Origin of the sequence: Streptomyces typhae (genome assembly GCF_009755605.1) — a bacterium.
Lineage (GTDB): Bacteria > Actinomycetota > Actinomycetes > Streptomycetales > Streptomycetaceae > Streptomyces > Streptomyces typhae.
Genome location: NZ_WPNZ01000035.1, coordinates 1 through 102,568, shown reverse-complemented (window position 1 = coordinate 102,568; position 102,568 = coordinate 1). Strand labels below are relative to the sequence as shown.

Annotated in this window: 80 protein-coding genes and 2 pseudogenes; 46 read left to right on the top strand and 36 right to left on the bottom strand. The window is 69.0% G+C overall.

From position 1 onward, the window contains the following. Nucleotides 1-258: 258 nt before the first annotated feature. Nucleotides 259-1,320, top strand: a complete 1,062-nt coding sequence (locus GPA10_RS39405; protein WP_157169611.1) for a DUF6461 domain-containing protein — start codon at nt 259-261, stop codon at nt 1,318-1,320. 172 nt (nt 1,321-1,492) lie between these two features. On the opposite strand, the gene GPA10_RS39400 is transcribed toward GPA10_RS39405, so the two are convergent. Next, on the bottom strand, nt 1,493-2,143 hold the full coding sequence (locus GPA10_RS39400; RefSeq protein WP_343041826.1) for a DUF3223 domain-containing protein: 651 nt from the start codon (nt 2,141-2,143) through the stop codon (nt 1,493-1,495). A gap of 571 nt (nt 2,144-2,714) precedes the next feature. Between GPA10_RS39400 and GPA10_RS39395 the strand changes: the two genes are divergently transcribed. The 3 genes from GPA10_RS39395 to GPA10_RS44245 all read left to right on the top strand — a co-directional run bounded on the left by GPA10_RS39395 (nt 2,715) and on the right by GPA10_RS44245 (nt 4,889). Continuing rightward, nucleotides 2,715-3,689: a replication-relaxation family protein gene (locus tag GPA10_RS39395; RefSeq protein WP_343041825.1), complete on the top strand. Its 975-nt coding sequence runs from the start codon at nt 2,715-2,717 to the stop codon at nt 3,687-3,689. Nucleotides 3,690-4,048: 359 nt separating this feature from the next. Beyond that, nucleotides 4,049-4,324, top strand: a complete 276-nt coding sequence (locus GPA10_RS39390) for a hypothetical protein (protein ID WP_157169609.1) — start codon at nt 4,049-4,051, stop codon at nt 4,322-4,324. Nucleotides 4,325-4,433: 109 nt separating this feature from the next. Then, nucleotides 4,434-4,889 carry a hypothetical protein gene (locus GPA10_RS44245; protein ID WP_425505889.1) on the top strand — a complete coding sequence of 152 codons (456 nt, stop codon included), beginning with the start codon at nt 4,434-4,436 and terminating at the stop codon, nt 4,887-4,889. On the opposite strand, the gene GPA10_RS39380 is transcribed toward GPA10_RS44245, so the two are convergent. Next, nucleotides 4,838-5,569 (bottom strand): DUF4253 domain-containing protein, encoded by a 732-nt coding sequence (locus tag GPA10_RS39380; RefSeq protein WP_246260550.1) that lies wholly within the window; start codon nt 5,567-5,569, stop codon nt 4,838-4,840. The two genes, GPA10_RS44245 and GPA10_RS39380, sit on opposite strands and share 52 nt — an antisense overlap. A gap of 824 nt (nt 5,570-6,393) precedes the next feature. On the opposite strand from GPA10_RS39380, the gene GPA10_RS39370 reads away from it, so the two are divergent. From GPA10_RS39370 to GPA10_RS39350, 5 genes are all read left to right on the top strand, one after another. Continuing rightward, nucleotides 6,394-7,065 carry a DUF7691 family protein gene (locus GPA10_RS39370; protein WP_157169608.1) on the top strand — a complete coding sequence of 224 codons (672 nt, stop codon included), beginning with the start codon at nt 6,394-6,396 and terminating at the stop codon, nt 7,063-7,065. Nucleotides 7,066-7,156: 91 nt separating this feature from the next. After that, the gene (locus tag GPA10_RS39365; protein ID WP_157169607.1) at nt 7,157-7,672 is read left to right on the top strand and encodes a hypothetical protein; all 516 of its coding nucleotides are present in this window, start codon (nt 7,157-7,159) and stop codon (nt 7,670-7,672) included. Nucleotides 7,673-8,619: 947 nt separating this feature from the next. After that, on the top strand, nt 8,620-10,734 hold the full coding sequence (gene tap, locus GPA10_RS39360) for a telomere-associated protein Tap (protein WP_157169606.1): 2,115 nt from the start codon (nt 8,620-8,622) through the stop codon (nt 10,732-10,734). A gap of 4 nt (nt 10,735-10,738) precedes the next feature. Further along, complete coding sequence (gene tpg, locus GPA10_RS39355) at nt 10,739-11,293, top strand: telomere-protecting terminal protein Tpg (protein ID WP_343041824.1); 555 nt, start codon at nt 10,739-10,741, stop codon at nt 11,291-11,293. Nucleotides 11,294-11,584: 291 nt separating this feature from the next. Further along, nucleotides 11,585-11,794: a hypothetical protein gene (locus GPA10_RS39350; protein WP_157169605.1), complete on the top strand. Its 210-nt coding sequence runs from the start codon at nt 11,585-11,587 to the stop codon at nt 11,792-11,794. A 68-nt stretch (nt 11,795-11,862) separates the two neighbouring features. On the opposite strand, the gene GPA10_RS39345 is transcribed toward GPA10_RS39350, so the two are convergent. Continuing rightward, entirely contained in the window at nt 11,863-12,732 is an 870-nt protein-coding gene (locus tag GPA10_RS39345) for an IS5 family transposase (protein ID WP_157169604.1), read from the bottom strand. Between the two features lie 624 nt (nt 12,733-13,356). On the opposite strand from GPA10_RS39345, the gene GPA10_RS39340 reads away from it, so the two are divergent. Next, complete coding sequence (locus tag GPA10_RS39340; RefSeq protein WP_157169603.1) at nt 13,357-13,605, top strand: hypothetical protein; 249 nt, start codon at nt 13,357-13,359, stop codon at nt 13,603-13,605. Beyond that, a complete protein-coding gene (locus GPA10_RS39335; protein WP_157169602.1) occupies nt 13,605-13,877 on the top strand; it encodes a hypothetical protein in 273 nt (90 codons plus the stop codon). Before GPA10_RS39340 ends, GPA10_RS39335 begins: the two co-directional genes overlap by 1 nt. A 248-nt stretch (nt 13,878-14,125) precedes the next feature. On the opposite strand, the gene GPA10_RS39330 is transcribed toward GPA10_RS39335, so the two are convergent. Beyond that, on the bottom strand, nt 14,126-14,452 hold the full coding sequence (locus tag GPA10_RS39330; RefSeq protein WP_157169601.1) for a BP74-related protein: 327 nt from the start codon (nt 14,450-14,452) through the stop codon (nt 14,126-14,128). Nucleotides 14,453-15,770: 1,318 nt separating this feature from the next. Here GPA10_RS39330 and GPA10_RS39325 point away from each other — a divergent pair. Then, nucleotides 15,771-16,154 (top strand): hypothetical protein, encoded by a 384-nt coding sequence (locus tag GPA10_RS39325; RefSeq protein ID WP_157169600.1) that lies wholly within the window; start codon nt 15,771-15,773, stop codon nt 16,152-16,154. On the opposite strand, the gene GPA10_RS39320 is transcribed toward GPA10_RS39325, so the two are convergent. The 4 genes from GPA10_RS39320 to GPA10_RS39305 form a co-directional block, all read right to left on the bottom strand. Further along, nucleotides 16,103-16,663 (bottom strand): hypothetical protein, encoded by a 561-nt coding sequence (locus tag GPA10_RS39320; protein WP_157169599.1) that lies wholly within the window; start codon nt 16,661-16,663, stop codon nt 16,103-16,105. The two genes, GPA10_RS39325 and GPA10_RS39320, sit on opposite strands and share 52 nt — an antisense overlap. A 292-nt stretch (nt 16,664-16,955) precedes the next feature. Next, the gene (locus GPA10_RS39315) at nt 16,956-18,035 is read right to left on the bottom strand and encodes a hypothetical protein (protein WP_157169598.1); all 1,080 of its coding nucleotides are present in this window, start codon (nt 18,033-18,035) and stop codon (nt 16,956-16,958) included. Further along, nucleotides 18,032-18,592 (bottom strand): sigma factor-like helix-turn-helix DNA-binding protein, encoded by a 561-nt coding sequence (locus GPA10_RS43550; RefSeq protein WP_157169597.1) that lies wholly within the window; start codon nt 18,590-18,592, stop codon nt 18,032-18,034. The genes GPA10_RS39315 and GPA10_RS43550 overlap by 4 nt, the downstream gene beginning before the upstream one ends. Further along, a complete protein-coding gene (locus GPA10_RS39305) occupies nt 18,589-18,861 on the bottom strand; it encodes a hypothetical protein (RefSeq protein ID WP_157169596.1) in 273 nt (90 codons plus the stop codon). Before GPA10_RS39305 ends, GPA10_RS43550 begins: the two co-directional genes overlap by 4 nt. Before the next feature lie 650 nt (nt 18,862-19,511). Here GPA10_RS39305 and GPA10_RS39300 point away from each other — a divergent pair. After that, nucleotides 19,512-19,739 carry a hypothetical protein gene (locus GPA10_RS39300; RefSeq protein WP_157169595.1) on the top strand — a complete coding sequence of 76 codons (228 nt, stop codon included), beginning with the start codon at nt 19,512-19,514 and terminating at the stop codon, nt 19,737-19,739. On the opposite strand, the gene GPA10_RS39295 is transcribed toward GPA10_RS39300, so the two are convergent. The 4 genes from GPA10_RS39295 to GPA10_RS39280 form a co-directional block, all read right to left on the bottom strand. Continuing rightward, nucleotides 19,728-19,991 (bottom strand): hypothetical protein, encoded by a 264-nt coding sequence (locus GPA10_RS39295; protein ID WP_157169594.1) that lies wholly within the window; start codon nt 19,989-19,991, stop codon nt 19,728-19,730. The two genes, GPA10_RS39300 and GPA10_RS39295, sit on opposite strands and share 12 nt — an antisense overlap. A gap of 87 nt (nt 19,992-20,078) precedes the next feature. After that, nucleotides 20,079-21,794, bottom strand: a complete 1,716-nt coding sequence (locus tag GPA10_RS39290) for a transporter substrate-binding domain-containing protein (protein ID WP_246260568.1) — start codon at nt 21,792-21,794, stop codon at nt 20,079-20,081. Beyond that, entirely contained in the window at nt 21,794-22,051 is a 258-nt protein-coding gene (locus tag GPA10_RS39285; protein WP_157169592.1) for a hypothetical protein, read from the bottom strand. The genes GPA10_RS39290 and GPA10_RS39285 overlap by 1 nt, the downstream gene beginning before the upstream one ends. 1,482 nt (nt 22,052-23,533) lie before the next feature. Beyond that, on the bottom strand, nt 23,534-23,866 hold the full coding sequence (locus tag GPA10_RS39280) for a hypothetical protein (protein ID WP_157169591.1): 333 nt from the start codon (nt 23,864-23,866) through the stop codon (nt 23,534-23,536). Between the two features lie 1,194 nt (nt 23,867-25,060). Between GPA10_RS39280 and GPA10_RS39275 the strand changes: the two genes are divergently transcribed. Further along, nucleotides 25,061-25,999 carry a GNAT family N-acetyltransferase gene (locus GPA10_RS39275; protein WP_343041823.1) on the top strand — a complete coding sequence of 313 codons (939 nt, stop codon included), beginning with the start codon at nt 25,061-25,063 and terminating at the stop codon, nt 25,997-25,999. Between the two features lie 904 nt (nt 26,000-26,903). Continuing rightward, nucleotides 26,904-28,865: a MobF family relaxase gene (mobF, locus tag GPA10_RS39270; protein ID WP_157169589.1), complete on the top strand. Its 1,962-nt coding sequence runs from the start codon at nt 26,904-26,906 to the stop codon at nt 28,863-28,865. Nucleotides 28,866-29,333: 468 nt separating this feature from the next. Here mobF and GPA10_RS39265 read toward each other — a convergent pair whose 3' ends face one another. Next, nucleotides 29,334-29,561, bottom strand: coding sequence for a hypothetical protein (locus GPA10_RS39265; RefSeq protein WP_157169588.1), 228 nt, complete (start codon nt 29,559-29,561; stop codon nt 29,334-29,336). 898 nt (nt 29,562-30,459) lie between these two features. On the opposite strand from GPA10_RS39265, the gene GPA10_RS39260 reads away from it, so the two are divergent. The 6 genes from GPA10_RS39260 (at nt 30,460) to GPA10_RS39235 (ending at nt 35,795) form a co-directional block, all read left to right on the top strand. Continuing rightward, nucleotides 30,460-31,998, top strand: a complete 1,539-nt coding sequence (locus GPA10_RS39260; RefSeq protein ID WP_157169587.1) for a replication-relaxation family protein — start codon at nt 30,460-30,462, stop codon at nt 31,996-31,998. Nucleotides 31,999-32,377: 379 nt separating this feature from the next. Continuing rightward, nucleotides 32,378-33,061, top strand: coding sequence for an adenylate/guanylate cyclase domain-containing protein (locus GPA10_RS39255; RefSeq protein WP_157169586.1), 684 nt, complete (start codon nt 32,378-32,380; stop codon nt 33,059-33,061). Beyond that, on the top strand, nt 33,058-33,561 hold the full coding sequence (locus tag GPA10_RS39250; protein ID WP_198351844.1) for a Pycsar system effector family protein: 504 nt from the start codon (nt 33,058-33,060) through the stop codon (nt 33,559-33,561). Before GPA10_RS39255 ends, GPA10_RS39250 begins: the two co-directional genes overlap by 4 nt. Before the next feature lie 329 nt (nt 33,562-33,890). Further along, nucleotides 33,891-34,820 (top strand): DUF4238 domain-containing protein, encoded by a 930-nt coding sequence (locus tag GPA10_RS44240; RefSeq protein WP_425505892.1) that lies wholly within the window; start codon nt 33,891-33,893, stop codon nt 34,818-34,820. After that, nucleotides 34,771-35,211 carry a hypothetical protein gene (locus tag GPA10_RS44235; protein ID WP_198351843.1) on the top strand — a complete coding sequence of 147 codons (441 nt, stop codon included), beginning with the start codon at nt 34,771-34,773 and terminating at the stop codon, nt 35,209-35,211. The genes GPA10_RS44240 and GPA10_RS44235 overlap by 50 nt, the downstream gene beginning before the upstream one ends. Then, nucleotides 35,208-35,795, top strand: a complete 588-nt coding sequence (locus GPA10_RS39235; protein WP_246260545.1) for a DUF6262 family protein — start codon at nt 35,208-35,210, stop codon at nt 35,793-35,795. The genes GPA10_RS44235 and GPA10_RS39235 overlap by 4 nt, the downstream gene beginning before the upstream one ends. Before the next feature lie 51 nt (nt 35,796-35,846). Here the strand turns inward: GPA10_RS39235 and GPA10_RS39230 are convergent, their stop codons facing one another. The 9 genes from GPA10_RS39230 to GPA10_RS39195 all read right to left on the bottom strand — a co-directional run bounded on the left by GPA10_RS39230 (nt 35,847) and on the right by GPA10_RS39195 (nt 48,800). Continuing rightward, nucleotides 35,847-37,232: a helicase associated domain-containing protein gene (locus GPA10_RS39230; RefSeq protein WP_425505891.1), complete on the bottom strand. Its 1,386-nt coding sequence runs from the start codon at nt 37,230-37,232 to the stop codon at nt 35,847-35,849. Between the two features lie 304 nt (nt 37,233-37,536). Continuing rightward, nucleotides 37,537-40,863 carry a Helicase associated domain protein gene (locus GPA10_RS39225; RefSeq protein WP_157169584.1) on the bottom strand — a complete coding sequence of 1,109 codons (3,327 nt, stop codon included), beginning with the start codon at nt 40,861-40,863 and terminating at the stop codon, nt 37,537-37,539. Nucleotides 40,864-40,948: 85 nt separating this feature from the next. Further along, nucleotides 40,949-41,992, bottom strand: a complete 1,044-nt coding sequence (locus GPA10_RS39220) for a TniB family NTP-binding protein (RefSeq protein WP_343041821.1) — start codon at nt 41,990-41,992, stop codon at nt 40,949-40,951. Further along, a complete protein-coding gene (locus tag GPA10_RS39215; protein ID WP_058846729.1) occupies nt 41,983-44,097 on the bottom strand; it encodes a Mu transposase C-terminal domain-containing protein in 2,115 nt (704 codons plus the stop codon). Before GPA10_RS39215 ends, GPA10_RS39220 begins: the two co-directional genes overlap by 10 nt. A gap of 8 nt (nt 44,098-44,105) precedes the next feature. After that, nucleotides 44,106-44,870 carry a TnsA-like heteromeric transposase endonuclease subunit gene (locus GPA10_RS39210; protein ID WP_157169582.1) on the bottom strand — a complete coding sequence of 255 codons (765 nt, stop codon included), beginning with the start codon at nt 44,868-44,870 and terminating at the stop codon, nt 44,106-44,108. Nucleotides 44,871-45,120: 250 nt separating this feature from the next. Then, complete coding sequence (locus GPA10_RS39205) at nt 45,121-45,330, bottom strand: hypothetical protein (protein ID WP_058846730.1); 210 nt, start codon at nt 45,328-45,330, stop codon at nt 45,121-45,123. A gap of 92 nt (nt 45,331-45,422) precedes the next feature. Further along, complete coding sequence (locus tag GPA10_RS39200; RefSeq protein WP_058846731.1) at nt 45,423-46,892, bottom strand: UvrD-helicase domain-containing protein; 1,470 nt, start codon at nt 46,890-46,892, stop codon at nt 45,423-45,425. Nucleotides 46,893-47,283: 391 nt separating this feature from the next. Next, nucleotides 47,284-48,375: a DUF6083 domain-containing protein gene (locus GPA10_RS43190; protein WP_246260543.1), complete on the bottom strand. Its 1,092-nt coding sequence runs from the start codon at nt 48,373-48,375 to the stop codon at nt 47,284-47,286. A 161-nt stretch (nt 48,376-48,536) separates the two neighbouring features. Next, nucleotides 48,537-48,800, bottom strand: coding sequence for a helix-turn-helix transcriptional regulator (locus GPA10_RS39195; protein WP_058846732.1), 264 nt, complete (start codon nt 48,798-48,800; stop codon nt 48,537-48,539). A 523-nt stretch (nt 48,801-49,323) separates the two neighbouring features. Between GPA10_RS39195 and GPA10_RS39190 the strand changes: the two genes are divergently transcribed. The 7 genes from GPA10_RS39190 to GPA10_RS39160 all read left to right on the top strand — a co-directional run bounded on the left by GPA10_RS39190 (nt 49,324) and on the right by GPA10_RS39160 (nt 62,052). Continuing rightward, nucleotides 49,324-49,995, top strand: coding sequence for a hypothetical protein (locus GPA10_RS39190; protein ID WP_241844871.1), 672 nt, complete (start codon nt 49,324-49,326; stop codon nt 49,993-49,995). Nucleotides 49,996-50,069: 74 nt separating this feature from the next. Further along, the gene (gene tap, locus GPA10_RS39185) at nt 50,070-52,301 is read left to right on the top strand and encodes a telomere-associated protein Tap (RefSeq protein ID WP_058846733.1); all 2,232 of its coding nucleotides are present in this window, start codon (nt 50,070-50,072) and stop codon (nt 52,299-52,301) included. A gap of 12 nt (nt 52,302-52,313) precedes the next feature. Then, nucleotides 52,314-52,871: a telomere-protecting terminal protein Tpg gene (gene tpg, locus GPA10_RS39180; protein ID WP_157169581.1), complete on the top strand. Its 558-nt coding sequence runs from the start codon at nt 52,314-52,316 to the stop codon at nt 52,869-52,871. Between the two features lie 664 nt (nt 52,872-53,535). Continuing rightward, on the top strand, nt 53,536-55,167 hold the full coding sequence (locus GPA10_RS39175) for a DUF2397 family protein (RefSeq protein WP_241844872.1): 1,632 nt from the start codon (nt 53,536-53,538) through the stop codon (nt 55,165-55,167). Beyond that, entirely contained in the window at nt 55,164-56,537 is a 1,374-nt protein-coding gene (locus GPA10_RS39170; RefSeq protein WP_241844873.1) for a DUF2398 family protein, read from the top strand. Before GPA10_RS39175 ends, GPA10_RS39170 begins: the two co-directional genes overlap by 4 nt. Beyond that, nucleotides 56,534-60,778: an SbcC/MukB-like Walker B domain-containing protein gene (locus GPA10_RS39165; RefSeq protein WP_058846736.1), complete on the top strand. Its 4,245-nt coding sequence runs from the start codon at nt 56,534-56,536 to the stop codon at nt 60,776-60,778. The genes GPA10_RS39170 and GPA10_RS39165 overlap by 4 nt, the downstream gene beginning before the upstream one ends. Beyond that, nucleotides 60,775-62,052 (top strand): DUF2399 domain-containing protein, encoded by a 1,278-nt coding sequence (locus tag GPA10_RS39160; RefSeq protein ID WP_079086084.1) that lies wholly within the window; start codon nt 60,775-60,777, stop codon nt 62,050-62,052. Before GPA10_RS39165 ends, GPA10_RS39160 begins: the two co-directional genes overlap by 4 nt. On the opposite strand, the gene GPA10_RS42010 is transcribed toward GPA10_RS39160, so the two are convergent. The 5 genes from GPA10_RS42010 to GPA10_RS39130 form a co-directional block, all read right to left on the bottom strand. Next, complete coding sequence (locus GPA10_RS42010) at nt 62,018-62,266, bottom strand: hypothetical protein (RefSeq protein ID WP_058846738.1); 249 nt, start codon at nt 62,264-62,266, stop codon at nt 62,018-62,020. The two genes, GPA10_RS39160 and GPA10_RS42010, sit on opposite strands and share 35 nt — an antisense overlap. Nucleotides 62,267-62,635: 369 nt before the next feature. Beyond that, nucleotides 62,636-63,859 (bottom strand): hypothetical protein, encoded by a 1,224-nt coding sequence (locus tag GPA10_RS39150; protein ID WP_157169580.1) that lies wholly within the window; start codon nt 63,857-63,859, stop codon nt 62,636-62,638. 345 nt (nt 63,860-64,204) lie between these two features. Further along, nucleotides 64,205-64,672 carry a hypothetical protein gene (locus GPA10_RS39140; protein ID WP_157169579.1) on the bottom strand — a complete coding sequence of 156 codons (468 nt, stop codon included), beginning with the start codon at nt 64,670-64,672 and terminating at the stop codon, nt 64,205-64,207. 708 nt (nt 64,673-65,380) lie between these two features. Then, entirely contained in the window at nt 65,381-68,563 is a 3,183-nt protein-coding gene (locus GPA10_RS39135) for an AAA family ATPase (protein ID WP_157169578.1), read from the bottom strand. Continuing rightward, a complete protein-coding gene (locus GPA10_RS39130) occupies nt 68,560-69,843 on the bottom strand; it encodes a metallophosphoesterase family protein (protein ID WP_058846743.1) in 1,284 nt (427 codons plus the stop codon). The genes GPA10_RS39135 and GPA10_RS39130 overlap by 4 nt, the downstream gene beginning before the upstream one ends. A 134-nt stretch (nt 69,844-69,977) precedes the next feature. On the opposite strand from GPA10_RS39130, the gene GPA10_RS39125 reads away from it, so the two are divergent. The 8 genes from GPA10_RS39125 (at nt 69,978) to GPA10_RS39090 (ending at nt 80,293) form a co-directional block, all read left to right on the top strand. Continuing rightward, nucleotides 69,978-70,838 carry a hypothetical protein gene (locus GPA10_RS39125; protein WP_058846785.1) on the top strand — a complete coding sequence of 287 codons (861 nt, stop codon included), beginning with the start codon at nt 69,978-69,980 and terminating at the stop codon, nt 70,836-70,838. Between the two features lie 32 nt (nt 70,839-70,870). Continuing rightward, entirely contained in the window at nt 70,871-72,004 is a 1,134-nt protein-coding gene (locus GPA10_RS39120) for a hypothetical protein (protein WP_058846744.1), read from the top strand. Beyond that, a complete protein-coding gene (locus tag GPA10_RS39115; RefSeq protein WP_058846745.1) occupies nt 72,001-73,509 on the top strand; it encodes a hypothetical protein in 1,509 nt (502 codons plus the stop codon). The genes GPA10_RS39120 and GPA10_RS39115 overlap by 4 nt, the downstream gene beginning before the upstream one ends. Further along, on the top strand, nt 73,506-74,831 hold the full coding sequence (locus GPA10_RS39110) for an AAA domain-containing protein (protein ID WP_058846746.1): 1,326 nt from the start codon (nt 73,506-73,508) through the stop codon (nt 74,829-74,831). The genes GPA10_RS39115 and GPA10_RS39110 overlap by 4 nt, the downstream gene beginning before the upstream one ends. Before the next feature lie 531 nt (nt 74,832-75,362). Then, complete coding sequence (locus GPA10_RS39105) at nt 75,363-76,649, top strand: AAA family ATPase (protein WP_343041819.1); 1,287 nt, start codon at nt 75,363-75,365, stop codon at nt 76,647-76,649. 166 nt (nt 76,650-76,815) lie between these two features. Next, nucleotides 76,816-78,429: a Mu transposase C-terminal domain-containing protein gene (locus GPA10_RS39100; protein ID WP_425505890.1), complete on the top strand. Its 1,614-nt coding sequence runs from the start codon at nt 76,816-76,818 to the stop codon at nt 78,427-78,429. Further along, nucleotides 78,426-79,169, top strand: coding sequence for an AAA family ATPase (locus GPA10_RS39095; RefSeq protein ID WP_063803487.1), 744 nt, complete (start codon nt 78,426-78,428; stop codon nt 79,167-79,169). Before GPA10_RS39100 ends, GPA10_RS39095 begins: the two co-directional genes overlap by 4 nt. A gap of 11 nt (nt 79,170-79,180) precedes the next feature. Further along, nucleotides 79,181-80,293, top strand: coding sequence for a hypothetical protein (locus GPA10_RS39090; protein ID WP_157169577.1), 1,113 nt, complete (start codon nt 79,181-79,183; stop codon nt 80,291-80,293). A 32-nt stretch (nt 80,294-80,325) separates the two neighbouring features. On the opposite strand, the gene GPA10_RS39085 is transcribed toward GPA10_RS39090, so the two are convergent. Next, nucleotides 80,326-80,529, bottom strand: coding sequence for a terminal protein Tpg-like protein (locus GPA10_RS39085; RefSeq protein WP_343041818.1), 204 nt, complete (start codon nt 80,527-80,529; stop codon nt 80,326-80,328). Between the two features lie 42 nt (nt 80,530-80,571). Continuing rightward, entirely contained in the window at nt 80,572-80,883 is a 312-nt protein-coding gene (locus tag GPA10_RS44230; RefSeq protein ID WP_157169576.1) for a helix-turn-helix domain-containing protein, read from the bottom strand. Between the two features lie 639 nt (nt 80,884-81,522). Between GPA10_RS44230 and GPA10_RS42005 the strand changes: the two genes are divergently transcribed. After that, complete coding sequence (locus GPA10_RS42005) at nt 81,523-82,536, top strand: hypothetical protein (protein ID WP_246260541.1); 1,014 nt, start codon at nt 81,523-81,525, stop codon at nt 82,534-82,536. A gap of 99 nt (nt 82,537-82,635) precedes the next feature. Here GPA10_RS42005 and GPA10_RS39070 read toward each other — a convergent pair whose 3' ends face one another. Then, complete coding sequence (locus tag GPA10_RS39070) at nt 82,636-82,839, bottom strand: hypothetical protein (RefSeq protein WP_058846749.1); 204 nt, start codon at nt 82,837-82,839, stop codon at nt 82,636-82,638. Nucleotides 82,840-83,105: 266 nt separating this feature from the next. Between GPA10_RS39070 and GPA10_RS39065 the strand changes: the two genes are divergently transcribed. Then, entirely contained in the window at nt 83,106-83,957 is an 852-nt protein-coding gene (locus tag GPA10_RS39065; RefSeq protein ID WP_058846750.1) for a hypothetical protein, read from the top strand. Between the two features lie 385 nt (nt 83,958-84,342). Next, nucleotides 84,343-84,558: a helix-turn-helix domain-containing protein gene (locus tag GPA10_RS43185; RefSeq protein WP_055470006.1), complete on the top strand. Its 216-nt coding sequence runs from the start codon at nt 84,343-84,345 to the stop codon at nt 84,556-84,558. Here GPA10_RS43185 and GPA10_RS39055 read toward each other — a convergent pair. The 4 genes and pseudogenes from GPA10_RS39055 to GPA10_RS39040 form a co-directional block, all read right to left on the bottom strand. Beyond that, entirely contained in the window at nt 84,542-85,558 is a 1,017-nt protein-coding gene (locus GPA10_RS39055; protein ID WP_157169575.1) for a hypothetical protein, read from the bottom strand. The two genes, GPA10_RS43185 and GPA10_RS39055, sit on opposite strands and share 17 nt — an antisense overlap. Nucleotides 85,559-85,587: 29 nt before the next feature. Continuing rightward, complete coding sequence (locus GPA10_RS39050; RefSeq protein ID WP_157169574.1) at nt 85,588-85,950, bottom strand: hypothetical protein; 363 nt, start codon at nt 85,948-85,950, stop codon at nt 85,588-85,590. Nucleotides 85,951-86,011: 61 nt separating this feature from the next. Beyond that, nucleotides 86,012-87,204 (bottom strand): annotated as a pseudogene (locus GPA10_RS39045) (helicase associated domain-containing protein); the annotation flags it as partial. A gap of 76 nt (nt 87,205-87,280) precedes the next feature. Further along, nucleotides 87,281-91,972 carry an ATP-binding protein gene (locus GPA10_RS39040; RefSeq protein ID WP_157169573.1) on the bottom strand — a complete coding sequence of 1,564 codons (4,692 nt, stop codon included), beginning with the start codon at nt 91,970-91,972 and terminating at the stop codon, nt 87,281-87,283. 169 nt (nt 91,973-92,141) lie between these two features. Between GPA10_RS39040 and GPA10_RS39035 the strand changes: the two genes are divergently transcribed. Genes GPA10_RS39035 through GPA10_RS39025 form a run of 3 tightly spaced genes read left to right on the top strand, consistent with a single transcriptional unit; the run spans nt 92,142 to nt 96,351 of the window. Then, nucleotides 92,142-93,290 carry a tyrosine-type recombinase/integrase gene (locus GPA10_RS39035; RefSeq protein WP_241844875.1) on the top strand — a complete coding sequence of 383 codons (1,149 nt, stop codon included), beginning with the start codon at nt 92,142-92,144 and terminating at the stop codon, nt 93,288-93,290. Continuing rightward, nucleotides 93,287-95,794, top strand: coding sequence for a tyrosine-type recombinase/integrase (locus GPA10_RS39030; RefSeq protein WP_063803488.1), 2,508 nt, complete (start codon nt 93,287-93,289; stop codon nt 95,792-95,794). The genes GPA10_RS39035 and GPA10_RS39030 overlap by 4 nt, the downstream gene beginning before the upstream one ends. Further along, nucleotides 95,791-96,351, top strand: coding sequence for a DUF6262 family protein (locus GPA10_RS39025; RefSeq protein ID WP_198351841.1), 561 nt, complete (start codon nt 95,791-95,793; stop codon nt 96,349-96,351). Before GPA10_RS39030 ends, GPA10_RS39025 begins: the two co-directional genes overlap by 4 nt. A gap of 58 nt (nt 96,352-96,409) precedes the next feature. Here GPA10_RS39025 and GPA10_RS39020 read toward each other — a convergent pair whose 3' ends face one another. Both GPA10_RS39020 and GPA10_RS39015 read right to left on the bottom strand, forming a co-directional pair. Continuing rightward, complete coding sequence (locus GPA10_RS39020; protein ID WP_079086087.1) at nt 96,410-99,043, bottom strand: DEAD/DEAH box helicase; 2,634 nt, start codon at nt 99,041-99,043, stop codon at nt 96,410-96,412. After that, nucleotides 99,040-99,903: a hypothetical protein gene (locus tag GPA10_RS39015; protein WP_058846752.1), complete on the bottom strand. Its 864-nt coding sequence runs from the start codon at nt 99,901-99,903 to the stop codon at nt 99,040-99,042. Before GPA10_RS39015 ends, GPA10_RS39020 begins: the two co-directional genes overlap by 4 nt. A gap of 165 nt (nt 99,904-100,068) precedes the next feature. Here GPA10_RS39015 and GPA10_RS39010 point away from each other — a divergent pair, with 165 nt between their 5' ends. From GPA10_RS39010 to GPA10_RS39000, 4 genes and pseudogenes are all read left to right on the top strand, one after another. Then, nucleotides 100,069-100,548, top strand: a complete 480-nt coding sequence (locus GPA10_RS39010; protein ID WP_058846753.1) for a hypothetical protein — start codon at nt 100,069-100,071, stop codon at nt 100,546-100,548. A gap of 730 nt (nt 100,549-101,278) precedes the next feature. Further along, a complete protein-coding gene (locus GPA10_RS39005; RefSeq protein WP_157169572.1) occupies nt 101,279-101,500 on the top strand; it encodes a hypothetical protein in 222 nt (73 codons plus the stop codon). Further along, nucleotides 101,455-101,787: pseudogene (locus GPA10_RS44225) on the top strand (helix-turn-helix domain-containing protein); the annotation flags it as partial. The gene GPA10_RS39005 and the pseudogene GPA10_RS44225, both read left to right, overlap by 46 nt. Nucleotides 101,788-101,853: 66 nt before the next feature. Continuing rightward, nucleotides 101,854-102,568 (top strand): helix-turn-helix domain-containing protein (locus GPA10_RS39000; RefSeq protein WP_246260539.1); only part of this gene is annotated, 715 nt, incomplete at its 3' end.

The following is a 102,568-nucleotide window of genomic DNA, read 5'->3' as shown; positions in this document are numbered from 1 at the left end:
ACTCCTGCCCCGGATGCCACACCATCCGCCTCAACGAGCCCGACCAGCTCGACAGCCCCCTTCGCATCAGGGCGTCAGTAGGCGCAATAGCATAGATAACGCCGCACTACAGATGAAAATGACCTCTCAGGCACCGTCTCGGAACCCCAGGATCAAAGCTCAAGACGACGTCCGAGGAATGCCCCACATTCCTGACGAGCTCTGCGCGCTCGATGAGACGGGACCCCGACTGTCAGTGGCGCAGACGACAATCCCCGCATGACCTCACCCCAGCACCTGCAAAGCCTCCTCGCAGATTTAGGGCTTGAGCAGGCAGCCACGTTCACGGCCGTGCACGGCGGCGACGAGGACACCGTCATTCGGCTCTTCGGCGGCAACCCCGAGCACAGCCGCCCCCTGCTACTGGAGGAACTGCGCGAACACTACGACAGGGATCTCATCCTCGTCTCCCGGTCAGGACCTGCCGTCATCGTCGTGGAGAACAACAACTATCAAGGGTCTCGCCAGGAGGTACTGCGCCCGCTCTCGCGGCACGGCCGCACCGCCAGCGTCTACTGGAACGTCAACGCAGTCTCACAACTGAGCCTGGCCGAGGACGGACTGATCTCCTCCGCCTTCGAAATGATCGCGCCCGAGGACATCCCATTCGGCGCGCCCCCCGACGCCTGGCAGCCCCTGCTGGAAGGCCTGACTCTGGACGACGGCCATCTGTGGGGCACCGGTCTGGCGGCTGTCGAGCGCGCGACCGGTGCACGCTTCGACAACTCCTGGGTACGCGGTCCACACCGCGCTGTGGAGATCACGCGGGTGCCGGAGTACCTGCTGGGGCAGGGCCTCATCGATTCGCCCCTGCTCAAGAGGGAGCCCTTCATCAGCTACCTGGCCAGCCTGGGCCCCTCACTGCTGCAGCCGATGCGGCGCCACGCCCTGGACCTGGCCCTTGCCCATGCCGACCTGCGCGAACACCCCCTGGCCGTAGCAGCACTGACAGCTGCCACCCTCCCGGTCGGCGCGAGAGCGCGGTTGCACAGGGAGCTCACTTCCTTATACGAGCAAGCGCACCTGCGGGCTCGCGCCATGCTGATCGGCGAGCCACAAGTCTTCGAACCTGAGTGGGAACGCCCCTCCCACCTCGTCTTCCGCCAGGCCATCGTCTTCGGGGTCCTCGCCCGGTGCGTCGCCGCCCATCTGCCCACCCCCACGGGCGGGCTCCCGGACATACTCAGCTTCTTGGTCACGGCGATGACCGGCGACGGCGCTCGCGTTGAGGAGTTCTGGATGGTCAAGCACCTGCACGACGCGGCACGAACAGCAGCCTGACCCGCGCAGCCGAACACCACACCGTCAGACCCCGGCGAACTCGCCAGAAAGATCCTGGCTGCCAACCCAGGACCCTTCGATTCCGAGGTTGCAAGATGGGTTGTCAACGCACCATGCGCGCGTCGGCCCGCCCCCGTGCGCGCCGCCCCGGACAGCCGGTGCGTGTGGCGCGCTACACGCGTGGGCGGCACAGGTTCTCCTTGGCCGACGACACCCCGAGTACGGCGTGCTCCTGATGGTGGGCGTGCCAGCGTTCCGCCAGGGCCCGGTCGGTGAACAGCGCCAGCCCCCGCGCCTTCTCTGCGGTCAGGTCGACGGCATCGAAGCCGCCGGCGGCCTGGACGAACTCCATCGCGATGTCGTGGAAGCGCGGACCGTGGAAGTAGGAGACGTGCGTGTCGTCGGAGGCCAGAGGCTGGCCGCTCTCGTCGTACACGAGCGTGTGGGGCGCCTTGCGGGACTCGTAGTAGGCGTTGACCTGTTCCTGGATTTCGGTGCGCATCGCGGCCAGCACGCGTTGCCGGTGGGTGGGTGCGTCCAGGCGCTTCTGATAGGAGTAGGCGACCTTGCTGCCATCGGCCCGGACTGCTTCCGGGCCTTTGTGGTGACCGCGCAGGGTGGGGATGATCCGGAAGCGGTCCACCCCCGGGCCGACTTTCTCCGCCGCGTCGGGACGCATGTCGAGCAGGTCCCGCAGCAGCAGGTCGTCGTCCTCCTGGTCGACGTCCTGTCCGAGGCTGTAGCGGTCCAGGATCGCCTGCACCGCTTCCTTGCGGTCCTTCTTCGTTGCGTAGCGGCGCGGGCCGATCCAGACCTCGGGCACGTTGAGCTCCCTCGTCAAGCGGGTGACGTGAGCGCCCACGCGAGAGCACGTCCCCCGGTCCGGACGGAGCTTCCCTCCTGCTGTCATTCCGCCGGGGGACAGAGAGCAGATCATGATGCCGGTCACGAACAAGTCGTCCCAGGCGGGCGTTTCTGGGGCATAGGAGACACCGATCGGTGTTGAGCATCAGACAGCGGACAAGAGGGGGTCCTTCCGACGGTGGCTCCGGCCCGCACGCACACCCGCGTACGGACCGGACGCTCACCGACCCGGCCCGCAGGCCGGGGGAAACCGAGGACACCGTGCCCGCCGATCTCACACCCGACCCCGCCCGCGACCACCACACCGCCCGCGACCACCACACCGCCCGCGACCGCCGGCCTTCCGAGGACGTCGACCAGGTCCCGCAGGCCCCCTCGGCGGGCCCCTCCATCGCCCCCTCCACGGCTACTTCGCCCGCCGGACGCATCCGCGCAGGCAGCCAGGGAAGTCAGGGTCCGCCGATGCGTTCGACAACCCTTCGAAGTCTTTGAAGCAGACATGGAAGCCGACACACACCAGGAAGAAGGAGGTGCTGAAGGCTCTGGGGATCTTCCAGAGGGCTACCGCTGACCACTTGTGGCGGATGCTGCGTCCCGGTGACCGGCACGACCGGTGCACGAGGGACACCCTCAACGCCCTCAAGGGCGGGGGAAAGGTCTGGGTGGAGACACGACTGGAGTCGGGACATCAGCTGTGGGTGCTGATCGAGCGAGGGCACAAGGAAGCCAAGCAGCTGCTCCCGAAGAGCGTGCGGGTGTCCGTGCTGCGCAAGCTCCAGTACGACGACGGAGAGCCGGTTGACGGCGACGGCTTCGACGAACACGCGGCCACCGTGACGATGACCGCCACGGTCCTCACCGGGGCCGGGTTCGGCACTCCGCTGTCCTGGCAGACCGAGATCGCCCACCGCCTGCCGTACGGGTACACCCAGTACGCCGACCTGACGATGCGCGCCCCGGACGCCGGGGTGCCCGCGATGCTCCTGGAGGTCGACCGCGTGAATGAGCCCGTCGACGACCTGACGGCGAAGCTGCACCGCTACAACGACTGGTTCGAGCTCCTGGCGCCGAAGGCCGACAAGGACCGCGAGCGGGCAGCCCGGCGCCAGGGTGCGGCGGTGCACGACTTCCGGCTGTGGTCGCGGATCTACCCGGCGAGCGGGCGGGAGGGCTACGTGCCGGTGGCCTTCGTGTTCACGGGCAAGACGCAGGCGCAGCGCGAGAGACGGATGCGGCGCCTGGAGCAGGCCGCCCGCCGCTGCTTCGCCGGCGCCCGGTACCCGTGGGCCGGGTTCACGGCCGTCGACTACCACCAGGCGGTGCCCGTGGTCGTCACCGAGCTGGAGCGGATCACCGCCGGTCCGGCCGGGGCCGCTGGCCCGGTGTGGCGGCGGCTGGGGCGTGAGGAGTGGCAGACGCTGAGCTGGGCCCTGGGCAACCCGGACGGCGAGCGGCTCTACCGGATGGAGGAAGAGCAGTCCCGCCGGCGGCAGGCGGAACGCTAGGCCGCGGAGCGCGAGGCGCAGCGGCCGGTGTGCACCCGGTGTGGGACGAAGTTCACCGACGAACGCTGGCAGTCGGTCATTCAGACCTCATGGCGAAGCCCCGGAGACAACCTGTGCGGGCCGTGCTGGAAGGAGGACGTCGACCGCGCGGAGGCTGAGCGCGCCGCGCGGCGGAGGAGGCCGCGGTGCGGGAGGCGGCCGACGCGGGCGAGAAGAAGGGCCGCGGCCTGTTCGGGCGTCGCCGGTAGACGCACGACGCGACGCTAACGAACTCGGTGCTCTACGTTCCCGCCCGCTCGGTCCCGCGACCGCGTCTCCAACCGGGAGACCAGCGGGGCCGGGCGGAAAGGACCGTCACCATGACCTTCATCGAGTCCGGCCTGTCCGTACGCAACGGCTTCGACGAAGGGCCGCTCGCCGTCGCCGCGCTGCCCCGCGCCGGGCAGCTCCTCGCCGAACTGCAGGAGCAGGCGCTCACGCTGACCGACGGCCAGCTGCGCGACAGCGTGTACCGGGCGCTGCGCCGCTTCACCCAGGAGCAGCCGCCCAGGTGCCAGGTCGACAGCATCACCGCGCTGATCCGCTGCGGAGTGCGCATCGGCTGGCCCGCCTGCGACCGTCTGCCCTGCGCCTGACGCCCGTCCTGTGGGAGGGCGCTCCCGTGCCCGCCCGCAGGACGGGAGAGGCCGGACTGCGGGTCGCCGGCGGCCTTCCGCTGTCGGCGGTGGCTGGGAGGCTGGTCGGATGAACGCCGATGACGAGCAACTGCTGCGCGGCCGGGTGTACGGACGCGACCACGACGCCCCCAACTCGGGCCCGCTACCGCACCAGACGTACGCCGCGCTGGTCGGCGGGCCGCTGGACGGGCTGCTGCTCGACACCACTGGCTGGCGGCCGGAAGAGATAGACGACGGTGTCGCCCTGATGACCGAGCTCGGGCGGTGGCCCGGCGGCCGGGCGCTGTACGACCCGTTCCCCGGCGACCCGCGTCCGGGGGAGCGGCCTGGGAGCGGTGTGCCGCTTCCACTGCTCCGGCGCACACCCTCATGCCCGCCGGCGTTCTCGCTTGGGCTCTTCCCGTTCGAGAGCAGTAGGCGGAGGAGCGAGCCGCGGGGCGAGTGGTGCCGGGCGCGGTACCCCGGTAGGTGTCAATCCCACCAGAACGACCAGAGGTTGCTGTCGATCAAGGAAGCTGCGTAGTCCGGGTAAGGCGTCGGCGGGTCCTTGATGACGTTGTCCGCAGTGGTCAGGACATGCTCCAGCGTGACGTGCAGGGCGTGCTCATGGGTGCGGGGAGGGGAGGCGACGGAGACGTGGACCGTCGCGCCGATCACGGCGATGACGCGAGCCCCGAACCGGTCCTCCCAGCTCCTGAGCAGAGAACACAGGAGGGGGAGCGGGGCGTCGGCAGCCCATCCGATGCCAGCGGGGATGTCGGCACTTCGGGCGGCCGTGACCAGCGCGAGGTGGCAGCCGGACAGCAGGTTGGGGTTGCCCGCCGCGAGGTGCGTGAGCGCCGACCGGGCGGCCTCGTCCGGATCGCCAGAGGCCGGCGCGGAGGCAGGGGCCAGGCCCGGCCAGCGGTCGAACGGCGCTCCGGGGTCGTCCTCGAACGGCTCGATGAACTCCGCGACCTCCGGCGGCAACTGCAATGGCGTCGGCGGCGCCGCGAGCCGTTCAAGCTGACGCTCCCGGTAGGCATGCCAGCCCTGCTCCAGTTCACGTTCCAGGTCGACGGCCTCGGCCTTCGCCAGGTCGAGCGGCTGAGGGTGATCGTTGGGGTAACACAGCACAGGCATCAGCCCCGTGCTGTCCTGCTGCCGCTGGAGACGTACCCACCACGGCACGGGGTCGGAGACTGGCTCGGCGGAGATCCACATGGTCGGAGCCTCGCTCGGCAGCACAAAGCCACCGGGGAGACCGCCGGGAAGCTGCAAAGTCATACGGCGGAGCCTAGAGATCGCCTCTGACACCGGACCCCGGAACGCGGGGAACGATCTCCAAGTTCAAGGGAAGCGATCTTCGAACTCGGTCGCCCGCCCGCGGCGGCGCGCGTCTACCGCTTAGCGCTGGAGCGGGCGGGTGCGCGGCTGTAAGGAGCGCGCGGCCGCGGAGGTGCCGGGCCACTTCCGCCGCCCTGCTGGTGACCGGCCTGACGCTGTGTGACCCGCCGCAGGCGCACGTCCTGATAGTCCCCGCAACGGCTGCCCTCGCTGTTGCTCCGGCGTCCGTCCTCTGGCCGCGGCCCGCTTCGTGCCGTGCCCGCGCGGGTCGTAGGTGGCCACGGTCCGCTCGGGGAAGCGCGCGGCGAGCGCGGCGAAGCCGGCAGCGTCCATGGGCTGCCCGATCAGATCATGAGCAGTGGCGGGCGTCCGTCTGCGGTCGGCAGCGGCCCACGAACGTCATGGACGAGGTCCGCGCCGGTCGTTTCACATGTGTAGGTCTCCATGCCCGTGCAGACCGGCTCCGTCCTCGAAACTCATCGGTGCGGCGGGCGACGTACCGATGAGGAGGATGCCGGACGGTGACGGCGTGCTCCATGAACTCCGGCGGCCCGTCCGGACACAGTCCCCGACGTACGCAACAGGCCTCCGCGCCACACCTCTTGACTCGCATTACTCTTCACCCGGGAACGGAACGGCACCGCATTTGATCGGTCCGCCGACCGTCATCGACTGACCAACACCAACGAAGGGGAAGCGCGGTGGCCGAACAGTACCTAGCGGCGTTCGCCGTCGAGGAGTGGCGCCTGCGGGCCCTGGTCGCCTCCCGCGACGAGGACCTCGTCGAGGGGGCCCTCGCCCGTCTCGGCCCGCTGCGGGAGGAGGGCAGGCTGCTGCGGGCCACGGATGCCGCCGAGGTCGAGAGGGCGCTCCGCGCGCTCGTCGCTGGGCCGCCCGCCGCGTTCCGTGCGGACACGGATACGGACGCTGGTACGGGCGCCGGCACGGACGGGTACGAGTGGCTGCTGGAGCTTCTCGCCCCGACCCTGGGGGAGCCCGTCGGTTCGGTGGTCCTGCCGGGCAGGAGCTGGCACGTACTGGAGGAGGCGTTCCGCTCCTGGGGGCTGCGGGCCCTCGCCGAACTCTGGGGGCGTTCCTGGACGTTCCCGGGTACCGGAGGTACCGGAGGCACCCGGGCGCCCGACCCCTGGCCCTTCCCGATGCTCGCGCCGCGCAAAGACCTGGAAGGCATCCGCGAGGAGCTCGCCGCCTTCGACACCGGCCGTGTCCACGACGACTACGACCTCCTGCCGGGCGGCGACGACGACGTGGAGGACGTGGTGCCCCTGCTCGAGGAGTCGTTCCCGGCGTGGATCGACGCGGCCCTCCGCCACGACCGCGACCTACTCCTGATCCGCGACGGCGGAAAGTGAGGCGGCCGCCCGACCGGAACCGGCCGCCGCAGACCCACCCGACGGCACTCTCCCGCGGCCGAGCGGCCGTGCCGAAGAAAGCAGCAGACCCGTGTCCCTGTGGCTGAAGCTCACGAAGATCGAACCGCCGCTGCTCGAGGAGGCGCGGCGCAGGCCCGACCTGATCGAGGCGCTCTTCTCCAGCGAAGATGAGAGCAGGGGCGAGGACGAGGGCGAGCGCGGGGGCGGGGTCCTGCCCCCGACATTCCGTCCCGGAGCGGATTCCTGGGCGACCGACCACCGCCTGATCAGCGCCGTCGCCACAGACCGTGCCGAGGTCGAGGAGGGCACGGCGGACTGGACGCGGGCCTACCCGTGGCTGGCCAGGTCGACCGGCGAAGGCCCCGACGTCATCGAGGCGTACGAGTCCGGCTACGGGCCCGCCTTCGTCCTCACCCCGGCCGAAGTCCGCGCGGTCGCGGAGGGCCTGACCGCCGAGGGCTGGGCCGCGGGCGCCACGGCGGCCCACTGGAAGGGGGACCGGGCAGAGGGCGGCATCGAGGACCTGGGCCCGTTCTTCGCGGCCGCTGTCGCCGAGGCGAAGGCCGTGATCGGCAGGACGACCTGAGCCGGTGTGCCCCGTCCTCGCCGGGCACTCCGCGGTCGACTCCACCGCAGCGAACTGCACGGCAGCGAACCGGCCGCCTGCCGGTCGCCGCGCGCTGTTGCTCGTCGAGGTAGTGCTGCGCCCGGGCTCTCCGCCGCCCGCCGCTGCACTGCTCGCGCGGTGCCCTGCGGAGCGTGGTCTCGGGCGGGTGTGGGTCGAGCCCGCCGCACGCGCCCGCTCGTTGTGCTCGGCGACATCGTCGTGGTGCCGTCTTCGGCCCGCCGCGCCCCCGCGGCCGGGTGCCTGCTGCTCGTCGGCAGGTCTTCGCCGGGCTCCGGCCGCGGACGCTCCCCGGCCGCCGCGCGCCGCGGTTGCGGGGCTGCTGCTCGGCCTCCTGCTCCCGCCGCGCGCCGCACCTGTTCCGCCGTCCCGGTGCCGCGCCACACCGGCCTTCGCCCGACCGCCCGCCGTCCCCGGCCGCGCCCTGCTCCCGCTGCCGGGTCCGTCAGACGTCGCCCCGGCTGCGGGTTGGGCCGCTGTCCGGCTCGGCGCTCCGGGCCCTGTCGGGGGCCGGGGCGCTGCTTCGTCCTGTTTCCGCGCGCTCGCGGTCCTGGCCGCGCGCTCGCGGTCCTGGCCGCGGGCCCTGCTGGCGCAGGTCCTGGTCGAGCTCGCCGCCCGTGCTCGCCGGTTCCAGCCGCGCCCGTGGTCGCGGGCGCGGCTGCTCGGCGCCGCTGAAGGCCTCCGCCGTCCCCAGCTGCGCCGTGCCGCTCTCACCGTGCTTTTCCGGCTGCCTCGCGCGCCCGCATTCGTCGACGTCGCTGGGCGGCTCCTTCTGCGCGCTGCGGCCCCCTCAGGGATTCGCCCCCCTTCCGCAGTCAAGGACACACCCCAAAAACGTCTGAACGGGATAAGTGAAAGGGATAAATTTGGGGGGTGTCTGTTGGTGGCGTCTGCACTGGAGGTAGACCATGGCGTCCGAAGAGGATCTGTTCGCGTCCGTCGATGCACTGCTGGAGGAGGAGCCGCAGCTCCCGCCCCCGGTCGAGCGCGCGCGCCTGCGGGAGGCCGCGGGCATCACCCAGGCTCGCCTCGCCAAGGCTCTGAGGAGCACCACTCAGACGGTGAAGAACTGGGAGAACGGCCGTTCCGAGCCGAAGCCGCCGCGTCTGGAGGCGTACCAGCGGCTGTTGAAGGGGTGGGCGGCGCGGTATCCGGCGCAGGGAGCTCCCGCGGCCCCGGCCCCGGTCCCGGCCGTTGTGCCGCAGCCAGTCGCGCCGCAGGCGTTCGCGGTCCCGGCCACTCCCGCGAGGTCGGCAGCCGTGCCCGACGTGCCGGTGGAGGTACCCGCTGCTCCTGCCCGCCGCCCGGCGGGCTCGTCGGGGCGTCCGGCCGCGCGGAAAGCCGTCGCGCCCGCCGCCGATCCGCGGTTCCCGCACGGTCCGCTCGCCGTTCTGGACGGTGACGGGTCGGCGTACGGCATCGACGGCATCGTGCTCGACTGTCCGGCGGCCACGGTCCCGGAGTTGGTGGAGTGGACGCTGCGTGAGTCCGGCCTGGGTGCGGCGAAGCTGCACCGGTACGGCAAGGATGCCGACCCGCTGGTCGTGCTCACCGCCGCGGCCGCAGTGAAGCTGGGGCTGCCGGAGCGCCTGGAGGGTCACGAGCAGCGCCGCTCCCTGCGCCTGCCCGAGGACCACCCGGTGGTCAGGCAGGTGGTGAAGGCGAAGTGGCAGCTGACGCAGCGGGGTTTCGGCCCGTGGGCGCGGATCTACCGCAAGGCGCAGGGCCGTGACCGCCAGTGCGTGCAGCTGGCGATCCTGTCCTGGGACGCCCTCGACGGGCGATCCTGGCCCGGCGTTGCCGAGATGGGGGCGGCTGATATCGCCCGCGTGCTGGGTATCTACGCGACCCGCGTCATCACTCCGCGCGGCTCCACGGCCGTCTCCGGGCTGGAGTTGATGACGGCGCTGCGCCCGCCGACCAAGCCCGAGCGCGACCCGCAGACCGGCAACTGGATTTCGGGCCACAACCCGGGCTCTCTGGGCACGCAGCCGGTGGACCCGGCGCCGCCGGAAGCCACTGCCGAACACCCCGTTGTCGTGAACTCCGGGTGGACGGGCGGGTTCCTCAACGAGGAGGCGTACCAGTGGGTGCGGCCGGTGGACCTGCTCACGGACGAGGAGTGCATGCTGCCGTTCGCGGTGGGCCTGGACCTGAACACGGCCTTCCTCGCGGCCGCCGCGCGGCTCACCGTGGGTCTGTCCGCCCCGGACTACTTCACCGGCCCGACCTTCAACCCGAAGATTCCCGGGAGTTGGCTGGTCGACCTGTCCCATATCGAGCTGGACCCGCGCCTGCCCAGCCCGTTCACGCCGACCGGGGAGCGTCCGACGGGCCCGGCCTGGTACCAGACGCACACCGTCGCCTACGCCCAGGAGCTGGGCTACGACGTGCACCCGCTGGAGGGCTATCTGCGCCGTGAGACCGGCGCGTACCTGGACCCGTGGCACGACCGGCTGAAGACCGCGTACGTCGACACCTTGGCCGACCTCGGCGTCTCGCGGGACCTGTCCGACACCGAGTTCTTGGCGGCGATGGAGCGGCACAAGGACGCCGACCCGGCGATGGCGGCCGTCCTGGCGGCCATCAAAGCGACGGTCAAGGGCGGGGTGGGGAAGCTGCGCGAGCGCCCGCAGGGCAAGTCCTACAAACAGGGCGAGCGGTGGCCGGCCTTGGAGCGCCCGACGTGGCGCCCGGACATCCGCGCCGCGGTCATCGCCAAGGCACGGGTGAACATGCACCGCAAGCTGCTCAAGATGGCGGCGATGACGGGCCTGTACCCCCTCGCGGTGCTGTCCGACTGCGTCGTCTACCCCTCACCGGGGGAGAGCCCGCTGGCGTTCCTGCCGTACGCGGAGTCCGGCAAGCCGCAGCCCGGCGGGTTCCGGCTCGGGCCCACGCCCGGCCTGGCGAAGCTGGAGGGCGTGCAGTCGCTGCTGTGGGCGGTCGACCTGATGGAGAAGGGCCTGAACCCGGCCCGCCACATCAAGGGCGGCGACGCAGTCCTGGACGAAGGGGAGTAGGGCCGTGGGCGAGATCGACGACGCCATCGAACGCGCCGACCGCGAGGGGTTCACCCGGGAGCCGCCCAAGACCCTCAAGGGCCGCATCAACTACCTGCTCAAGCAGCTGGGCAGCGCCCGCGCCGTCGCGGCCGAGCTCGGTGTCACCGCAGACTCGGTCAACCGCTACCGCCGCGGCGCCCGCAAGGCGCGCGCCGACGTCGCCGCGAAGATCGATGACGCGGTACGGCAGCGGTGGCAGCCGCAAGTGCGCAAGCAGCGGCAGCGCCGGGCTGCCGCCACCGGCGGGATCACGGTGGAGACGAGGGCCCGCTTCGGCTACACCGCACCGGTCGGCACGACCGATGACGGACGCTTCCGCCGCCTGACCATCCACCTTCCCCCGCCCTACGCGCAGCGCCTGTTCGACGCCCGCGACGCGGGGGCCAGCGACCAGCAGATGCGTGGGATCATCGCCGAAGGATTGAAAGACGTGTACTTCCAGGACAGTGGAAGCCGCGCGCTGGGACTCTCCGACGTCGAAATCAACGACATCGACTACCTGGATCTCGACTACTGAAATTTCGGAGTCTCATTCATGCTGCGAACCGAATGTGGCTGAGCGCTGTACTTGGCGGATGAGTGCTCTACTTGTCGGCGCTGAGCGTTCTATCTGGCGCCTGAATGAGAGCAGCTGCCGCCGGGCGCCTATGGGCTCCAGGCTTCGTGTGCCGCCATACAAGTGATCATCGGCGTGGTCAGGAGCGGGAGCTGAGGCCGGTGCCTTTGATGGGACCTGTGCCTGAGCCGGGAGAGAGCGGGTTTCCCGCCTCCTGGGACTTGGGACAAGCCGACCCGGAAGGGAATTGAAATGGTTGGAAGTAAGTACGGAGTCAACTCCGTCGGGGACACCACCACGGACATCAGTACCGGTCAGCCGGTCACCAAAGCACTTGACCTCTCAAACATGGTGATCGGGGGCGTGCCGTCGGAAGATGGCACACATGTCGTGGTCGCCAAGGAAGCGGTCAAGCTGGCTGAAGATCTCAAAGCGCTTCTAGGCCCGGAAGCGTCGCAGTAGGCCCCGCTCTGCCCGCTCCTGCGCGAATCTGTGTCTCGCCGACTTAGGGGTCGTTTCATCCTGTTGTTTCATCCCTGAATGCGGCTTTGATGTGTCGATGCCGGGGCGCGCCAGGAGATGGTGTTCTCACCGGTGAGGCGGCGGGCCATGAGGTCAGTCATGGCCAGTTGGATCATGGCTTCGGAGCGGGCCGGGAGGGCTTCGTAGTCGCGGGCCAGGCGGCGGTGCAGCATCAGCCAGCCGTAGGTCCGCTCGACCGCCCAGCGTTTCGGGATCGGGGTGAAGCCCCTGCTTCCGGGGGTGCGTTGGACGATTTCGAGGTCGATGCCGAGGGTGGCGGCGTGGTCGATGAAGTGCTTGCGGTAGCCGCCGTCGACCCACACCTTGCGCAGGCTGGGGTGGTCGGCGGCGGCCTGCTCGAGGAGGGTGCGGCCGGCGGTGGAGTCCTGGACGCCGGCCGCGGTGACCAGGGCCGCCAGCAGCAGGCCGAGGGTGTCGGTGATGATGCTGCGCTTGCGGCCCACGATCTTTTTGCCCGCGTCGATGCCCTGGCTGCGGGCGGGGACACTGGTGGAAGTCTTGATGCTCTGCGCGTCGATGACGCACGCCGACGGGTGCTTGGCGCGGCCTTCCTGCTGGCGCACCAGTTCCCGCAGCAGCCCGTTGAGCTGGGCGAAGATGCCGTCCTTCTGCCACTTGGCGAAGTAGCCGTAGACGCTCTGGTGCGGCGGGAAGTCGTGCGGGAGATAGGCCCACTGACAGCCCGTGCGGTCCACATACAGGATCGCGTTCATGATCTCGCGCAGGTCGTGCCGGGGCGGGCGGCCGAAGTCCAGGGCCCGGCCGCGGCGCTCGAAGCGCCAGGCGGACAGCACCGGCTCGATCAGCTCCCAGCGGGCATCGGACAGATCACTCGGATACGCACGGCGGTCGGCCATGCCCTGGGCATACCGCGGGCCGGGGGCGTGCGCCCAGGCGTGTGTCCGGCCTCTCGGGAGCACGGAACAGAAGTGGGCGTCCTGGAATGGGACAGGCGCAAGACAGCTCCTGTCGCAGCCACCACACCATCCGGCCCGACCAGCACAGTCAGCCCGAGAGTCCCACCAGTACCAGACCATCACCCTGAGCAAACGAGGTGATATCACCGCATGATAGAGGAAAACGACCTCTTAGTGCCGTACGAACTCGCCTGGCGGAGTACGGGCAGGCCAGACGGAAAGTCACCTCCCACAGGCTCTGGCCGGGCCTTTGGAGCTGCTACGGCTAAGCGGTCTTCGGCGAGGCGAACGAGGGCCGCGAGGTCGCGGACGCGATCGAGACGACGCGGTCCCGATGTCTAGGGGGCGCCGGTACTTGGAGTCCTGAGCGTTCTATCTGGCGATCGGTGCCAGATGGAGCGCTCAGCCACACCGAAAAGCCAAAACCGACCGTTGTCTCTGTCGACGGGCGGCGGCGCCCACACGTGCACGCGGCTGACTCGGTTCGTGCGGGGAGCTCCCCACGCCTGCGGGCGGCCGATACCGTGGACGGGACGTCAGCAGTCACGCCCTGTGGAGCCCCAGATGAGTGAGCAGCCGCTTCCCGCCGACACCACCTCTGGCGCCGCTGTGCGGCAGCAGCTGGCACCCGCGGCTGCGGAGGAGCTGCGCAAGTTCGCGGCCAGGACTCGCGCGGACGCGGAGCGGTACGCCGCTGTCCTGGAGGACATCGCTGCCAACGGGCTGCCCGCGGTGGAGGAGTGCACTCCGTGGGAGGACCTGCGCGAGCAGCACCTGGCCCGCCTCGCAGCCCAGCGGTCGGCCGTCGCCTGATGGCACCCAAGCACGGCCCGCGCCGCGCACAGATCGCCTTCTCCGACACCGCCGCCCGGCAGCTGGAGACCGTCACCAGCGAGGCGGAGATTCACGCCCTGGACCGCGCCCTGGTCGTCATCTCCGTCGACCCCGACGTCGGCACACCACTCTCCGGCACCACCACTGACCCCCGGCTGCGCCAGTACACCGACGACCTTGAGCAGGTACGCGTCCTGTACTTCGTGACCGCGCTGCGCACCGTCATCGTCGTCGCCTACATCGAGGTCTAGCACCGGCCGGTGGCAGAAGCCGACCCCTGCGGCCCCTGCCACCAGGGGCAGCTGTGCGCGGCCGGGCCGGGCACAGCGCGGGGCCGGACGCGCTGCGCACCCGGCCCCTTGAAAGGCTGTCGCACCCGGCCCCTTAAAAGGCTGTCTGCGCAGCGTCCTGCCGCGCGGTCCCGCTGTCACCACCCACACAAGCGAACCGCCCAGGGGCGCCGCGAGGGGGCTCCGCACCGGGATCAGCCCGCGGTCACCTACGGGGCGGGGATTTCCCGGACCAGGCGTGAGGTCCAGTCGCACCAGTAGTTGCCGGGCAGGAAGGCGCCGCCGGCTTCGTCGAGGTTGTCTTCGACGTACGGGATGGTCGCGTCGCAGACTTCGAGGGCTTCGTTGAAGAACTCGGTCTTGTCGGGGTTGTTGCTGTAGCTCCAGCGCGGGTTGTAGTCGGCCTGCCGGTGGACGATTCGCGTGAACACGTGGGGCTTGTCGGTGGTGTCGCCGTTGATGAGGTCCCGGGCGTGCTTGATGTCGTCGCCCTTCGTCAGCTTGATGACGAACTCCTCGCGCGTGATGTCGGTCATCACGAAATACGCCGGGGCTTCCGCGGCGGCGCGGGCCGTCGGCTGGCCGGCGGTGGCGGCCTGCGAGTGCGGGGCAGCGACCAGGGCCAGAGCGCAGGGCCGCAGCCGCGGTGGCCGTCTTGGTGAACGCGCGTCGCATAGGATCTCTCCTTGTTTCAGGTCGCCGTGCAGGTCACGGCTGTACGCCACCCGGCACGACCGCAGGACCACGGCCGAGCCGGGCGGCGCGGTGCACCAGGAAGCAAACTGGACACGGAGAGTGCACGTAAAATTACTTTTCGTATATCAAGACAACTTTGACCAGCCCGTTTGCCACCCCAACCGCCAGGGCATCCCACGGCGCGCCACCTCATCCGCTGACGAGCTGTCAGGAGTTGTCGTCCGTCAGCCGCGCCGACGGGGCACGGCGAATGACCGAAACCCCAGCTCTTCTCCCCCGCAGCCACCACTCCTGCGGTCACAGCCCACAACCAGTCCGTTGACGCCCCGGCGGAGGAGAAGGCGGAGGCGGCCGCCGCGCGGGCGGAGGCGGAGCGGCGCCGGGCGCAGGCGGAGCGGGGCGCCGAGCGGGCGGAGGCTGACGCGGAGGAGCTCCGGGAACGCCGCGCGGAGACCCGTCACCGCACCGCCGTCCTGGAGGCCCGCGCGCAGCAGGCGGAGGACTGGGCGCAGCTGGGCCAGCCCGAGCGCCGCGCCCGCCGCGCCGCCCGCCTGATCGTGGCCGCCGGTGGCGGCGCGGACGACGTCGACGTCGTGCAACTCGCCGACATCGAGGCCGACCTGGGGGTCAAGCGCACCACGGCCGGGGAGCTCCGCCAGGAGGCGGCCGTGCTCCTGGAGGCCGGCTGCAACCCCCGTACCGATTACCGGCCCGAGGCCGGGCACTGGGCGGCCTGCACCCGTCAGGCCGGGGCGGCACCCGTGACGGGTGCCGCCCCGGCTCTTGCGAGTAGGTCCATTCCGCTTGCGTCGCTCTGTGTGCTCGCTTGCATGTGTCCATGCTTTGGCCGAAAGGCGTGGCGGCTGCAAGGCCCTGGCCAGCCGGGTTGAATAGAACAACTTATTTCACAAACTCACAAGCGTGGTGGGAAATCCCAAACCCTGGAAGATCGTTCCACGTGCTCGATTTTTTGTGTATACGGGTCCTGGGCCCGCTTCCCTCTCTTCAAAGGGGAGTTGGGCCTTCATTGCTGTCGAGGGGCCGCTCTCCCCCGCGAAGGGGTGAGGAGCCGGGCCCGGAGCGGGCCTGGTGCAGCAGGGGCCCGCCTCGAAGATGTCCAGTCCCAGCGGCGGGCCCCCGGACCCAAAGGGGCCAGTAGTGAACGTAACGCTGGATGTGTCCACCAGTCTTGTCGTCATAGCCGCGCTTGTCGTGGGCTGCCTGGTCTACCGCTGGACGGCGCCCGTCCCGGGCGCCGTGGTGCAGACGTCGAAGGGGGAGCGGCTGATGTGGGCGGTCTCCGCCGCGGCCGCGGCCATCGTCGTGGGGTCCTACCTCGCCGACGGCATCAAGGACGTCGAGCGCGAGGACAAGAAGGACCGCGCGGCATCCCTCACCACACAGCGGACGGACACCGGGGCGCCGTACCGGGCACCTCGCGCGGAAGGCGGCCTCCGGGCCCGGGTTACGCCCGGTGCACACGGACAGGGTCAGCCGCGGCGCCACCACCGGCGCCGCGGCCCGGACCCCTCCTGGCGCTGACTGGCGGTGGGTTCGGGCACGGCCGGGGCTGTGGCGGGGGTGGTGGGCTGGGGGATGGCGGGGCGTTCCGGTGCGGGCGTGAGCGCGGCCAGGGCCTGCTGGAGGTCGGCGATGTGCGCGGCGCGTTCGTCCAGGCGCTTGCGCAGGTGTCCGGCTTCGGCTTCGGCCAGGGCGTGGTCGGCGTGGGCGAGCTGGAGTTGGTGTTCGTGGCGCAGCCGTTCCAGCTCTGCGCGCAGCTCGGCCTCCCCGGCCGGGCCCGCCATGGCCGTGCCGGTGGCGTGGGCCTGGTCCTGTCCGACGCCGGTGGTGGTGTCGTCGGGTGGTGCGGGGGCGTTCAGGCGGAGCCCGGCGGCGAGGAGGTCGTCGACGGGGATGAGCCAGCCGCGGTCGTCGTCCAGGACCGAGTGGGGGAGTTCGCCGGCTTCGCGGCGGCGCCGGATGATGGAGCGGCTCACGCCGCAGGCGGCGGCGGCCTCGCGCTGGGGCAGCAGGGGACGACTGATACTCATCTGCGTATCCTCCCCGCCCGCCGCCGCTGCTTGCAGACCGACCCACCACACCGTCGGCTGGTGCCCGCTCCCTGCCGGTGCGGGCGCCGACCGCCCTTGGGGCGACCGCCCTGGCCAGATCTGTGTCACCTGTGTCATCGCACCCTCGTTTTCCCAGGTGGACGACGCGTCTTGTGTCACTGATCAGCTGCTTGTTCATGTTGGCCCGCCGCTGACCTGGGCTGGCGGTCCGCGCATGGGGGCGAGCCCGTCAAGCAGTCGTGGTCTGGGCTTCGTGGGCTTCTGGTGCGTCTTATCGTTCGGCGAGGTCGCGGATGGTCGTGGTGCCGGACCGGACGGTCCAGGTACCGCTGTTGGGCGGGGTTTGGTCGGAGCGGGTCTTGAGGCTGTCGATGTCGATGGTTGGCGGCCACTGGGTGGTGTGTTCGGACCAGCGGATGCCGCTGAGGTCGATTCCGGTCAGGTCGGTGGTGCTCAGGTCGGTGCCGGTGAAGTCGTCCAGGAGGCCGTGCAGCGCGTACTTGTCGAGTACGAGGGGCTCCCTGTGCAGTGCCGCGCCGATGGCTCGCCCGACCTCGGCTGTACGCACGACGATAAGGAGCTCGCGGGCGCGCAGGCGGGCGCGTGCGCGGTCGTGGTCGAGGTCGAGGGCGAGTTCGAGGACGCGGACGAGGTCGCGACTGCGGGTGTGGGTGAGGCCGAGGTAGCTGTTGATTTCGCGGGCGCGGGCATGATCGAGTTCGAGGTTGCGGGCGAGTTCGCTTGCCAGCTCGTGGGCACGAGCGAGGTCGGGGTCGAGGCCGAGGGCACGGACGATTTCGTGGGCGCGGACGCGGGCGCGGACGAAGTCGAGCTCTCGGGCGAAGTCGAGGGCGCGGTCGTGGGCGCGAGCGCGGGCGAGGGCGAGTTCGAGGTCGTAGGCGAGTTTCCGGGCGAGGTCGATAGCGAGGGAACGGACGTGGGCGCGGGCAAGGCCAGCGGTGCTGTGCCAGGCGCGGGTGAGCTGTTGGCTGGCTTTTCTGACATTGGGATGGTTGCGCAGTGCCATGCGTTCTGCGGGGCTGAGGGTGTGGAGGGGGTCCGTGGGGTCGTTGTGCTGGGGTGGCGGTGTGTGGTGGGTGTCTGCGGGCGGGGCCGGTGTCGGGGTTGGGTTGGGGGGGTTGGGGAGGATGGCGGCGAGGCCGGCTTCGGTGTCGATGACGGTGTCGAGGCGTTCTGTGGCGGTGTCGTGCTGGGAGTGGAGGAGGATTTCGCGCAGGCCTGCCTCAGTGTCGAGGAGGCCGTCCAAGGCGTCGGTCAGGGCGTGCTGATGCCCGAACAGCCACTGCTGCACGGCCTGGTCGTGCTCGTCGGGTCCGGTGTGGCGGGTCACTGTTCCTCCTCACGGGCCTTTAGGTAGGCGGCCGCGGTACGGCGGGCTTTTCTCAGGTTGGCGCGTATGTTCTCGGCCGATAGGCCGAGGTGGTCGGCGATGTCGGCGGGGGTGAAGCCGGCCAGTGTCCAGGCCAGGACCTGGCGCTGTTTCATCGGCAGGCTGCGTAACAGGGGCAGCGCGTCGTGCTGGGCTTCCCATTCCGCGATGGCGTCGGGGCGGGGCACCAGGGAGCTGGGCTCGGCCACGTCCCCGACGGGCTCCTCGACGGAGGCGATCTGGCGCGCGAGCGCGCGGGAGGCGGCCTTGTGGACCCAGGACTTGGGATGGGTGATGCGCTCCCAGTTCCGGTAGGCGTCGAACATGATCTCCTGGGCGATGTCTGCGGCCAGGCGGACGGCGGCGCCGTGGTTGATCAGGAAGCCGGTCAGGGGGCGGACGGTCTGGCGGTAGAAGGCGGAGAACTCCTCGTCCGTCCGCTGCCGGGCACGCTGGTGTAGGTCGGGGGGTGCGGCCGCGGTGCGGTCGGTGCTGTCTTCCGGGTCGTGGGTGCTCACGCTGCCTGGTCCTCCCCTGGAACCGGGATACGGGTGATCTTCACGTGCAGGCGGCGGCCCTCCCCGTCCCGGTCATCGAACTCCGCCTGCCCGCCCGCGGCCACCGTTTCGGTGACCTGGAGAAGGTAGTGCTGCCGCTGCTGTTCACGGCGTGCCCGCCAGCGCAGCCGGATCCAGAGCGCCAGCAGCATGCAGGTCTTGGAGATGACGGCCGAGACGATCACGGCCATGGTCGGATCCATCAGGACGCCCCCCTGTTGCTCGTACATAGGCCCGCCCCACGGGGCCGGGCAAGAGTTAAGGGGACGAAGAGCCCATGATCGTGAACTCGCAGGCCGAACAAATTTGATACCGCAGGCCAGCGCCCCCCTGGACGGCCCGCCCCACCCCCGCCACCGCACCTCCGGACGGGGCGTATCCGGGCGGGGTGTAGCGGTCGGGTGCGCTGAAAAAAGTTGGGGTGCAGCGTCACATCTGCCCCGCGTCCCATCACTACTACTGATGTAGGGCCCGTTACCGGACCGGCGGCGCCCATTCAATGCCTGCCGGACCTCGGTTCCCGGTTCTTGAGCAGTCACCACCGCCCCATGGAAGGACCACTCCTGCGCAGCCCCGGGATCCGCTGCCGCGGGTCTTCGGGAAGTTCTTGAATGCCGTCCGAAGCCGCGTGAGCAGAGTACGAGGGCTCCTCGCCCTGCCGATGCACCGCAAACCGTGCGGCCAGGGCCGTGGCAGACGTCACTCCTGCTGGTCAGAGGCAGGCTTGCGTTGCTTGGCCCCGCACCGAGCACTCTGACGCCTGCCACCGAGCGGCACCCGGAACGGCCAAGGAGGAGGGGAGTTCCGGCGGCTCTCACCATGCGCCACACCTGTGTCCGGGCGGCCTGCCCGTGCACTCAATCCCTGAGGGGGAACCTTGATGTTCACACTCGTCCTGCTGCTCTTCCTGGTCGGCCTGATGATGTTCGGCGCGCTCTTCTACGTCTCGCACCGCCGTCCGGTCTTCAGCCAGCCGCTCCTGGTCGCCACGGGCGGAACGATGATGCTCATCGCCGCGGTCGCCGTGATCGTCACTGCCACGGCGGCGACGGCCGGCAGCCCGTCCCGGGGCGGGGTGGTGCCGCCGGGGGTGTCCTCAGGGAAGTAGCCGGCGGCGCGCGTCCCGGTCCGGGAGAGGGCGGTGTGTGTCGTGCGCGGAGGTGTCCGTGTGTCCGGCTCCGAGGGGGCGGCGGGGTGCTGGGGTTGCGGGCGGCGGGTTTCCGGCGACGCCGCGGGTCCGGAGTTCGGCGAGGTCGGGCAGGCGGGTGCCGGGCAGGGTGTGGAGGAGGTCGGCCTGGGTGGCGCGGATGCCCGCAGCGGGTGCTGCGGGTCCGGCGCCGAGTGCGCGGCGGGTGGTCACACCGGTGATCGTACGGTCAGACCGTGAGGGGGCTGTGCCGTAGTCGGCACAGCCCCCTCACGGTCTGAGGCCTCTATTTGTCCGGTGTCAGGGCTGGGGCTGGCATCTGCTCATTTCTTTGGCTTCGGGCAGGCGTTCCCCGTCCTTGGCGAGGGGGCTGAAGATTTTTTCCCTTGCCTCGAGGGTGTTCTTCATTGCTTTGCAGACTTCCCGGTGCAGGCCCGCGCTGGCTTTCGCCAGTCCGATCCCATATTCTTCGTCGTCGCCGAAGGAGTAGAGGGAGACCTTGAGTTTGTCCGGTTTCGTCTTTTCGTATTCTCGCAGGATGACGGAATCCGACAGTACTGCGTCGATTTCTCCGGAGAGCCTGTCGACGCATGCCTTGTAGTCGCTGAGTGTCTCCTCCGGGGGTTTCTCCGGATAGTTTTCGTTCCAGTATTTTTCTCCGGTGGAACCTTTCACTACGCATACACTGGTTTTGTCGGGGAGGTCGATGTCCGAGTTCACCGTTTCGCGTACACCATTGATTCTTGCGTAGTCGGTTCCTGGGAATCTTTCCACTATCATTCTCTGGGGTGTGGTGAAATACGGCCCGGCGAACCGCACAGCAGGACGATCCTTGCCGTCGCCTTTTTCTCTTTCGGGCGAGATCCCGTAGGTGCCGACGAACATGTCGACGGTGCCCTTGTTGAGCTTCTTTTCCCGCTCGTTCGTCCCCATGGCAATGAACTCGGGTTCACCGGTGATGCCCAGTGCTTTGGTGATTGTTCTCGCGTACTCGATGTCCGCGCCGACCCATTCACCTCCTTTCTCCTGGCTGAGTCCCGGCTGGTTGGCTTTCACGCCGACCCTCCACGGCTTGTCTTTTTCTGCCCGCGCTTCGCGGAGCCGCTTCAGGGACGGGTCTTCCGGGACATCGGCGGTGTTCGGGCCTGAACTCTGGGTGGCGGAAGAGCGGGAGTCGTCACTGCTGGCCTCGTACTGGGTGGCCCAGATGGTGATGCCGGCGATGAGGGCGAGAGAGATGACTCCGCCCGTCACCACCGTGCGCCGGCGCGGCCTCCTCCGCTGCGGCACGCCACGCGCGGCCGGAGGGGCTCCGTCGTTCCGCTTCCGCGTGGAAGTGGAAGGGGCTTCACCGGTTCCGGAAGACGGGCCTTTCGTCTCGCCGGGTACGGATGTGCCGGACGTGGGTGCGGGGGTGTCGAGTGCGGCCCCGGCCCCGGCTGGCCCGGCCCCGGCCCCGGGCGCGGGCTTGGCCCCGGCCTGTGGCTGGGGCTCGGGCTCGGCCTGGGGTTCGGGTGCGGGTGTGCTGGCCGCGGGCCGCTCCCGTCGCGGCTGTCCGGTGTTGTGGCGCGGGTTCGGCTCCTGCTGCGGCTGTCCGGTGTCCTGTGGCTGCGCGCTGTCCTGTGACTGTCTCGTGTCTGTGGTGGTCCAGGAGGCGGCCAGGGCGTGTGTGTCGCTGAGTCGTTGGGTGTGTTCCGGTAACAGGGCGGTGGTGCAGAGCGCGTGGAGGGACACAGCGAACCGTTCGGCGTCTTCGGCGCTCTCCACGCTTTTCGCGAGTTTGTACAGCTTCACCCACTCGTCGGGTGGCTGGCCGCAGGAGCGTACGTACGCCTTCACCGCTTCTGCGGACACGGTGGCCTGGATGGCGGTCACCCGGGAGACGGTGCTCATGTTGTAGTTGGTCTCGGCGGCGATAGCGCTGAGGGACTTCCTCGAGGCTTCCTGCAGCCGGGCCAGGGCCCAGGCGATGGCCTCGCGGGGGCTGTTGTGCGGGTCGAGCCGGCGGGGAGCCATCACGCCCCCTGGTTCGGGGCGGGCATGGCGGGCGGCTGGGCGGGCGTGCCGGGCGGCTGGCCGACGACGCCCGCGGTGACGCCTGCGGTGGCCAGGGCGGCTCCGGTCGCGCAGGCCAGAGCGGTCTGCACGTCGTAGCCGGCCACCACCAGGACGACCGCCGCGGCCTCGATCACGACGAGCACGCACAGCCGCCACAGGGACGGACTCACGGTGCACCGGGCCGCGTTGGCGGCCCTGCGCTGGATACTGCTCACGAAGACTCCTTGGGTCCGGACAAGCGATGTGGTGACACCGGGCATCCGAACGCGGCGGGGGTCTGCAAACCCCCGGCCCTGTGCTTCGGCGTCACCCACAGAATTCACTAACCGCGCTGCCAGGGAACAGAGTTGACCGTATTGCCGCAATGCGGTGCGGACGGAGACGAGATGTGGAGGCGGCAGAGCCCGCCCCGTTTCGGACCGGCGCTCTTCCACGGAAGTGGCGCACGTTCGTCCGGCCAACGGTTCCTGTCCCGGTCACGTTCACGTTCGCGCAGGTCACAACCGTTGCGCTGTTGCGCAATCAGATCCGCAACAGCGCAGGGAACCCGGCGGGCAGGCAATCCACCACACTGGAAACGGCAGGCAGGCCTTTCAGGCCTCTGCACAGCGGACGTCCACTGGGTCCGGACACCGCAACACGCAGGGCCGCCCGGCGCTGCAACGCCGGGCGGCCCTGCCTCGCGTGCGAGCCGGTGACTTCCACTGGCCGCACCGGGCAGCTGCTCGTGCTCCTGGCCGTCGCCGTCGGCGGGACCGGCCTGGCGCAGGGCCTGCACGGCTGGTGCGGCTCGAGGGACCCGTCGGGACCGGGCCGGTGCTTCCCGGTGCTTCCCGCAACCGGTGCTTCTCCCAAGGGGGCGGCTGAGGGAAGTAGTCGGCGTGCTGGAGTGGCTGCTGGGGCCCCCTTGCTTGCAGGTCAGGGCGTGTGGTGGAGGCTTCGCTGGCCGGCTGCCTGGCGTGACCTGGAGCGCGACCGAGGGCGTGACCTGGAGGACGACCTGGAGTGCGACCTACGGTGCGACCCGGAGCGCGACTCAACCTGCCTCCGAGGATCAGCCTGCCTCCGAGAAGAGGGGGGCGAAGTGTGAGTCCGGCTGGGTGCTCCCAGCCGGATTCCTGCGACGTACGGCCAGGCCCGGCCGAGCCTCGTGAGACCGCCGCTCCGAGGTCTGGGGTGCGACTAGGTGCACGGCTATTGCGGCCAGCCCACGGTCTCGGCTCGGCACCAGCATCTCGCATATGCCTCTACCGCCATCACCGTGGGTGTCCCGCACATACGCCCGTCTTGCCCCCCGCCGCTGCGGCCGTGTCTGCGAAGCAGGCAGGAAGGTCAGGGGTGGTGGGAGGGCGGCTGGCCGGTGTTGCCGGGCGGGTCGGTGGGCTGGGGGCGAGTGGGCAGCAGCTGCTGGCTGGTGTGGATGTGCTGTCGGCTGGTTTTCAGGCGGCGGTGGCTCTGTCTGATGCGTTCCCGGCTGCGTTCGACTGCCCGGCGTGCGGCGCGCACGAGTTGCTGTCCGTCGCTGCCTTCGGGCTGGCGTGTGTCGTTTTCGGGTTCTTGTGCTTTCGGCGTCACTGGGTTCCACCGCTAGGGCTCGTGGACAAAGGGGAGGGGTGCCGGTGTACCGGCGGGGCGGGGGCTCTTGCCGCCTCCCGCGACGGCGAGAACCCCCGCCCGCGGTGCTGCACGGGCAGGGGTCAGCTCTCCTGGAGGCGCAGCGTTTGGAGGCCGTCTGCGCCACGGCCGGCTAACTGCGCTCGCAGGTTGAGGTGGGCGGGGGCGCGGATGAGGAGGTGCTGGGGCGGGGTGAGGCGCTGGGCGAGGAGGATGAGGATGTCCAGGACGCTGTGGGCCAGGAAGCGGGTCTCGGTGAGGTCCACGACGATCTCGTCGGTGCGGTCGGCTTCTTCGGTCACGGCCAGGGCCAGGGGCCCACGGTGGATGCCGAGGATCTCACCGAACAGGCGCACCCCGGGGCCGTCTGTGAGCGGCAGCATGAGCAGGAGTTCGTCGGCGAAGTAGGCGCGCATCGCACGTCCCAGTGCGGATCGGGTCGCACCGGTGAAAGAGCGGCGGACGCACAAGGGGGGTGCGGGGGTCGTGGCGAGGTTCACGCGGTGCTCTGAAGCGGGTGCAGGGTCCCGCTGTGGCAGCCGCTGGCGTGGTGGGGCCCGAGAGATCGCCGGAAAAGTGGGTGCTGCGCTAACAGCACCGTCAACCACGGTCTGCTCCCACCGTACTCCCGCACGCGCTCGCCCGGCAGGGCCTCTTCCGGGCAGGAGCGGCCGCGTGCGGGCCGGGTGGTGCACGCGTCGTCCCGCCTCCGCCGTCACCCCCAGGGGCGGGAGGACCCGGGGGAACGGGAGTCTGCGCCCGGCGGAACTGGGCCATCTGGCCCTGCCGCCGAGGCCGGATGCCCCTGCCGCCGATCGTTACACCGGCCCCGACCACCAGGCATATGGTCTCTCGCTCTCTGCGGCGGGGCCAGTGCCAAGGTCGTGGATGGCCGGATGGGCCGTATTCACCCTTAGGTGGGGTTGTGCGGAGGGGGGAGGCCGTCCAGGCTGCCTTGGGAGTCGGGAGTACCGGCCCGGGGCTGTGGGGGTCTTGTGCCGCGGGCCTGTGTGGGGAGTATGGCGAGGATGAGCGCGAAGTGGAGCGACACCCTGGTGCGCGTACGGATCTCTTTGCTGGTGATCGAGCGGGCTGGTGACCGGATAGGGGGAGCCGTGCGCTCATCGATGCCAGTCGGCGGCGGATCAGTGAGAGCTGGCGTCTGTTGGACAAGGGTGGCCGGTCAGGGAGCCATATGCAGGTCCGGTGGAATTCTGTACCCGAATCCTGCCGGGGGAGGTGCTGTCCCACCTGGCCGCATGCTCTCGTCAGGGTGATCGCTACTGCTGTCGCAACGGCGGCTATGGAGCCGATCATGGTCTGGCTCTGACGCAGGGCGGGTTGCCACTTTCGCCGGGCAGCGGCTCTTCCTGGTCTTCCGATTCCGCGGGGGTGGTCCGCACTTGCCCGGACCCGCCATGGTTGATACCTCGCCGATCCCGCGTACGGGATGGTCTGGGCGGCTTCCTGTCTCATCACGCCCGAAGCCCCTGAGGCAGCGTGTTCCGGCGGACCGCAAACGTGAGACGTTCATCGTGCCGGGAGCAGAGGGGAATTACATGGCAGCGGTACCACTGAGGGCGGAGATCTTGCGGGCGGGCGAGGAGCACGTGGAGCAGATCGCCCGGCTCGCCGAGTCACGCAGTCTCCATGGCCCGGACGGCACCCGGGGAGTGGTGGAAGGCGGTTTTCTGGTCTCGGCGTACGCCGAGACCGACTACCGTGGCTGGCTGGGGAGCGCCGAGCACTTTTATGTCGCGGTCAAGGGCGGTCAACTGCTGGCCTTTCTGCTGGCCTATAGCTCCGACCGAGTCGAGCCGGACGAATGGCTGAACCGCCGGATCAAGACGGCACTTGGCAGTTTCCTGGTGATCAAACAGATCTGTGTGAGCCGGGAGGCGGCGCGGACCGGGCTCGCCTCGATGCTTTATCACCACGTCCTCGATCAGTGGGATGAGAGCCCCGTGATCGCTGCTGTGGTCAACGATCCTCCCAACGATGCATCCGCACACTTCCACAACAAACTCGGATTCCGGGAGTTGACCCGACTCGTTCCTCCGGACGGGCTGCCCCGGGTGGTTTGGGTGTGGCGCAAGCCGCGCGAGGCGATGCTGCACGCGCAGTATCAGATCGCCGTTGACCTCTATCAGCACGAGGACAACCTCAACTGGCAGAAACTGAACAACTTCTTCTACATCACGGCGGGCCTTGCGGCCGCCACTGCCTTCTTCCTCAGCAAGGACGGCGCTGGCGGTGCCCTGGGTAAGGGGCTTGCCATGATTGTCACGGTCATCGGCGTGGGGGTGTCGCTGGGCTTCTCCCTGATGCTGCGCTTTGGGAACCAGTACCTTCTGGCACGCAAAGAAACCGTGATCGAGCTTGAGGAGTACATGGCTTGGCACGGTGGTGATCGGATAGTGAGCAGGCGCACCGGCGGTCCGGGCTCCGCCTACCTGATGGTCTCCCCGACCGGCAAGATCATGACGCTTCTGCCCATACTGGTGGCAGTCTGCTGGCTTGCAATTCTCGGCGTGCTGATCGCTGACTGATGCACGTTCACCCATACCTGCCCGGCTATTCCTGAAACTCCGTGCTTTTCACGTCGTAGACGAGGGCTTCGCGGGCCGGACCTCGGACTGCGCCACGCTGTCGGCGAGCGGGGCGCACGTCTCGCTGCGCCGGACGACGTCGGGGAACGTGCTCAGGGGCCTCCTTGTCCTCCCACAGTGCCGACGCAGTGCTGGTGATCAAACTCTTTACGTGCTCCGACTCGGTCACGGCCTCGTTCGCTGCCACGCTGTGTCCCCTCCTGGTCATCGGGAAGAGCAGCCCATCAACTGGAGACCCGCGCCCGCAAGATGGCCTTCTGCCAGGGGCCGATCCAGGATGCTGTGGGTCCCGATCCGGTGCCATCTGACGTGGGGCAGCCCGGCGATCACCACCCGGCCGTACGACCACGTGGCGCGCCCGCCCGGCAGCTCGTAGACGCCCGGCGCGCAGCGCACGCCCTTGATCCGTAACCCGGGTCGGAACTGGCGGCGGGTGCTCAGGTCGGGGACGAAGGCGTCCAGGACGATGCGGCGGAAGCGCCGATGCTGGGCGGGGGTGAGGTGCTGGAGGTCGGTGGTGAAGCGGGGGCAGGTCTTGAAGGTGGGAACGGTGGTGTCCTCCGGGCAGCACGACGAAGCCCCCGGCGGGTGCCGGGGACTGCTGTAGGCGGTGCTCGTTGGTGGCGCTCGTTCCTTGGCACGTGGTGGTGCTCAGTGGTGCTTGCTGGTGTCGTTCGGGTCAGGGTGTGCGTGCTGCCGGAGAGCGATGACATTCGCGTTCGGCCCGGGGCCGCTTCCCGCCCGGCGGGCACCTGAGAAGAAGGTCCGGCCGCTGCTCCCGCCTGGCGGGAAGCCGGGCTGATCGGCCTTTTCTTGCAGGTCAGGGCCGTGTGGCGTGGTCTGCATGACAGTCGATATCAGGGTTGTCCGGGCCGGTCAGATGTACCGCTACTACCTGCGCGAGACCGTTGTCGGTGACGGCCGCCGCCCGGTCCGCACTCCGCTGCGCGCCGCCCGGGAGCAAGCCGGCGTTCCGGCCGGGCGATGGATGGGCCGCGGCTTGGCCGCGCTCGGACTCGCGCCGGGCGAGGAGGCCACCGAGGCGCAGCTGCGGAACCTGTTCGGCGAGCGCGGCCGCCACCCGTATGCGGACCGGATCGAAGCCGACCGGCTCGCCGCGGGCGACTCCCCGAAGAAGGCGTTCCAGGCCGGCGCCCTCGGTCGCCGGGTGACGGTCACCGGGGTCGACTTCGTGTTCCGGCCGCAGCCGAGCATCTACCTCCTGTGGGCGCTGGGGGATGAGGAGACGCGGCGGGTGATCGAGGCGGCGCACGAGCGGGCGATCGTCCGGGTGCTGGAGTGGATCGAGGACGAGGTCGCGGTGATCCGGTACGGCAAGGACGGGATCTACCGGGTGCGGCCGCCCGGCGGTCTGGTCGCCGCCCGCTTCCGCCACTACGAGGCGCGCTCCGGGATGCCGTTGCTCCATGACCATCTGCTGCTGTCGGTGAAGGGGCAGCGGCTGGACGGGAAGTGGGGGTCGATCCACACCACGGCCCTGCACGAGAACACCGTGGCGGCCTCCGCGCTCTACAACGAGCTGGTGGCCGCAGAGGTCTGCGAGGCGCTGGGGCTGGCGACCGAGCCGCGGATCGTCACCCCGGGGCGCCGGCCTGTGATGGAGATTGCGGGGGTGCCGCACGAGCTGATCCGTTGGACTGCCCGGCGCAGCGACCAGATCGCCGCCTGCCTGGCCGGGCTAGAGCACGAGTACGTCACCGCCGTCGACGACGACGGCGAGTTGAAGTTCCTGCCTGTGGTCTCGGAGCGGGCCCGCGCCAAGATGAACCAGATCGCCGCTCGCAAGACCCGCCCACCCAAGCGGAAGACCCAGCCGCTCGCGCAGCTGCGCGTCTGGTGGAAGGTGAGCGCGATCCTCACCTCCAAGGTCGCCGCCGACGTCATCACCTCCCTCCTTGAGCATGCCCGCGCCGCGGCCGCCGCGATACGGGCCCGGGTCGCGGCCGTGGTCGACGTCGCCATGGCGGCCGTCGACATCACCGCGACGGTGTTCGTGATGAACGAGGGCGGCCGTTTCCACCGCCGGCACCTGCTCGCCGAAGCCCGCCGCCACCTCGCCCTGGTCCTGCGCGGCCGCCGCCGCGACCCCGGCCTGGACGAGGAGATCGTGGCCGCCGCCATCTCCACCCACTGCCTGGACATCAGCGAGCCGAAGACCATGCGCGGCCTGGAGGCCGGCTACCGCCTCTACACCGCCCGGTGGGCGCTGTCCGACCTCCCCGCCCGCTGCCGCCCACCCACTCCCGCGCCCGACCCGGACCGGCAGCCCCCGGCCGATCCCGGCGAGCCGGCTGCACCCCGGCCGCCGGGCCAGGACGCGGGGGAGTGGGAGATACCCCGCATCCTGCTCCAGTACGACCGTGCCGTCCTCGCCGGTGCCGTGGTGCGGGACAAGCTGCGCACCACCACGACCGCCGCCGTGCGGGGCCGGGCGTACGACGTCGTCGCCCACCAGCAGGCGGCGATGCCCGAGCAGCTGCTCGGGCCCGAGCCGGCCGACCCCGAGCACGACGACCAGGAGCCGGAAGCCGGTCGCGGGGACGCGATCGATATGACGGCGCTGCGGGCCTTGCGGAAGTCCCGCACGGACGTGGAAGCTCTCGATCTCACCGACGACCGACTGCGCCGCATCCGGGAGGCGGCCACCAAGATGGTCAACGACTCCCGCGCCCGCGCGGACCGCCACACCGCACCAGCCGACGCCGACGCGGTGCGCCCGGACGACCAGCAGGCGCACCGTCCACAGCAACCCGCACCGCACCGCGGCCGGGAGGCCGGCCACTGAGTGGACCCGGTGGTGCGCACCGACGACGCCCGGCTCCACTCCACCGAGTGGAGCCCACCGTCCGGGAGCGGACGCCACCGTGCTCGGCATCCACTCCACCGAGTGGAGCCCACCGGGTGGAAGTGGACGCCATCGACGGGGGTGGGGCCGCGCATCCACCCGGTGCGTTTCTCCTTGACCTCGGCTCAGGTCAAGGAGAAACGCACCGCCTCCACCGTCTCCAACCGGGCCCACTCCACCGCACCACCGCCCACCCGGTGCGCCCCACTCCCGCGCGCCGGCCGCACCGGCGCGCGCACCGCCCACCGAGTGGAGCGCACCGGATGGACGGTGGTGCGCATCGTGGTGCGCACCGGATGGACTCGGTGCGCACCGGATGGGCGCACACCACCGCACCAGTGCGCACCCGATGGTGCGCTCCACCGCACCGATGCGCTCCCACCCGGTGCGGTGGTGCGGTTGGTGCGGTCAGCGGTGCGCACCGGGTGCGGAGTGCACCGCGTGCGCCAGCGCCAGGTGCTTGTCGCGCATTGCCTCCAGGGTGGCGCAGGTGTCTCCGTGGTCGTCGGGGTCGGGGATGACGTTCTTGACGAAGCGGATGATGCTGCGGGCGATGCCGAGCACCGCCGTGGTGGCGGAGTCGCGCGCCCAGTCCCGCAGCGCGGACAGCAGGACGCACCCGACCTCGTCCAGCACACGAAGGATTCCGCGCACAGGTCGGCGGCCTCTCCGTCCACGGCCGTGACGGGCCAGATGATGTCCTCGGCCAGCCGCAGCAGGACGAACGCCAGCTCCGGGGGCGCCTCCACCCGGCCAGCGGCGTAGGTACCGCCGCCCGTCTGCAGCGCCAGGAGGTAGTCGAAGCCCCGCTCCACCTGCTCGGGCGTCAGCGGCGTACGGGTCGGGATCAGGTACGGCATGGAAGCCTCCTCAACTGGGTGCCGCCGTGCGGATCACGACGACTCCCAGCAGCCTCGGACGATCACCCTGTGGACAGAGGCCAGAGATTTCTCCCTCCCGAACTGAACCGGATGAATCGGGGCCGCAAGGGTCAAACCGGGCCCCCTTGTCCGGCAGGGTCGATCCGACCGCGAATCCGGCCCTGCCCCCTTGTCCACCTCTGCTACCGCCCCGTCCGCTGCCGTGTTTCTCCTTGACCTGGTCACGGTTAGACCGCGGACAAGGGGGGCCCGTGCACGCTGCTCCTTCACCCCGACCACCCCGGCTGGGGCAGCGAAGAGGACGAGACGATGACGAGCACCCACCCGGGGGCTGGGCAGCGGCACCGCTCGGGCCGATCACACCGGAAGGCTGGCGCCCGGCGGGCAGGCCCAAGGGGGATCCCTGGGCGCCCCCTTCGAAGGCCCCTTTGGAACCCCCTTTGGTGCCCGGCACCCCAGGCCGGAGAGAAACCCCTTGTCAGGCCGCGAATCGGCGCGAAAACTGCGCCGTCACAACCCTCTTCTCTCCTCCTGATGTCCGCATTGGAGGAGAGCATCGGGTTCCGGGGGGCCCGGACGCCCTCCCCGGCCGGGCGCGGCCAGCGGCGGCGGTCGGCCGGCGGCCGGTCACGAGCGACGCGGGAGCAGGGCTGATGGCGGGGAAGAGGAAGACCAACCCGGCGGGGTCGACGAACAGCTACCGCGGCGACGTGCTGCGCGTGCTCGGGGCGCTGAAGGTCGCGACGACGGATCAGATCCAGCGGATCGGCGCTCCGCATCTGACGTTCCGGCACGCCGACAAGGAGACCCCGTCGAAGCAGAAGCAGGCCCGGACCGCCTCGCACACGGCCGCGCTCTCGGACATGCGGGGGCACGGCCTTTCCGAGAACGGCGGCTCCACCGGGACCGGCGACGCCCTGCGGAACCTGACCCCCAAGGGCCTTCTGGCCGCCTCCTACGAGCTGAACCGGCCGGTGACGGAGATGGGCTCCACCGCGCGCGGCGCGGGCTCCAGCGGGGCCTCCCACCCGATGGCCGTCAACGAAACGGTGATCGCGATGCTGCGCCCGAAGCCGAACATGGCCAGGCTCACCGTCGACCCGCCGCACGTCCAGGCCGCCGCCCAGGCCGCCGTCGACGGACCGCGCGGCGTGGGCACAATCGCCTCGTACTGGACCGAGGTCGCGCTGCCCGCGACCGGCACCTGGAACGCGCCCGGCAAGGGCGGCGCCCAGGCCGACATCGTCCTGACCGCCCCGCAGGACCGGGTGCCGCTGCTGTTCATCGAGGTCGACAACTGCCACGAGACCGCCGAGGAGCTCGCCGACAAGCTGCAGAAGTATGTCCGGTTCTTCCTGCGGAAGGTGAAGGACACCGATGGCAAGGAGCGTCCGATGTGGCGCACCCGCTGGAGCGCTCCGGACACCTGGTCCGGCGACGCGACGTTCCCCCCCGTCCTGCTGGTGTTCAACCGCATCGGTGAGCGCAACCCCAACCGCACCGTCCCGCAGCTCATGGAGCTCACCCGGCACCTGTGGCAGGGCCAGCGGCAGAAGGGCGGGCACCACCACTACGACGGGCGGCTCCCGATCATCGCGACCGGCCTGAACCAGTTGCGCGAGCACGGTCCGGCCGGCGCCGTGTTCCTCCGCTTCGGCCGCGACCACAAGCAGCACCTGTGGGAAGCGATCGGCAATCCCCGTCGCGAGGCGGCCGACGCCCGCGCCCGGGAAGAGACCGCGCGTGCGCAGGCGGAGTACCAGGCGAAGGTGCAGCGCGCGGCGCAGGAGCAGGCCGCGAAGCAGGCAGCCGAGCGTGAGGCGCGCCGTCCCGTGTGTGCCGGCTGCGGGGCGAAGTTCACCGACGAACGGTGGAGGGTGGCACAGGCGACGGACTGGGGCACCTCGAAGGACTCCCACCCGCACCTGTGCGACAGCTGCAAGCAGAAGGCCGGCACCGCCGTCAGCCCAACGGCTGGCACGCAGGAGCGCCAGGAGCCGGTACGCAACGAGGCAGCGCCGGACGATTTCTGGGAGGAACCCCAGCGTCCCCTCTGCACCTGGTGTGGTGCCGCGTTCACCGACGAACGATGGAAGGCGACCAAGCGCGTTGGCTGGACTGCTTCCCCAGCGAAGCACCCGTCTCTGTGTGGGGACTGCGACCAGCGGTTCGAGGCCGAGGACCGGGCCTGAAGGGTGAGCCCCCGGCAGGAGGAGCGCGACCAGGAGCAGGAGCCGGCCGTGCCCGAGCAGAAGGCAACCGGCTGGCTCTCGCGCCTGCGCCGCTGACCGACGACAGCGGGGCCGGACAGGATCACCCTGCCCGGCCCCGCTGCTCGTTCCGGCTGCTCACCGGCTGAGGCGGATGCGCGGCCCCCACACGAACTCGAGGTCGTCTAGGAGACGGTCTCCAGCTCCCTTCCAGGAGCACTGGAGGAGCGGAGGGGGGCCGGCCTGCATGCGAGGGTTGGCGAACGCCCGCAGATTGTCAGTATCTACTGCTACGTTCCCTGCAACGTTCAGATAGGGACAGGAGGGGCTTATGTCACTGGGAGATGACATTCGGTCTGACGTGGACAAGCTGGTAGGTACACCGTGGACAACCCGCGACGGGCAGGTGGTGCCGGGGACGGACGACGTCAAGCTGTACTCGAATGACGCGGTGAATCTCAATGCCGTCTACCTCTACGCCGACCTCCTGGGATCGACGAAGCTGGCGCGCGATTTCCGCCCTGAGACTGCTGGCAAGGTGATTCGGGCTTCGCTACGGACAGCCTCCACGATCATCAAGCGGCAAGGCGGTGAGATCCGGAGCTACGACGGCGACCGGGTCATGGGGATCTTCATCGGAGACTCGAAGAACTCGAGCGCCGTGAAAGCGGCCCTGCAGATCAACGCGGCGATGCAGGAGATCGTGCAGCTGGCCCTGTACACCAAGTTGCCGCATCTTGAGCGCGACGGGTTCGTGCCGCGGATGTCGGTCGGGATCGCGTCTGGTGAGGCGTTCATCGCCCGAGCAGGAGTCCGAGACAGCAGTGACCTCGTCTCGATCGGACGGGCCCCGAATGTGGCCGCCAAGCTCAGCGACATTCGTGAGCCGGGTCAGTACAGGACGTATATCACTGCCGACGTCTACAAGATGCTCAACGAGGCCTCGAAGCTCTCCGAGGGGGTCGACATGTGGGAGGCCCGCAATGCCGAAGTCGGCGGTGAACAGATGAGGATTTACCGTTCCAGTTACCGGTGGAGCCTGTGAGCGGCCCGCCCGAGGCGGTGGACACCACCTGGCGGATCCACGGTGCGCTCGGAGAATGGACGGCTCGAGTCGACGCCAAGGCGTCGTTCGCCCTCACACTCGAGTCCGCTGCCACGGCCGGGATCATCGCGCTGTCAGGAGATGACCGCCTGTTCGCCGATCTCCACGGCTGGGGCGTACGGGTCCCGCTGTGGATTGGAACGATCATCATCCTGGTCGGGGGGTTCTTGGCCATGCTGGTGGTCGTTCCACGGCTCCGCTCGTCCAAGGATCTGGAAGCGGAAGCACCCAACCACTTCATCTACTTCGGGCACCTTCGGCACCGCGAGGTTGGAGAACTGGCGACTGCTTTGCAACACACCGACGTCTTGCCGGTGCTCAGCCAGCAGCTCATCAAGATGAGCGAGATCGCTTGGCGCAAGCATCGTTATGTGCAGTGCTCCTTTGTCTGCTTCGGCGTGGGAGCGTTCATCGTGTTCATTGCAGGCGTCATCGCCTGACCGCCCACAGCGACGGGCCGCACGGAGCCTTCCGTGCGGCCCGTCGCTGTGGGCGGTCAGACGTTCACCGGCCCAGGGTGCGCGGTCCCATGTGAACTTTGGTCCAGCACGCAGCCGACCCCTTCACCGGGGCCTCCGTCGCTGAGGAGAGGGGGCCGGCTGGCTGCCAAGGGCGGGCAAGCTGCTTGGTACTCACGGGTGGCGCATTGAAGGCCCACGAAAATGCGTAGTTACTCGAAGGCGAGCCGCTTACGCTGAGCAGTGTGTCTGCACCGAAACTTCACCACTACGTGCCGCAGAGCTACCTGGCACGATTCGGGCGAGGCGACATGGTCAGGGTGAGGCGCCGGTGCCCGCCGAAGACGCACCTCGCAAACGTCAAGAACGTCGCGGCGGAGACCGGCTTCTACACGATCACCGACGACAACGGCATGCCCTCCACGGCCATCGAGCATGAGCTCAGCCGCCTGGAAGGGCAGGGGATTGACGCCCTGCGCCGAATAGACGAGACGGGCATGCCTCCGGCCGTCGGCACCGACGACCGCGAGCTGCTCTGCCTCTACCTGGCTGTTCAGATGGCCCGGACCCCGCGGAAGCGCACGGGCCCGCTCTTCGGACGCAACGTCACCGCGTACGCGAACGGGCGGGAGGTCGACCTGGAGCTGATGACCGAGTACCTCACCCGCAAGCATCTCGGCCACCCGCCACGGGCAGCCGAAGCGCAGGGAGCCTGGGACTACTACCACGGCACACGAGTGATGAATGGCGGCAACGACCCCACCCACGATGAAGCGGTCGCTGTGACGCTCGACTCTGTCCAGGTGTGCATCCCGCACTACCGTGCTCGGCACTGGCGACTCGAGACCAGCCGCAAGCCGATCTTCCTCACCTCGGACGCACCTCTAGTGCTTTGGCGCCCGGAGACACCAGAGGATGCCTACCGAGGGTTCGGTCTGGAGGGCGCTCATGAGATTAGGTTCCCGGTCAGCCCCACAGCCCAGCTGGTGCTCGTTCCTGGCCACCAACCTGCTGCGCGCCGGCGCCACGCTCACCCACATCCGCCGCTACCTCGGCCAGCTCTCCGAACGCATGGCCGAGCACTACGTGAAGATCACCAACAGCGACCTCGAAGACGTCCTGAACACCGTCTGGGTAGCCGGGCCCGGCGCACCCCACCCAGGCGAACTCCTCTCCGGCGACACCACCCCAATGGACCGCGACACAGCCCTCGCCCTGGCCCTGGACCTCTCCCGCCGTAGCACCCCCGCCGACGGCGGGTTCTGCACCTACCAACCTGTCGTCGACGGCGGAGCCTGCCCCTGGAAACTCGACTGCGAGAACTGCGACAACTTCGTCCTCTCCGGCGCAGACCTCCTCTACTGGCGACGCAAAGCCGAACAATGGCGCTCCATCGCCGAGAATGCCCCCGATGACGCGACCGCCGACTACCTCCACACCGTCTTCGAACCCACCGCCCAGGCGATCAAAGGACTCGAGCAGGTACTGGCCGCCCTCGGCATCCTCGACGAAGCCCTCGCCCTCGACCTGCGACGCCCACAGGACTACTTCCACCGCACCTGGAGCACTGCTTTCCGCGCCCGCGACCTCGCAGCACTGCCGGCCCCCGACGACACCACAGGGCAGCCATGAGGACTTCCCGCACCGACGCGGCTGTACAGGCCCGCCGCCAAACCACCCACGAGATGCTTCAACGCCTCCAGACCGCCATGGAGACCATGGCACGCGACCATACGCCCATCACCATCGCAGCCCTTGCCCGTACCGCCCGCGTCTCACGCACCTTCCTCTACCAAAACCAGCAGGCCAGAGCCCTTGTGGAGCAAGTCACCCGGACAAGCAGCACTCACCCCGGACTTTCCAACAGCCGCAGCTGCAGGCAGCCCACACAGCCTGCCTGGACAGAGCGCGCCCTCAATGCCGAAGAGGCACTTGCTCAGGCACAGCGCGAAATTCTCAGTCAGCGCACCCGCATCGCAGCACTCCTTGGCAAGATCCGCGACCTCGAACACGATCTCCCAGAAGGCTCACTTCAGCGGATCGTCACCGAGAACACCAGCCTGAAGCAGCAGGCACGACAGCTCACCCAGGACAACCAACGCCTCCAAGATCGTCTGGCCAGCGCCCGCCAGAACAACCGCTTCCTGGACAAACGCGTCGCGGATCTTGAAGCCCAACTCGCGCTCTATCTCACCGCCCCACCTCCGCCTCCGTGACCCATCTACAGCGCAACGCCGGCTGAAAACGGCACGCTTCCTCGTTCGCCGTCACACCCAGTCGACGCCGAGATTGGCGAGCGCTGCGAGTCTGTCGGTGGTGAGCCTTGCGCGGCGGCTTTTCTGGTTCATGATCCATACCCCAAGTCGGACCTCGGTTCCGTCTTCCAGCCGCTCTGTGTGAGCCCTGGGGACGGTCACGGAGCCTTCGCGGGCCTTGTACTGGGCGAGGGCCGCCACGCCCTTCTCGAAGGCCCTTACGGGCGTCTTGGATGGCCTCTCGGGCCCTTCCGGCTCCACGGGCGGGGTGAGCGGTGTGATGCCGAGCTGCTCCAGGCGTTCGCGCTGCCCGTCCATCAGCCCCTGCCAGACGGCGGGCTGACGGCTTTTCATGAGCCATCGTCCGATGTCCATCCCGTGGCAGGTCACGCCAGGCAGGACGTCGGCCTGGCCGTCTTCGTCGCGTACGAGCTCGCGGAGTGCGGCGTAGTGGCGTTGCCACTCTGCTGGCCAGGCTGGGTTCCAGTCCTCGTCGACGGCTTCCAGCGCCGCCTTCCACTCGGGGCGATCGTCCAGCGCACCGGGCCGTCGCAAATTCGAAAGCCACTGCCCTACCGGCCGGTCCAGCATCTTCGCCGACCTTGGAGCGCACAGCGTCCAGTGCTCCTGGTAGTAGGCGCGGGCCGCTTCCAGGTCTTCCTGGAAGCGTTCATCCGCCGGGGACCAGACCATGCCGAGTTGTTCGAGTCGCCTCGCGCGTTGGCCGGTCATCTGTCCGGTTGTGTAGGCGCGTCGTTGTTCTGCGACCCATTGTCCAAGTGGTGTCGCACCTTCGCGGTGTCCGTAGGGCACCCTGGCGTTCCCGACTCGCTGGACGTACGTCTTCAGTTTCGCCCAGCCGCGGGCCCAATCCTGGCGCTCGGTGTCGATGACGTTGAAGGAGACCCAGTCCGCGACCATCACCGGGTCGCGTGGGGCGGCGAAACGGAGCAGGAGACGGGATTCGTCTTCGCCTTCCTCGGGCGCAGAGCCGATGTTCACGGACGGTTGCGCGACGTCCTTCTGAGGCTCCTGCGGAATCGCCAGCAACTCGACGGCCTCTTCATCATGGGCCCGCAGACCCTCAAGCACTTTCACCAGGGGCCGATACGATCCCGAGGTGAACATATCCTCGGGCATTTCTCCGGGCTGGAGGAAGACAGGCACGATCAAGGAGGCGAGTTTGCCTTGTCCGGGCTTCTGGCGGAGTGCCCGGCCGATGGCCTGGACGATGTCGTGCGGCGCGCCCTTGGGGTCCAGCAGGGCAACTGAGTCCACCGCGCGGATGTCGACGCCCTCGCCCAAAACACGACAGTTCGAAAGCACAGCTCGCTGCGCCGTCGACCCGAAAGAACCCAGAACCTCCCGTCGGCGTTCGGGGACGTGCTCGCCGCACAGCCAGTCCGCCCAGATGCGCTTCGGGTAGGTCTCAGGCTGGTCGGCGTGCAGCTTGGCCGCGACGCGCTCCAGCCCTTCCGCGTACGCCTGTGCCTCGATGGTCCGGTGGTGGAAGGTGATGCACGTGTCCGCGCCCAGTGATCATGTGTGTCTGGTAGCTGTCTGAGCTGGGGTGTTCAGATAGCTGGTTGTCACTACGGGAGTTGCGTGTTGAGGGCCGGTTGCGGGCATGAAGGCGGCATAGTGGCTTGGACATGCGGCTTCATGCTGATTGTGGCTGGTGTTCAGGTCTCTTGGTTGCTGCTCATTTTGGATGGGTCCCTGGCGGGTGCTCGTTCGTGGGGTTGAGGCTGGCGGCGGTCAGGAGCGTGCGTTGGTCGGGGTGGAGTGTGTGCCAGTTCGTGTGCTGAGTGGTGAGCCAGCGGCGTTGGCTTGTTGACGGGTGCTGGTCTTCGGTGAGAGCGGAGCGGAGACCGGTGTAGCTGTGTTGCCAGCTGATTCTCCAGGGCGGGTTCCACCAGGGGTCGAGTGCTGCGAGTGCGTGTTCGTGGGGCCAGGGTTGGCCGGTGCGGCGTACATGGGCGTTGGCGCGTTTGCGTTGCTCGTACAGCCACCAGCCCAGGGGGAAGCCGTTGTGTTCGGTGTCGTAGTGGGCGGTGCCGAGGCCGTCATGGGCGTGTGCGTAGGAGCGGGCGTAGGGCAAGCCGCCGTCGATGGATGACGAGACGGTGGTGGGGCGTGGGCGGTTGGCGCCGGCTCGGGGGCGCCTGCGTGTTTCCTGCTGGGGCCGGGCAGCGTGTGCGTCCTTCGAGGTGATGCCGAGATGGGTGAGGAGTTGTTGTTGGCCTGGGTGGAGGTCGTCGTAGTTGATGCATTGGGTGAGCAGCCATCTGGTGGCGTCTGGGGGGAGGCCGGGGAAACCTGCCGCCGTATTCAGGGTGCGGCCGTGGTTCTCGGCTTTGACGGTGTGGTAAGCGGTTTGCCATGGCAGGCCCCAGGGCGGGTTCCACCAGGGGTCAATGGCGTTGAGCGCGTCGGCGCGGTTGCGGGGGAGTCTGCCGTTGGTGGCCCGTTTGCGTTTGTCGGCGAGCCATCTTCCGAGCTGGTAGCCGTCGTGGCTCTCGCTTGTGGGTACGGCGAGGTGTCCGTGCCGGGCGGCGTAGGAGCGGGCGTGGTCAAGGCCGATGTCGAATGAGGCTTGCTGGGTGACGCGGCGGGGCCGTGCGGTGCGGGCGTCGGCGGCGGTGATGCCGAGCTGGGCCAGCTTTTGCTGTTGCCCGGGGTGGAGGTGTGGGTGGCCGACGCATTGGGTGTAGAGCCATTGCCCAGTCCAGTCGGGGGTGCCCGGGAAGCCTTGCTCGGGGAGGAGGTCGAGGCCGTCTTCGACGAGTTTGCGGGCTGCTCGGTGGTTGATCTGCCAGTGTGCGTTCCACGGTGGGTTCCACCATGGGTCGATGGCGGTCAGGAGCGGGTCGGCTGGGTAGGGAGAGGTGAACTTGGAGGTGTGGAGGTTGGCCTGTCGCCGTTGGCGGCTCAGCCAGGTGCCTATGGGGAAACCTTGGTGACGGTCGGATGGCGATGTGTTGAGGTCGCCGTGGAGTGCCGCGTAGGAGTGGGCGTAGTGGAGTCCCGTTTCCAGCGACGGGCTGTCGGTGGCGGGGTCGGGCCGGGCGGTTGCGGCAGCCTGCTCGGTCAGGCCGACGGCCGCGAGTTGCTGACGCTGTTCCACGGCCAGGCCGGGATAGGTCACGCATTGGGTGTACAGCCATTGGCCGAGTTCGTCGTCAAAGGCGGTGAAGGCGTTTTCTGGAGCGACGGTGTGACCGGAGCCGACGAGGTTGCGCACTGTGTAGCAGGTTCGTTGCCAGTCGGAGGACCAAGGCGGTGCCCACCACGGATCCATTGCGTCCAGTTGTAGTGCGACAGCGGGGTCGAGTCTGCCGCGTCTGGCCCGTACGCGGAGGTTGGACAGCCATTGACCGATGGGGAAGCCGTCGTGCGTGTCGGCTGCGCTGGCACACAGGTGCTGGTGCTGCTTCCAGTAGGAGCGGGCGTGGTCCAGTCCCTGGTCGCGGGCTTCAGCGATGTTGCGGCGACGCGGCCGTGCGCGGCAGGCCGTTTCGGCGGTGATGCCGATCTGGGTCAGCAGTTTCCGCTGCTGGGGGTGGAGACTGTCGTAGTTCTGGCACTGCTGGTATAGCCAGGTGCCGAGATTCTCACTGGTGCCGGGGAAGCCCTGCTCGGGTGTGACGCCTGAGCCTGGCAGCCGTCGTGCGCGCAGGTATATGCGCTGCCACAGCGTACTCCACGGGGGATTCCACCACGGGTCGAGGTCGGACAGAGCCCGGCTGCGCTCGGGGGGAAGCTGAGGGCCTGTGGCGCGTTGGTTGGACAGCCACAGGCCGAGTTGGAACCCGTCCTTTTCGTGCCGGTAGGGAATACATAGGTGTCCGTGCTTGGCGGCGAAGGTCCGGGCGAGGGCGAGGCCGCGGGCGAACCCCTGTGCGGTGTCGCCGTCGGCATCCGCTTCTGCTTCGTCCGCGGTGCCTGCGGTTCGAGAGGGCCGGTCCGGATTGCAGCCGGAAGAGGCTGGGGTGCGATAGGCGGGCGCGACCCGCCACATGCTCACCGTGCGCTCGCGTTCACCGGCGCGGGAGCGCCAGCATGCCTGGAGCCACGCGGTGAGCGGCCCGGAATCACTGTCGGCCAGCACGCCGGCGAGCCAGGGTCGTCCTAGCCGTAGGGCGAGTTCGCGGATGAAGGATGGCGTGTCAGCGGGAACGTGCGGCCGGTGCCTGCCGGTGTCGGCCAGGACCTGGTGCTGCCAGAAGGGGCTGGCCAGCAGTCCTGCGAGGGTGACGGTGTCGGGGTAAGTGACCGCGTCCCGGGCAGCACGGGACCAAAGCTCGGCGGCGGGGTTGGCGCGGGCGAGGCTGTCCAGCCGCCGCGCCCAGGTGGTTTCCTCAGGCCGGGCGGCATCCCACCAGGTGGCGATGATGGCCTGCGCGACCGTGTAGGCGTCTGCGGCATGCTCCCGGCGGCGTAGCAGCGCCGTGTGGCGGCCGAGGGCCTGTACGGTCTCGGGCAGTTGGGCCAGGCTCAGCTGGCTGCGGCCTGAGTTCTGATCAGGTACGTCCTGCGTGCCAGGCAGCCACATCTGGTGGCGAACGCAGAGGCGCCGGTGCGCCGCCATATACAAGCGCGCCGGATCGCTTCGTCCAGTACGCGCGGCGGTGCAGCGTGTGCAGGCGGTGCCGGTGGGCGAGATGGAGCCGGCGCTGTAGAAGGTGACTGCGGGACCGGTGTCGTAGCGGCCTGCAGGTTCGAACCGGGTCCAGGCAGGCAGGGCCCGGCGCAGATGCTCCGGCGGTACTCGCGACAGGGTGGCGAAGCGTGCCCGGGCCTCGGCGTTGAAGTACACCTCGCCGTCGGCCGTCAGCGAGGGCATGGGCTTTTTGTTGCCGGAGGCGAAGAACTCTGCGATCACGTCGGCAGCCGAGACCCCAAAGCGGCTGGCCAGGCGTTCGACGAAGGACAGTGTGGTCTCACGCAGCAGCGGCCGTACGCCTGCCGCGCACGGGAAGGAGGGAAACAGCAGGGACGACGGCCCGCGTGCTGGCGGTACGGTCACGGGCAGTGCTCCCGATGTCCGTGAACGGGCGCCCGCGGGCAAAGGCGATCCGGTTCCAGACCGCGGGCGCTGCTGGAGGGGCGGGTCAACGCTTATTCCCGGCGCGTTTGGCAGTAGCGCGGCGCTGCGCCGGCACGGGGGCGAGCAGCTGCTGCTCTGCGCGGATGTCCAGCTCGAGATCCTCCAGCAGGCTCTTCGTTATGGTCTCGGTCCCGTCCATGATGGCCGTCACGGCGGCTTCTCGGAGCAGGTGAGACAGGCTGCCGATCACTCCTGCGGTGCGGCGGTGCAGGTAGGCGGCCTGTCTGGTGAGCGCCCCCGGGCGGTGGTTCCGCAACCGTAGCGCGCCCTCCAGGTCACGGACCAGTTCCTGCCAGACATCGCGCTGCGCTGCGGTGCCGTAGGGTAGTGGGTCGTTGCGCAGCAGCTTGAAACGTCCCGCGAGTTGTTGCCCGCGCGGCCCGATCAGCAGTGGCGAGTCATGCACATCGACGCCCGCATAGACGAAGGTGGCCGGGATCCGCTCGCCCAGGTGCTTGATCTGATCCGAGGTTTCCGCACCGGAACGGGTGCGGGTGTCGAGCAGATGGATGTCGTCGACCAGGATGAGCTGGGTGCGCAGCTCACACAGCGTCGCGCAGACGGCGTCGGTGATTGCTGCCTGGTTCATGCGCTGCAAGACCGGCAGGCCCAGGAACCGGGCGAATTCGGTGACCAGCATCTTCGGGGTCGACGCAGGCGGTACGGAAACGAAGGCCACCGGAAGCCGGTCTTGACCACCCGGATGCTTGCGCCGGTCCGTCAGCTCGAAAATCCGCCCCAGTTCCATGAGCGTGGTGGTCTTGCCGGTGTTCGGAGGCCCGGAGACGATCAGCCCGCGCCTCGCGGTGCCGCGGTGGCGGCGGTTGACCAGCAGCATCCGCTGCAGCTGTATCGACACCCTCTCCATGGCGGGAGTCGCCACCACGACGAACTGCGAGTGGTAGTCCAGCCGCTGTTCCCGGCTCCAGCCTGAGTCATCGGCCACCGCTGTGGCCGGTGCGCTATCGACGTAGCGCTGCCAGCCCACCCAGGTGCTGACCGGGTCGAACGCATCATCAACATCCGGAGCAAAATCTGCTAGAGCCACTGGTCGGCCTCCGCATAGGGGTTCAGCAGTCGGGATGTGTAGCGCCGCACGTCACCGGACGACGTGTCGTTGCCGTCTTCGCCTTCGTCGAAACCGTCAAGGTCGTCGTACGGCTCCTCCGGGTCGCGATCGAGCTGTCCGCTCTCACCGACGTCCGCTACGAAGGCAGGAGGCGAAGACTCCTCTGCAGTCCCGGCTGTCGGACCGCCGACGGCGACAGATGCAGTGGCAGAGGCGCGAGCCGCCACCGTGCGCTCGCGGCGTGTGCCTTCTCTGGCGCCCGCTCGCTTGAGCAGCGCGTCCAGAGCGCGGGCCAGGGCGAGCTCGTGCGCGTCGCGGTCCGCGGTGCGCGCTACTGTCTTGCGGATGTGCCGCCAGGTGTAGTCGGTGAACGGCATGTTCACTTGGGTGGCATGGATCCACGGCACCTCCACGAAGCCGTCCGGCAGCCGCACCCAGATCCGTTCCGGTTCGTAAGGGTTGTAGTGGACCTCCCAGCGCTCGCCCCTGGCAGAGCTGCCCGATCGGCGTCGCCGGTACCCGTTGAGTGCCTTGCCGTCATAGGTGCGGTAGTCGAAGCGAATGCCGTAATCGTTGATGACCTGCCACCTCACCGGCAGCAACTCGATGTGGTTGTCCGGTGCCAGCGGCACGGGCACATATCCGGTGACGCCCACCAGTGCGGCCCACATCTGGATCGGTGACAGTTCCAGATGAGGCAGGAGGGGATGCCTCAGCGACGAGTGCTTGCGCGCGTGCCACCCCGCTACGAGCCATTCGTCGAACAGTTCCTGCAACTGCGCCAGTGTCCACCGGGCCTCGTCCTCAACGCCCTTGCCGCGCTCAGTGGCATTGGACCCGGTGTATCCCACGACGTACTGGCAGAACTGCTGATTGACCGACTTGAACGTGCGCTCCACGTGGCCCTTCGCCGGACCGTTCGCTGGCGGCGCGGGCTGCAGCGACACCCCCAGGCTCCCGCATGCTGCCAGGAACGAGGAGGACACGAACACCCGTCCCTGGTCCACGATCACCGTTTCCGGCACGATCACAGGCCGGGCAGCGGCTCCCTCCAGCCGCTCGTCCAGACTCAGCAGCCGCTCGTAGGGGACCACCGACCGCTGCAGTGCCAGCGCCGCGTCCCAGCCCGGACGCATCCGCATCGGCGCCACCATCTCCGCCAGCAGCACCGCCGCATCCACCGCGCTGGTACCCGGCGGCCGCAGCACCGCAGCACAGATGCTCCGCGTCGCCACGTCCACAGCCAGCGTCAGCTCCGGTCGGCCCGTCACCCCGTCCGCCAGCACCGCCACCACATCCAATGGAGTGCTGTCCATCATCACCATCTCGCCAGGCCGCAACGCCACCGTTGGCACGAACGGAGGCGCCGGCCGCGACGCATGCCAGCGCCGCTGCGCCGCAGTACCCAACATGCCCTGGCCATCGGCCAGCGCATGCACCAGCCGGTTGAATGTCGACTGCGGCGGCACCCCCACCGCCCCCGGGCCGTGCTGATCCTCCAAGAACCACCGCACCTGGTCGCGCAGACGCGTCAACGTACCCGTGGACCTGTCCCGCTGCTCCTCAAGCACCGCCACGACCGCGTCCACCACCCGCGGATCCGCCCGACCTACCGCAGACCTGGGCCGGGTGGTGCGCTGGTCAACCAGCCCCCACACACCCTGGTCCCGGTAACGCGCCCGCATCCGCCGCACGGTAGCCACGCTCGTCGGCAGGCCGCTGGCGGTCAGTTCCTCGGCCTTGGCCGCCTCCCGCTGCGCCAAGGTATGCACCGCGGGGTCGTACCGAGGCCTCGGCGTCCCGCCCACCGGGTCAGGGATGCCCGTTTCCACCTCTCGCACGTGCCGCTCCCAGCTCAGTGCCTGCTCCCGCACCGGATCAGGCAGCGCGTCGAGCAGCGCGAACGGCGGCACCTGAGGTCGGGGAGCGCCGCAGACCTCGAAGTGCGGGTCGGCGAACAGGTGGGGCAGTGACACAGCCGCCACCGCGCCCCCGGCATCGACCAGCCGCCCCCGGGCTCCCTCGAGAACCGCAACAGTCCAGGTGCGCTCGTCCCAGCGCACCTGATCGCCGACGCTGAGCATGCCGCGTTTCACGCTGCCACCCTTTCGGCGGCGGCACTTACGATCGTCCGCTCGTGCAGGGGAAGCTCCAGGTTCGTATTGAGTACCCCGCCCCATAGGGCGTGGAAGACAGCCGGCCATACAGCAATCGGATCCCCGAGCTGCGAGACACCCTCCTCAAGCGGCCGCGGGCGGGCGAAGCACGCCGCGATCTCTGCCATCCGGCCGCTGCCTCCGTTGCGGGGATGGCGGTACCCCGACAGCCACCGGACATTGGCGGCAACCACCGGCTCCGGCGGTAGAGCGATGCGATAGCGCCACCCGGCCGCCTCCACCACTGCCCTCACTTCTGAGGCTCGTTCCTTCAGCCGCTTGGAGTCCCCGTCGCGTCCTGCGCAGTCGACCAGCACACCGCTTCCATCCTGGAGCCGGGCCATCAAGTGCGGAGTGTGTACAACGGTCTCGCCGCCCCGCCCCAGCCATGCCAACTCCACCGGGCTGCACGCCATAGAAGCCACATCCGGATCACGGTCCAGCAGCATGACTTGCGTGCGCATCGCCCCGAACCCGTAGTGCACCAGCTGTCCGGAGGTTGCCGACCACCACCAGCCAGGCGCCACACGGCGCTCTCGACGTACGGGGAACACCCGCACCGGCGTCAGCTCTTCGAGCGCGAGCTCCTGCGCGACGTGCAGCCATGGCAAACGCTGGAGTTCTCCGGCAGCGCCGACGAAGCGCGCCTCGGTTCGACTGGTCGCCGCGAGGGCATCCGTCGGCGGCAAGAGGGTGTTCATGACCAGCAGCCAACATCGACTCAGTTGAACTGCACACTGTTCACTTGCAATGAATTCTCCACCGAATTCTGAACCGGACAGCCTTGCCCACCGACTGCTTCTCTGCATCCGCGTGTGCCATGTGCGGAACGGGCAAGGCAGAGCACGCGAACGGGGCTGAACCGGCAGGCCAGCCACCGATAGTGGTCTTGGCGGACGAGCCGCACCTCTCGCGTGGCAGCTGTCCCCAGCAGCCATGGGCGCGGGCTGGTTAGAGGCTGTTGTCGGTGAGGGTTCCGCGCTGTACGAGTTCGTCGACGGTGCAGCCGCGTCGCTGTGCCATCGCGTGGAAGGTTTCCTGCTCGCGCTGCCAGGACAGGGCTCGGTCGGCTGCCGTCTGACGGATGTACACATCAGCGGACAGGCCGAGAGCGGCGGAGTGGGCGGCGATTGCCTCTTGCTCCGCAGGCGTGAATGCCATCGTGGTGGCCTCCTTCGGTCGGTGGGCCTGCTGCTCGGCGGGGATCCGGGCGTAGCCCCGCGCAGGCCGTGACGCTACCTGTTGAGCAGGCTTCAGCCCGTGCTCGGTGCAGTGGGGTGGGTGTTGATCCAGGAGAGGCCGCCGAGGTCGAGGTGGTGGCGGGCGCGGGTGACGGCGACGTAGGCCAGGCGGGCGTCGGTGTCGCTGACGGGTTCCGGAATGGGCTGACCATGGGCGTCGGGCTGGTCGGTGTCCTTGGGCGGGGGGAAGTCGTCGGCGATTTTGACGGTGGGCCATTCGCGGCCCTTGGCGGTGTGGGCGGTGGAGACGGTGACATCGGCGTGCTGTTCGTCGGTGAGCTGATCGACGGCGGTGAGGATGGCGTCGGGTCCGTGGGTGTCGACGAGGTCGACGAAGGGCTGGAGGTCGCGTCCGGCGGGATCGTGGGCGGCGTAGTCCTGGAGATCCCCCCAGGATGGGAAGAGGACGAGTTCGGGGTGGGAGGTACGGCGGCCGGCCTTGAGGTCGCGGGCTGCGAGGGCGAGCGCGGCCAGTTGCTGGCCACCCCGGGTGAGGGCGACGCGGTGGCCGGCGGTGAGCAGGCGCATGACCTCGGCCATGGCGCCGACGTTGGTGCGGCACAGCACCGCGTCCGGCCGGTCGAGGCTGCCGATGTCGGTGGGGATGGTGTCGCTGCCGGTCAGGCGGATGGGGGCATCGGCGAGGGTGAGCCACCGGTTGGCCTCTTCGGCGATCAGGGGGCCGAAGCGGAAGGAGCGGGTCAGGGTGAGAGGGGTGGCGTCGAAGCCGGTCATCACGTCCCGGGCGCCGCGCCAGCCGTAGATGGCCTGGGCGGAGTCGCCGACCATGACGAGTTGGGCATGGCCGCGCTGGGCGGTGAAGACGTCTTCCAGGACCGGATTGGTGTCCTGGGCCTCGTCGAGGAAGACGAAGTCGGCTTCGAGGACCGGCCCGGTCAGGGCCCACATTTTCAGGTAATGGTCGTGTTCGAAACGGACCACACCCTGATCGGGGTTGTGCAGGTCGGCCCAGGCCTTGGCCGCGAACGGCATAACCTCGTCGGCAAGTCGGGCATGGTCGCCGGGTGTGTCCAGGCCGCGCAGCCGTGGCACGTGGTGGCGGACCAGGGTGCGGTCGGCGGAGTAGCAGTAGCGGGTGACGGTGCGCAGCACGGTGTGGGAGAGCGCGCGGGGCCCGATCTCGTGAGCGCCGATGCGGACCGGACGCGTGATGCCGAGCGCCTGGCCGGTCTTCCACGCGGGCTGGCGGGGGCTGTTGAGCCGGCGGGTGTAGCGGTGGCCGACGGCGGCGAAGGCTGTGGCGTGGGCGGTCTTGCACCGCACTGTGCGGGGGAAACGGCCGGCGGCGTCCTGGGCGATGTTCTTGTTGAAGGCGAGGTAGCGGCCGCGGCGGTGAGTGCCGGCCGCGAGGAGGCCGAGGGTGCTGGTCTTCCCTGTCCCGGCGCCGGCCTGCAGGACGAGATGGTGACCGGCCCGGAAAACGTCGGCAGCGTGCGCCTGTTCGTCGGTGGGCGTGTGCAACAAGAGCTCCGCGAAAGAGAAGAAGAGCATTGGAAGGGGGAGGGGTGATGAGTGAGGTCTGCGGTGTGGGCTGCCGTCCCGGCAAGGTGCAGCGCCCAGGATGGGCTCACGGCGCTACCGGATGCAGTGGTGATGCCGGCTGGGCAGGATTCGGGCCGTACAGACCAGGCTTCATCGGCGCTGTGGTGGGCGAGCAGGCTCTCGAGCCGGTTCTCCGGGCAAGTTCCCGCTCATGCCGGGCATGGTTCGAGGCCACGCACCGGCCGAGCACATCCTGCGGCCGCTGCCCCAGAACTGCTGCGGCCCGGCGGAGGACCGCACCGGCTCAAAGGACCGAGAGGCGATGTCGAGCAGAACCCGGCCGCGCCGGCGGGGGCGGGGTGGTCCGTGGTCAGGATGCCGATCGGCAGTCGCGTGCCCCGTTGGTGCCGTAGCACGTGCACGGCACCGCCCAGGCTGCGCGCTCTGCACCGCCATCAGCCGGAACGGTCCGTGTTCGCGGCCGGCCGGACGCTTGCCCGGGCGTGCTGGAGCTCGCCCTGGGGGCGGGCCTGGGCAGGGTGAACTCGAGGGCATGGAAGGGCGTCATGGGCGAGCTGCCTCGTGCACCCTGCCGGTGGGGCCTGGGCGTTGGGTGCGGGTGGGAAGGCGGTTGTGGATGTGCTCGTGGTGGCGCAGAGGGTCGAAGGGCTCCCAGTCGGCCACCCGCCAGGTCGGCGGCCCTGGGGATGGCGGCGTGCTGCAGGCAGCGCTGGGCGCGCCAGCGCAGTTGCTCGCCGTACGGGATGGCGCTGAGGTCGTAGATGGCCATGACCGCGGAGGGCAGGGCCAGCTGCCCGCTCGTCGCGGTGGCTGGGACCAGCCTCCAGGTGCCGGCGGGGGTATCGGGGGAGATCAGGGTGCTGGTGCAGCGGTGGCGGCGCCGGGTCTGGGCGATGCACTGGATCTCGTCGACCGGGCGGGTGGCGAGGTAGCGCACGTACAGCAGTTGCACGACGGGGCGGGCCGGGCGGCAGGCTGCCGAGTTCTTCCGTTGGGGTGCCGGGCTGTCCGGGGAGGCCAGGGGAGGGGTGAAGGCGCCGGCGTCGATCAGGCGGCGGGTGTTCACGGCGAGCGACCGGCACAGCCCGGTCAGCTCGGGCGGGGGCGGGGGAGTGTCGCGGGTGGGACAGACGACGGCGTGTGGCAGGCGGCACCAGCTGCTGCCGTCTCCGCCCGGGTAGGCGACACCGGAGCTGACGTGCCAGCGGCACGTGGCGGGCACCCGGGCGGCCGGAAGTTCGTGCGGATGGAGACGGACTGGCCGCTGGGCGCCGCGGTGGTACCACTCGATCCGGTTGCCGCACTCGCGGCACCGGTCGCCCTGGCCGCAGCGCAGCAGCCGGCTGACGCCGTCTGGGGAGACGTGCAGGGAACGGCGTACGTGGTGGGCAAGGGGGCTTCCGTCCCAGCGCCGGGCCGGGGGAAGAGGTGTGGAGCGCATGCGGGCGAACCTGTCAGCCAACACGCCGGATCCGCGGCAGGCAGCTCTGCCGGATCGCCCGGTCAGCCTCATACGGTGCGACTGGAGTGCGGATGCTTGATTGCTTGTTCGATCGGGTCTCGCCAGTTCGGGTGATCTGTGGCAGACGCTCTGGCGGGAAGTCAGTCCTGGGCCGGGCCGGGCAGGTCGTGCCCGCGGCACAGGGTGCTAAAGAGCTCGTCGAGCGGGGTGTTCAGGGCGTGGGCGAGAGCGTGCCAGGTCTTCAGCGTGCCGATGGTGCGACCCTGCTCGATCTCGATGACGGTGCGTCTGGCCAGGCCGCTGCGGGAAGCAAGCTCGTCATAGCTCCACCCGCGGGCGGCCCGCAGGCGCGCGAGTTCGAACCGCAGCGCAGTGAGGTCCGGATCGGGCGGCAAGATCGTCACCCGTCCATCCGACGGTGCAGACCTCTGCACTGCCAGTGCATACCTCTGCCCTATTTTCCCAGGTGGCGGCGCACGCGAGAGGGCAGAGGTCTGCACTACGGTGGGCGGCCGTCCCCACACCCAAGAACGGGACCGGCGCGGACGCGACAAAGAGGAACACGCGCCTATGAGGCTGCATCCAGCATGTCCGACGACACCACGCGCCTGGACCGTGGAACTGCGCCCGCACACCGGCGGGCTTGTCCTCGTATGCCGGCAATGCCCGCACACCAGCGGGCAGATCACCGCAACCACCGCACGCGCAGCAGCCCTCGCCCACCTCGCACGGCACGCACGCAGCAACCTCCTCCCCTCGCACCTACGGATCTGCCAATGTCATGAACGCGGCTGCCACTGGCACCCCCGCCACCGCGGCTGCGCCGGCCCTATCCGCCTCCTCCTCAAACGCGAAAGGGGCGGACGACTATGGCGGCTCGCCGACGCCTGCAGCGCCTGCGCCGCAGCAACAGCACAAGCCGCCGTAGTGCCCGACACCGTCCTCGCCCACGTACCGCTGCACCCGACAACCGCCCGGCGGCGCAGACGCCGTCCCAAGGGGCCCGGCGAACAGACCCGGGTACGTGAAATCCTCAGCTACCTGGCAGCAGCCCTTCCAGCCAGCACTTCGGCCGCCGCACGCCTGCTCGCGCTGCAGTGCGCGCTCCGCATGAACACCAAAATGCACGTCCGGCTGCCCAACGGCGTGCTGCGCAGCCTCCGCCTCAACGCTGTCCAGGACCCATGGAGCGAGCTGGAACACGCACGATGGCTGCGCATCACCCCCGCGACCGCGGCCAACGAGGTTGTAGTCGAACTACTTGACGCCGCGCTGCTCGGCCAAGCCCCCGCCCGCCCCGACCGAATGCGCGCCGCCGACTGGGCACTGCGCGCCAGCTCCTCCTCGACAGCAAGAACAACCGGACCGCTGCCACAACTGGCGAGCGCCTACCTCGCGGCGCACGCCGACCCGCAAGCCGGCAGCGGACTGAGCGAGCTCGACCAGATAGGGCGCGCCTGTGGCGTCCCGCTCGCGGAACTGCCCGCTCTACTTGACCAACTGGCAGCAACCGGGCTGCTCAGCTCATGGCAGGCCTGCCCAGACTCAGGAGATCTGCACTGGACTCTCGTGTACAGAGAGAGGCCTTCAAATGAATAACGTACGCGATATGTACGTGCACTTTGCGCGAGTCGTACGGTCAACTGGGTAACGTGTCAGTCGGGAGGTGTTCCATGTCCGAGTTGTTCGACGCGGTCGACGCGCTGGTCGCGTCCCGCGCTCCGCTGCCGCCGACGGAGGAGCGCAAGAGGCTGCGCCAGGCCCACGGGCTGACGCTGGACGAGGTGGCTGCCGCGCTGAAGGTGCGTCGGGCGACGGTGTCGGGCTGGGAGTCGGTCAAGAAGACGACTGAGCCGCGCGGCCCCGAACGTGAGGCGTACGCGCGGCTGCTGAACAAACTCGCGGAGCTCTATCCGGCGCCCGCCGCCGCACTGGACCCGACGCCGACCATGCTCACCGGCCAGCCCGCCCCGGCGGAAAGGCAGACTTTGTCCGCAGGCCCGGCTTCCGAGCCTGCGGACGTGACCGAACACAAGAACACCCAGACCGCCCCCGCTTCCGCCGTTGCCGAGCAGGCCGCGCCGCGCCCGGCGCGTACCGCCAGGAGCGCGTCGATGTCGCACCGCCCGGGCGCGCGGAAGGCGACCCCGGCCAGCACCCCGGCGAGCGGCACGGACGCGCGCTTCGAGAGCGGACCGCTCGCAGTCGTCGACGTCGACATCGACGGCCAGGTCCTCGCGTACTGCGTCGGCGGCTTGGTCCTGGACGTGCCCGCCAAGTCCCTTCCCTCCCTGGTCGACTGGACCCTGAAGGAGGCCAGGCTCGGGCAGCCGAAGCTGTCCGGCCCGGGCAAGGACGCCGACCCGCTGCTCGTTCTCACCGAGTCCGCCCTCGAGCGCTATGGCCTGCCCGTCGCCCTCACGGAGGAGGAGCGGCTCGCCGGGCGGATCCCGGAGGGCCACAAGGTCATCAAGCAGCTCGCCCGCGCAGACTGGAAGCTCACGAAGCGCGGGTTCGGCCCGTGGGCGCGGATCTACCGCCCCGCCACCGGTTCGGAACGTGCCTGCGTCCAGCTGTGCATCCCGTCCTGGCATGCGCTGGACACCCGGCACTGGGGCGAGGCCGGGCAACTCCCGCCGGCTGAACTCGCTCGCGCCCTGGGCGTGTACGCCTCCCGCGTGATGACGCCGCGCGGATCGACCGCCGTCACCGGCCTGGAGCTGATGACCGCACTGCACCCGGCGACCCGCGCCTCCGAGCCCGACGAGAACGGCAAGCGGCACTCCGAGCACAACCCCGGCTCCCTGGGCAAGGACCCGGTCGACCCGGCGCCCTGCGAGGCCCCCGACGGCCACCCAGTCCTCAAGGATTTGCCCCGCTTCCACGTGCGCGGCCCGGCGGAGAAGCTGTTCGAGGAGGCGTACGACTGGGCGCGGCCGATGACCGATGCCGAGTGCACCCTGCGCTACCTGGTCGGCATCGACGTCAACGTGGCCTTCGCCGCCGGCGCCAACGGCTTGAACGTCGGCCTCGGTGCCCCGACGCACGTCACGAACCCGGTGTTCGACCCGAAGCTGCCCGGCTCCTGGCTGGTCGACCTGTCCCACGTCGACCTGTCGAAGGTGAAGGTCGGCAAGGAGTGGGTGGAGCTGGACGGCAGCCTGCTCCCCTCCCCGTTCACGCCGAAGGGCGAGCGCCCCGAAGGCCCGGCCTGGTACGCAACGCCCACCGTCGCCTACGCCCAGGAGCTCGGCTATGAGGTGCGCCCGACCGAGGCGTGGGTGCGGCGCGAGAACGGCCGCTATCTGGACGGCTGGTACAACCGGCTGCGCGACGCCTACCTCGCCACGATGGCCGACCTCGGTGTCGACGCCGACCTCGCCCCGGCCGACTTCCTCGCCGCGATGAACGGCTACAAGGCCCGCGACCCTCAGCTGGCGATCGCCGTCTCGGCGATCAAGGCGACGGTCAAGGGCGGCCTGGGCAAGCTGCGCGAGCGCCCGCGCGGTGAGGGATGGCGGCCAGGCGAGCCGTGGCGCGCACTGTCCCGCCCGACGTGGCGGCCCGACATCCGCGCGGCCGTCATCTCCCGCACGCGCATCAACCTGCACCGCAAGATCGTCAAGCACGCGGCGTTCACGGGGCAGTACCCGGTCGCGATCCTGTCCGACTGCGTGGTGTACGCGGCCGACGGCGAGAGCCCGCTGGACTTCCTGCCCTACCGCGAGGGCAAGCCGCTGCCGGGCGGGTTCAAGCTCGGCATCAACCCGGGCCTGGTCAAGCACGAGGGCACCCAGAGCGTCCTGTGGGGCGAAGAGGTCCGCGAGCGATTCGACGCCCCCGAGCTCAACCTCGCCCGGTACATCAAGGACGGCACCGTCACCGACGTCGACAACGGAGAGTAGGAGAGGGCGACGATGAGCCTGTTCGGGGACAGCCTGGAAGCCGCAGTGCAGAAGGCGTTCACCCGCCCAGCGCCCAAGAGCGCGCCCGCGCAGATGCGATACCTGGTCAAGCAGCTCAAAGGCACCAAGGCGGTCGCCCAGATGCTGCGCATCTCCCAGCGCACCGTCGAGCGATACGTGAAGGACCAGATCAAAAAGCCGCGCACCGACCTCGCCGCGCGCCTGGAGCGCGAGGTCAAGGCCCGGTGGCAGCCGCAGATCCGGGCCAAGGCCCGGCAGCAGGCGGCGACCACCGGCGGCATCGTCGTCGACACCCGCGCCCGCCTCGGCTACACCGCGCCGATCGGGACGACGGACCAGGACCGCATCCGGCACCTGACCGTCGCCCTGCCGCCCCATTACGCCGCCCGCCTCTTCAACGCCCAGGAAGGCGGCGCCACTGAGCAGCAGCTGAACGAGATCGCCGCCGAAGCCCTCAAGGAGGTGTACTTCCAGGACAACGGCCGCCGCGCCGGAAGCCTGGAGGAAGTGCGCTTCACCGACATTGAGCACCTGGAGTTCGACCTGTAGAAGCTGACCCCGAACAGGCTGCGAGCCCGGACCAGTTGGCCCGGGCTCGCTCGCGTATCTGCGGGGGTTCGTGCTGTACTCCGGCATCCAGTGGGAGCATCTGCTCCAGGAGCTGGCTTCGGCTCGGGCATGACGTTGCTGGCGGCGCCTGGCGGCCTGGAGCGAGGCGGGTGTGTGGGACGGGCGGTTCGTGGCCCGGGGCTGTCGCGCCGAGCCCGTGAGAACGGCCGCCCCGGCAGGGCAATGCCGAACTCGCCGAAAAGCCGAACGCTTTATCGATTGCTCCCGGCGTGAAGGGTGCGCCCTCGGGGCTGCGCTTATGTCCCGGGCTCTATCCCTCAACATGGCTGAATATCATGCGATAGCCCTCGGAAGTGAAGGCCGTGATTCTGCTGGTGTATGCGCCGATTCCGCGGGCGGCCCCCCTCTTGCTGCCGTAGCCATCGATGCAGCTCAAGCACGTTAATGGCGGTGTGCGGTAAGAGAGTTGACCAGGAGGTGGATCTTGATCACGTCCGCCTGAGGAGGGGGAGATGTATTCACGCCACCACGGCATAGCGGGAGCTCCTTGAATGCGTGCTTTTCCCAGGGTGCTGTCAGTGGGGGCATCTACCTTCCAAGGAGGCTCGGGACAAGCGCCCTTGGCGTCGTGGATGGGGGAGTGGTGTCACCAGAAGAAGAGAAGCCGGCCGCAGTCGACAGTGTGACCGATGCGCGTAAGAGCGTGGGATATCTGGTGCGGCCGGAGTCAAGCGAATACATCGCGATCATGGATGTGCTGGAAGGGTCGGTGGCCGACCTGACCGTCAGTGAGGTCGCAACAGCGCTGTCGGCTGCCGGGCTCCGCTTGGACGCGCGCCTGGTGGAAACCCGCTTGGACGCGCTGAAGGACATCGGGGCTGTTTCGGTGCGGTCGGACACCAGTCACGCGCGTCGCTACGCCGAGATCCTGGCCCGGAACTGGCGCTACACCGCCAGCCCTGCGGGCCGGCACGTCCAGCGTTTCTACCGCCAGGTCCTGGCGGGAACGGTCACCGTGCGGGAGATCCCGATCGTGTCGCTTGGCCGCATCGTGTCCCACCTTGAGCAACTCACTGCAGCTCTGGGTGCGGGCGAGCCCGACGCCGATCGCCTCGATGCCACCGTGCTGGATGCCGTGAACGCCGTGTTCACCAGCCACGACGACCTCGATGCCGCCCTGGTCGGTGCCGAGGACGCACTGATCGGTCTTGCCGACCGGTTCGACCTGGATGAGGAACACACCAACGACCTCAAGGGCCTGCTGGTCGACTACGCCACCCGCGTCGCAGCCGAACTCGATTCCGGCTCCGCACGGGCCGCCGCGGCACTCGCGGTGCTGCAGCCGTGGTTCGCCCTGCTGGCCCAGGCGGCTGTTGACGCCTCCCAGGCCCGCGACCTCATCGCTGTCGGCGCCCTCAGCGCCTCCCGCGGCGGCCGCGCGGAGGACTGGGAAGGACTGTACGCGTGGTTCGATGCCCGCACCGGACGGGCCGCGCGGTTTTCGCTGCGCCTGGTGAGGGCGCTGCCGAGCATGCATGCCAACCTGCGCCGGCTGCACTCCTCAGCAGGCACCGCCTCCACCCGTAGCCGTGCCCTGGCCCTGGCTCGGGCGGTGCTGACCCCGCAGATCGGGGTGCAGATCTTCCAGGCCGCACTCGGCGACCATTCCTGGCGCAAGCTCTACGGCCAGGCTGAGGAGGACGACAGGGGCCGCAACCCGTCCTGGCGCGGCGGACCGCAGGTGCCGGTGCCGACACTGCTGCGCACCGTCGGCCGGTCCGGTCCGCGCGGCAGAGGTGCAGCACCACGCGACGACACCGCGGCCAAGGCCCAGGTCGCCGAGGCCCGGGCACGCCGCCAAGCCGAACACCAAAGGGCACTCGCCGCGGTCCTGGCCGCACTTCCCGGCCAGCAACTGGATGAGGTAGCGGCCCGAGCAGCCCTCGCCGCGCTGATGGCCGCCGCTCGCGCCGGTGCGACCGGGCCCCGCCGCACAGGCTCAAACGGGGGTCTTGCCTGCACGCTCCTCCACACCAGCTCCGGTACAGGCATCCTGCACGCCCCCACCTGGCGGGTGCTCCTGCCCGGACGTATCCCGCTCTTCCACCGGCCCGGCCAGCGTCCTTCCGTCGCGGCCCTGGCTGCCCTTGCGGGTACTACGACGACCGACGACCCTTCGGCACACGCAACGCTGCGCATCACCCCACACACCGGTCCGAGCACACCTGACAACGACGCATCGCCCTTCGTGCCCCGGCAGGAGGGCGCAGCATGAGCACGGACACCAACACCCCCACACACGAGCCGGCACCTGCACCAGATGCGGCATCCCCCCAATCTGTATCGCGGCGGCGCAAGGCATGGCGCCCTGAGGCCGACGCCGAGACCGCCGCACTCCTGCGCCGCCTGGCAGCCACCTGCTGGCTCATCGGCGGCCGCCACGACGAACTCATCGCCGCAGTACGCCGCAACGAACACGCCCTGCGTTCCGCCGTCACCCGGTTGGGATGGGTCCTGATCATCGAACGTGACCTGGTGCGCCTGCGAAAGAGCCCGCCACCACGGCCCCAGGCATGGGCCGACCAGGGACCGAGTCCCGCCGTCTGCTCCTGGTTCTTTATGCTGCTGGCTGCTGCCGAGTCGATGCCGCCGCGTACGGCCGTTGGACACCTGGTTACCCAGGCCCACGCCGCCGCTGCCGAAGCAGGACTGCCCGTCCACCACGACATCGCAGAGCGCCGGGCCATCGTGGCCGCCCTGCGTATGCTCGACGACCGTGGCGTTGTCGAACGCCTCGACGGCGACCTCGACGGCTACCTGCACGACGACCAGGCGCCCGTGCTGCTGGCCGTCCATCACACCCGGCTGGCCTACGTCATCGCCAACCCTGGCACCCTCGACCCGGCCGCCGACCCGCACGCATGGCTGGAACAGGCACAGCGCGAACCGGACGCCGCCCGCCGGATGCGCCGCGCGCTCGTGGACGACACCTGTGTGCACACCGCGCTGCTGGACGAGGCCGAAGCGCAGTGGCTGAGCCAGCGTGTGCGCGGCGACGACGGCGGTCCGCTGGCCGATGCGTTCGGGCTTGTGCTGGAACGCCGCGCGGAGGGAGCCGCCTTCGTGGTGCCCGACGAGGCCTTCCGTCACTTCAGCGAACTCGGCCCGATGCCCTTTCCGGCGTCCGGGACCATCGCCCATGCCGCGCTGCTGCTGCTCGACCACGCCGCTCTGCACGGCACCGCTGAGAACGCCCCTGGGCCGGGCTGGCGCGGCCTGAGTGAGGAGGCGGTGGTGGCAGCGCTGACGGCATTTGGCGCCGACAACGCCTCCGGCCGGGGCGGCTGGAGCGCCGAGCACGTCCAAGATCCCCTCCTGCTGGCCGGCAAAGTCGGCGACCTGCTGACCGGCACCCATCTGGCCCGGCTGACCCTCACCACCCCACAGGCCGACGGCAAGACGTCCCTGTGGTGGTTCGCCCCCACCACCGGCCGCTGGGCGGAGGAAGGCACCGCCCAGCCCAAGACCGCCCGCACCCGCTCACGCCGCGGCACATCGACACCACAGCGCTCCCCGATCCCTCTGCAGCAGGGCCTGTTCAGTGCGACCGAGACCGACGAGAACCCGGAGGAACACCCTGCATGAGTGACATCCTGGACCTCGACTTCGCCCTGCCTCCAGCGCCGGAACCGTCGGGCAACGCCGGCCGCTTCGGCGGCCGCTGGCGGCTGGTCGGCGCCGGACTGTCGAACGTGTGGCGCTACGGCGACCTGGAACTGCCCGCCGCATCGGGCCGGCTGCTGCTGCGCGGCCCCAACGGGACCGGCAAGACCACCGCGCTGGAAGCTCTGTGGCCCTACCTGCTCGATCTGAACGGAGCCAAACTGGCCGCCGGCAAGGCGCGGCCCACCACGCTGAAGCTCCTGATGAGTGACGGCGCCCCGGCCAAGGGCCGCCGTTACGGCTATCTGTGGCTGACGTTCGCCGCCCCGGCCGGCGAACCGGTATCGGACACGCCGGACGGAGCGGCAGTCGGCGGCGTTGTCAGCTTCGGTGTCCGGCTGCAGTACTCGCCGAGTTCCACCCCCGCTGTCAAGGTCGTCCCCTTCACGGTGCCAGGTCGGCCGCTGAAGGACCTGGCGCTGCGCGGCCCCCACAACAACAGTGCCCTGGAGCATGAGGAGTTCTCCGACCGCGTCGAGGCCGCCGGCGGACGGGTCTTTGCCGAGCCCGAGGACTACGTCGAAGAGCTGGCCGCCCGCATCTGGTCCACCACCTCCGGTGAACTGAGGCTTCTCGCATCACGGTTGCGAGAAGTGCGCAATCCCACCCTGCTGGGCGACGTCTCCCCGGCCGCAGCCGCCGACGCACTGCGCCAGTCCCTGCCCGGCGTGGCCGAGGACGTTCTCACCGCCACCGCCGAGGCCCTCGCCGAATCCGACACCACCCGCGAGGCGTTCGAACGCGACGAACACGCCGCCGTCCTCCTTGAGGAATTCGCCCGCGTATGGACCGGGCACGCCGTCGAAGTCACCCGCACCGCCCACACCTCCGCACGCCACGCCCACGACGACGCCAGCACCCGCAAACGCCGCGTCCAGCTCTGCACCGGCTTACTGGAGAGCGCGAAGGCCGAAGCCGACCAGGCCGCAGGCGACGTCCAACGGCTCGAGAACGCCCACCAGAAGGCCCAGGCCGCCGTCCGCGCCATCGAGACCAGCGATGCCTACCGCTCCCACGGGCACGTCATGGACCTGCGTAAACGGCTCCGGGCGGAACAGCGCGCCGCATCCAGCAGCTACGACAGCCTGCACGCCGCCGCCCAGCAGGCCCGCACACAGACCAAGACCGGCCACGACGCCCTCGATGACATCATCGGCGACATCGCAGAGACCCTGGCCGGGGCGGAGGCAGCCGGTTCCCAGCCGGTGGCACTGGAGATCCTGCTCGCCCACCACCCCCGGGCCCGCGTCACCCGTCCGGTCGCCGACCGCATTGCTGACCCGGGCCCCGGTCTCACCCTCACCCACGACCGCGAAGGCCTCGACCGGCTTGCCGCCACGTGGAGGGCCCGAGCCCAGGAACACCGCTCCACAGCCGACCGGGCCACGCTGGTCCTGCGTGACCACGACCCCGTCGCGGCAGCCGAAGGGACAGCCGCGACCACACACCGCACGGCAGCCGGCGCCGAGAGCGCCTACGACGAAGCCAGCCAGGCCCATGACCGAGCCACCGCGGCCGCCCGCTCGGCCGCCCGCCAAGCTCTCGCCGCGGTGACCCGGTGGGCAGCCGACCACCCCGCCCTGCGCGGCCTGCACGACGAAGCAACTCTGGACGGGGACGAACTGACGGTGTGGGACACGGGCGACGTCGATGCCCTCATCCACGCAGAACCTGCTGCGGTCCGCGACCAGCTCAACGCCTGGGCCAACCAAGCCCTGCGCATCGGCGAAACCCTCGCCGCCGGCCACGAGAGCGCAGCCCAACACCACCTCGCCACCGCAACAAGCCTCGACCTCACCGCGACGCAGCACCGCACCGAGGCCCGCCACCTGCGCTCGGGACGGCTGCTGCCCCTGCCCCGCCCCACCTGGGCCGGGCCAGGCGAGGACGACACCGCGCTCGGCAGCCTGCTCGAATGGCACCCCGCCCTCGAGGACGCGGACGACCACAAGGCACTGCTGGAGCTGGCCCTCGCCAGTTCCGGCATCCTCGGCGCCCACCTGCACAAGGGCCGCGCCACCACCCACGCCTGGCACATCAGCCCCGCAGGGGCAGTCCAAGAGCACAACCTGACCGCCATCCTCAACATCGCCCCCGGCCACCCGCACACCGACCTCGCCCGCGCCGTCCTGCAGCGCATCGCCCTGGCCGACACCGCCACCCCCTCCGGACACCGTGACACGCCGGCGCTCGTCATCGGACGCGACGGGACCTTCACCGCCGGCCCCCTCGCCGCAGACCCCGCTACCGCCCTGCGCGCAGCCGGCACTCGGATCCCGGCCGCCTCACACATCGGCGCCCGCACCCGCCTGGCCCGGGCACACGTCAGGGCCTACGAACTCGACGCCACTGCGCAGGAACTCGAGACCAGCGCCGCCAACGAGCGCCGACTCGCCGACGAGTGCCGCCAGCAACGCGACGCCCTGCGCGCCGAAGGACGAGGCTTCCCGCCACGGGACGACCTGACCACCGCCGAGGCCGAACGCTCGCGCACCGCGAACACGGCGCACGAACGCCACGGCACCGCACGAAGCCTGCGCCGACACGCCGATGACGCCGCAGCCGAGCACACCCGCCTGCGCACCGCCTGGGAGACCCGCGCCCGAAGCCTGGGCCTGCCCACCGAACCCGAGGGCGTGGCCCAGCTGATCGACACAAGCCAGGCAGTCGCCCAGCAGCTGAACAGCTGCACAACCCAGCTGACCACCCGGCTGCTGCCCCGGCTCGAGCGCATCGTGCACACCCTGCCCGACGAAGCCGCCCTCACCGAGCGCCTCGCCGAACTCCAGCACACCGCCCAGGACATGCACATCACCGTGCTCGAGACCCAGGCAGAACTCACCGAAGCCCAGTCCCACGGAGACGCCGACGACGCAGCACGCCGCTATGAGCAGGCCACCGCACAGGCCAAGGATCTCCACCAGCAGTCCAAACACGCCGCAGAACAAGCAGTCATCGCCGAAAAACGCCTCAGCACGTGCGAAAGCGACCTCATCGCCGCCCAAGAACGCCTCGACGAATCCCTGCCCCTGCAGAAGACCACCCGGTCATACCTGACCGCACTGCTCGCCTGGCCGCCCCTTGCCCAGGCCCTCGGCGCCGACGCCAGCCTCACCTCCCAGGACACCGACACCGCAGAACTCCTCACCGCTGTAGAGGAGTTGCTAGCCCGCCGCCCCACTGCCTCCAAGAAGACCCTCGGCGAGCGCTACGACGCCGTCCGTGCCGAACTCGCCCAGACCTGGACCATCGCCCGCGACGACCCGCCCGCCGGCATCGAACAGCTCGACACCTTTGTCCTCACGCACGCGGAAACCCACTACGACCCCTTCACCGCCGCCCAGCGCGCCCAGGCCCTCGCCGTCCGCGCCAAAGCCGCACTCGACGCAGCGGAAGCGGCAGCACTACGCGACTTCGTCATCGGCCGCCTGCCCTCCGCCATCGGCACCGCATGGGCCGCCCTGACCGGCTGGAAGAAGACCGTCAACCGCAAAATGCGGGCGGCCCAGGCATCCTCCGGCGTCGGCGTCCAAGTCCAGATCGACCTGCGCAGCGACCTCGACGCCGCCACCCGCACCGTGTACGAGCTGTCCTGCAAGATCAGCGACGCCGTACGCACCGACACACAGAAAGAAGAAGTCGGCCAGGCCCTGCAGTCCCTGCTGGCCGCCGCCGACGGCTCCACCATGCAAGAACGCCTCGCCGCCGCCGTCGACATCCGCAACTGGGTCGATGTCCGCTACCTCGTCGAACGCCCCGGCCCCGGCGGAACCCCCGTCACCGGCCAGTGGGGCTCGCGCACCGGCCTGTCCGGCGGCGAACGGCGCCTGGTCGTCCTGGCCCCCATGCTCGCCGCCATCGCCGCCAGCTACGACCGCTTCACCAGCACCGGCCTGCGCCTGGTCCCGCTCGACGAAGTTCCCGCGGAAGTCGACGAGCGCGGCCGCGAAGGACTGGCCCGCTACCTCGCCGAACTCGACCTGGACATCCTGTGCACGTCCTACCTGTGGGACGGCGCACCCGGAGCCTGGGACGGCATCGACGCCCACGACCTCGAAGCAGGCGCCGACGGCACCGTCGTCGCCTTCCCCATGCTCATCCGCGCAGGCCAGGCCCTGCCCGGAGACACGGGTTCCGCACCCCAGGCCGGGGGAGTGGCATGAGCTGCGTCCTGTGCGAGGGAGCATGCGACGGTGCCGATCTGGCCCCGCTGCTCAGCCCCGAACTCGCCTGGCTGTGGAAGGCCCTGGCGGCCGTGGCCGACCGGCGCGGAGACGAGTCCCTCACCAGCGGTCCCGCCGTGACAGTGGCGGTGCCCGCAGAACCAGTACAGCGCGCCGCAGCGGCCGGTCTCATCGACGGACGGCCCCTGGAACCGGGCCAAAGCCGCCGCGTCAGCCTGGAACGATTGACCGCTGCCCTGGCCACCCGCGGCCCCCGCCTTACCCCCGGGGCCGTCGCAGCCCACGCCTGCAACCGACGGTTGGCGGCAAATGCCCGCCGCCGTACCCAACAGGCCGTCGCGGCCGACCGTATCCGCGCTCAACTCGAAAGCAAGGCCGCTGATTTACCTGCTCATGTCCGCGATCTCGTCGGCCCAGAGACCGTCTTCACCCGCCTGCGCACCCTGGGATGGGTTACCCGCCTGCTCAATGCGCCGGATCCCGCCGAACTGCTAAGCCAGGCGCTGCAGGTTGCCGCGCGACTGCCTCCGCCGGGGCGGCGTATCGACCGCCGCCTCCTGATATCCGGCAATCCCCACGCACTTGATACGGGCGCGCTGCCCGCACTCGTGCTGGCCCTGACCGGATCCTCTGGTACCCCCGTGCGTTCGGGCTGGGCACGTCTGGGGGTGGACTGCGACGATCTGCTCGGTGGGCTCATCATCACCGGCGTCACGCCCCGGGGGTGGCGGATCCCGCCCGGTGCGACATTCACCCTGCCGCCCCGCGAGCTGGCCCATATCGACTGGGAGCCTCCCGAGACCACCGGCACGTGGGTCTTCGTTACCGAGAACCCCTCCGTGCTGGCCGCAGCCAGCACGGAGGCCTTGGCCCGGGACAACCTCGTGAGACCACGGGTGATCTGCACCGCCGGCACACCATCCCAACGGGAATGCGAAGCCATTGGTGCTCTGGCGGACACCGGATGGAACATCGCCGTCCGCGCTGACTTCGACCAGGCCGGCCTGGCACACATGCGTGCCCTCCTGGCTGCAGCACCTTCCGCGGTTGCGTGGCGGATGGGCGCAGCCGACTACCTCGCGGCCGTCCCCGAGGGCACTGACGTCCTGCATTTGCAGGGCTCGGATGCCCCCTGGGACGACCACCTGGTACCCGTGATGCGCAAACACTCCGTGCCGGTCTACGAGGAGGATCTGCTTCCCGCCTTGCTGGCCGACATCACGGCCGGTGCACCGGGCTCTTGTGTTCCATGACGTCCGTTAGCTCCGAAAACTCGTCTCGGAGCGTGCCGCACAGCGCGGCGAACAGGCCGTCGCCCCCGGTGGGCCGCTTGGCGGGGATGTGGTGGCGGAAGAAGGCCTCCATCGTGGCGCGGGCTTTGAGTCCGCGGTGCCAGCGCAGGCCGGGAACGGGGAAACGGACGATGGCGAGACCGGCGCACACGAGGGCGGTGAGGGCGCGGTTCATCGTCTCGCGCGCGGGGCACGTCTGCTGGCCTACCTGGGTGATGCCGGTTCAGCTTCGCCGTGCCGCGTCCGCTTTCCGCACCATCTTCGCCGCGTAGTCAGCCGAGTCGGCCAAGTTCCGGAGTACGCGTGAGACCCGGCTGAGGAACTCTGCAACGTGGTCGGCGAGGGTGTCCTGCTTAGTGCTGGTGCGATAGGTGGTGCTCTGGGCCACGGTCGGCTCCTCGGAAAAGGGGTGATAGGTGTGCTGCGCCCACTGTGGCACCAGGGATTGATATGTCAGGCGGAAACAGGACATCCCCCGTCCGAACCGGGCAGGGGCCTCTGGCATCAGGTGACGTGGCGAGAGCGGTCAACGGTGGCCGAGAGATCACGCCTCATGCTTCCTGCGGCACGAGAAGTGCTCGGGGAGCCCTTCGGGTCCTGGAAGGCTTGCGGGCTGACTGCAGCCGAAGCGGCAGAGCGGGATCGCTTGACCCGACGCGTCGAGCGGAACCCTGGCGGCCTCGGTTTCCCGAGGGCGGGACTCAAGAACGATTGCGCGGCTGCCACGTCTCTGCTTCGGTTCAGCCCGCACCTCCGAAGCCGGACGGTGCTCGGTACACCTGTCGTGCCGGTCCCCCTGTCGTACGGATGGCTGGCACTCCTTGTCGTCCAGGGCGGGTCCGTTCGCCTCGAGGTACTGCTGCCACTGCTGTGCGGGGAGCCAACCGTGGTGGCCGCCCCGCTGGAACGGGATCCGCTCACCGGCTGCAGCTTCCACGATGAACCGGGTGAGGGTCAGGTCGCCTTCCCCTGTGAAGGTGCTCGACTGATGGGCGGGCATGAGGACGCGGTGCCAGCCCCCGCAGTACCCGGCGTCGGTGGGGTTCTCCGGGTCGTAGGGCTTCTCCGGGCACCGGGTGAGCGAACCGTTCTGGCTGCACTGGCCCTCCTCCAGGACGAAGTTGCCGTCCTGGACCGCGATGGGGTTCTTCTGCACGCGGATGACGGAGGCCGGCAGGTTGGGCGTGCGGACGTAAGGGACGGTGCCGATGCCTGCGTGGTCGGGGTCGGCGAAGTCCCAGACCGACTGAATACCGCCGCGGCGCCGGAACGCCTCCCGTGCACGCATTCCGCGGGCTGTCTGGGCGCTCAGCTGAGGCTCGTAGCCGAGGACGATGCCGTTGGCGCCGTTGATGCGCACATCGAGGCGCGCGTGCCCGTCGGCGGTCTGCGACTCGATGTCGGCGTGGAAGCCGTGATCTTCGGAGTCCTTCGCGACGCGTTCCTTGCGGGCGAGGTGCTCGTCGGACTCGTGGCTGATGGGCTTCTCCCCCGGTTTGCGGTAGTGGGAGGCAAGCCATACGCCGTCACGCTGGACGAGGTACATGGGGACGCGTCGGCCGCGGAGGTCCCGGCACTCGGGGCAGATGAGCCCTCGCTTTTCGACGGGGACACGTTTTCGCATGCGCAGGAGCACGTTCAGGAGGTCTTGGCCTTGCGGGACGCCGAGGTCGGGGCGGTCCAGGTCGAGGGCGCGGCCGGCAGGTTCGTAGTAGACGGGGTTGCGGAAGAGTTCTTGATCGCTGTCGATCTGAAGCTCGTCGTCCATGGGTGCTCCCCGCAGCCGCCGCGAGTAGGACTCACAACGCTACGGGGAGGGTCTGACAATCAGGGCTGAACTGCCGGGTACGAGGTCGGCATTGAGGACTGCATCCACATCTTCAAGACCTGCGTCGACGCGGTCCTCTCCCGAGACCCCACCACGCTCATCCATGTCTCGGAGGTCAAGCAGGTCGGGTCCCGTCGCCGCCGACCCCGATCTCCTGACCGACTACGAGCACATCCCCGACACCCGGCAACTGGAGATCCTCAACTTCTACTCCCATCACGCGGCGAACCTGATGCGGTTCTTGATCCGCCTGGGCGCCACCCTGCATGAGGCAGCCGACGCCGGTCAGACAGATCGGGTGTCCTTAGCCAGTTCCGCACCTTCAGCGTTCACTACGTACTCCAGGAATGCCATATAAGTTTCGCGCTCTTCCTGTGTTCCGTACAAGGCTAGCAAGCCACGCGCGTACTCCAGCTTCGGGCCTATCTCTTGGCCCCGTGGGTGAGCATGTGACCACAGTTCGAGATTCCCGGACCGGAGTCGCCCTCGTTCGTCCATCACTAGCGGTCCGTCGGTGCGGTTGTCGTGCCTGACCCCGTTGACATGGTGCACCTGCTCGGTCGGGAGTAGGGGGCGGCCGAGGATTTTTTCGATTTCAATGCGGTGCTCTCCTTTAGGGGAATTTCCGAAACCCTGTGAGATCATCCGGTAGCCGTCGGGGTTGAGAGAACCACGTGCTTCCTCCCGCTTAGCCGCCAGCGCGCATTCGCGGGAGCAGTAGATGGTTGCGAGCGAACTCTTCCGCTTTGTCACCTTGCCGCACCGTTTGCAGACACATTCAACTTGGCGGCTCGCACTTTTGCACTTGGTTGAGCAAAAACGCCGCACACCTACCAGCGACGGACTCAGGTAACGTTCCTTACCGCACTCCTCGCAGGGAACCACTGCGCCTTGGCGGGTGCTGCCGGACTTATTTCGACACACAATGCCGCAGTAGACGACCCCTGAGGCAGGGATTCTCGTCGGGTTTCGCTGGAATGTCGTTCCGCACCGCGAGCAAACTACGTCGGCCATTCGTGTGGCCGACTTCTGGCATGTTCGTGAGCAGTAGGCGAGTCGACCGGATTCGACGGCTGTGTACTGCGCGTAGGTGCCTTTGAAATCTGAGCCGCATGCAGGGCAGGTGAGCGGTTGACGGGGGCGGCGTGGTGCTCGGCGCTTGGGTTCTGCAGGGCGCGCGGCCAGGATTTCTCGATAGTGGCGGTAACACAGATCCCGGTAGTAGACGGTTCGTGGACACTCGTGGTGCAAGCAGGCAGGCTCGCTCATGTGAATCCCTCTAATCACGTTAGGTTGATGACCCCGGGATTGTGGCCACAACCTCCAGAATCATCTTTGTCACCAGAGCTCTACATGGGATTCAGTAACATGTATTGAAGGGATTACGCCAGGTAGGCTCAGGTGTCGATCTCAAATGGCGCCTCAGGTACCATTCATTCGGTGTATGAAATATGACGAGGGTCATGCCGGGTCCGTCAGGTTGTACAGGTCGTCGCGGACGAGGGAGTCGCGCTCGGCCGCGGTAAGCCAGCGGGCCCGGGAGCCGCGGTGATCCTTCTCCACCCATAGGACGTCGTTGACAGTCTCGGCGACGGGGCGCAGGTGGCTGATGACGGCGAGCAGCTTGTCGGGGCCGACCTGGGTGCGCAGGACCTGCAGGGCGCTGTCGAGGGCGGCGGTGTCCAGGGTGCCGAAGCCTTCGTCGAGGAAGAGGCTCTCCAGACGGGTGCCGCTGCGGCTGTGCATTTCCATCAGGGCGAGGGATAGGGCGAGGGAAGCCTGGAAGGTCTCGCCGCCGGAGAGGGTGCGCGAGCTGCGGCGGTTGTGGCTTCCGAGGTTGACGATGTCGAAGTTGTCGGCGAAGCCCAGCCGTCCTCCGGACAACTGCTGCAGCAGCTCACTGCCGTGTGCGAGCAGCGCGCGGGTCCGCAGGTCGGTGAGGTGACCGGGGAACTTTCCGTCCGTTAGGTGCGCGGCCACGGTCTGCCATGCGGCCTTCTGGCGCTGTCCGGCGTCGATCGCCGTCATGAGGCGGTCCTTATGCGGGATCTGGGACAGGGCGTCCTGCTCTTCCCGCAGCGCGCGGGCGGCCTCGCTGCGGAGGGTTCCGGCCTGGCTGGTCAGGCTGTCCAGCAACTCGGGGCCCAGGGGGTCCGTGCCGGGGGCGATCAGCGCGGCGGCGATGCAGGGGTAGGTGGCGGCCAGTGCGTCGGCGTGCACGGCAAGCTGGGCGGCCAGGTCTGCCATGGCCGCCCGCGCGACGGTTTCGTGCTCGTCGAGGGATGCCAGCAGCCGCGTGGTGAACGTTTCAAGGGCGGCGGCGTACTCCTGGGTGGTTGTTGCATCACCGGTTCCGTGAGGGCGGGTGAGTGCCGGGCGCTGTCCTTCCTCGATCAGCTCGGCTGCGCTGCGCGCGCTGTCTGCCCACCGGTGTAGTCCGGCCTCCAGACGGTGCAGGGGTTCGGTGACCTCACAGCGTCTACGCTCGGCCAGCTTCTCCCGCTCGGCCAGCAGTGATTGCAGCAGCGTGCGCAGTTCCGCGTGCCGTTCGGCCAGTTCCTCGTGACGGTCCTGCTCCTGCCGGACGGCCTGGGTGGCGGCCTCCAGATCATGCGCTGTCGGGAGGTCGGGTTGCTGGGGCAGATGCGCGCGGATCGGCCCGGGCAGAGAGGACAGGCTCGCCAGGACACTGAGCCGCCTTTCTGCCAGATGGTGCTGGGCCTGCTGTGCTTGCGTGCGGCTCCGGTCCGCCGCGCGGGTGTCCGCCGTCAGCGAGGCCCGCTTGGCGGCCAGGGCGGTCTCTGCCTGCGTTAGCTCGGCTCGGCCGGCGACGACTGTCTCCTGCAGTTGCGTGACCCGGTCGCGGGGCTCGCCGAGCAGAGCGTGCAGCGCCGCCTCCCGGTGGTCCGGCGGTGTGGCGGGGTCGGCGAGGGCAAAGAACGCGGCCGCGGCGGTGTCCTCCACCTCCTTGGCATACGTCGCCGACTGGGGATGAGCCGTCTGGGCCGCCAGCCGCAGGGCGTGTGCGTGAAGCGGGGGCAGGGCTGCCTGCAGCCGGTCGGTGGCCTGCTGCACCTTGCGCCGCTGCTCGCTCAGGGCCGCTCGGAGCAGTTCGACTTCGTGGGTGTGACGGGTGTGCTCCCGCTCGGCGGCCGTCAGCGCGGCCATGGCTGCCTCTACCGCCGTCTCGGCTCGCGCGAGGGTATCGGCGTCCTGTGGCTGCGGTGGCCGGTAATCGCCGGGAAGCGGCTGCACACAGACAGGGCAGCCGTCTCCGGCGACCAGGCCGCTGCCCGCCGCGTGCGCGGCCTCCCTGCGCCGAGTGTCCTCCAGCATGCCCTGGGCACGACGTAGTTCGGTCCGCGCCGCGTCCAGCGTGTCGGCCGGGGGTGCCTGCAGCAGCGCGGTGAGCTTGTGGTCGGTGGTGGCCTGGGCGGCCCGCTGCTGGGCCAGTGCGCCGGCTGCCTCGACGCCGGCGCGGACGGCGTCCGTCAGCATCTGCAGAGTCTCGCCGGCGTCGGCTGCCTCGTCCTCACCATCCCGTACGCGGCTGCGCAGGGCGTCGGCCCGCCGGTCCTCGTCGTCCAGGTCGGCGGCGCGCCGGGACAGTGCCTCCTCTTCGGTCTCGAGTTCGGTCAGGAGCCGGGTGTGCGCGCTCTCCTCTTGTTCGAGAGTGGTCAGCCGACGGGGCACGTCGCTGAGCACCTGGGCCGCCGCTGCCAGAACCGCGGCGGCCAGCCCCGCGGAGTCCGCCTCGTTCTGCTGGGAGGTGACCGTTTCGAGGTCGGCCTGGGCGGTGCTTTCGGCTGCGGCGATTTTGTCCTCTAGACGCTGCAGTTCAGCTTGAGCCTGTTGCACGCCTTCCGTGGTGCGGTGATAGTCGCTGATACGGCGCTCCTGGAGCGCGGCGGCGGCGCCCGCGCTGAGGCGGGCGTGCTGCTTGGCCCGGGCAGCCTCGGTGCGCAGCCGACGCAGCTGGGACCGGCGGTTGTCGAGGTCGGCAGCGACACCAAGGGCCTGGTCGTGGCGTTCGCGTGCGCTTACCGCTTGGGCCCGCGGATCTTCGTGCAGCCGGTCGTTCTCCCGCTCCGCCTGGTGCAGCAGCTCGTTGAGGTGCGAGGCCGCATCGAGCGCGAGCTGGCGGACTCGGTGGAGCTCTTCGACGCCGAAAATGGACTTCAGGATTCGGGTGCGCTCGGCGTCGTTGGCGTTGAGCAGTTCGCCGAAGCGGCCCTGCGGGATCAGAACGGACGAGTGGAAGGTGGCGTAGTCGATGCCGATGAGGCTACGGATGGCGTCGTCGACGGCGCGCACGCCGTCGATGTTCTTGTTGTCCGGGCCGGTCAGCCGTGCCTGGGTGGGGCGGGTCTCGTGGAAGACGCGATGCACCCTCCATTGACGGCCGTCCACGGCGAACGTCAGGTCGATCATCATCGTTGGGGAGTCGTCGGCCCGCAGCTGAGCCGCGCGGTCGGTCCAGGAGCATCTGCCGTACAGGCCGGCGGTGATGGCCTCCAGGAGGCTTGTCTTGCCGGCGCCGGTGTCGCCGAGAATGCCGACGAGGCTCTTGCCGGTGAAGTCGAGCGGGCCGCAGGTGCCGGGATAGCTGCGCAGGCCCGAGAAGGTCAGGCTGACGATCTTCATGCCGTCTCCGTTCGGCTGCCGGCGGTGCCGGTCCAGGGGGTGGCGAGGGCCTCGGTGAGGAGTTGCTCGGCGGGGGAGGCGGGCAGCGTGGACTCCGGCGCGGCGAGGAGGTCGGCGAAGGCGGCCACCACCTCGTCGGCGCTCTGCCCAGGGGTGCCGCGGTCGGCGAGGTAGCTGCCGAACGTCGCGGTGAGGTCCACGGTGCCGTCCTCGGACGCGTCAGCACTGGTGAGGGCGCTGATGCGGGTGGCTGCGCAGTCCTCCTCGATGCTCACCACGATTGCCTGGGGCACCAGCGCGGCGACCTTGTCCCCCAGCCGGAGGACGGGCTCGTCGCTGCGAATGACGGCCTTGAGGTAGACGCCGCTGTACTGGTCCGCGTCGGCCCGCAGTTCCTCGAGGGTGCCGTGGAAATGGGCCAGGCGCCGTCCGGCGTGCAGGGTGTGCGGGGTGATGAGGGTGCGCCGGCCGGGCCCCGCTTCGACGACGGTGACGCTCTTGGTCTCCTCGCTCTCGCCGAAGTCCATCTGCAGGGGGCTGCCGGCGTAGCGGGCCGGCAGCCGGCCGGTCCCGACCGGCTGCTGCTTGTGGATGTGGCCCAGCGCGCAGTAGGCAACAGCCGGCAGGGCGGCGGGGTCGGTGGCGTAGGGCTCGCGCGCCTCCCACATGCGTTCGCTCTGCGCGGGGACGGCGCTGGCCACGTACTGGTGGGCGGTGAACAGCAGCACGTCCCGGTCCGGGGCGTAGCCGTCGCGCAGCCGGGCGAGCAGGCCGTCCTGCAGGGTGCGCAGGCCAGCCGCGTAGGCCCCCTCGGTGGTCCCGAAGTTGGGGAAGAGATGCAGGTAGCGGTTGGGGTGCACGTAGGGGAGGGCAGCAAGGCGGATCCGCTCGCGTCCGTCGCGGCTGGCGAAGTCGAGCACCGTCCCAGGGTCGCTGTCGCCACGGCTGTGCACGAAGCACAGACGATCCTGGCCGGCGTCCGGCCGCAGGGTGCAGACGTAGCTCAGCAGGTCGAACAACTCGGGGGAGTCGTGGTTGCCGCCCAGGACCACGGTGGGGGCGATGCTGGCGAGGCCATTGAGGCAGCGCAGCGCGCGCAGGACGTCCTTGTGCGCGGGCCGGTAGGAGTCGAACAGGTCACCGCTGTGCACAATCAGGTCCGGCTGCACGTCCTCCGCTATGGCCGTGATCTCGGCCAGGACAGCGTCGAACTCGGCGTCCCGGGAGCGGCGCTGCAGCGTGCGGCCCAGGTGCCAGTCGGATGTGTGCAGGGCTTTCATGGACGGCTCTCCTCGGTGCAGGCAGGACTGTCCGACGCTCCCGCACCAGCGGGAGTTGACGAAGTGACAGAAACTCTACAACAGCAATCACAGGAGAAACCTGGAAAACACTGGAATGCGGTAAGGTGGCCGCCATGCAGGAGCATCTGGACGCACTCGAAGAACGCATGCAACAGCTGCAGCAGGCCATGCGGAGCGCCCAACTGGCTCGTGACAGCGAGCAGGTCAGACAACTCCGCGCCGAACTGCGCCGCACCCAGCGCGCCTGGGACGCCCTGTTCGAGCAGGCCGAGGACACCGAGGAGACATCCGCTGACGACGGGACGCGCCGCACCCTGTCCGAGAACAAACCAGCGGGGCAGCCACCGGTCGTGCTGCCCGCGCGCGAGCAGGTCCACCAGGTCCTGACGCTGCTCGCCGTGCCCGCCGCTCCCAAGCTCATCAGCACCGTTCACGAAGCCTTCTTCGCTGGTGCCCTGGCGCCCTCTCGGCTGACCAGCCTGCGCCGCGACGAGGAACGCTCCTACCGCTCCGCACCCGGCGCCCGCCCCTACTACCTGTGCCCGGCCCTCACTTCCGATCTGCTCTCACCCGCCCGCGGCCTGCTCACAGTCAGCACCTGGCCCCTGGAACAGCGCATTGTGGGACCGCTCAGCGCCCGCGTCCACTTCCTCACAGGCGCGCTGAACATCGCCGACGCCGCAGATCGCGTCAGCGGCGGCACCCTGCCGTTGCCCGCCCGCCACCTCCTGCTGCACTACGCACGCAACATCCCCGGCGCCCAGCCCCCTGCACCACACCCGACCGAAGCCGGCCTCCCCATCGACCTCACGCTGCTGCGCCGTGCCGCCCAGGATGAACTCGCCCTGCACGCCACCAGCGATAGCACTACCCGCACCCAGGCCGCCGCCCGCGCCCGCCGCCAGCTCGACAATGCCGGCCTGCTATTCGGCGGCTCCTTCCAGTCCGCCCGCCGACTGCGCTCCGTCCCCTGATCACCACCTCACCCATCCCGCAAGGAAGATCCGTGAGTCTGCTCAACGACCGGCTCGACGCACTGCGCGGCCCCGCCCCCGCCAAGGGGCACGACGCCCGCACCCTCGCGGCCCTCACCACCAACCCCGGCTGCGCCCGCCGGGCCCTGATGGACGCCGCCGGCGTCGACAAGGACGCGATCGCCGTCCACCTGGGCAAGCCTCGCCCGCTCGCCAAGTCCTCCATCGCCCTGCGCAACGGGGCCGTCTTCGAGCAAAAAGTGAAAGCCGATGGCGGCGCCGAACTCCTGCGCCTGCTGCGCGATGTCCTCGGCCTGCCCCTGCACGAGGCGGCCCACACCGACCTCGCCGCCGTCGGCAGCCAGGACGCCTCTCTGCCAGTCCGCCATGCCTACACCCGCACCGCCGTCCTGGAAGCGGCGCGCTCCCCCCGCTCCGTGCGCACGCTGCTGGACCACCCCATCCTGCAGCTCACGGTCGCCGGCCATCCCGTCTACCTGGAACCCGACGTGGTCGCCTTCCAGGTCGACGGTGTCTTCCACATCATCGAGATCAAGTCCTTTGCCGTCCTCGACGGCCGCGCCGACCCGGCGAAGGTGGCCGCCGCCGTCACCCAGGCCGCCGCCTACGTCATCGCGCTGCGCGAACTCTTCGAATCGGAGGGCCTCGACGGGGACAACGTCTCCCACGACATCATCCTCATCACCCCACGCAACTTCAGCCGCAACCCCACCGCCAGCATCGTCGACGCACGCAAGAAGATCGCCGCCCTCACCCGCCAGCTCAACCGGCTCACCCGCATCGGACCCCTGCTCGACGCGCTGCCGCCCCACACGACCTTCGACCTTGCCCTCGACCGGGGCGAACGGCCCACCCGCGACGCCAAGGACCTCACCGCGGCCCTGCAGACCGCCCCCGCCCGCTACACCCCCACCTGCCGCCATTTCTGCGACCTGGCCTACGTCTGCCGCAGCGAAGCCCGCGACGAAGGACTGATCGACGTCCTGGGCAGTGACATCCGCGACGACCTCGGCGGCGTCGATCACATCAGCACCGCCCTGCGCCTGGCCGACGACACCCGCCGCCCCGCCCCAGACCAAGTCGACCTGGCCGCCGCCCTCCGGCACGCCCACGCCGTACGCACCCACCTGCGGGAGTCCGCATGAGCCGCCTGTCCACCCTGCTGCGCCTGGAGGCAGCCGAGACCCAAACAGCCCAGGACGCCAGCCTCGTCAGCCACTTCCACCTCACCGAGCGGCCCCTACTCTTCCTCCCACTCAACCACTCCGGCACCGAAGCGACCCCGCTGGCTGTCATGCTCGGCACCGAACCGGCCCGCCCGCACCTCCTCGTCACCCCGCCCCACGGCCGGCCCACCACACTCCTGCAAGAGCTGGCCGACCATGTCCTCACCTACATCGACAGCTTCCGCAACACCGAACGCCTGCTCGCGAAAAGCAGAAAGCCCGCCCGCGAACGGCACACCCACGCCCCTCAGCTCTTGGTCGCCAACCGCAAGTCGATCACTTACGTCGAGCGGCTGGGCCGCGCCCTGCGCTTCACCGAGCCGCCTGAGGACAGCGACCCAGCCCACAGCGTCGGCCGCCTCGGACAGTGGCTCACCTTCTTCGCCGACCACGCCGAGCACCCCGGAAGCGCCTTCCTGCTCGCCCTGACCGACCTGCTGGCCACCCGCTGGATCACCGGCCAGAGCCGCCTGGAGGACGAACACCTTGCTGCCCTCCTCGCCTGGATCGACCCCCCGCCCGGCACCACGGGCCTGCATGCCGCCCTCGAGACCGAAAACCCCCAGCTCCCCGGCCCCGACGGCCGGCTGCACCGGCCCGCCGGCCCCGCCACCGACCCCTCCTTCGACAGCCTCGAACTCGACCCCCTGCTCACGGCCTACGACATCGCCGCCGCAGAGGGCAACACCGCCGCCATAGCCCGCCACACCGACCGCCTGAACGACCTCCTCCACACCTACCTCCGCCCCACCTGGGACGACGCCTGGCGCGCCCTCGGCCTGCTGCGCACTCTGCCCGAGATACCCGACGCCCAACGCCGCTGGGCCGCCGACCGCGACCGCTTCACCGCCTACCGCACCTACCTCACCACCGACGGTCGTCCCCAGCCCATCAAGGACGACGCCGTCTCCGCCGCCCGCCGTCTCGCCCGCCTGGAGCTGGCCCAGGCCGCCTTCGACGCCCACCGCGCCCTGGAAGACCCCTTCTTCATGGCCGAGCGACGCACCACCGGAGAAGCCCTCGCCGGCACCGTCACCGACGTCGACGCTCGCCACACCATCCCCGGAGCCAGGGGCCCCCGGCTGCGCCCCCGCCTGACCCTGCACACCACCGACCCGGTGCGCCTGGACCTCGGCCACTTGCTCGCCGGCCCTCACAACCCCCGCGTCCACCTGGCCGTTCGCGCCATCACCCCACGCGGGCAGGGCACTGACCTCCTGCTGGAGGTGACCACGCTGACCGGCACGGTGAACAAGCCCCGAAGCGACTCTGTCCCCGCTGTCGGGGACCAGCTTGAACTCACCTTCGCCCCCGAGTTCTTTAGCCGACCCGCCTTCCCAAGCCGCGAGAACACCCCCTGGACCCACGGCGGCCCCCAGCACAACCACCCCGCCGCCGCATTGGAAGAGACCGAGAAGCCTTGACCACGACCCCGCCCGCCGACCTGGCCAATGCGGCCGTCGCCGACATCCTCACCGCCCTCACCGGCGGGACCACCCAGCCCCTCGTCGTCGACTCGCCCCCGGGCGCTGGGAAATCGACCCTCGTTGTCCGGGCCGCCCGCACCCTCGCCGCCGCCGGCGAACGATGCATCATCGTTGCCCAGACCAACCACCAGGTCGACGACCTTCTCATCCGCCTCGCCGACCCCACAGCCTCCCGACTGCGCCTGGGACGCCTCACCGGAGGCACCTACGAGGTCCCTGAACACGTTCTGGCCCTGCCCAACACCATCATCAGCACGGACATCAAAGACGTCCTCACCTGCGACGTGATCATCGCCACCGCCATGAAATGGGCGTACGTCGACAGCGCCTACTGGCAGTGGGCCATCATCGACGAGGCCTACCAGATGCGCTCCGACGCCCTCCTGCTGATCGCCAAGCTCTTCGACCGCGCCCTTCTCGTGGGCGACCCCGGGCAGCTCGACCCGTTCTCCATCATCAGCACCCCCCGGTGGATCGGCCTGCCCCACGACCCACTCAACAATGCGGTCACCGTTCTGACGAACTACAACGACGCAGTCGTCCGCACCCTGCCCGTCTCCTGGCGCCTTCCGCCCTCAGCGGCCGACATCGTCTCCCGGGCGTTCTACCCCTTCACGCCGTTCCAGCCGGGAACGGCCCCCGCCACCCGTACCCTCACCTTCACCACCCAAGGGCTGCACGACCGCTGCGACGCCACCGTCGAGGAAGCCGCCCGCACCGGCTGGGCCCTGCACGAACTCCCGCCCCGGCACACCGCACGCATCGACGCCGAAGCCGCCCACGCCACGGTCGCCCTGGCCGCCCGCCTGCTGACCCGCGGCGCCGAAGCCGTTTGCGAGAACCATCCCGACGGCCGCCGCCTGCAGCCCGCCGACATCGCCATTGGTACCGCCCACCGCGAACAGGCCCGCCACATCCAGCACCTTCTGAACCACAACCCCCACACCCGGGGCGTACGCGCCGACACCGCCAACCGCCTGCAGGGCCGTGAATTCGCCGTCACGATCGTTCTACACCCGCTGTCCGGCCGCCGTGACGCCTCCGCCTTCCACCTCGAAGCCGGCCGCCTGTGCGTGCTCGCCTCACGTCACCGGCACGCCTGCATCATGGTCGCCCGCGCCGGCATCACCGACCTCCTGGACCGCCACCCCTCCAACGACCCCGTCCACCTCGGTGTCCCCGCCAAATTCCCAGACGGCTGGGAAGCCCACCAGCACATCCTCGACCACCTCGCCTACCACCGCGTCCCCGCCCCCTGACCGCCGAGTCCCTGGAAGCCGCCCACGCCCATGGCCCTTTCTGAGCTGACGCTCCGCCCCAACCAGAACGACGCGGTCGCTGCCGCCACTGCGCCGGGCATGCCTCCCGTGTCAGCGCCGTGCCGAGACTCCGCTGGCGGCAGATAAAGGGGCTCGCCGGTCAGTTGGGACCTGGCCGGGATATGCGGTGAGGCCGCTTGTGTCGGTGCCGGGCTCTAGAGCCTGTCTGACAAATGATCACCCGGCCGTTTCGCGGAGCCAGAGAATCAGGGAGGCTAGGTGCGATGTGCCGGGTTGGCGTCAGTGGGTGGGTGTCAGTGACGGCACATCAGAGCTGGGTGTTTCCGCTGGTGGGGCGTTGAGGAAGGGCGTGGTCACTGTCGTGGGGCGGTTTCTGTAGCGGTGCGGCTGTCATGGGGCGGTACACCCCTCTCCGCTCCACTGTCTTGAGAACGGCACTTCTGATCCTTCCGAGGACTGCGCGGCGGCACGGTGGTCGGTGACGGTTTTGCGCGGGCGGAGGGGTGTGGGGTGGGGGAGCCGGGCGCATGGGGTGAGGTCACGGCGGGGCTGCTGAGGGTGTCCAGGCCGGTGGTGGTTGCGCGGCTGCTGGAGCTCGATGCGGCCGGGGCGTTGACGACGGCGCACGTGCGTGCGGGCGCCCAGGTCAGCGGGGTAAATGCGCGCACGGTGTGGCGCTGGCTGGAGGCGGCGCGGACCGAGGGCCGCATGGAGCGCAGGCCGCGGGCCCGGCTGGAGCTGTCCGACCAGGCGTGGGAGGTGCTGGCGCAGGCGGGCGGGAACGTGGCGGCGCTCCACCGGCATATGAAGGAGGCCGGGGGCGAGGTGCCCTCGCTGGCGTCGTTGCACCGGGTGGTGCGCCGGGACCTGCAGGCCGGCAGGGTCCTGCCGGACCGCGCGGTGGTGCGGCGGGAGCGGGATGAGCAGCAAACGTGGCAGGCACTGGCTGACCTCGCCCTGGCCGGACCGCGTGAGGCAGGCGCGGCGAAAGTGGCTGCGCGCCGGCTGCCGCGTCTCGTACCAGAAGCGACCAGCGGCTTGCCGGTGGGGGAGAGCGGTGCGCTGGCGGGTGTGGCGTTGCCGGCGGGCGCGCAGTTGGTGCGGACGTCGTCGGTGCGGTCGGTGGCCGAGGCGGTAGGTCAGGCGATGGCGGTTCAGGGCGCGGTGTGTGTGTTCGGCGATCCGGGCCGGGGCAAGACCGCGGCCGTGCGGATGGCGCTTGGCGAAGTGCCTCCGGGCTGGAAGGTGACGTGGGTGCCGGTACCGGTGCGCCCGTCGGTGGCCGGCATGAGACATGCGGTGTTCGACGCTCTGGAGCTGGCGGGCCGTTTCCCGCACACGTCGGCGCTGGCCGACGCCGCGGTGGCGGGGGCTTTGGGTGAGGCGCGGGTGCTGGTGGTCGATGAGGCGCAGCGCCTGCCCGTGCCGTGTCTGGAGTACCTGCAGAGCCTGTGGGATCACCCCGGCACCCGCATCACGCTGGTGCTGGTCGGGGCGGGCAGTGAGCGGGCGCTGTCCCGGCTGCCGCAGCTGGCATCGCGTATCGGCGCGTGGCAGGAGGTTCCACGCTTGACCGGAGCGGAAGTGGCGGCCGTGGTGACCGGCTTCCATCCGCTGTGGCGCACCGCCCCTTCCCCGGATCTGACGTGGATCGACCGGTCGTGCGCGCACGGCACGTTCCGCACGTGGGCCGCTTTGACCGCGCACCTGCAGAACGCGCTGCTCACCGCCGCTGATGCATCCATCGACCGGGCTTTGCTGAGGCGGCTGTTCCAGCGGGTCGCGCCGCCACTGTGAACGGAGCACTCCTGCAAGAGACGGGAGGGCGATCGCATGCTCCCGGCCACCGGCAAGCACACGACGTCCCACCCGTGTGAGGGGAGCTGACATGAAGGACGGCGACGCCATCCGCCCAGACGGCGGACTGCCTGCGGCGTCGAGGACGGCGCTGCGCGGTCCGGCCGTGCGGCGGCTGCTCGCACTGCGGGCAGGGAAGAAGCTGACAGCAGTCCATGTACGGGTGGCCGCGGACGCGCTAGGAGTGTCGGAGCGCACGGTGTGGCGCTGGCTGGCCACCGCTCAGAGCGATGAGAGAGCGGCCGCTAACCCCGGCGCACGCTCCCGGGTCGATGCAAGGTTCACGGTCACGCCCGAGGTCCGTGGGCTGTTGGCGCTGTGGAAGGGGAACGTGCGGGCGGTCCACCGCGAACTGGTCCGGCGTGCTGCCAGGCAGTCTCTGCCTGCAGGCGCACCGTCGCTGACGACGCTGCACCGGGCGATCCGCCGTGATCTGGCGCCGGGGGAGCGGGCTGGACTTGCGGGTGGGGAGCGGGCGGCGCGCAAGCACGACGTATTCCTGGCCCGGCCGCGGGGCTGGCGCAATCAGGTGTGGGAGACCGACCACATGCAGGCCCCGGTGCTGGTCGACGTTGAGGGCAGGGCCCGCAGGCCGTGGATCACGTGGTTCACCGACTGCGCGACGAACGCGGTCACCGGTGTCGCGGTCACGCCGGGGGATCCGTCGCGGGAGTCGGTGCTGGCCGCGCTGCGCTCCGCGGTCCTGCGTGAGGACCCTTACGGTCCGTTCGGCGGCGTGCCCGAGAAGGTACGGGTGGACCGTGGCAAGGACTTCCTGTCCCGGACGGTGACCGCCGCGTTCGATCTCCTTGACGTGACGGTGGAGGACCTGCCCGCCTACACCCCTCACCTCAAGGGCACGGTGGAGGGCCTGAACCGGGCGGTGGAGGGCATGTTCCTGGCCGCGCTGCCCGGCTACGCCCGCCAGCCGCGCCCCGGCAAACGGGCTTCCCGTCCGGAGGACGAAGTGCTGCTCGGCTTCGAGGACTTCACCACCCAGCTTCTGGCCCGGACGCTCTGGTGGAACACCGAGCACCGTCCCGCGCCGTTGCGGGGCAGGACTCCGCTTGAGGCGTGGCAGGACGATCCCACCCCGCTGCGGGACGTGCCGGCTGCGGATCTGTGGACGTTCACCCTGGAGGACGCCGGCACCCGCACTCTGACCACCCGCGGCATCCGCTTCAGGAAACGCGACTACGTGGGGCCGTGGATGACCGGCGAGACCGGGATCCAGGTCCGTATCCGCTTCATGCCTCACCACGACCACCGCATCGAGGTCTACCACGCGGCCACCGGCCGCTACCTGGGCCCCGCGGACCTGGCCGACCAGGCCACCGACGAACAGATCAGCGCCGTACGAAGGGCGCGGTCCGCTCGCGCACGCCGCCTGAAGAAGGACCTGGAGGCCTCGCAGCGCGAGCGCTACGCCGCCGTGAACCAGCCCGAGGCACCTCAGCGGCTCGGCGCGCTGACCACCGCGCAGGCCGAGGCCGAACTCGCCCAGACTGCCGACTCCGACCTCGCGCGGCTCGCGATGCTGGACCTCATCCCGCCCGCCGCGCCCCCGGCCGACTGGCGCACCCCGGCTTCCCTGGCCGCGCTGACCACGCCAGGCTCGCCCATCCGGTACCCGTCCGGCCGTGATGGCGCTTCCGCCCCGGACGGCCGCGACGGGCGGGCCGCACCTCCCACCACCGATGAAGACGGAGACGCCTCGTGACCGCGGCCACCTACCAGTACGTCGACCTGCCCGACGCCTCCGTGGTCACCACCCGCGCCCTGCTCACCGCCCGGGAGAACATCACCGACACCGTCGCCGCCCGCGCGATGATGTGCATCCACGGCGGCGCCGGCTTCGGCAAGACCCTCGCCGTCAACACCTGCCTGCGCGCACTCGAACCCGGCGAGGACGTCCGCAAGATCACCTTCCGGGCCCGGCCCACGGCCCGAGCGGTGCGCTACGAACTGTTCACCGCGCTCGACCTGGCCGGCGAGCCACCGCGCCACCCCAGCGAGTTCGACCGTCTGCTGAAGACGGCCCTGGCCGAACGCCCCCGTACCTTCCTCGTCGACGAGGCCCAGTGGCTCAACGGGGAGGCGTTCGAATACTTCCGCTACCTCTGGGACGAACCCTCAACCCAGCTCGCCATCGTTTTCGTCGGCGGCGCGGGCTGCCACACCGTGCTGCGCCGCGAACCGATGCTGTCCTCCCGCGTCTTCATCTGGCAGCAGTTCACCCGCCTCACACCCGACGAGGTCCTCGAGGTGATCCCGCTATTCCACCCGGTCTGGGCTGACGCCGACCCCGAGGACATCGCTTTCGCCGACAGCCACGCCGCGCACGGCAACTTCCGCGCCTGGGCCCAGCTGACCGCCCACACCCTTACCGCCCTGGCCCGTACGGGACGTGCCCGCGTCGACCAGAAACTGCTGCGCTGGGCCTTCAGCCGCCTCGCCTGACTACACCGTCCATGCCTCCTGTCCCGCCGCTGCCGTCCGTCACCGTGGTTCTCGACCGTCACGACGACGTGCTGCACACGCACACCGCTCTGGTCGCCCACCATCCGCCGTCCGGCCGGATCACCCTGCACCCCGGCCCGGGCACCACCAGCGAAACCGGCCTCGCCCACGACCTTCTCGTCGCCCTGGGTAAACCGCCCCTGCTCCCGGGCCGCTTTCCCGGCGGCCGCCAGCCCGCCTGGGAAGCCGCCACGGCCTGGCTGACCGCCCTGCCCGTCGCCAGGCTGACCGTCCTGCGCGCTCACCGCCTCACTGCCCGCCGCACGATGCGCCTTCTGCAGCTACAGGCCCGCACCGGTATCCACCTGACGCTGGTCTGCCACCGCCCTCACCTTCCCGCCGCTCTGCACCAGGCCCTGCGGACGGTCGACTACTCCGTCACCGCCGACTTCGAGGCTGCCCGCCGCCACTACTACGGCACGCCTATCGCCGAACCCCCGCCCTCAGACGAGCCCGCCGTGTCGGCCAGCCGGTGGCTCACCCTGCCGGCACTGGACCGCCTCGTCTCCTACGACAGCCCCCGCCCCTGCGCCGCCCCGTGCACGCCACCGCCGATCGCCTGGCGGCACCGCCCACCACCCGTGCCTCTCACCGCGCACACCGCTCAGCGAGTCGCCCAACGGCTGCACACGGCGACCGCACACCCTCGCCTGGCCGCGGCCCTCACCGCTGCTCTGTTCACCGGCGCCTCTCTTCAACAACTTGCCACCGCACGCCCCCGCGACTACGACGACGCCGCGGCCACGCTCGCCCTGCACGACCGCGTCCGCTACACCGACGGCTGCGCCGCCTACCCCGTACCGCCCTGGGCGGGCATCTTCCTGCGGGCGGCGGCGTGCTTCACCCGGTTCCTCGCCGGCGAGGACCAGGAGCTGCCCGCCGCGCCAGGTGACCGCGGGCACCTGCTACACATGGCAGTGACGGCCAGACTGCGCCCGCCTCAGCCGCCCACAGCCCGCCGCAAAGGCCCGGTCGGACGTGTGGAGTGGGACTGGCGTGAGCGGCAGGAAGCCGAGAGGTACGAAGCGATTTCGGCTGACCGTGCCAGGCCGTCGCGACGCTGATCACCCTGCAGTGCTCGCTCGATGGGCCAGGCTCAGCCGATCGAGAAGTCGGCGAACTCGACGTCGCTGAAAGCCACGTGCAGGCCGTGGGCCCGGTGGCCCCACTCGCGAAAGTAGGCGTGTCCCAGCGCGCGGGCGAGTATCACCGTCTGCTGCTGCTCGCCTGCACCGGCATCCCGGGCGGCGAACAGTTCCCGGGCTACCTCTCCCGGCAGGTCCTGGGTGATCCACCGCACCCGCGGATCGTCCGAGGACCCCGCAGGAGCCACGAACCCGAATCATGCACGGGTATGGAAGAGGAAGCCGTCTGCCTCTGCCTGGGCGCGTCGACGGGCCCGTATTCGGAGCTGCCATCGGGCCAGGACCGCTTCCTCGATCGCCCGGACCTGCATCGGACCCGGCGGACGACGTGCCTCGGCTCTCTTTGTCACCCACCGCTGCACAGTGCGCTGCGAGACCCCCAGCATCGTGGCCACCTTCCGGGTGGAACCCCGGTTCCTCGCTAGCAGAAAACGAAGGCGGGCCTCAGTGCTTGAGGGAATGGGCCGGGTGCGCAACGCGCGCTCCAGTCCCTGCTCGATCTGTCCCACGTCCGCCTCCCCAAGCGACCAGCCCGCACGGCCGGCGCCCCCACAGTCCGTAGCGTCAGTTCTCGCACATCGCCCGCCCCTGCCTGCCAGTTTCTGCACTTCTCGGGACAGTGCCGGATGATGCAGGCTACGAGCCTCTTGTGGGCACCGGCGACAAGCTGGCGGCGCGCGTCAGGACGGACGTCGCCGGCACCCCGGTGCTGTCCTTCGGTACTGAGTCCCACCAAGGTATGAGGCCGAAATGTCCCGCCGGATGGATGCCTGGACTGTCCGGATGCCGCACCCATCCAGGCCGTGTGATCTTGCGGAGGGCCGGGGCGGCCAGGCGGAGCCGGAGAGGGGCCGTTGTGCCGGGCAAGGCCACACCACTTTCGTCACTGATGTGACGCGTTGTACGTCCGCCGCGATGCGCCGTCGTCGATTCCTCACGTTCCCCAGGCTGTTGGCGGTGGGATGCGTGAGACTGCCGAGGTGCTGAACGGTCTCCTCTTCGCGGTCACTCCGTGGCTGGTCTTGGTCGCAATGGCTCTGTTCCTCTTTCCTGGGCCAGTTCAGCGCTGGGGATTGGCGTCTTTGGAGCGCTTCGAGCGATGGCGTGCCGACTCGGGGGTGCGTCGAGCTGCTCCGCTCCTGACACAGATGCTGCTGGTGTCGCCGCGCATACAAGATCGTGTCGGCGGCCATGGGTTAGCCCCTGGGTATGTCGTGCGGTGGTGGCGTGCCCGGCCTCTGGCCGGGCCGTTCAAGGTCATCCGGTTTGTGCTGCTGCTGTACATCGTGGCGCATATCGACGACATGGCCGACTGGGAGAATCTGCGGCTAAGTGCTGAGCCGGGTCCGCATCCTGGTGTGGTGCAGGGGCTGCTCAGCAGTTTCGTGGCCATGCCGATGTCGGTTCTTACTGGGGGTTCCTCCGCGGTCGGCCGAGTGTCGGCAGTTTTGTTTTGGGCCTTGGTTCTGACCGCTGAAGTGCGGCTCATCAAGCGCATGAACCTGACCAGCTCGGGCAGAGGGGCAACGCTTTCCGCCTACGACATGGAGGGCCTCACCGGGTACGCGGACGGGGACAGTGCCCGCATGGAGGACCGACGCTGCTGGCCGGTCGTGGCCCTGCTGACGGTCGCTGCCCAGTGCGCCGCGGTTATGCGGCGCTGGGAGGAAACCCAGCCGGACTGCCAGATCCCGCGCGTCTCCGTGCAGCCGGTCGAGCGCGTCATCTGGAGGGCCCACCGCACCCGTCGCGCCAGAGCCAGACGACACAACGAACGGCAGTTCAAAGCCCATGCCGCCCTGGTGGTGGGCGCGCTGCGACAAGCCGAAGCACGACAGGACTCCAAGCCGGGCCCCGCTCTGGAGGACCTCACCGTGATGCTCCTGACCATTGCCGAACGCTACGCCGAGGGCCGTATTGACGACCTTCTCGACGCAGACCACCTCGCAGGCGTGACTCCGGCCGCACCGAGAGAGCGTCTGCGGGGGATCGTGGTGGGGCTCACGGTCGTCCTGGTGATGGCTGGCGCAGCGTTCCTCGGCCTGCCCGACGCAGCTCTCATCCCTCTGCTGCCGGTCGTGGTCATCTTCGTCGCGGTCGTAGTCAACCGCGGGCGGATGCCAACCGCGGGGCAGCTCACCGATCTGATCATCCCCCGATGAGGCGGAAGATCTCGATGAGCAGCGCCCTGTCCTGAAGCCCGGCGGGGAGCTGATCCACGGTGCCTTCTTTAGAAGATCCATGAAGACCTTGGCCGGACCTCAGCCGATGAGTGAGCGGAGCACGGGGATGCTGACGCCGGCTGCGGTAAGACCAGCCAGGACAGCAGCGGCCACGGCACCGCCGCTGAGGAAGGTGAGCCCTCCGACGACCAGGCCGATGACGACCGCGATCAGAAGGACGACGGCCGTGTGGATCGTCAGGAACGGGGCCGGCCCTTGCGGCGTCGGCACGGGCGAACTCACTATTTCTCCCCATAGGTTGATGATGTGACGTCCGCTCGTAAGTGCCCGTCCGAGCCCCACCCCACGGCCTGATTTCCCAGCTCCGAGGGCCCCAAAAGAATCTTGGAAAAGTCCGTGGGGTGGTCGCGGGGGGGCGCACTTACAAGGGGTCGTCTCGGCGCCGGCCGCGGCGGCCCGGGAGCTTGCGAGTGGGCTGGCGCGGTTGGTGGCGAGCCGTCCCCTTGCACAGCTAAAGGGGGCGGAGACGACAACCGGAAGGGGAGGGCATGCAGGGCGACGGCGCGGGTGAGGAGGTCGCGGCCGCGCGCGCCCGCAACCTACAACCTAACGACGGCCCGCACGACGCGCAGCGGCTGCTCGGTGCCCCGGTCACCCCGCAGGACGTGCGTGCCATGAACGGCCGCCAGGCCAAAACCGCCCGGCGGCTGCAAGAGAACGTCGACCGTCGGCTGGCCGACGGACGCTTGGTGGCCCTGCTCGAACAGGACGGCTTCACCGGCCCGCGCTACGACTTGTTCGTGGAAGAACTCGTCCGCTACGGGATCTCTGTCCTGCGCGGCTGGATGCACTCCGGCTACATCTTCGACCTGGTCGCCCAGCACGGCTTCAATCTCAACCCCCACGAACTCGATCTGGAGGACCTTGCCGCCGACAGCGACCTGCGCGAGGAACTGGCCACCATGACCATCGCCCGAGCCCTGCCGCGCTTCCGCCAACAGGCCCTGGTCGATAAGGGATGGACCCCCGAAGGCGGAGCAAGCATCACCACCTACTTCATGGGGGCGTGCGCCTACGACTTCCCCAACGAGTTCCGCCGCCACAGGGCTAGCGAGGCCCGCCAGCACCGCGCCCTACTCCGGGAGAAGGAGCTCTACAGCCCACCTGTCAGCACACTCAGCGTTGCCCAGGAGGTCCTGGGCAACCTGAGCGTCCTGGACGAACTGGGGGAGATCACCGACCCGCGCGTCCAAGCCATCGTCGCGCTGACCCTGGACGGCTACTCACAAGACGAAATCCGCGAGCTGGTCGACTCCACGACTGTCCGAGCCGTCGAAGGCTCGCTCTACCGCTGGAGAACCAAAGCCAAGCAGAAGAGGAAGGAGGACCGTGGTGACTAGCCGAGACGACGAATTCACCGCACTGCTCAACGCGTCATCGCTAAGCACTGACGCGGCACGACGCCTCCGGGAGCGGACCCCGCAGAGCACCGCCCAAGCCATCCGCGCCATCACCCATCTGCGCAACACCATCGTCCACAAAACCAACCCAGTGTCGGAGCAGGACGTCACTGAGGTCCTCACCGCGCTCGACTCCTTGACCAGCGACGACACCGGCCTGCGCAGGCTGCGTGACGCCATGGCCCGCCTTCATGCCCATGAAGGGACTGAAGCGATCGACGACCTGCCCGAGGCTATGGAAGCCCTCAGCCTCTTGCCCTTGGACGGACTCGACGCCGCTACGTCGCAGAAACTACGAGCGGCTCTCACGGTCGTCGCCACGCGCCTGGCAGCACAGGCCGCGCCTGTCCTCCTCACCGTCGCTGAGACGGCTTCGATCATGCGGGTGTCGAAAATGACGATCTACCGCTTGGTGCAGAGCGGACACCTGCCGTCCATCCGCTCCGGCCCCTCCGGCCGGTCCTTTCGCATTCCCGAAGCCGCTGTACACGAGTACCTGCGCACGTCATTCATGGGAGCGCCGGTCAACCCGCCGCAGTGATCATGCAGGTCGCGCAAAACGACTCACGCTGATGGAGCCGCCACAACAGGTTTCCTTGCCCGCAGCCGTTCAAGAGCTCGTTGTCCTGACCCTCTTTGTAGGCCCAGGCCCGTATTGAAGTGGCTACCGTGCCGCATACGCGGCCGAGGGTCGGGGCACGTTCGGCCAGGTTGCGCGGCGGCCGGGCCCGCCGCGCCGCACCCGCCGACGGCCTCCCGTAGCCGCTGCTGGCCGCGAAACCTTCGCCCTGCAACACCGCATGACGGCCTGGCTGGCTCGCCTTGCACGACAAAATGCCTGCTGAGCGTGCATGGAAGCGTGGGAGCATATGGCCATGGGTGAGGATGGGGAGCCTGACGAGTGCGAGGATCCGGACCAGGCTGAGGACCAGGAGTTCGGCGAGTCCGAAGAAGCGGGCATGACGGGACCGATTGATCTCTCGGACTTCTACGCGGCGGCGTTCAACCCGTTGCAGGACTACGTGCGGAAGCAGAACGCGTGGATCGGCAAGATTCTTGCTGAGTCCGCTGCGGTGAGGATGCGGCCGGTTCTTCCACGAATCGTGTTGGATTCTCCGCTGATCCGGATGAACGCCGTGACGGAGAGCCTCCGCAGGCAGATGGCAGACCTGACGGGCTTCAACGACATGGTCCGCCAGGCCCTGCAGCCGCTGGGCGCGACCTACCGGCCGCCCCAGTGGCACGGCGTCTTCGCCTCCCTCGGCGACATCATCAACAGGCTCTACCCGGAGAACCTGCGCGACGTCACGCCAGACCCGGATGACTTGGAAAAGCTCCTGGTCGACGAGGGCATACCTCTCATGTGGGTGCCCGGGACGCAGACGGTGCGCGCCCTGCTGGAAGCGCCGGATGCCGCCACTCGACGCCGCATCATCGGCCGACGTTGGAAGAGCATCGTCAACGACTGCGAGGCAGTACTCGAAGAGGTCCACCACCCATCGGTCCAGGATGCCCGCGGGTTCGCCCTCGATGTCGTCCATGCCCTCCGAGCCGGCCACACCAGCGCAGCTCAGGCACTGGCCCCAATCTGCTCGATTCCATCCTCCAGCGCCACTTCGACAAAGCCGCCCGCATCCAGCTCACGAAGAACGACTTCAAGGCCAAGGGCATCAAATTCAAGCTGGACGACTACAAGTTCAAGGTCGCCTGCACCTTCGCCCCGGTTTGGTATGCGCATGCCAAGTACTTCCCGCAGAACGGCGACCCCATCCCGCGCACCTTCGGCCGCCACCCCAGCGCACACGGCGTCTCCCGAACTCAGTACTCGCGGATCAACGCGGTGTACGCCCTCATGCTGGTCACCTCGGTGATCAAGTTCTTCGACACGGAATTGCCCGGCCGGCGGTAACAGCACGAGACCCTGGGCTGTCATGACAGCCCAGGGTCTTCTGTGCTCTGGTGTGTCCGGCCAGATCAACGACCAGCCGGTGGTGTCACGCCCATTCCATGTCCAATTCCCGCAGCGCGTCCAGCTGGTCCTGAGTGAGCTTGTCGCGACGCGTCTTGGTGTTGGAGACCCATACGCCCAGTTTCACGGTCACCGGGGCCGTCTCGCCGTCGACCGCGATCTGTTCGCTGTGGCTCCTTGGCACGGGCCGGTGGGCGCCTTCTCGCTCGATCCACTGCGTGAGGGCTGTAAGTCCGCGCTGGAACGCCTGCTGCGCCTTGCTCGGGCCCTTCGTCGCGCGGGCGACGGGGGCGGGAGTCGGCGTCTGGACGGGCTGCACGCCCAGCTTGGTCAGCCGCTCCTGCTGCTCCTCGGACAGCTGGGCCCAGGTGCCCGGCTGCTTCTGCCGCTGGAGCCACCGTCCGATGTCGTCGCCGTCCATGAGCACGCCGGGTGCGATGTCGGGCAGGCTGCCGTCGGCGTCGACGAGGTCCGCGAGGACGCGGTAGTGCCGCTGCCAGTCCAGGGGCCACGGGCAGTCCCAGTCCGGGTCGATCGCGGTGAGCTGCGCCGCACGTTGGGCGGCCCGGGCCGGGTTCTTCCCGAGGCCGTTTTCCGGCGGAGGTTGGCCATGTCCTGGCCGATGGGGACCATCGCCTCGCCCTCGCCCCAGACCGCGTCCTGGCGGGGTGCGAGGTGGCCGGTGGCCCGCCGGTAGGAGCGGAACACGGCGAGCTTGGTCTCCCAGGCTTCTTCTCCGGGTTCCCAGAGCATGCCGTCGGCTTCGAGGAGCTCGATGCGGTGCGGGGTGAGGTCGCCGACGCGGTAGGCGCGTCGCTGCTGGTACTCCCACCGTCCGAGCGGGAAGACGATGACGCCCAGGCCGACCTCCACGTCGTACGGGATGGCGGCCACGCCGATGATCCCGTTCTCTGCCCGCCACTTCCTCCGCGCCTCGTAGCCCTGCAGCCACACCAGCGACTCCGGCCGGTAGACCCGGGTGCGCAGGAACGCCGCGATGGTCGCCGCGTCCCGGGGAGAGGAGAAGTGGAGCAGGGCCGACTCGGCAGCGGCGTCGGTGTCGTCCTGCTCCTGGTCCTCGCCGTCACTCTCTGCGCCGGCCCCGACGATCCGCCCGTCCTCATCGCGCTGGAGGTGGACCTTGCGCTTGCCGCTGGTGAGCGCGCGGGAGGCGAGCTGCTCGACCAGGCGCTCATCATGCGAGCGCAGGCCCTTTATCTAGTGCTCGTGAAGTGTTGGGTGTGTTTGGCATGTTCGGGGGCGGCAGTCATGAGGGTGCGGCGTGTGGGAGCTGTTAGCGGAAGATCTGTTCGATGCCGAAGACGAGTTTGTGGGCTTGGGGCCATCCGGCGTCGATGAAGGCGTCGCAGATCTGTCGTAGGGCGGTGAGGTTGTCCGGGTTGCGCAGGAGGCTGCGGTGGTCGGCGAGGATGCGTTCCACGAAGGTGACGCAGGTTCCGACACCGAGGGTGTCTGCGGTGTAGCCGCTTTGGGCCCCGACTTGGGTGATGATGTCGCGGACGGTGAGGAGCGTCTCCTGCGGGCGTTGGTCGGTCATGCGCTCACACAGTCTGACGAGGTGGTGGGCGGTGCGCGCGATTGGGGTCGCCGAGAGCAGCTTGATCAGTGGCTGTGCCTCGTCGAGGAGTCTGGCTTCTTGCGTGGTGGGGGGTGCGCTGTTGGGGACGCCGCCGCCTGCGTAGTAGAGCTGTGACGCGATGTGGTCGAGGAGTTGGGCGGTGTTCCTGAATTGCTCACGCTCGGCGTCGGTCAGGGTCTGATACTGGAGCAGAGCATGACGGGTTCGGTCCAGGGCTGGTTCGGCGAGCTGCTGCATCAGCCTGAGTGCGCGCCGTCGGACAGCGTCGTTGTCGTGGGTGAGCGCTCCGGACACGCGCAGTTCGTGCAGACAGCCGGACCAGGTACTGCCGTCCGGCCAGCGAGTGATCATGCTGGTGAGGGCGGTGTCCGTTCCGGGTGTCGTGTGGTGGATCCACAGGAGCCCGGCGGCGGTGGCGCAAGCGGAAGCGGCGGTGTCGCGGCCTGGGCGCGAGGCCGCGCACTGCATGACTGTGGCGAGGATCGAAGCGCCGCGTTGCGCGTCGTTCATACGGAAGCAGGCCGTGGTGACCGTGGCAGCGAGCACAGCGTCGTCGATGTCGTGCTCCGCGAGGTACTCGAGGATTTCCCACGCCGTTCCGGTGTCGCTGACGGCCACGGAAGGGGCGATCAGCGCCACGGTGTGCCGGATGGCCCCCACGGGATCTGTTGTCAGAGCGAGCAGTGCATGGGTCACCTCCGGGTTGTACTGCGCTGGAATGCCGGCCAGTTGACCAAGACCACGGGCCGCTTCGGTTCGCGGCCCCTGGGGAATCGCCAGGTTGAACGTGGCGTTTTCCGGAGTGGGTTCGGGTCGAGGGCTTCTTGATGCCGAAAGAAGGAGGGTTCGCGCGTGGCTCAGGATTGCCGAAGGAGTCTGCGCGCTACGGGTCCAGATCTCAGCAGCATCAGCGAGGGCGTCCTCTGCTTGCGTGCGCAGATCCGCGGACTGTGTTTGCGGCAGGGCCGCTTCTAGCCTGGTCGCCGCGTGCTCGGCAGATGCGATGTCGTCTGAAGAGGCGGTGCCGTTGAGATAGGTACTCGCGAAACTGCTGAGGGCCGCAGTCAGCTGGCGCAGCTCGGCGTCCGCCGGGTCTTCCTCCGCGGTTTCGGCGCGCTCCTCACCACCCCAGGCCATGGGGTCAGCGTCAACCGCCGGATCCGGCGCAGTCCTGTCTGCTGTCAGAGAGGGGTTGGTGAGGTGCTCTGCGGAGAGCGCGCTGACGAGCCTTCGGTAACGGCGCTGCTCCAACCCACCCTGCTCGTGGTGAGAAGCGGCTGGCCGAATCGCAAGGATCGCGGACTCCAGGCGGGCAGCTTCGGCAGGTTCGAGTGTGGGGTGCACTGCGCTGATCAGCTCGCACGCAGGTCCGACCAGGTCCGGGATGAGTAGCTGCGTCACGACGTCGGCCGGCTCACTGACCATGAAGGCTGTCAGAGCAGGGTTGGCGGCCGCTGCACGCAGGGTGCGTCGCCACACAACAGCTGCTCGCGGAGACGACGTGAGCGCCTCGCAAAGTGCCTGGGCCTGCGTCTCAGTGGCCGCGACGGCGAAGTCCTGATAGGCGTCGAGCAGCTCCGTCGGGTCACTGTTCGCATCGAGGGAGGCGAATTCCCGTCGGCGCGAGCCGTCCTCAATGATCACGAAAGTACGGTTTCCCAGGACAGCCGAATGCTCGGGTAGGTCCCGGCCAGCGACTGCCAGGCGGGTGAGAACCGCCAGGGCACGAGGGAGGAGGGACCGCAAAACGGCAGGGAAGTGTTCGACTAGGGGGTACTTGGCTGCGTCGAAGTCCTGTCGGCGATTGGACACGAGTGTGAGCACTGAGCCGCTGCCCAGCTGCGTGCTGGCCGAGGATGTCTCGGTGTGGCTCAGCATGGCCACGTAGAGGTCTTCAGCAAGACCCGGCAGAAGATCCATCAGTTCCGAGATGTTGCTGTTCATGGAGTCGAGGTCGTTGTAGCCGCGCTCTTCGAGCTGGGGCGACTCCACGGCGCGTCTGAGCAGCGTCTCGGTCGCGGTCAGGTCACTCGCTGCAGTCTGAATTACCGCGGTGATGGCCAGCCGGGAAGCGGGGGCTGGAGGCTGGGTCCACAGGTGTTCGAGTAGGCGCCGCGCTGCCAGTCCGCAGAGTCGCAGTTGCTGTTCGTCCAGCACCGCCCGATGGGATGTCAGGTCGGTCACCAGAACACCCAGCGCCGGGAGGGACCGGGCGGGTGTCCGGGAGAGGCGTTCAGCAACCTCGGCCCAGACACCTGGATGCTGGAGGCTGCTTTCCTTCAGCTTGAGGGAGACGGCGATAGCGATTGCTGCGAGTACTCGCTTCGCTCCTTCCTCGGTGCGTGGATCCGGTGAGAGCAGCGGTTCCAGGTCTGCTGCCTGATGGCAGTCGTTTGTGACGACGTCTGCGAGTGCGGTGGCTGCCATCCCGGGCGAGGGCAGCGTCATCAAGGCCAGAGCCAGCGCGCAGAACACGCCGGGGTCTCGCGCCCAGGCCGTCCGCAGGTACATGTCGATGCTGGGGCGGGCGAAGAGCAACAGGTCGGGATCGGCGTCCAGCCGCTCCTGCAGCCCGTCGGGAGTCTGGGAGAGGTAGGCGACGGCGACGGCGTAGTCGAACAGCACGTGGTGCGCGAATTGCAGGGGACCGTTGGCCGTGGGGCCCATGACCGTCGGGGCTTGCGTGAGGACCGAGCTGGAAAGGAGGGCCCGCAGGACGTCTGACGCTGCGGTGTCGGCCTCCAAGATCTTCTGGGCGGGGACGGCCAGTCGTCTCTCCTGTACCGCTGCTGCACACAGGCGGCCGAGGAGGGCCGTTTTCGCGATGCCCTCGGTTCCCCGGGTGACGCGTGCCTCCCAGTAGCGCGCCAGCAGGTCCAATCTGCTGTCGACGCTGCGTAGCTGTGCTGCTGCTGCGCCATCCAGCAGGAGTTCGGCAGCCAGGCGCAGGTTGAACGGGTTGCGCATCAGCTTTCGCTGCTGGACGGAAGCCTGGCTCAGAAGGTCACGCAAGGAGGGGAAAACGTTGGTGACCTGGGCGACCTCTTCGTCCGTCAGATCACTCACCTGTACCGGCCCACCCGGAAAGAGGGCGCGCAGATGGGGGGAGTGTTGTAGATCCCAAGTGCGGATGGAGGCGACCACCTGCCAGTTCGGCAGCCTGCGGTTGACATCCGCGATGATTGACCGCCACAGCTCGGTGGAGGCATCGACGCGTGCGGCATCTAGAGCGTCGATCGCCAGGAGGCCGGTGCTGCCGGGCTGCCACTGTTCGAGAACGTCGACGAGCGGGTGCTGCAAGTCGAGTTCTGCTTGGAGCATGCCAGGACTCCGGCCATCCACGCCGGCTACGGACAAGAAAAGTACGGGCCGACCCGCTGCGATGGCCTCCCGGGCCAACTCGTGCATCACCACGGTCTTTCCCGCACCCGGCTCGCCAACCACGAGGACCGAGCCCTCCCGGGACGTCGCATCGATGCCTGTGACCGTGCGTGCAATGGCCAGTGGCCCCTGCGGGGTAGGGACGGTAGTGAGGCCATGGCCCAACTGATCGAGGGAGTCCTGCGTGGTTCTTGTCAGGCACTGGACATCCGAGGTGAAGTCTCGGATGGTGGCCAGAGCGATACCAGCCGATGACAGCGCCTTCTGCAGCTGTCTCATGCCGGTGCCGGAATGGTTGATGGCCATCTGTGCACAGGTACTGAGTAGTACGTGCCACGCCGCGTCCGCTTGGCCGGGATCAGTGATCACGGACGTGCGCAGTGTCTGTAGGGCTTCCCGTTCTTCCAGACCGCCCTGCTCGACGTCGAGTACCCAGACGTGGCAGTGGGCGAGGAACTTCCTCAGTTCTGCAGCTGAGGGCGTGCTGCCGCGCTGCTTCGCCCACTCCCGGTTCGCGTGAGCGACGAACTTGTCGTAGGCATCAGTCTGGTCGCTGTTGAAGACGAGCGACGCCACGTCCTGCTCGGCAGGAACGTTGCGGAGGCGATCAAGAACTTGGGCGAGGTCGTTCCTCACCGGTTTTGAGGCGTCACGGGAGGTGACGAGGACCAGCCGGTCCTGCTCATGGCCTGGCATGAGGTGCTGCTCAACGAACTGCGCGATGGTCTTGCCGAATTCACTCTCCTTGGTCTGGGACAGCGTGATTGATCGCTTGGCTTGGAGCGCCAGTGTCTGGCCATCGGAGGTGCGCACTCGGCAGTCGTCGACGGGTTCGCCGGTTTCGCAGGCAATCTGCTCGACAGCTCCGGTCCACAGCCCCTGGACGCCGGGAGACGCAGAGGCCGCTACAGCGGTGACGGCCAGCCAGGCGGCCATACGGTGCTGGTAGTCGAAGCCGCCCGCCCCGGCGCTCCCCCCGGTGTCTGCCCGTGCTGCCTTACTCACTGCGGATCTCCTTGCTCACGCTTACCTGCGGCCGTTGCCCAGCGCAGGCACGCCGATTATCTCGGGGGAGGGCCAGGGGTGAGAAATGTTTGTTTGGGTTGTCGCCTGCATGGATGGCACTCATCGGAGTGCGATACGCGCCGTTGGGCCTGGTGGTTGTGTTTGTTGCGTGGATGCCGATTTTGTGGCGGAGTGTGCTGTTTCTCCGGTGACTGGTGTGGTGCGGTGGGTGGTGGCGGATGCCGGTTCGTTTGATCTGCACACCGAGGCGGCGGCGTTCCTGGCGTCGTTGCGGGCGCGGGGGTGTTCGCCGAACACGGAGCGCGTGTATGCGGGGCGGGTGGCTCTGTATTTGAGTTACTGCCGGACGTGGGGGCTGGACTGGCGGAGTCCCGGTTTTCTGGATCTGGCCGGGTTGCAGCGGTGGCTGGTCGAGACGCCTCTCCCGCCCCGGGCTGGCCGGGTGCGGCCCGGTTCTGCCCGTTACCGGTCACAGAGCACGGCGAACGCGGTCATGACGGTTGTGGGGGAGTTCCTGCGGTTCGTTGCTGTGCACGGCTGGGTGCGGGCCGAGACGACGGCGTTGCTGTCCCAGCCGAAGTTGCTGCGCTTCACCCCGCCGGGCTTCGATACCGGCGAATCGGGCCAGCGGCGCCAGGTCGAGGCGGCCGCGTTCCGCTTCAAGGTCACCGAGCCGGGCTATGAGGACCTCAGCGATGAGCAGATCCGCCGGATGATCGCTGCGGCGCCGAGTGCCCGGGACCGTTTCCTGATCGCGCTGCTGGCGTGTACGGGGCTGCGGATCGGTGAGGCGCTCGGGCTGCACCGCGGCGATATGCACCTGCTGGCCTCTTCCCGCGTGGTGGGTTGCGGCGTGGAGGGTCCGCACGTGCATGTCCGCCGCCGTATGGACAACCCCAACCGGGCCCTTGCGAAGTCCCGGCATCACCGCTTCGTGCCGGTCACCGCCGATCTGGTCGCGCTGTATACCGACTACCAGTACGAACGCGACGAGGCGGCGGAGTCGGAGATGGTGTTCGTGAATCTGTTCCGTGCGCCGCTGGGCCGGGCGATGTCGTACCCGAATGCCAAGGAGATGTTCGACCGGCTGGCGCGCACCGTCGATCATGCGTGCCGTCCGCACATGCTGCGTCACTCGGCGGCGACGCGCTGGCTGCGTGACGGTGTCGACCGCGATGTGGTGCAGCGGCTCCTGGGCCACGCCTCGCCGTTGTCGATGGAGCGCTACCGGCACGTCGACGACGCTGAGGCGCGGGCGGCGGTCGAACGTGTCGGTTCTCTGAAGGAGCGTCGATGAGCAGCATCTCGTCCGCGTTGTCGCGGCTGCCCGCGCCGCGCTCCGAAAACGCGGGGGATCTCGACGGCGGGGGATGGGCTGCGTGGCTGCGGGGTCATCTCGATCCCGCCTGGCGGACCAGTGAATGGCGGCAGGACTGCTGGCTGTTCACCGGCAGTGTCCACGAGCCGCGCAGCTCGGTTGCGCTGTGCCGGACGGAGGCGTGCGACACCGTGGTCTCGCCGGCCAACATCTTCTGCCCTTTCTGCAAGGAGGAGCAGAAACGGTCGCCGCTGCCCGACGCGGAGTTCGCACGGGCCTTCGTGCCGGTGCGCAACCGGGTTGCCTTCGGTGGTGTTCCGCAGCAGTGCAACTTCACGAAGGACGGGCAGCGCTGTGTCCGGCCCCGCCACTGCAAAGAACTGTGCGCCACGCACTACACCCAGTGGAAAACCCACACCACCCGCAAGACCGTCGGCCGCTGGGAGGACACCGCCGTCCCCTACACGGAGACCCCTGCCTGCCCGGCTCCTGCCTGTCCGCTGCCGGGCCTGTACGGCCGGGGCCTGTGCCGGCATCACGCCAAGCGTTTCCGTGAGCACCGACGCACTCACCCGGACGCGGCCGTGGTGCCGTGGGCGGCGCAGCAGCCCCCGTATCTTGCCCCGCACCAGTTCAGTCTCCTGTCGTTGCCCGAACTGCTGCGCTGGGAGGTTCTCTACGGTCTGCAGCAGGTGGACCCGTGGCTGCGGATCTTCGAACCCCCGCAGGTGCGCCGCATGGTGCGGGACCTGGCTGATACCGGCACGCTCATCGACGGCATTACGGACCAGCAGATGTGCCCGCGTTCCACTGTCGCGGTCCTGCGGATGCTCGGCCGCGTGCGTACGGCGGTCCGGGCGGGCCATGCGCAGTACACCGGCACCGCTCCGGCGCAGGACGACGTCCTGGATCTGCGTGCGCTCGGCCAGCGCTCCCGTACCCCGGCCGGTATCCGGCAGCCCAAAACCGTTGATCTGCGCACCATCCGGCAGCCGTGGCTGCGCGGCCTGCTGCGTACCTGGACCGTCCAGCAGCGCCCGGGAGCGGACGAGTTCGCCCGCACGCTGCGCGGCGTGGAGCTCGCCTCCCGGGCTCTCGCGCAGCGCCCGGGAACCGACGACCCCGCACGGCTTCGCTACGACGACGTCACCGCCGTGGTCGACGTGATCCGCACCGCACTGAAACGGGACGGCGAACCGGCCGGCTGGAACTACCGCATGTCCATCGCCAGCCACTTCTTCGCCCTGATCGACTACGGCCGCCGCTCAGGTATCGCCGACACCCTCTCGGCTGCCTTCGTCCGTGATCCCGCCTTCCACCGCATCCCCGAACAGGAGGCCAACGAGGACGAGATCGGCAAGGCGATCCCCGAACCGGTGGTCCGCCAGCTCGACGCCCACCTCCACCTCCTCGGCCAGGGCCGGGCCCGCGGCCAGCGCACCCTCGCTCCCGACGACCTGAAGCTGATGTACCGCACGCTGTACATCCTGCTCGGAGACACCGGGCGGCGGCCCCTGGAAGTCTGCTCCCTGCCCCGCGACTGCCTGGAGACCCGCAACGACCAGATCAGTCTGGTCTGGAACAACCACAAAGCCCGCCGCCACCGCAGGCGCCTGCCCATCACCACGTCCACCGCTCAGGCCATCCGTACCTGGCAAGAACGCCGAGAACAGCTTGAGACCAGCCTCCCGCCCACCGGCGCCGACTACCTCTTCCCCGCCCTCACCCACCTCGCCACCCGCCCCTACCTGCACACCAGCTACCTCGGCGAGACCCTGCGCCACTGGGTCGGCTCCATCCCCCACCTGCACGGCGAAGGCACCGACGCACAGGGCAACCCGCTGCCTTTCGACCGCTCCCTCATCTACGCCTACGCCTTCCGCCACTCCTACGCACAACGCCACGCCGACGCCGGAACCCCCCTCGACGTCCTGCGTGAACTGATGGACCACAAGTCCGTCAGCACCACCCAGCGCTACTACACCGTCTCTCTGAATCGAAAACGCGACGCCGTCACCAAGCTCGCCGCCCACGTCGTCGACAGCCACGGCCGCCCCAGCCCCAGCTCCGAGACCGCCTACGAGCTGCGCTCTGTCGCCGTCCCCTACGGCGGATGCACCGAACCCAGCAACGTCAAAGCCGCAGGCAGCTCCTGCCCCACCCGCTTCCAGTGCGCCGGCTGCGGTTTCTACCGCCCCGACCCCTCCTACCTTCCGGCGATCGAACAGCACATCAACGAACTGCGCGCCGACCGCGAAACAGCCCAGGCCATGGACGCCGCCGAATTCGTCATCACCGCCTTCACCGCCCAGATCACCGCCTACGAGCAGGTCATCGAACGCATGCGCCGCCGCCTCGCCGCCCTCCCCGCCACAGAACGCCAGGAGATCGAGGAGGCCAGCACCATCCTGCGCGAAGCCCGCGCCGGCAACACCCACACCCTCCTACCGCTCATCACCGTGTCCAGGACCGACCCGGCATGAACCCTCACGGCAACCCGGACACCCTCGCCCAGGCCCGCCGCCGCACCAGCCTCGACAAACGCCAGCGAGCCCTGACCGCACTCACCACCCTGGAACAACAGGGCAAGAAGATCACTCACACCGCGGTCGCCCGCACCGCCGGCGTCTCCACATGGCTCACCTACACCGAAGGCATCCGCGAGCACATCGAAGCCGCGCAACAACGCCAGCACCCCACCACCCCCTCGCCCGCCCGCACCCGCAGCACCACCGCCACGCTGCGCACAGAACTCGAGCTCGCCAGGCAGGAGATCCGGACCCTGAGGGAAGACAGGGACCGGATGAGGAAGGCCATCCAGCACCAGCTCGGGCAGCAACTCGACGCCCTCGACACCGGGCACCTGACCGCACGCGTCGACGAACTCACCAGGACCAACCAACGGCTCGAAGACAGCCTCCAGCAGGCCACCGACGACAACCACCGCCTCCAGGCCCGCGTGGACACCCTGGAAACAGACCTTGCGGCAGCACGCACCAGCCTCCGACGGATGATCCGAGAGGAGAACACCAACCGCTGAGGCGGGTCCAAGCACCCGCAGGCCACGCCACGCCTCAGCAACCCGGCAGAGCCTGCTGCTAGGCCCACTCGACTCCGAGTTCGGCGAGTGCGGTGCGCTGGTCGTGGGTGAGTTTGTCGCGGCGGCTCTTGGTGTTGGAGATCCATACGCCGAGCTTGTGCTGGTGTTCCTGGCCATCGATGACGACGGCTTCGACGTGCCCTCTTGGTACTGCCTTGTGGGCGCCCTCGCGCTGGATCCACTGTGTGAGGGCCGCGAGACCGCGTTGGAAGGCTGCCGCCTTCCCCCCGCCGTTCGCGGACGGGGCCGGGGCGGGCGGTTCGGCGGGTTGCACGCCCAGGGCCGCCAGTCGGCGCCGCTGCTCTTCGGAGAGCTCCGCCCAGCTGTGACGCTGCCGGTGCAGCCATTTGCCGAGGTCGTCGCCTTCGAACTGCACGCCCGGCTCAATCTGCGGCAGGAGGCCGTCGGGTTCGCCTGCGGCGAGGTCGGCGATGACGCGGTAGTGGCGCTGCCAATCCAGTGACCAGCGGCAGTTCCAGTCGGAGTCGATCGCGGCCAACTGCGCGGCCCGCGTTGCAGCGCGTTCGGGGTTCTTGCCGAGGCCGTGGGGGCGGCGGAGGTTGGCCATGTGCTCCCCGACCGGGACCAGTTCACTGTCGGCGTTGCCCCAAACGGCGTCGCGTCGAGGGGCGAGGTGGCCGTGGGCACGCCGGTAGGAGCGCAGAACGGCGAGTTTGGTCTCCCAGGCTTCCTCGCCGGGTTCCCACACCATCCCGGCCTCGTCGAGCAGTTCCTTGCGGTGGCCGTCGAGTTCACCCGCGCGGTAGGTGCGCCGCTGCTGGTGCACCCACCGCCCCAGCGGGAACGCCTTGGTGACGCCGGCCTCGGTCTCGGTGTCGTACGGGACTGCGTACAGGCCGGTGATGTGGTTGTCTTTCCGCCAGTGCAGCAGGGCCTGGTAGCCCTCCAGCCAGACCAGGGACTCGGGCCGGAAGACCCGCGTGCGCAGGAACGCGGCGATCGTGGCGGCGTCCCGGGGAGAGGAGAAGCGCAGCAGCGCGGACTCGGCAGCGGCGTCGGTGTCGTCCTGCTCCTGGTCCTCGCCCACTTCGCCGCCGGCCCCGACAATCCGCCCGTCCTCGTCCCGCTTCAGGTGCACGTACCGTTGCCCGCTGCTCAGCGCCCGGCTGGCGAGCTGTTCGACGAGGCGTTCCGAGTGCGAGCGCAGGCCTTGGAGGACGGCTACGAGGGGTGTGAACGAGGCGGAGGCGACCATGTCGGTCGGGTCCTCGCCGGGCTGGAGGAAGACGGGCACGATGATCCGGGCGGTCTTGGCCGTGCCGTCGGGGTTCGGTCGCAGTGCCCGGCCGATGTTCTGGACGATCTCGACCTGGGAGCCGCGGGTGTCGGCGAAGCAGATCGCCTCCACGCCGCGCTCGCCGACGATGTCGACGCCCTCGCCCAGGACCCGCACGCTGGCCAGGAAAGCCCGGTGCACGCGCTTGTTGCCGGCATCGATGCCGTCGGCGAACTGGCGCAGGACCTCCCGGCGTTCGGCGACGAGGTGGTCACCGCACAGCCATGCCGACCAGACACGGTCCGGCGGTACGTGGCGGCCGGCCTCAAGCTGGTAGAACTCCGCGTCGATCGACGACTTCGGCAGCAAGTCCGCGTCGGCCAGAACATCGTGGGAGACCTCGGCCGCGTACAACTCGGCGGCCGTCTGCGGCATCTTCTCCGCGAACGCCACCGCCTCCTCCACCCGTTGGTGGAAGGTCATGACCGTGTGCAGGTTCCGCGCGGCGGCGTGCTCCAGGAGCGCCGTCTGCAGCAGAGCGAGGCGCCGGCCCCGCTGCGCTTCCTCCGACTCCCCGAGGACGGGGGAGGGATCGTGGATCTCCAGCACGTCGATCTCGAACCCGGCGAGGATGCCCCGTTCGATCGCCTCGGACAGTCCGAGTTCGTAGATCCACTCGCCGTACGGGCCGTCCGGGTCGGACGCCATGGTGGCGATCTCCAGCTCCCGCCCTTCCCGGCCGCGCTGCGGGCGGGGCGGTGCGAGGATGCGGGGGGTGGCGGTGAGGTAGAGCCGGAAGTCCGCCGGGATGCGGGTGTTGTCGTGGACAGCCGCCCACGGCCGCCCAAGATCACCGGCGGTTGAGTGGGCTTCGTCGACGACAGCGAGGTCGAACGGGGCCATTGACTGTCCGTACAGCCGCTCCCCACCGGCCAGAGCGGCCTCCAGCGGCCCGCGTACCTTCGCCCCGCCCGTGATGTCCTCGGGATCCTCGCGGTCCACGAGCGAGGCGTACGTCGCGAACACCACCGCCGGCCCGTGCCCCGCCCACAGCGCCAGCTGGATCGGGTGGGTGGTCGTCCGTACGTCCAACTGCTCCAGGACGTCGTCCTTCTCCAGCGAGCACACCGCGACCATCGGCCCGTTGTGACCGACCCTCCCCCACGCCTGGGCGGTCTGCACGAGCAGATCGAGGGTGGGGACCATGACGAGGATCCGCCCCCCACGGAAGCACTCCAGCGCAGCCCACGCGGCCGTGATCGTCTTTCCGGAGCCGGTCGCTGAGACCACCGTTGCACGCAGCCCATGGGCAGGCGCGGATGACCGTACGGGGAAGCCCGCCCACGCGCGGATCTGCGAGACGGCCTCCGCCTGGTGTTCCCGAAGACTGATCACGACGCATCTCCCGCCTGGCCGGCAGGCTCGGGGCTGTCCTGCTGCTCCGGGCTCTGGGGCGGCGGCTGCTGTAGCGGGGGAGTCTGCTGCTTGCGGCGCCGGCGCAGTTCGCGCTGCGCCTGGGCGCGGGCGCATTCGCGGGTGCAGTACTTGATGCCGCTGGTGCGGTTCTGCCCGTACTCGGCGCGGCCTCGCTGGCGTACGAAGCTGCGGCGGCAGGTCTCGTTGGCGCACTCGCGGATGGTGGCGTCCTCGGCGAGGTGGTTGTAGAGCTGGAGGAACGCCACCGCGAGGATGGTGGGGTAGCGGTCGTCCAGGCCGCCGATGCCGATGCTGAACCGCTTCAGGGCGGCGTTCAGCTCACTCTCCAATTGCATGATCCTGAATTCCAGGGCGAGCTCGCGCAGGTGGTCCAGGTCGCGCGGCCACACCTCCTCCTGGTGTGTGTTCTCGGCACGCCACTGGGCCAGTTGTTCTTCGGAGACCTCGGGCTCGACGAGCGCGTCGAGGCCGCCCTCGCGGCGCAGGGCCAGCCAGGTAGTGATGGCGGCCTGTGCCTCCGTCATGTAGAGCGTGGCCAGTTCGCCGTGCAGGGCGAACGGCGCGCGGGGGTGTTCGTGCTCGACGAGTTCCTTGAGCCGCTCGTACTCGTCTTCGTCCCAGCTGCCGGTGTTGATGTTGCCGCCGAGGTGTCCGTAAGTGCGCATCAAGGCGGCCACGGCGTCGAGGTCCTCGGGGTCGACCTCCATGAACTCGCGCAGGTAGAAGTCCTCCGGCACGGGGACCGTGTGCGAGCGGGATGGGATCTGCGGGGTCCAGACGATCCACTCGCCGTCGGCCCGCGCCCCGTGCAGAGGCATCAACTCCGGTGTCGGCACCGGAGTTCCGGGCCAGAGCGTGGGACGAAAGCGTGGGTCAACGTATGCCGCCATGAGGGGCATCATAGCCATAGAGGGGGTAGTACGAATAGTGAATGCTTCGTATCACGACCAGGGATCGCGGAACTTACCCGAGGGGGAACCAGGGTGACGCAGTGGCAGGACCGCCAGGCGATAGGCGAAGCCCACGAACGTCGCGTGGCGGCCGCTCTGCGCGCCCGTGGCTGGACCGTCCAGCCCTGCGGACAGGGCACCTACCCGCCCGCCGTGCAAGAAGCTCTGCGCCGAACCCGCTCCGCCCTGCGACAGTTCCCCGACCTGATCGCCGCCCGCGGCGCCGACCTCGTCACCATCGACGCCAAAGACCGCATGCCCAGCACCGACACCGACCGCTACGCCATCAGTACCGACACGGTCAACGCCGGCCTCCTCTTCACCGCGGCCCACGCACCCACCCCGCTGTACTACGTCTTCGGCGACCTCAAGGTCCTCACTCCGGTCGAAGTCGTCCACTACACAGCCCACGCCCTGCGCCACCACAGCGGAGCCTTCCACCTCGTACGCACAGAGCGAGCGCACCGCTTCGATGACGTTTTCGGATCGGCAGGCTCGCTGGCCGCGGCATAGGAGTTGCCGTTTACCAAGAAGGGCGTGAACACGACAGCCGCCCGCGGGCCGACAGCGCCAACTGGGCGGGTTGGTGGTGCGCACCCCCGAGGTTCTCCACGACCGCGCTGCCTTCCAGCCGAGCACACGGCGACCATTGAGGCGGTGTGGCTGCGCTGCGCCGGGCCTGGGCAGTCTCAACGACTAGGTTCCAAAGTCGGCGCCAGCGCGCCCCACGAGGCAAAGACAGTGGGGCGTAGGTCGCTACTGCGACCTACGCCCCACTGGCGTGAGCGACCTGCGCCAACAAGTCGCCCGTGCCTTCGTCGCCGTGTGCAAGTCCGGGTCAGAGACTGAAGTGCCCAACGACTAAGGTCCCAGCCCTCACGGGCTCGCGTTCAGGATGTCATCTATCTTCTGTTCGGTGTGCGCCGAAGGCGCTGCCTTCTCCCTGCCAAGCAAGACAGATTCTGAACAAAATTGCTCTGACCTGCCAACATGCTTACCCCATGGACGGGGTTCTTAAGTACACCGGAACGGCGGCGTGTATACAGCCCCTTAAAAAAGGGTGCAAATTGTTCGAGAGTCGTTCACAGCAGAATGGACACGGCCTGCGCAAGTGAGCCAGCATTAGGGCGCCAGTTCACCTTGGCGCCAACCAGGGTCTGGCGGTCGATCAAGTCCGGGTCAGTGAAGCGTAGTTGCACGCTTCCTTCAAGAGACTGAGGTGCTCACACCTGTGTTGTGGCAAATGACCTTCAACCTCAACGTGTTGCCCTGCAGCGGCATCGAGCTCCCCGTTCGTGCCGATGGTGATGCTGTCGCAGCCAGCGCCGCAGCGATCTGGCTGCTGGTGGTGATCTTCCTAGCCGTCATCATGCTCATTCTTGGCGGCTGGGAGCCGGCAGTCTCTGTCGGTATCGGCGGATGCGCTGGCGTGCTTGCAGCGAAACCGCGTCCTGCGCTCACCTGATCTCTATCTGCCGGGGTCAGCGTACTGACGCTGGCCCCGGCAGATTCGGCATACATAGGGGAGCGTCTATGGGGCGGCACGCCAAAGATTTACCAACGGATCACGTGAATTCACGCGTCGTTGATTTTGCTGCGGCACTACGGCGGTTGAGAAGGAAAGCAGGACAACCTACTCTCGCCGTCATGGCAAAGCAGTCCGGATTCTCGACTGCCTCTCTCTCGGCGGCAGCTGGAGGATACGTTTTGCCGTCATGGCGTGTAACCACGGCCTACGTGGAGGCTTGCGGAGCAGATCCACAAACATGGCGTGGTCGATGGGAAGCCGTGAGGCGGGAACTGAGACCCCAGGAATTCATGAGTGACGAATCTGTCGATTCACTCAATCTCGACCCAGAGCAGAGGCGTAGAGCTTCATGGAAGCGAACCTGGGAACGATGGGATAGGACAGGAGTGATTCTTCCCCCTCACCGCGCCGAGACGGCATTGTACCTCAGGATTGCATTGCAATCCTTGCGAGCCTATCGCTCTCTCTCCCTGCGTCAGCTGGCACAATTGATGCCGTATTCTCATTCGACTGTGGCCGCCGCGCTGTCGGGTGCGAGGCCCGTATCTGCCCAGTTCCTCAGTAACTTCCTGCAGGCGTGCGGAGCCACGACGTTCTCAGAGAGAGTCAGTTGGTTGAATCTCCTGGCCTCTGCTAATCCAGATCAGCAGAGGGCGGCGGAAAGCTCTATCGCTGCCAGTGCCAAGGCCAGTGGAGGGAGATTTATTGCTGCCCAAAGCTGGCGGTCGGCTCTCCCGACAAGCAGCGAAATAAGCAGACTCAAGAGTTTTTCCATCCGTAAGCGCTCGGAACACCTTCGAGATTGGCTCATGGCGAATCTCAGCAACAGCGAGAGGCGCGCCCTGTACCGAAGGGCGGAGAAGGTGACGAGAGTCAGTGCGGCTCAGCTAAGCTTGTTTGAGCGAGGGGAATGGAATTTGACGCTCAAGCAGCTAAACTATTTTGTAAAAGAAGCCCAGGTTCATGGATTCGAAGACATCGACCCGGTAATTGAATCAGGATACG

Excerpts from the sequence above, each read along its gene's own strand:
- GPA10_RS39405 (WP_157169611.1), top strand. The coding sequence starts at position 259 with ATGACCTCACCCCAGCACCTGCAAAGCCTCCTCGCAGATTTAGGGCTT.
- GPA10_RS39390 (WP_157169609.1), top strand. The coding sequence starts at position 4,049 with ATGACCTTCATCGAGTCCGGCCTGTCCGTACGCAACGGCTTCGACGAA.
- GPA10_RS44245 (WP_425505889.1), top strand. The coding sequence starts at position 4,434 with ATGAACGCCGATGACGAGCAACTGCTGCGCGGCCGGGTGTACGGACGC.
- GPA10_RS39380 (WP_246260550.1), bottom strand. The coding sequence starts at position 5,569 with ATGTGGATCTCCGCCGAGCCAGTCTCCGACCCCGTGCCGTGGTGGGTA.
- tap (WP_157169606.1), top strand. The coding sequence starts at position 8,620 with ATGGCGTCCGAAGAGGATCTGTTCGCGTCCGTCGATGCACTGCTGGAG.
- GPA10_RS39350 (WP_157169605.1), top strand. The coding sequence starts at position 11,585 with ATGGTTGGAAGTAAGTACGGAGTCAACTCCGTCGGGGACACCACCACG.
- GPA10_RS39345 (WP_157169604.1), bottom strand. The coding sequence starts at position 12,732 with ATGGCCGACCGCCGTGCGTATCCGAGTGATCTGTCCGATGCCCGCTGG.
- GPA10_RS39340 (WP_157169603.1), top strand. The coding sequence starts at position 13,357 with ATGAGTGAGCAGCCGCTTCCCGCCGACACCACCTCTGGCGCCGCTGTG.
- GPA10_RS39335 (WP_157169602.1), top strand. The coding sequence starts at position 13,605 with ATGGCACCCAAGCACGGCCCGCGCCGCGCACAGATCGCCTTCTCCGAC.
- GPA10_RS39330 (WP_157169601.1), bottom strand. The coding sequence starts at position 14,452 with ATGACCGACATCACGCGCGAGGAGTTCGTCATCAAGCTGACGAAGGGC.
- GPA10_RS39320 (WP_157169599.1), bottom strand. The coding sequence starts at position 16,663 with ATGAGTATCAGTCGTCCCCTGCTGCCCCAGCGCGAGGCCGCCGCCGCC.
- GPA10_RS39305 (WP_157169596.1), bottom strand. The coding sequence starts at position 18,861 with ATGTACGAGCAACAGGGGGGCGTCCTGATGGATCCGACCATGGCCGTG.
- GPA10_RS39300 (WP_157169595.1), top strand. The coding sequence starts at position 19,512 with ATGTTCACACTCGTCCTGCTGCTCTTCCTGGTCGGCCTGATGATGTTC.
- GPA10_RS39290 (WP_246260568.1), bottom strand. The coding sequence starts at position 21,794 with ATGGCTCCCCGCCGGCTCGACCCGCACAACAGCCCCCGCGAGGCCATC.
- GPA10_RS39280 (WP_157169591.1), bottom strand. The coding sequence starts at position 23,866 with ATGCGCGCCTACTTCGCCGACGAACTCCTGCTCATGCTGCCGCTCACA.
- mobF (WP_157169589.1), top strand. The coding sequence starts at position 26,904 with ATGACAGTCGATATCAGGGTTGTCCGGGCCGGTCAGATGTACCGCTAC.
- GPA10_RS39260 (WP_157169587.1), top strand. The coding sequence starts at position 30,460 with ATGGCGGGGAAGAGGAAGACCAACCCGGCGGGGTCGACGAACAGCTAC.
- GPA10_RS44240 (WP_425505892.1), top strand. The coding sequence starts at position 33,891 with ATGGTCAGGGTGAGGCGCCGGTGCCCGCCGAAGACGCACCTCGCAAAC.
- GPA10_RS44235 (WP_198351843.1), top strand. The coding sequence starts at position 34,771 with ATGGACCGCGACACAGCCCTCGCCCTGGCCCTGGACCTCTCCCGCCGT.
- GPA10_RS39235 (WP_246260545.1), top strand. The coding sequence starts at position 35,208 with ATGAGGACTTCCCGCACCGACGCGGCTGTACAGGCCCGCCGCCAAACC.
- GPA10_RS39215 (WP_058846729.1), bottom strand. The coding sequence starts at position 44,097 with ATGCTCAGCGTCGGCGATCAGGTGCGCTGGGACGAGCGCACCTGGACT.
- GPA10_RS39210 (WP_157169582.1), bottom strand. The coding sequence starts at position 44,870 with ATGAACACCCTCTTGCCGCCGACGGATGCCCTCGCGGCGACCAGTCGA.
- GPA10_RS39205 (WP_058846730.1), bottom strand. The coding sequence starts at position 45,330 with ATGGCATTCACGCCTGCGGAGCAAGAGGCAATCGCCGCCCACTCCGCC.
- GPA10_RS43190 (WP_246260543.1), bottom strand. The coding sequence starts at position 48,375 with ATGCGCTCCACACCTCTTCCCCCGGCCCGGCGCTGGGACGGAAGCCCC.
- tap (WP_058846733.1), top strand. The coding sequence starts at position 50,070 with ATGTCCGAGTTGTTCGACGCGGTCGACGCGCTGGTCGCGTCCCGCGCT.
- tpg (WP_157169581.1), top strand. The coding sequence starts at position 52,314 with ATGAGCCTGTTCGGGGACAGCCTGGAAGCCGCAGTGCAGAAGGCGTTC.
- GPA10_RS39170 (WP_241844873.1), top strand. The coding sequence starts at position 55,164 with ATGAGCACGGACACCAACACCCCCACACACGAGCCGGCACCTGCACCA.
- GPA10_RS39165 (WP_058846736.1), top strand. The coding sequence starts at position 56,534 with ATGAGTGACATCCTGGACCTCGACTTCGCCCTGCCTCCAGCGCCGGAA.
- GPA10_RS39160 (WP_079086084.1), top strand. The coding sequence starts at position 60,775 with ATGAGCTGCGTCCTGTGCGAGGGAGCATGCGACGGTGCCGATCTGGCC.
- GPA10_RS42010 (WP_058846738.1), bottom strand. The coding sequence starts at position 62,266 with ATGAACCGCGCCCTCACCGCCCTCGTGTGCGCCGGTCTCGCCATCGTC.
- GPA10_RS39150 (WP_157169580.1), bottom strand. The coding sequence starts at position 63,859 with ATGGACGACGAGCTTCAGATCGACAGCGATCAAGAACTCTTCCGCAAC.
- GPA10_RS39135 (WP_157169578.1), bottom strand. The coding sequence starts at position 68,563 with ATGAAGATCGTCAGCCTGACCTTCTCGGGCCTGCGCAGCTATCCCGGC.
- GPA10_RS39130 (WP_058846743.1), bottom strand. The coding sequence starts at position 69,843 with ATGAAAGCCCTGCACACATCCGACTGGCACCTGGGCCGCACGCTGCAG.
- GPA10_RS39125 (WP_058846785.1), top strand. The coding sequence starts at position 69,978 with ATGCAGGAGCATCTGGACGCACTCGAAGAACGCATGCAACAGCTGCAG.
- GPA10_RS39115 (WP_058846745.1), top strand. The coding sequence starts at position 72,001 with ATGAGCCGCCTGTCCACCCTGCTGCGCCTGGAGGCAGCCGAGACCCAA.
- GPA10_RS39090 (WP_157169577.1), top strand. The coding sequence starts at position 79,181 with ATGCCTCCTGTCCCGCCGCTGCCGTCCGTCACCGTGGTTCTCGACCGT.
- GPA10_RS42005 (WP_246260541.1), top strand. The coding sequence starts at position 81,523 with ATGCTGCTGGTGTCGCCGCGCATACAAGATCGTGTCGGCGGCCATGGG.
- GPA10_RS39065 (WP_058846750.1), top strand. The coding sequence starts at position 83,106 with ATGCAGGGCGACGGCGCGGGTGAGGAGGTCGCGGCCGCGCGCGCCCGC.
- GPA10_RS39055 (WP_157169575.1), bottom strand. The coding sequence starts at position 85,558 with ATGGACGACATCGAGGGCGAACCCGCGGGCATCCTGGACCGATGGGTG.
- GPA10_RS39050 (WP_157169574.1), bottom strand. The coding sequence starts at position 85,950 with ATGACAGCCCAGGGTCTCGTGCTGTTACCGCCGGCCGGGCAATTCCGT.
- GPA10_RS39030 (WP_063803488.1), top strand. The coding sequence starts at position 93,287 with ATGAGCAGCATCTCGTCCGCGTTGTCGCGGCTGCCCGCGCCGCGCTCC.
- GPA10_RS39025 (WP_198351841.1), top strand. The coding sequence starts at position 95,791 with ATGAACCCTCACGGCAACCCGGACACCCTCGCCCAGGCCCGCCGCCGC.
- GPA10_RS39015 (WP_058846752.1), bottom strand. The coding sequence starts at position 99,903 with ATGCCTCTGCACGGGGCGCGGGCCGACGGCGAGTGGATCGTCTGGACC.
- GPA10_RS39005 (WP_157169572.1), top strand. The coding sequence starts at position 101,279 with ATGACCTTCAACCTCAACGTGTTGCCCTGCAGCGGCATCGAGCTCCCC.